This is a genomic window from Micromonospora echinofusca (genome assembly GCF_017614955.1).
In the GTDB taxonomy this organism is placed as follows: Bacteria; Actinomycetota; Actinomycetes; order Mycobacteriales; family Micromonosporaceae; genus Micromonospora; species Micromonospora echinofusca_A.
Genome location: NZ_WVUH01000001.1, coordinates 1 through 115,343, shown reverse-complemented (window position 1 = coordinate 115,343; position 115,343 = coordinate 1). Strand labels below are relative to the sequence as shown.

Below are 115,343 nucleotides of genomic sequence, written 5' to 3'. Positions count from 1 at the left end.
CTGCACTATCTCATCTCGACAACCATGTTCCGTCAGCTGGAGCTGATGCTGCGACCCGGCGGGCTCAGCTCGCCGGAGTTCCTCGCCCGCATGGGCCCACCGACCGAAACGGTCGGTCGGGTGACCATTCGCGTCGAGCTGCGGGACCCCCGCATGCTGCGGTTCCTCGACATCTCGCACGAGTGGGCCAGCTACGGCTTCACCGAGCAGCGGCAGGACGCGTCGGCCGGGCGAGGTCACGGCCTGGATCTGGCGTTGGCACCCGGTCTGGAGAGCGTCGGCCTCCGCGTCACCGGCTCGCTGACCCAGGAGAGCACCACGACCCAGTCCAGTAATCTGCGTTACCTGACCACCCAGGCCGGACACATGTACCAGACCCAGATGCTGCTGGTCAGGGCGGGCATGGTCGTGCACGTCGAGGCGGAGGCGGTCAACCGGCAGGGCCCGGTGTCCCGCGCCCCGGGCACGGTCCGTACGTCGTTCCGGCTGTCCGACGCGGTCGAGGTGCTGATGACCCCGGAGCTGGCCCTGCGGGAGGGCCTGGAACACCCGCACGGGTTCCGTACCCGGTCCGGGTTCTACCTGCCCTCCGCCGAGGTGCGGAGCGACCGGTCGGACGACCCGGAGGCCGTGCGGCGGCGGGCCGACGAGCTTGCCGCCGCGTACTCGCTGCGGCCAGTGGAGAAGGCCGTGGTGGTCCACGTGGCCACCACGACGGACCCGCAGGGCGGGGTGCTGTTGCACGTCAACGGTGGGCAGTTGACCGCCGAAGCCTTTCACGATCAGGTGCTGGGCAAGCACGACCTCAAGGACAAGACCTTGGTGCTGGTCGGGTCGCACCTGGCTGCCCCCGGGCCGCACGGCGAGAAGTCGCCGGCCGCACAGTTGGCCGCACTCACCGGGCGGACGGTGGTCGCCGCCCCGGCCGACGTGCACACCACCCCGGACGGGCACGTGCTCGCCGCGACCCCGGGCGCCAACCGGGACGGCCAGCCGATACTGGTCCGGCGGGACAGGTGGCAGATCGTCCAGCCGGACGGGACGACCACGCCGGCGGTGACCGACCTGGAGGCGAGCCTGCGCCAGGCCGGACTTGAGGTCTCCGACAAGCCCGACCACGCGCTGCCGCCACGCGAGCCCGTCCGGTGGGGCCAACCGGGCCCGGAGCCGACCGGGGTACGGACTCCGCCGCAGCCGCAGCCGCAGCCGCAGCCGCAGCCAGATCGTCCGGGGCCGGCACCGTCGATCAGGAGCATCCTCGAACCCTCCGGCGCCCCCGTTACGGACGCTCCGCCGGTCGCGTCATCGTCACAGGTGGACCGGTCGATCCCGGTTCTGAACAGCGGGCCGTTCGGGACCCGGCCGACCCTCGGTAGCCGGGAATACCACGAACACGCGATCCGCTTCGAGCGGAACCTCGGCGCGTACCTGTACCAACTCCCCCGGGCGCAGCAGGCGGCACGGGCCGCGGTCGAGCGGCTGCGCCAGGTGTTGGAGAGCTACGTCGGTGACGGTCGGCCCGAGGGGGTCCGTCGGTCCTTCGTCCAGAATGATCCCACCAGCGCCGGTCAGGTCGGTGACCAGCTGACCAACGCCGAGATCCGGGAACTGCTGCGCGACGGCAACCTGCGCGAGTTGATGACGGCGTTCTTCAACGCCGCCTTCTTCAACCCTCCGGCCAGTGCCACCGAGCCGACCTTGAAGACGGTCGTGCGGGACATCATCGGGCGTGCTGACTGGGCGCAGGCCGCCCGGTTGGGTCTGGACGTGCCACGGTTGCAGGATCAGGCCCGGCGGTTGCAGAGCTGGTCCCGGCTGGTGCGGCAGGCTCTGGCCTGGCGATCGGGGCAGTCCCACCTCTTCGCCGACGACCCGTTCGCGCTGGGCACCACCGCCCTGGCAGCTCCGCAGGAAACGATGGCCACGCTCGTGGAGAGTCACCGCAGCCGCCGGCCGAGAATGGACCGGGACGATCTGGCCCGGAACCTCGGCGTGCCGGGAAAGCTCACCCCGGCACACCTGAGGGCGTTGGGTGCCGAACTGAGCCAGCGGGAGCGGGACTACCTGTCCGGCCCCGGTCGCCGGACCTTCACCGCAAGCCGCGAGGCGGCCAGCAGTCATGCCGAACCGGAGGCGAGCTGGCTGGCGCCCGACGCGCCGGGCCCGGAACTGCCGCTGCCCTGGATCGGCGGACGGGCCTGGTGGGGCCTCGACGAATCGACGGGCTGGTACCAGCGCAGCCACGACGAGCTCGGCACCCCGGTGATCGCCGGGGTCTCCGGGACGACCATTCGGATGCTGACGGCGTTCCAGTGGCTGGGGGTGCCCGGGGTGACCAGGACGGATTTTCTCCTGGCGAACCTCGGTTGGCTGCTGACCTCCGAGGACCATTCCCTCTACGAGGTCCTCGCCGGCAGCGAGATCATGCAGGTGGGCCCAGCGGTCTCGGGCATCCGCTCGGCAGCGGAGATGTACCACGCCCTGACGGAGTTGGGTATCCCGCCGGAGGTGCTGCCTTCGTTCGGCGACTTCGACGGGGTACTGCCCCACGAGTCGACCCACGCCGCCTAGCCGTAGCCAGGAACGGCGTCACCGCTGGCCCGGACCACCGTTGTCCGCGTCACGCTGAAATGCCAGGGCCACGAGTTCCACCCGTGAGGAGAGTCCCAGCTTGGCGAGGACGCTCGACACGTGGTGCTGCACGGTACGCGGTGACAGGTGCAGGTCGGCGGCGATGTCCGGGTTGGATCTTCCGCCCGCCACCAGTTCGGCGATCCGCCGCTCGGTACCGGTCAGCGCGTCCCACCCGGAGCGCGGCCGGGTCCGGGGGCGACCCCGACGGCGTACCCCCAGCTCGGCCAGGTACGTCACCGCACGGTCGGCGTCCCAGACCGCCCCGAGGGCGTCGTACCCGGCGAGTGCCCGGTCCAGCGCCGGTCGGGCGTCGGCGGGTCGGTCCGCCCGGGCCAGCAGGATCGCGGCGCACTCCCATGCGTACGCCTCGCCGAGCGGACGACCGGCGGCGGCGTACCAGCCTGCGGCCGAGCGGATCCGCCCCGGATCGGCATCGACGACGCCCTCGACGAGCAGGTGCACCGCTCTGCTGCTGGCCGCCGGGGCGTCCTCGGCGAACGCCGCCGTCTCGGACGGTAGTGCCCCGATCGACGCGGGGCGGTCGACGATCAGCGCCAGACGGGCGATGTCCGGCCAGATCAGGTGCAGGTTCTGGTCGGTGACCGCCGTCAGACGTTGGTCCCAGGCGGCGAGGAGCAGCGTCAACGCCTCGTCGGGGTGTCCCTGTGCCTCCCGGGCCAGCGCGGTGACCCACTGGTGGCGCCAGCATCCCGGCCGGTCGGTGTGGTCGTCGGTGGGCAGGGTCGGTATCCGGCCCCGGTGCAGCGCCACGACCCCGTCGACACCGTGCAGCATCTGTGCGACGTCGACGTAGTCGGTGGCCTGGAGGCCCGCCCCGACCTCCGCGAGCACCTCGTCCCAGCGGCCGTCGAGGAACCGGATGTCGGCCCGGACCCAGCGGCACCAGGCCAGCGGCAGGAAGTCGGCGCCCTGCTGGCTGGTCCGCAGGGCCTCGCCGAGGGCGGTTTCGGCCTCGGCGTACCGGTCGAGTTCGACCAGGCAGACGCCCTGGATCAGGTACGGGCTGATCTGCCGGTGGTCCCACGACTCGACCGCCCCGGTGAGGGCGATGGCCTCGGTGATGGTGTCGAGTGCCGCCGCGACGCGGCGACGTGCGAGCAGCACGCAGGAACGCAGGGCGAGCCCGTGGGCCCGGACGCGCGGGTGGTGGGTGCGGTCGGCCATGGCGTCACTGACCTGGGTCACGGCGTCGAGGTCGCCCAGGAACAGGTCGCAGCCGGCGATGAGGGCCCGCACCCGGATCTCCTCGGCGGAGGTCACCTGTGGCACGGCCAGTGCCCGTTCGGCCTCCGCACGGGCCGCGACCACGTCGCCGCGATAAAAGTGGGCCAGGGCGACGAGCAGGTGCAGGGACACGACGTGGGCCGGTTCGCGGTCGGCGGCGAGCGCCGCCCGCGCCGCGTCGGCCGCGTCGGCGGCCCGGCCCGCGTAGAGCAACGCCCAGGCCAGATGGTTACGCAGCAGTGGTGCCCGGGGGTCACCGGGGCGGAGGACACCCAGGGCCCGGTGGACGAGATCGATCGCCAGGTCGGGTGCGCGTCGGGTCAGCGGGCGGCTCTGTTCGACCAGCCAGTCCAGTGCCCGGCCGTCGAGCGTGGTGGCGGCGAGCAGCCGCTCGGCCACCCGTTCCGGCAGAGCGCCGGAGGCCGCCAGGGCCTGGCCGATCTGGAGTTGCAGGGCGGCCCGGAGGGCGGCCGGCAGTTCTGCGGCGAGGGCCTGGCGGAGCAGGTCGTGCCGGAAGACCAGGCGTTCACCGTCATCGACCAGCACGCCGGCGTCGACCGCTTCGGTCAGTACCTCCCACAGCTCGATGGTCGGTTTGCCGAGGACCACCGAGAGTTCGCCGACGTCGAAGCCGGAGCCGAGCAGGGCGGCCACCCGCAGCACCTCGCGGGCGTCCCGGGAACCGACGTCGAGGCGTTGGGAGATGGTACCCATCAGGGCGCCCGTGACACCGGTCCCGGACCCGTCGTCGGAGCCGACCAGGTCGATCTGGTCGCCGGTGACGCCGAGGTGCCGGTCGCGGCGGAGCACCGTGATCCACTCGGTGACCTGCATCGGGTTGCCGCCGGCCCCCGCGATCAGTGCCATCAGCCGTGGGCCGGGTCGGGCGCCCAGGAGGTGGTGTACCAGTTCACCGACGGCGTCCTGGTCGAGGGGGCCGAGCCGGAGCGACCGGGCGCCCCGGGCCACGAGGCTGCGCAGCAGACCGTCGAGGGCCGCCGAGCGGGGTCCTGGACGGACGGTGACGACGATCAGCAGGGGGCAGCGGTCGAGCATCGGGCCGAGCCGGTGCAGTGCCAGCAGGCTGGACTCGTCGGCCCAGTGCAGGTCGTCGAGCAGGAGGGCGACCGGGTCGTCGGCACACCACCGGTCGAGCAGTTCCGAGATCGCCTCGGTGACCACGAAGTGCCGGTCGGCGGCACCGACCGAGGCGAGCCGTACCCCGGCGTCGCCGCGCAGCAGGCCGGCCAGGGCGTCGACGTCGGGTTCCCGGCGTGCGGACCAGGCACCGAGACACGCGCCGATCGCCGCGAACGGCAGCCGTTGTTGCAGTTCGTCGGCTTTGCCGTGGCAGACCCGCAGGCCGTTGCCACGACAGTGGGCGGCGAGCATGGCGAGCATGGTGGACTTACCCATGCCGGGATCGCCTTCGACGATGACCGCGAGGCCCCGCCCGTCGGATGCCTGCCGGGCAAAACCGATCAGTTGTGCGGTCTCCCCGGCGCGTCCCACCAGGGCGGGTCGGCGGGTACCCGGGTCGGCGCGGGCGCCCGCGTCCGGTCTGTCGCCGGGGCGCAGGTCGTCGCCGGGGAGCTGTCCGTCCGGCACGGTCGGTCTCCCCTCCGACGATCGCGGCGAGCACGTGATGGGCGGCCATCCATTGGCGACGCGCACCGTCGGCCCGGAAGTCCGATCATGCCCATCATGCCGTCCGCGCCGCCGGGAAGGGCCCCGACTGCGCGACGGCCCAAGCTGTGATCTTGGTCTCCTGGCTGGTCACCGTCAACCCGACAGGCCTCGGAGCTGACCGACGGATCAGGGGACATGGCCGGGCGCAGGGCGAGCCGCGCGGCGCGAATCGGGTACGCCGGCTGGAACATCACGCGACCCTGGGGCGTGGAGAGTGCTGGCGCCCACGACCGCGTCCCGTCCCTCATCGGACGCATGGCTGGCACCAGGTGGGGTGGTGCCCGGTTGGCCTCGGCGTCGACCGTGGGCGAATCCTCATCCGATCGTCACCTCGGGTAGCGCACCTTACACCGTGAGCTGCCAGCGGTGGTCGCCTGCCGGTTACGCCGGCCCGGGGCGTTCGATGCGGCTGGGGTTGCCGCGTACCAGCTCGTCGTGGATGCGCCAGCGGGCGGTGGTGACAGCCCGTTCCGCCGTCTCGTCGCCGTGGGCGAGGCGCTGCCGCAGCAGGTCCAGGGCGATGCGACGGTTGAGGCTGAACTGCCGCTCGGTGTCGACCACCACGACGGTCCCAGTGGGACGGTGGGTCGCCCGGACGGCCGTGCTCGCCTTGTTCCGGTGCTGGCCGCCGGGGCCGCCGGTCCGGCAGGCGACGACGTCGACGTCGGCTTCGGTGAACGTCGTACGGGGGGCGTCGACCTGGCAGGGTCGGGCGGTCACGTACCAGTTCTTGCGGCCGGTACCGGACCGGTAGGGGCTGGGCGCCTGCCAGCACAGCGTCCCGGTCCACGAGGCGGCGAACGCCTCGGCGCCGGCCCCGGTGATCCGGACCAGTACCGACCGGTAGGTGCCCGGCCGGTCCCCGGCGACCGTCTCGACCCGGTCGGTCGCCAGGTCCTGTCGGTGGGCGTCGGCCTCCAGCCGGCGCAGCAGCCGGGCCAGCGCCCAGGCGCACTCCTGCGGGCCCCGGCCGGCCGACAGGAGCAGGTGGACGCTCACGACCGGCCCCGCCGGAGACGACGGTCCCGGGGGTCCGGGCGGGACGCGGCGTCGGGGGTCTTGTAGGTGACCAGCGGAACCGTGGTGGCCACCGGCGTGGCCAGGTCGTGGTCGACGAGGTCGGCGATGACCTGCTCGATGCGCTTGTACGCCGTCGGCGCCTCCTCGAAGAGCAGTTGCCGGTCACCGCACACCACCAGCGACCCCACCGGCGTGCGGCGCAACTCCTCGACCGTGTGCTTGGCCCGGCCCCGGCGCAGAGCGTCGGCGCGGGACATCTTGCGACCCGCGCCGTGCGCCACCGAGTGGTTGGCGTCCGGGCCGGCGTGCGCGGCGACGAGATAGGAGTGGGTGCCCCGGGTGCCGGCGACGAGTACGTCACGGCCGTCGCCCGGGGCCGCCCCCTTGCGGTGCAGGTACCGTCCGTCGCGGACCTCGACGAGGTTGTGGCACTGGTCGACGACCGGTGCGGCCGGTTCGGCGCCCAGCGCGTACGCGACGCGGGCGGCCAGCAGCCGCCGGTTGAGCGACCCCCAGCGGACGGCGGCGTCGTGCCTCGCCAGGTAGGCGTCGGGGTCCGGGGCGGGGCCGGCGCCGTGGACGGCGGTGTGTGCGCGCAGGATCTGCTCGCCGAGCCCCCGGGATCCGCTGTGCACGACGAGGACGAGGTCGTCCGGGGTGAGACCGAGCCGGTCGGCGTGGCCCGCTTCGGTGACCGCCCCGATCCGCGCCAACTCGACGAAGTGGTTGCCCCGGCCGACCGTGCCGAGGCCCTCGACGTGGCCGGCGGGAACGTCACCGTCGACGACTGCCCAGGCCGGATCGTCGGCGTCCCGGTCGGGGCAGAGCGCGCGGTCGAGGTCGGGGAACCGGGCGGCGAGCCTCTCGGGTACGACCCGCTTGAGCCTGATGGGGAACACGGCGATGCCGCAGCCGATGTCGGAGCCCACCAGGTGCGGGTACAGCAGGGTGGACGACATCGCCGCGCCGATGGGGGCACCCTTGCCGGGATGCAGGTCCGGCATCGCGGCGACGTGGATCATGCCGTCGAGGGCGGCCACCTGGTGGCACTGGGTGACGGCGTCGGACTCGATCCAGCTCGTCGGGGAGGCGAAGACCCGGACGGTGGCCGGGCTGGTGGTCGGGGTGGGCTGCGGCAGGGTTTCCTGCCGGGAGGGCTGCGCAGACAAGGATGCTCTCTTCGCGGGAACGGGGTACGGGCGGACGGCGTCACGGCGCGGGTCGGCGCCGGGGGGTCACAGCGAGTGGAATGCGTCCGTCAGAGCCTCATGGCCATCACGGTGCCGAAGCCCGCCCCGGGCGGCAACCGGTTTTCGGCCGGCCGGCCCCGGACGTCCACCCGCACCGCTGCCGACGGACGGGTCAGCGGCTGGCCCGGGTGGCGTCCGGTAGGGCACGGGTGAGCGCCGCGGTGATCCGGGGCAGCGCGACGCCGATGGGTTCGCGTACCAGCCCGTCGGCCAGGTCGTCGTAGGGGGTGGGATCGCGGTTGACGATGACGAGGCGGGCGCCGGCGTCGACCGCGACGGCGCACAGGGACGCGGCTGGTTCCACCTGGAGGGAACTGCCGACGACGAGCATGAGCTGGCAGGCCCGGGCGATCTGTTCCGCCAGGGACACCACCTGCGGGTCGAGGTGTTCGCCGAACAGGACCACCCCCAGCTTGAGGATCCCGCCGCAGGTGGTGCACCGGGGATCTGTCTCCCCCGCCGCGACCCGGGCCAGGGTGTCCGCCGTCGGGGTCCGGACGCGGCAGGTGGTGCAGTGCACCTCGCGCATGCTGCCGTGCAGTTCCAGCACCTTACGGGGCGCGGACCCCGCCTTCTGGTGCAGACCGTCGATGTTCTGGGTCAGGATGCGGACGGCGCAACCGTCGTCCTCCAGGGCCGCCAGGGCGCGGTGGGCGGCGTTGGGTTCGGCATGCCAGGCGGCATGGCCCAGGTAGGTACGCCAGAAGCGGGCACGTACCGCCGGGTCGGACATGAAGTGGGTACGGGTGAAGACCTCGGCGGCGGCCGGATCGCGGGTCCACACCCCGTCCGGGCCACGGTAGTCGGGGATGCCCGAGTCCGTGGAGATACCCGCCCCGGTCAGGACCGCGACCCGGGTGACACCCTGCGTCCAGCCGGCGACGGCGTCGTCGTTCATGGCTGCCGATGCTAGGCAGCCCCCGCGTGGACGGCGAACCGTTTACCGGCAGGCCCCGGTCGTACCCGCTATGCCACCTCGACGAAGTCGATCTCCGCCCAGCGGCTGAGGTGGTTGAGCCGCAGGGTGTTGAAGCCGGCGGTGAGCGTGATGTCGGCGCGGACCTGTCGCCAGTTCTCCCAGCCGGTGTTCGCGTAGGTGACCACCTGGGCCGCTCCCCCGTTGACGGTCAGGGTGTGCTGGGCGTCCCCGTAGCCGGCGGCGTACGCGATGTGGGCGGTGTAGCTGCCGGTGCGGGGGGCGAAGACGGTGATGTCGACCCAACTGTCGGCGTAGTCGAGGTAGGCGACCACCTGTCCCTGCGAGGCGGTCGTGGTGCTCCGGGCCGCGCAGTGGTGGAGAACTCCCCGCTCCGCCTCGTACCGCACCCGGCTGCCCCGGACGACGGGGTACTCGCCGGCCCAGCCGAGCGCGGCCACGTACATGCCGCGTGCCGAGTAGTTGTTGATCCAGCCGTGGAAGACCAGGTGGTCGCCGCCGGCCTCGCGGACGACGTCGGCGCCGCCGGGTCCGCGTACCGCGCCGTCCAGGCTGGCCGTGGTCAGCAGGGACCGGTACGCCTTGGTGTACGGGCCGGTGAGCGAGGTGGCGGTCGCGTAGCTGGTCTGGTACTCGTCGCCGCCGTACCCGCCGAGGGAGTAGAAGAGCACGTACCGGGCGCCGACCCTGGTCAGTACCGGTGCTTCCACGATGCCGGCCTCCTCCGGCAGGCCGCTGCGGACCAGTTCCACCCGGGTGCCCTGGAGGGTGACGCCGTCGGCGGCGACCCGTTGCAGCCACAGGCTGGTCGGCTGGCCGATCGCGTTGCCGTCGTCCTTGTAGAGCAGGTACCGCGCGCCGTCGCTGTCGGTGAAGCTGGACGCGTCGATGTCGCCGCCCTCGGCGCCGTTGCAGATCAGCGGTCCGGTGCCGACGGGGGCGAACGGACCCAGCGGTGACGTGGCCACCGCCGCGCCGATGCACTGCCGCCCGACGGCCGCGCTGCGGGCGGTGTAGTAGAGCAGGTACCGGCCGTCGGCGCGCGGGGAGACGTCGGGTGCCCAGGTCAGGCCGCCGCTGGCCCAGGCGCCCAGGGTCGGTAGCGCATCCGGCCGCCGGGTCCACGGCCCGGTCAGCGAGGTGGCGGTGGCCACCGGCACGTTCCCGTGGCTGTTGTTGGTCGAGTAGGCGTAGTAGGTGCCGCCGACCTTGATGACGTCGGGGTCGGGGAAGTCGCTGGCGATGACCGCCGCAGGGGGCGTGGTCACTGCGGAGGCGCTGTCCGGCGCGACGACGAAGGGACTGATCAGGAGCGCGGCTACCACCCCGGCGAGACCTCGACGCATGAAGAAATTTAACCATGTCGATTAATTTGGTGAAAGGTGTCGCCCGGACGGAGATCGGGCGGCGCGGTGCCCCGACGGCCACGCCGATCGGAGCCGCACGGGCTCCGATCGGCGTGGCCGGGCGGTCGGGTCAGTCCCCGGCCAGCGCCTGGACCACCGGCCGTCGCACGGCCCGGCGGGCCGGCAGGACCGACGCGGCGAGTGCCGCCAGCGCGGCCACCGCCAGGATCAGGCCGATCTGTCCCCAGGGCAGCACCACGTCGAAGTCCCCGCCGATCCGGTTGAGCACGGCCATCGCGCTGGCGCTGACCGCCGTACCGAGGCCGATGCCGAGCACCGCGCCGACCACCGCGACCAGCACCGCCTCGACGGCCAGCATCGCGCGCAGTCGACCCCGGGTCAGCCCGACGGCCCGCAGCACCGCGTTCTCCCGGGTCCGTTCCAGCACCGACAGGCTCAGCGTGTTGGCCACGCCGACCAGGGCGATCACCACCGCGAGGCCGAGCAGCGCGGTGACGAAGGCCAGCAGCATGTCCACTGTGCCGGTGAGCATTTTCTTGTACGCCGACTGGTCCATCAGGTTGGCCGTCGGGTACCGGCTCACCACCGACTCGATCACCTCGCGGGCCTGTGGCGCGGAGATGCCGTCGACCTGTTGGACCTCGGCCAGCTGGCCCCGCTCGGTGGGGAACAACCGGGTGAAGTCGGCGTCGGCGACCTCGACGACGTGCCCGGATGGGACCGGGGCGCCGCCCACCGCCGGTCCCTCGTCGCCACCGGGGACCACGGCGGCGATCCGCAGTGGGGTGCCGGCGACGGTGACGGTGGCGCCGACCGTCCAGCCCCGTGCCGTGGCCAGTTCCCGGTGCACCAGCACGGTGCCCGGACCGAACCGGCCGAGGTCACCGGCGACCACCGGTGGCGCAGCACGCGCGACCAGTGCGGGGTGGGCGGCCCGGACCCGGACGCCGTCGCGGACCACCTCCCGCCACTCGTGGACCACGCCCAGTTCGGGTCGGGCGTGCAGTTCGTCGACCAGCCCGGCGGGCAGGTCCGCACCGACCGCCGTGACCAGGAAGTCCACCCCGATCTCGGCGTCCACGCTGCGCTCGATGCCGTCCTTGGTGCTGTGCGCGCCGACCACGAACGCGGAGACCAGCCCGATACCGATCACCAGCGCGGTGGCGGTGGCCGCGATCCGGCGGGGGTTGCGCACGGCGTTGGCCACGGCCAGTCGCGCGGTCGCCCCGGGCAGGCGGCGGGCCGGCCAGCCCAGGACCCGGACCAGTGCCGGGACCAGTACCGGCCCGAACAGCACGATGCCGAAGAAGGTCAGCACTCCCCCGGCCGCGACGGGTAGCAGGTGGCCGGCGGGACCGGCCACGGCGAGTGCCGCCACGCCGGTGCCGAGGACCAGGGCGCCCGCGACGAGCCGGAGCGGGCCGGCCCGTCGGGTGCTCTGCACCGCGGCGTCGGTGAGCGCGGCCACCGGCGCCACCCGGGTACCGTGCCAGGCCGGCAGGAGCGCCGAGCCGACGGTCATCGTGACGCCCAGCAGGAGGCAGAGCAGGACGGTCGGCGCGGTGAGGACGATCCCGCCGGAGAACGGCAGGTCCAGGGTCGCCGCCCCGGCGCCCAGCCCGGACGCCAGGCCGGCGCCCAGTGCCACGCCGGCCAGGGCGGCCACCGTGCCGACGACCGCCGCCTCCAGCACCGTCGCCCGGAACAGCTGACCCCGGGTCGCGCCGACCAGGCGCAGCAGCGCGGTACGGCGGGTGCGCTGGGCCAGCACGATGGCGAAGGTGTTGGCGATGACGAACCCGGCGACCACCGCCGCCACCCCCGCGAAGATCAGCAGCACCAGGTTGAACTGCTCCAGGTCACGGACCGCGTCCTCGACGGCGGCGTCGAGCAGTTGCCGCCGGGTCTGCACGCTCGCCCCGGCGCCGGTGACCGCCGACCCGACGCGGGTCACCAGTTCCGCCGGGGGGACGCCCGGAGCGGCGGCCACCAGGATCCGGGCGTAGCCCTGGGCACCGGCGGCCCGCAGCGCGTCCGGACCGACCAGCCCGATGTACGGGCCACCGACGTCGCGGCTGGTACCGGCCACGTCGACCGTGCCGACCAGGGTGTACGGCCGGGCCGGTCCACCGGCACCGCCGACCCGGACCGGCGTATCCAGCCGGAAACCCTCGTCGGCCACGGTGCGCTCGTCGAGCACCACCTCACCGGGACGGTCCGGCAGTCGCCCGGCCACCAGGTCGTACGACCGCAGGGCCGGCTCGGTCGGGATGCTGACCAGCACCGCGTACCCGAGCACGGGCCGGCCGTCGGCGCCGAGCAGTCCACCGGTGCCGATGAACTCGCCGTCGGCGGCGCGTACCCCGGGCAGGGCCCGGACCCGGTCGACGGCGCCGGCCGGGATGCTCGCCCGGTCGGCGACGACGGCGACGTCGGTGTGCCGGTCGAAGGTGCCGGCCCGGTCGTACGCGCCGGCCTTCATGCCGTCGGTGAACATCAGCGTCCCGGCGACGAACGCGACACCGAGCACGGTGGCCAGCGAGGAGAGCAGCAGTCGCAGCACGTCGGCGCGCAGCAGGCGCAGGGTCAGCCGGACCATGCCGCTCACCGGTTCCCGACCGGCGCGTCGGCGTCACCGAGACGGCCGAGGACGTCGCGCACCTGGTCCGGCCGGGGTGCGGTCAGGTCGTGGACCAGCCGTCCGTCGGCGAGGAACACCACCCGGTCGGCGTACGCGGCGGCCACCGGATCGTGGGTCACCATGATCACGGTCTGGTGGAGGGTGTCGACCGCTTCGCGGAGCAGCCGTAGCACCTCGGCGCCGGACCGGGAGTCCAGGTTCCCGGTCGGCTCGTCGGCGAAGACCACCCACGGTCGGGTGATCAGGGCCCGGGCCACGGCGACCCGTTGCTGCTGGCCGCCGGAGAGTTCGTCGGGCCGGTGCCGGAGCCGGTCGGTCAGTCCCACCGCGGTCACCACCTGAGCCCACCAGTCCGCTGCCGGGCGGCGGCCGGCGATGGCCAGCGGCAGTTGGATGTTCTCCGCTGCGGTGAGCGCCGGCAGCAGGTTGAACCGTTGGAAGACGAACCCGATCCGGTCGCGTCGCAGCAGGGTCAGCCGCCGGTCGTCGAGTCCGCCGAGGTCGGTGTCCCCGATCCGGACCGCGCCGCCGGTGGGCCGGTCCAGCCCGGCCAGGCAGTGCAGCAGGGTGGATTTCCCGGAACCGGAGGCGCCCATGATGGCGGTGAGGCGGCCGGCGCCGAAGGCGACGTCGACGCCGTCGAGTGCGACGACCGCAGCCGGACCGGTGCCGTACCGCCGGGTCAGGTTTCGGGCGGTGACCGCGACGCCACCGGTGGTGGGCGCGGGGGGTGCGACGGGCACGTGGAACTCCCCGTGGTGAGAGGCGGTATGGACACCTCCGACGCTAGGGGCGGGACCGGTCGGTTGATCTCCGTCTGGCCGCTCGACCGGGGTCCGCCTCAGGTCGTACCGGACGGCCGCCGGGTACGTCTCAGGTCGTACCCGGGGTGACCAGGCCGCTCTCGTACGCCAGCACCACCGCCTGGACCCGGTCGCGGAGCTGGAGCTTCGCCAGGATCCGACCGACGTGGGTCTTCACCGTCGCCTCGGCGACGTGCACCCGACCGGCGATCTCGGCGTTGGACAACCCCTGGGCCACCAGCAGCAGGACCTCCCGCTCCCGCTCGGTGAGCAGGGCCAGCCGGGGGTCGGCGGCAGGGCCCGGGCCGAGCCGGTCGGCGAAGCGGTCCAGCAGCCGGCGGGTGATCGACGGGGCGACCACCGAGTCCCCGGCCGCGACCACCCGGATCGCGGCGAGCAGTTCCTCCGGCGGCACGGTCTTGAGCAGGAAGCCGCTGGCACCGGCCCGGAGCGCGGCGAACGCGTCGGCCTCGGTGTCGAAGGTGGTGAGCACGAGCACCCGGGGCGGGCCGGCGGGCCGGTCGGCGCAGAGCCGGCGGGTCGCCTCCACCCCGTCCATGGTGGGCATCCGGATGTCCATGACCACGACATCCGGCCCGGTCCGGGACACCACCCGCAGCGCGTCGGCGCCGTCGATCGCCTCGCCGACCACCGTCAGGTCCGGCTGCGAGTCGAGCACCATCCGGAAACCGGCGCGTACCAGCGGTTGGTCGTCCACGATCACCACACGGATCGTCACGTCGGGTGCTCCTTCGTCGGCGGTACCGGTAGCCGGGCGGTGACGCGCCAGCCCCCGCCCGGACGGGGGCCTGCGGTCAGCTCACCGTCGTACACCGTCACCCGTTCCCGCATGCCCACCAGACCGTGTCCGCCGGAGATGGCGGGGTCGACCGGCGGGCGGCCCCGGCCGTCGTCGAGGATCTCGACGGTGACCGGACCGGCCGGGTCCTGGTCGAGGACGACCTCGACGGCGGCGCCGACCCCGGCATGTTTGAGGGTGTTGGTGAGCGCCTCCTGCACCACCCGGTAGACGGTCAGTTCGAGCCCGGGCGGCAGGCCGGCCGGGCCGCGTCCGGTGTGCCGCACCCGCAGTCCGGCCGCCTCGAACCGGCCCAGCAGCGCGGGCAGTTCGACCAGGGCGGGACGCCGGTGCTCCGGCTCGGCGGCGACCCCGGTGTCCACCCGGGCCGGCGGCTCCACGGGACCGGCCGGGGTCGGTTCGCGCAGCACACCGACCAGCCGCCGCATGTCCTCCAGCGCCTGCCGGCCGGTGTCGGCGACCACCCGCACCGCCTCGCGGGCGGTCGCCGGGTCGTGGTCGAACAGGAAGCGCGCCCCGTCGGCCTGCACGATCATCACGGCCATGCTGTGCGCGACCACGTCGTGCAGTTCCCGGGCGATCCGGGTGCGTTCCTCGGCCACCGCCGCCCGCGCCTCGGCCTCCCGCTCGCGTTCCAACGTGGCGGCCCGCTCCTCCAGGCTGAGCACGTAGAGCCGGCGGGTGCGCACGTTCAGCCCGACCAGCCAGACCGCGCCGGTGACCAGCCCGAGGTAGAGCGTCGCGGCCCAGCGGGGGGTCACCGCCATCTGGAGGGAGCCCAGCAGCACGCCGACGGCCGCGACGACCCCGGCGACGATCCCGTCGCGCAGCCGGTCGGCGTACTTGACCACGCTGTACAGCGCGATCAGCACCGCGACGTCGTAGGCCAGCGGACCCCATCCGGCGAGCACCTGGACCAGGGCGAGTACGGCCACCACCGCGGTCACCGCGGACGGACGGATCCGCCGGAACAGCAACGCCGTCGCCATCCCGAGCCCCACCAGGGTGGCCCACGCGCCACCCGGCTGGGCCACGATTCCGGCGACGGCGAACAACGCCACCGCGCCGGCCACGGCCGCGTCGAAGGCGACGCTACGCAGCGGGCGGCCCAGGATCGTCCGGTTCATGATCTCCCAGCCTACGACCGGTGCCACCGGACCGGTCGCCGCACCGACGTCCGCAGAGCGCCCGGCGGCGCTCCCCCGCCCACCGGGTGACCCACGCCACCCTCGGGGAGGGTGCCCTGACCAGGGCATGTCCGCTCGACGGCGAGCCGGGGGTGTTCCCCGGAACCACTTGACGCGATGCGCGAACAGGAGGAAGGTATGCCTGCCCTAACTTAACCGAGAGGGCCCAACCAACTACGGAGCCTCGATGTTCGCCACATACCTGATCGGTCTACGGGAGGGCCTGGAGGCGACCCTGGTGGTCAGCATCCTGGTCGCCTTCCTCGTGAAGTCGGACCGCCGCAACCGGCTGCCCCACGTGTGGCTCGGCGTCGGCGCGGCGGTGGCGCTCTCGGTGCTGTTCGGCTGGCTGATCGAGTACACCTCGACCACGCTGCTGCGGACCTCGGCGTCCCGGGAGCTGTTCGAGGCGGTCACCTCCGTGGCCGCCGTCGTCTTCGTCACCTGGATGATCTTCTGGATGCGCCGGGCCGCCCGGGGCATCGCCGGTGAACTGCGCGGCAAACTGTCCGAGGCGCTCGCGGTGGGCGCCTTCGCGGTGGCCGGGATGGCGTTCCTCGCGGTGGTCCGGGAGGGCCTGGAGACGGCACTGATCTTCTACTCCGCCGCGCAGAGCACCGCCGGCGGTGCCGGCCGCGATGCCATGATCGCCCTGGTCGGCGGCATCACCACCGCCGTGCTGATCGGCTTCCTGATCTACCGCAGCGCCCTGAAGCTCAACCTGGGCACGTTCTTCACCTGGACCGGTGCGCTGCTGATCCTCGTCGCCGCCGGCATCCTCAAGTACGGCGTGCACGACTTCCAGGAGGCCGGTGTCCTGCCCGGCCTGGCCACCCACGCCTTCGACATCTCGGCCGTGCTCGACCCGGGCACCTGGTACGCGGCCCTGCTGGCCGGCATGTTCAACATCACCGCCACGCCGAGCGTGCTGGAGATGGTCGCCTGGGCGGCGTACGCGGTCCCCGTACTCGTCCTCTTCCTGCGCAAGCCGGCCGGCCCGACCGCCCCGGACCGGGTGTCCACGCCCGCCGCACCGACCGTCGGCGGTACCGCCGCCACCGCCTGACACCCACACCCGACGTCCACCTCCGAGGAGACACCGCAGCATGCGTACCACCCGACTCGTCGTGCCCGCCGTCGCCGGGGCACTCGCCGTCGCCGGCCTGACCGGCTGTGGCGGCGGTGACGACAAGCAGGACGCGAAGACCGACGGGCCGATCGCGGTCAAGGCCAGCGACACGACCTGCGAGGTCGGCACCACCGAGATCGAAGCCGGCCAGGTGACCTTCGCGGTGACCAACTCCGGATCCAAGGTCAACGAGTTCTACGTCTACGCCGCCGGTGACCGGGTGATGGGCGAGGTGGAGAACATCGCCCCCGGCCTGACCCGCGAACTCCGCGTCGAACTGCCCGCCGGGACGTACGAGACGGCCTGCAAGCCGGGCATGAGCGGCCGGGGCATCCGCGGTGCCCTCAAGGTCAGCGGCACCGCCGCGACCGTCGCGCCCGACGCCGCGCTGAGCCAGGCCACCGCCAGCTACCAGCGGTACGTCCAGAGCCAGACCGCCGCGCTGCTGACCCGGACCGAGGAGTTCGTGGCCGCGGTCAAGGCCAACGACGTGCCGAAGGCCAAGGCGCTGTACCCGGTGGCCCGCACCTACTGGGAGCGGATCGAGCCGGTCGCGGAGAGCTTCGGCGACCTCGACCCGAAGATCGACGGCCGCGAGGAGGTCGTCGAGGAGGGCATGGAGTTCACCGGGTTCCACCGGATCGAGAAGGACCTCTGGACGACCGGCGACGTCAGCAAGGACGGCCCGATCGCCGACCAGCTGCTCACCGACGTCAAGGCCATCGTCGCCAGGGCCAACGCCGAGCGGCTCACCCCGCTCCAGCTCGCCAACGGCGCCAAGGCGCTCCTCGACGAGGTCGCCAGCGGGAAGATCACCGGCGAGGAGGAGCGGTACTCGCACACCGACCTCTGGGACTTCAACGCCAACCTGGAGGGCTCCAAGGCGGCCGTCGCGGCGCTGCGCCCGGCCCTGGAACAGCGCTCACCCGACCTGGTCGCCCAGCTCGACCGCGAGTTCGCCACCGTCGAGAACGTGCTCGGCAGGCACCGGGCCGGCGACGGCTGGAAGCTGCACACCGACCTCAGCAAGGCCGAACTGAAGGAACTCTCCGACAGCATCAACGCCCTGGCCGAGCCGATCAGCAAGGTAGCCGCAGTCGTCGCCCGATGACGACCCGAGCAGGAGGTGGGACGATGAGCGGACCGGGCACCGACGGGGCGCCGCGCGGCAGCCGGCTGTCCCGCCGGCGGGCCATCACCATGGCCGGGATCGGCGTGGCGGGCGTGGCCGGGGTGGCAGCCGGCGCCGGTGTGCTGACCGGCGGTGGCGACCACGCGGTGGCCACCGACCGGGCCGCCGGGGCGGTGCCCTTCCTCGGCGAACATCAGGCCGGCATCACCACCCCGGCGCAGGACCGGCTGCACTTCGTGGCCTTCGACGTGATCACCAAGGACCGGGCGAGGCTGGTCGCCCTGCTCCAGGAGTGGACCGCCGCCGCGGCCCGGATGACAGCCGGGCGGGACGCCGGGCTGATCGGCGCGGTCGACGGTGTCCCGGAGGCCCCGCCGGACGACACCGGCGAGGCGCTCGGGCTGCCGCCGTCGCAGCTCACCCTCACCATCGGCTTCGGCCCCACCCTGTTCCGCGACGCCGAGGGTCGGGACCGGTTCGGCATCGCCGACCGGCGGCCGGCCGCCCTGGCCGACCTGCCGCACTTCGCCGGGGACGCCCTCCGGCCCGAGCTGTCCGGCGGGGACATCTGCGTCCAGGCCTGCGCCAACGACCCGCAGGTGGCGGTGCACGCCATCCGCAACCTGGCCCGCATCGGCATGGGCGTGGTCAGCGTCCGCTGGTCCCAGCTCGGCTTCGGGCGTACCTCGTCGACCTCGCGGGACCAGGCCACCCCCCGCAACCTGTTCGGTTTCAAGGACGGCACCGCCAACCTGAAGGCCGAGGACGCCGACCTGCTCCGCGAGCAGCTCTGGGCGCAGCCGGGCGACGGCCCGGACTGGATGACCGGCGGGTCGTACCTGGTCACCCGCAAGATCCGGATGCTGATCGAGACCTGGGACCGCAGCCCGCTGGCCGAGCAGGAGCAGATCGTCGGCCGGACCAAGGGCCGCGGCGCCCCGCTGGGCGGGACCGGCGAGTTCGACCAGCCGGACTTCGCCGCCAGGGGCGACGACGGGCAGCCGGTGATCGCCGAGACCGCACACGTCCGGCTCGCCCACCCGGGGCAGAACGGCGGCGCGCACCTGCTCCGCCGTGGTTACAACTTCGTCGACGGCTCGGACGGGCTGGGCCGGCTCGACGCCGGACTCTTCTTCATCGCGTACCAGCGGGATCCGCGTAGGCAGTTCGTGCCGATCCAGACCCGGCTCGCCCGGCACGACGCGATGAACGAGTACCTGCGGCACGTGTCCAGTGCGCTCTTCGCCTGCCCGCCCGGTGTCCGCGACCCCGCCGACTGGTGGGGCCGGGCGCTGTTCAGCTGACCGGAGCCGGTGCCAGCGGCACCGTGGGAGCCACCGGTCGGCCGGAGCGGGGGTCGTGCCCTCAGTAGCGGGGGGCCAGGGCGAGCTGGTAGGTCGACATCACCTCGGGCAGCGGTTGGAAGGACGAGCGGAAGCCGGGTACGTCGCAGAAACCGGTGGAGCCGGAGAGGATGCCGAAGGCGCCGTACGCCGACCGTGAGCCGTACCCGCCGGTGGTGCTGAACAGGGGCGCTCCGGAGTCGCCGCCCTTGGCACACAGGTCGGTCTCGATGAGACCGGTGACGATGCCGTCCGGATAGTTGTAGGTGACGTCCTTGGCCAGGACCGTCCCGCACGTGGTGCCCGTGGTGCGTCCGGTCTTGCAGACGGGCGTGCCGACCGCGACGTCGGCCACCCCGCCGATCACCCGGACCCCCGTCTGGTAGACCACCTGACTGCCACGTTGGGTCATGATCCGTTACGCTTCAGTGCGCTCTGGTGAGCACGCGATTGGTAGTCCCGCCTTGCGGTGGGACGGTCCCGGTCTGACCCGCCGTGGCGGTGCCGGGTTGACGCTTCGCAGCCACCCGCCCCGCGAGCGGGGTCTTACGGTTGGCTCCACGTCCGGCCACCGGGCCACTCCCGGCGGTGTCGTACTCAGCCGCCAAGGCGGCCAGGTTGCGGGCGGCGTTGCAGTCCCGGTCGATGACCAGACCGCACGCCTGGCAGGTGTATTCACGCTCGGACAGGGCGAGTTTGGTTCTCACCGCGCCGCATCCCGAGCACGTCCTGCTCGACGGGTACCAGCGGTCGGCCACGATCAGCCGGCCGCCGTTCCACCCGGTTTTGTAGGCCAGTTGCCGGCGGATCTCCGCGAACCCGGCGTCGGCGATGTGCCGGGCCAGTCTGCGGTTACGCAGCATGCCGGCGACGTTGAGGTCTTCCACCACGACCGTGCCGTGCTCGCGGGCGAGGCAGGTGGTGAGCTTGTGCAGGCCGTCGCGGCGCAGGTTCGCCACCCGCGCGTGAGCGCGGCCGAGCCGGTTCGCTGCCCGCTGCCACCGGTTCGACGGACGCTGCCCGGTCCGCCGGTCCGGTCCGACCTTGCGGGCTACCGCCCGGCCGAGCACACGCAGGCGGCGTTGCCCGTCGTCGAGGTGACGCGGATTCGCCACCATTTCGCCGGTGGACAACACGGCAAGGTGCTTCACGCCGACGTCCACGCCGACGACCGACCCTGGCCGGCGTGGCCGGCGGTCTGCGCGCTCGACCTCAACGGTGAACGACACGTACCAGCGTCCGCCGTCGCGGCGCACCGTCGCGGACATGATCCGGGCGGTCCCGTTGTCCAGGCGGCGGGCGAGTTTGCGGGCGGACTCGTGCAGCTTCAGCCGCCCCAGCCGGGGAAGCACCACATGCTGACGGTCCGCCTCGACCCGGATCGCGCCGGTGGTGAACCGCACCGACGGTGTGGTGCGGCGGCGGGACTTGAACCGGGGGAACCCGACGGGCCGGCCGGCGCGTTTGCCCGTTCGGGAGTCGGCCCAGTTCTTCAACGCACGGGCGAGGGCGTCGAGGCCGGTGTTGAACGCCTCCTTCGAGCAGTCCCGCCACCACGGCGCGACGTCGGGCTTGGCGGTGTTCCACGCCTTGCGCAGCGCGGGTAGTGACCATGACACGGTCGGGGTCAGATGCTCGTCAGCAACACCGTAGGTGCGCTCGGCGGCCCGCTGACCCATGACCGCCTTAACCCGGGCGAGGGCCCAGTTGTGGGCGACCCGGGCTGCTCCGGCGTGCGCGAGGATGTCACGTTCCTGACCGGGGGTGAGGTCGAGCGCGAACCGATACGCCTGGATCGTCCTCACGTCAGGTCCTCGGTGGCGGCCGCGACCGCGCGGCGGGCACGGTCCGCCGCGGCGCGGCGGCCGTACAGGCGGGCACACAGGGACGTCAGGATCTCCGTGACGTCACCCACGAAGTCATCGTCCACCTCGGCCGGGTCAACCACCAGCAACCGGCGACCCTGCGCGGCAAGGGCCGCCTCGACGTACTCGGTGCCGAAGCGGGCGAACCGGTCTCGGTGCTCGACCACGATCGTCGTCACGGTCGGATCACGCAACAGTGCGAGGAACTTCTTGCGATGCCCGTCGAGCACCGAACCGACCTCGGTCACCACCCGATCCACCGGCAGGCGTCGCCTGGTGGCCCACACGGTGACCCGGGCGACCTGCCGGTCAAGGTCCGGCTTCTGATCGGCCGAGGGAACGCGGGCGTACACCACGGTCCGCCCAGCGTCGGGGGCCGCACCGACCATGATCAGCCGACCGAGTCGGTAGGCAGGAACGGGTAGCGTCCCGGACTCGTACCGCCGTCGCGCGGTCGCGTACGAGACGCCGGTCGCCGCTGCCCACTCCTTAAGTTCACACCACAGCTATAGCAAACCTATGAGCACTAGTGATGACCGACCAGTCAGCAGTAGCAACCCCGTGCTGCACAGCCTTCCGTCGATGCTGTCCATCGGCTGGCCGCCCAGCAGCAGGGCGGCGGGCCTGACCGGTGGCGCGCCGACCACCGTGACGTGCCGGTGCGTGGCCGCGCTGCGGAGGAACCGCGCCGACGCCGGGCCAGCGACCCGTACGACGACCTGCCCGGTCTCGGGGTCGACCAGCGCGGCACTGCCCACCGGCGCCGCTGCCGCCAACTCGTCGCGCAGCGCGGCCAGCGCCGCCGGGGCCAGCGGTGCGGCGGTGCTGGGAGCGACAGGAGCGAGCAGGCCGAAGGCCAGGACTGCCAGGACCGACGTGACAAGAAGACGACGCATGGGACTCCTTCGCCGCACGGGCCGGGATGAATCATTATCGATGCGGTAGCGCACACGCACCAGGGGCGTCAGGTCAGCCTCAGCGCGGCGACACCAGGCCCGATTCGTACGCGAACACCACGAGTTGGGCACGGTCGCGGGCACGGAGCTTGGTCATGGCCCGGTTGACGTGGGTCTTCGCGGTCAGTGGACTGATCACCAGTCGGGTGGCGATCTCCTCGTTGGACAGCCCCTGCGCCACCAACGCGACCGCCTCGCGTTCGCGGTTGGTCAGCTCCTTCAGGGCTGCGGCAGCCGGCACGGGAAGCGGCCCGGTGGTGACGTACCGGTCGATCAGTTTACGGGTGATCGACGGTGCGAGCAGGACGTCGCCGCGCGCGGCGACCCGCACGGCGTGCAGCAGGTCCTCCGGCTCGATGTCCTTGACCAGGAACCCGGCGGCGCCGGCGCGCAACGCGTGGAAGACGTACTCGTCCAGGCCGTAGTTGGTCAACACGACGACGCGCACCCCGGCCAGCGTCGGGTCTGCGGCGATCTGCCGGGTCGTCTCGATGCCGTCCATGACCGGCATCTGGATGTCGACGAGCGCGATGTCCGGCAGGTGTTCCCTGGCGAGCACCAGCGCCTGCCTGCCGTCGGCGGCCTCCGCCACCACCTCGATGCCGTCCTCGGCGTCGAGGAGCGCACGGAATCCGCTCCGTAGCAGCGGTTGGTCGTCGACCAGCAGGACACGGATCATGAGGTGCGCTCCACGGGGAGGTCGGCGCGGACGGTGAACCCGCCTTCGGGGCGGGGGCCCGCCGTCAGCCGGCCGCCGAGGGCGGTGACCCGTTCGCGCATCCCGAGCAACCCGACGCCGGGCATCGCGCCGGTGGCCGGCCCGGACCTGCCGTCGTCGTCGACCTGGACGGCGAGGGCGTCCGGACGGTACCCGATGAGAACCGAGGCCGTGGCGGCGGAGGCGTGCCGGGCGACGTTGGTGAGCGACTCCTGCACGATCCGGTACGCGGTGCGCTGCACGGCGGCCGGCACGTCGTACCGCTGTCCCTCGGTGGTCAGGGTCGCGTCCAGGCCGGCCAACCGGGCCCGTTCCACCAGTTCCGGCACGTCGGCGAGACCGTTCGGCGGGGTCCCGCCGTCGTCGCGTAACGCCTCCAGGGTCGCCCGCAGCTCCCGGGTCGCCTCACGGCCGGCCTCCTGGATCGCCAGCAGGGCTTCCGGCACCGGCTCCCCCCGCCTGCGGGCCAGGTGGACGGCGACTCCGGCCTGCACGGTGATGACCGAGATCTGGTGGGTGAGCGAGTCGTGCAGCTCCCGGGCGATGTGGAGCCGCTCCTCGTTGGCGCGGCGCAGCGCGGTCTCCTCCCGGGTGCGTTCGGCTTCGTCCGCGCGCTGCTCGGCCTGGCGCAGCGCTTCACCGGCGGCGCCGGCAGCGATCAACCACGCCAACTCCAGGGCGCCCCGGGCCCGGGCGAGCGCATCACCCACCGAGATGTCCGATGGCAACGTGAGGGCCGCGAGCGGAAGAGCGGCCAGCATCAGCACCGCCGCGACGACCGTGACGACGCGGTGGCCGGCCCGCACGGCGGCGTAGACGGCGAGCAGAAACGCGACGACCGGCACGTCCAGACCGGCTGCCTGGTGACCCACCGCGCACAGCCCGGTGACGGCCAGAACGGCGACCGGTGCCCGGCGACCGGCGGCGAGCGCCAGACCGCCGGACACCAGCAGCGCGTACCCGAGCAGGTCGAAACCCGTGTCGGCGCGTGGTGCGGACAGGCCGGCGACCAGTTGCGTCGCCGCCACCCCGACGGCGATCGCCCAGTCTCTGCCACCGGCCGGCAGGCCGGACCGTCCTACGTGCATCCGCGCACCCTAACCGGATCCCGTCGCGACCGGCTCCTCCGCGTAGACGAACAGCCGCCTACCGCAGACGCGGTACGTCCGCAGTTTCTGCGGCAGCTGCGGTATCCGCGAGCACCGTCCGCAGCAGCGGGGATTGTCTACGTCCGGGGGACGACCGGCGGTGCGCCCGACGACATGATCAACGGCAACGACCTCGGGTACGACGCCCACACGGGAGGACAGGGACTTGCCATCTCCCCAGGCTGTAGCAGGGGGATTCGACCCTCGCGGGTTGAGTTTTCTGCTTCAGCGACCGCAGCCGACCCGGAACACCGGCGAGGGACGGTGTGCCGCCCATCGGTCCTACCCAGTCTCCACAGACGTCACTTTCCGCCAGTCCGGCGGTAGGCCCGACCGGCTTGGTTGTCACCGGCCAGGCGCACGGAGATTGGCACATCTGTTCGGCCATGCTCCGCAGGTACCTGACGCCTGTTCGCCCTGGTGGCGAGCCGGCTTTCCCTGTCCTGCTCCGCAGGCGATCCGTTTCCTCTCCGGCCTGAAGGCCGGAGTATCCACGGAAGGAATGCGATGACCTCATCGGTACGACTGGTGCTTGCCACCGCCGCAGATGCCTACACCATGAGCGCCGGGCGCGTCGGGGCAGCCGTGGCCGCCCTGCTGGGGCTGGCCGGGGTGATCGTCGGCGGGCTGGCTCTGGCCCGTCCCACCAGCCGGGCCGGTACCGGCAGGGGACGTCCCAACGGTGTCCTCGCGCTGGCGGCGGGGCTGGTCGGCATGGCCCTCGGCGGGGTGGTGGTGGCCACCTCCGACAGCGGCATCGGCACCGGCAACGGACGCGGTGGCGCATACCTGGCCCTGGTGGTGGGGCTGGTGGCCACGGTCCTCGGCGGGCTCGCGCTGGCCCGCTCCCGCCGTACCGGCTGAGCTGACGAGGGGCGCCAGTGCTGCGGCCGCTGGCCGGTCGCAGCACCGGCCGGAGGGATCGCCTGCTCGCCTGCCCAGGGCGGTCGTCCAGCCAACCAGCCGGCAGACTAATACTGCATGACACAGTAGACGACGGTCGGGTGCGTGAACCGATACCAGCGATTCCACCGGTAGTCCCGCGTGCACCTGTTGCCATTCGAGGCCCCAGGGACGATGTCGATGATGTGCACCGTGCCCTTCGCCTTGCACTTCGACGCAGCGACGATCCAACCGTCGTTCTTCGGGAATTTGTAGCAGTAGTTGCGCACCAGGTGAAGTTCCAGGCACAGGCGGTAACCGTCCTCCGTGATGTACCCGGACTCGGGATCGGCGCACTCACCCTGGCCGTAGTCCAACGACACCACCCGGTAGGTGCCGCTGGTGCCGTTGCAGTTGCCGATCCCCAGGAAGTCCCCGTCCTCGTTCACGGCAATGCACTGCCCGATCTTCGCGGGCGGCGGCGGTGGAGCCTCCTCCGTCGTCGGATCCTCTTCTGGAGGGGAATAGGTCTCCTCGGTGGACGGCGATGGCGGCGTCGTGGGTACCAAGACGGGAGGGGGACCGTCCGCAGCGCTCGGCTGCCGGCCGTCGTCCATCCTGGTGGCGACCAGTGCGCCGACCGCGACCACGCAGGTCCCGAGCAGGCAGAGAGCCAGTACCCCGGCGATGGCGCCGACGATGAGAGCCTTGCTGCGCTTCGCCGGTGCCAACGGCGGCGCAACCGTGCCGGGTTTCGATGGAGTCATACCCTGGTCGCCCGGTACGTCGGGCGGTGGAGGCATCGTCACCCGTGGAGTGTGACATATGTTCACTATCGGTGATCCGACGCCCGGTGCAGGCAGGATCAAGGTCTTCGGCGGGCGGTGGGCCGGTCGGTACGGAGCTGGCTCACGTCGCCCGCCGGTCACCGCTGGCCGGAGATGGCACCGGGGTCAGAGGCATTCCGCCTTCAGTTCGTGAATCCGCTGTCGCAGCGATTCCTGGGCGCCCGGTGGATACGGTTCACCCCGGTCGCGGCCCCATCGGGCGAACGCCAGGTCCAGTTGCGCGGAGTGCAGACGCTTCATCCGGGTGTAGGCCGGGCGGTCACGACGTAGGAGCGCCTGTAGCCGCATCCGGAAACGTAACGGCGGACTCACCAGTACGGGCACCTCGGCCGGGCTGATCGCGCCTCCAGGGTCACGCGCCTCCTCCTGGAGTTGCCGGTACAACGCCCTGGTCTCCCGGCGCAAGGCGACAATGACGAGGAACACCAGTACGGCGAACGCGGGACCCTTCAGGACGATGAGGTTCAGCGGCTGCACCACGAAGAGCTGAAGCAGCGAGTCGTCGGACTCCCAGTACAGGCGGCCCATCGCGAAGACGTCCCAAATCAGGTGGGCCGCGATGGCGACGGCGAAGCCGCTGCCGACGCAGACCGCCTGTCGTCGCCAGCCGTCGACCTGCATGGCGAGCCCGATGCCGGCGCCGATAATCCCCGTGTAGGTGGCATGGCTGATCAGCAGCCCGGTGACCTGCCGGTACCAGTGCTGGTAGAGCACCGCACCGAGGTCCCCGGTCATGTAGGACATCGACTCGGCGAACTGGAAGCCGATGCCGACGCAGGCGCCGACGACGATGCCACCAAGCATGCCGTCGACGTGCCGCCAGGCGAGCAGCACGATCACCAGGACCCCGGCACCCTTGCCGACCTCCTCCGGTACTGCGGCGGCGGCCGCGTGACTGAGGATCGTCGCGGTGCCGGGGAGAAGCTCCGCCGTGATGACGACGTGCAGAATGCCCTCGACCATTTGGGCGAAGTACGCGGCGATGAACAGGCCCCAGGCGAAGGCGACCACGACCAGTCGCCACGAAGGCTTACGGTTGCGTTGCATCCGGCGAAACGTCCACAACGCGAAGAGGGTCGTCGGAATGCTCAGCAGCGCGCCCCGCCAGGCGATCCCCACCTGCAGGAGGGTGAGGAACACACCCAGGAGCGTGGGCGCGGCGAACACCAGCCCACCACAGACGACCCAGGTCAGGTAGCGGCGACGCGGCGAGCCACCTGTGGCTGAGGAAATGGCGACGACGACAGCGGCGATACAGGCGGCGAACAGCGATATGCCGACAGCCCCGAGGTTGAACATGCCGAGGACGCGTACCTCGGTGTTGTCCCGCCGAATGACGCCGACGAGCGACGCCACGGCGATCATCACCAGCAACGCCTCACCAGTGGTGAGAGCGACGGCAAGCCGGTCGAGCCGGTACACCGCCGGCACCGTCGGATCCGGTGCCACTGGCCGGTGAACCGGGCGGGAGGACGGTGCGGGGCCGTACCCGGTCTCCTCCCCCGGCGCCCGGCCCGGCTGCGGTGTTTCCCCCGTCATCGCTCGATGTCCACGTGCACCCAGGCAAGCACCTCCTCCGTCCGGTTTCCCCGGACGGAGGCCAACACGAACTGGTATCTCCCCGCAGGTACCGCCGAGGTGGCACTCAACGGCAGTGGCCGGGCCCGTAGGTCGTCGAGTCCCGCCAGGTCCACGCTGTTGGTCCGGTGGCCGAACGCGTCGTACCAACTCGCCCACGCGGGTTCCGCAGCCAGTGCACCGGCCACCCCCTCGTCGATCGTGGCGACCGGGATCTGCCCCTGTCGGAACCTGTCCTGCGGCAGATCGGCGAGGTGCGCGGTCACCGGGTCGTATGCGTAGAGGCGGATCGGCAGGGCCGGTAAACGTTGTGGGGTTGTCGGCCAGGACACGACCAGAACGACAGCGGAGGCGAGGACGACGACCGCCGCGATCATGCCGAGGACCGTCATCGTGCGCACCGGAAGGCGGGCATTCATGGCCTCGGTTCCGTCCGGCACGGCAGCCTCCATCCACAGTGGTGGGTTACCCTAGCCTATCCCGACGTGGTGGTCGCGCGGATCCGCGTGCGTACAGCCCAGTCCCGGCGCTCGGATTGGGAGGCTATGGCCGCAGTGATGTCAACCAATGTGCTGGCCGACGGCGTGCCCATCGACTGTGGCGGCATGGCCGATGCCCTGGCCAGCTGTTACGGACCGGTCCCCGCCGTCGGCATTGCCGTATTTGGAGTGCTGAGCGGTATCGGCCTCGCCGCTTACGCGGCGTTCGCCATGTTTTTTCCACAGGTGCTCGACGCCGCGATGGGAATACCGGCGACGACGAAGCCGGATCCCACTGACGAAGCGGTTGCACATGGGTCGACAGCATCGGACCCGCAGGTACCGCCGACGATCGACCCGGTACGGCAGCAGCGGCTCGACGAACTCAGGGCGGAGTTCGTCGAGTTGGTCAGCGGCCTCGGGTGTGACGGCGGCAAGGCCGCCGCCATTGCGACGTACCAGCAGTGTCGCGACTCGATCGACGACTTCATCCGGGGAATGGAGGAACGTGCCATCGGCGTGGTCCGGAAGGCCCGCAGCGCCCCGGAGATAGTCAAGGCGGACCTGCAGAAGCTCGGCATCGAATTCGCATTTCGCCGGCAAGGACTTGCCGGGGCGCCCGGCGAGTTCGGAAACGTTTTCGAATACTACATGAGCCTGTGGGTCGACAAGCGGCATGCCGCGCTAGAACAGATAGCGGCGGACGCAGCAGCCGGGATCCGGCCGCAGCCGACGAGGAAAGGGACGAAGGCGGAGTCGGCCCGCACCGCCCTGGCCGAGCTGCAAAGGTCGACCAGGGGTGCCGAGAGCGCCCTCTACCGTGATCGCGCCAACGTGGAGGCCCTCAACAGGGCTGGCGTCACGGCCGACCCGGCCCTCACCGACGACCAGCTGGTCGCGCACATCAGGGCCCAAGCCGACCAGCTCACCTTCAGCTCGACGACTGCCGCTGCCTACCACGCCCGAGTGCACCGCAACGAGATTCCGGAAAACCGGCGAGAAATGCGGGCATTCATCGCAAACTATCACGCCGCAGCGGAGAGGGTGGTCAGGGAGGGCCGGGCCCAGTTCGATCCGGGCTCTGGCGGCGGCTCGAGGAAGGTGTGTTTCATCGTGGAGACGACGGACGACCAGAGCGATCCCATTACGCTCACGGTCATCATCCGCGCACGTGCCGACGGTCGCGTCGTCATGTCGACCTTCGGATCCTTCCTGAAGAACTGAACGGGAGCTACAGACCATGGTGGTGCGACACGGCTTCCCCCGCCTCGACGTCGACGGGTACTTCGTCGGCTTCGACCGAGCCATCGGTGTTCTCGCCGGGACGCGCGGCGGCAACCGGGCGCGGGCCGCGACGCTGGGCGACGCGCTGGCCGCCGTGCTGGCGCTGTGGCTGCTACGCCGGGAGGACCCGTCGGCGCAGTGGACCGGGCAGCGGCTCGCGGCGTTCCACGACCACGTTCGTGAGGTGCTCGGCGAGCATGGCCGCGACTTCGCCGGGTACCTCGCCGAGTTCGACCTCGACCTGGAGAGCGAGACGGCCACCGGCTGGTACAACGCGTGCTTCACCCGCAGCGTGGTCGACATCCTGCGCAAGGATGCCGGCCTGCCGCAGAGGGCACTGGGCGCCTCCGACTGGGAGGAGGCGTCCGACGAGGAGATGCGCGACGTCGCTACCAGGGTGCCGCCACTACCGGCCGACGTGATCCCGCAGGGCATGCCGGAGGAGCACTGGTGGTGGTTCGTCGCGTCCGGCCCGCCCGAGAAGACCGCGTACGACCACTGAGGCAGGTCGAGCCCGGGCGACCGGGACAGTCGTGTCGGGACTCGCCATGCCGCTGATGTGGATCCAGCTGGACGACGACCGGACCACGGCCTGCCGGGTCATGGAACTCCACAAGACGGCCAGAACCCGTCGGGAATCCCGCGACGTCGCCCGGGACGAGGTCCCGGGGCGGGGCCGCACCCCGGCGGTGAGCCCGTCCTCGTCCGCTTCGCCAACGGCGGCCCGGTCGGGCTGACCCAACGACACCTGTACGTGACCCGTGAGCAGGTACAGCGACTGTGGCGGATCGGACACTCCCCCTGAGCATCCTAGGACGTATTGGTGTCACCTGCCTTGCTGGCACGCAGGTCTACACCGGCCCCGCCGGTCAGCCGTGCCGGTGTCGTCACCGTGATGGTCGTTCACCAGGTGCTCCAGGACGATCCGCACCGCCGGGTCGTTCGGATCGGCGACACGGTGCGCCGCCCTCTGCACCCGTGGTCCCCGACCATCCACGAACTGTTACGACATCTGGAGAACGTCGAGTTCCCGTACGCCCCGTTACCTCGACGGCGAGTCCGGCGGTGCCGCGTGGGCCAGGGTCGCCGAGAACACCGGCCTGGTCGCCATGGCCCGTCTGCTGCCCGACTACCACGAAGCCGTACGCAGCTTCCGCCCCACCGCCGAGGCCGGGTGGGCCGCCCACACCGGCATCCCCAGCTCCGGGGAGCTGATCTGTCACGGTGACTTCGGTCCGTGGAACCTGGTGTGGCGGGGCACCCAGCCGGTGGGCATCAACGTGCCCGGCACCTCGCGGCAGCGGGACGACAGCCACAGGTCACCTGGCAGGAGACCGGCGTACTCGACCGATAGCGGAGCGAATCCGCTGGAGCCGCGCCCACCGGCACCTGTTCGAGTAAGCTGCCCGGCGGGCCCGGCCCAGGGTCGTCGCCCCGACCGTCTCCTCCGCCCGCCGGGCCGGCGCCCGCCCGCAGGTAGGGCGGGCGCCGGGGCGTGGTGGATCCGCCGCTGGGCACCTTCGGTCTCGCCGCCGGGGACGCGCGTCCCGTCCTGCGGTCGTCTGCTCTGTCACCCGAACCCGCAGCGCCCGTGATGCGGCGGGTCAGCCGGACGGCGGCGCGGTCCACGAGGAACGGATCAACTCCCGCTCGGTGGCGGCGAGATGGGCGGCGGCGGCGAGCCACGCCCACGCGTACCGGTCCGGGTCGGGATCGGTGAGCCGGCCGAACACGTCCCGGCCACGTCGGTCGGACTCGCTGGCCAGCGCCGAGGCCACCGCAGCAGCGGTGGTCAAGCCGGCGCGACGCAGCGGCCCGGCCAGCCAGGCGGCCTCGTCCCGGGCCGCCTCGCCGACAGCACGGCGACCGCCGGAGACGGCCAGTTCCACCAGGCGACGGACCCGCCACAGCGGGGACTCGGCAACCGCGTCGACGCCGGCGGTCAGCACCGGTTCGGCCATCGTGGCCGGTTCGCGTGGCGGTAGGTGACCGCCCTGGACCTGGTCGTAGCCGAGGTCGGCCCGGCCGTGCCAGTCCGCCGGCAGCCGCAGTGTCGCGGTGACCCCGGGCACCGGGCCGACGGCCAGCGGGCGCAGGGTGCTGGCCCGGTCCGGGTCCAGCCGGCCGACCACCCGGATCCGCAGCCCCGGCCAGGAGGCGAGCCGCCGCAGGTTCGTCACGTGGGCCAGGACCGGATGGGAGCTGACCGGTACCAGCCGGATGACCGGCCCGTCCGGCACCGGTGCCCGGTCCGGGTCGGTGCCGGGGGCCAGTTCACGGGCCAGCACCTGGTCGCCGACGGCGCCGACCACCACCAGGTCACCACCGACCAGCGCGGTCCCGGGCCGGGCCGGGTCCTCCGGGTCGTCGGCGGCGGCGAGTTGGGCGGTCACCACCTCGGCGAGTGGGCGGGCGAACAGGTCCGCCAGCGGTCCGGCGGACCAGTCGGTGCCGGCGAGCGGGGTGGCCCGGACCCCCTTGCCGGCACCGAGCCGCCCGTCGGCGGAGACGGTGGTGCCGGTGATCCGCAGGCCACCCCGGGACAGCACCGCGTGGTTCACGCTGACCGCGCCCATCTCGGTGACCGCCCGGGCACAGTCCCGGGCCCGGTCCGGTCCGCCCGGTTTCACGTCGGCGAAGGAGAGCTGGCGACCGTCGGCGGCGACGAGGTGGGTGACCACCCCGCCGTACCCGGTCGCGCTGATCACCGGTTCCCGGCAGACGCCGTACACCTCCAGCGTGCCGTCGGGCTGATAGGCCCGCCGGAGGGTGCCCACCAGCGCGGGGTCGGGATCACCGGCGGCCAGCCGGCCGGCCACGTAGAGCAGGTCGTGCAGGACCGCGACCAGGTCGGCCAGCCGGTGACCGGCCTGCCGGTCCCGGTGTGCGCGTAGACCCCGTACCGTGCGCAGCGCCGCGCTCTCGGCCCGGGGCAGACCGGCCAGCCGGGCGGTGTGCGCGGCCCGCAGCAGCTCGGCCTGGGGTACGGCGCCGGCGGCCGGGACGCCGACCGCGAGTACCGTCGCGGCGGCCCGCCACAGCGCGTCGGCGGCGGCCCGTTGCGCCTTCGTCGGTGCGGTGCCGTGGTCGGTACGACCGGCGGTCGGGCCGTCCGCCGGGCCGGTGGTACGTCCGGACTTCCGGGAGCGCCCGGCGACGGTGCCACGTCCGTCCGGGGTGGACCCGGTGGTGGACGCCGGGTCGGGGTGACTGGCCGCGTCGGCGACCGGGCAGGCCACCAGGACCGCGGTCCGGTGCAGGCAGCGCGGCGCCAGCAGGCAGCTGCACCGGACCTGCTGCGGGTCGGTGACCGCGCCGGTCGGTCCCGGCGTCAGGGTGACCAGGGCCTCGGGGCCGCAGTCGACCGACAGGCCGCCGTCGACCCGGTCGACCGGCACGTCGGCCAGCCGTTCGACGCCTGCGTCCAGCCGGCGGTGCAGCCGGGGTGGCAGGGCCGCCACCGCGGCGGCGGTGACCGCCGGCAGCACCGGCGGCAACCGGTCGGTGGCGAGGGCGGTGGCAGTGCGGTCGGTCAACGTGATCCTCCGCGTACGCGGTCGCCCACCCAGCGGGCGAGTTCGAGGGGGCTGAGAGCGGCGACCGGCATCCCGGCCGCGACGAGCTGCTCGGCGACGGGTACCGAGTAGCAGGGCGCTCCCCGGTCGTTCAGCGCGGCGCAGCCGAGCAGGTGCACGCCGGAACCGGCCAGGGTGCGGACCTCACCGAGCAGCCCGGCGAGCGGGTAGCCCTCCTCGAAGTCGCTGACCACGGCGACGATGGTGCGGCTCGGCACGGTCACCAGGGAACGGGCGTGAGCCAGCCCGGCGGCGATGTGCGTACCGCCGCCGACGCGTACCTCCAGCAGCAGAGACAGCGGGTCGTCGACCCGGTCGGTGAGGTCAACGACCTCGGTGGAGAAGGCGAGGAAGTGGGTGGACAGGGCGGGTACCCCGGCCAGCACGGCGGCGGTCAACGCCGACCACACCACCGACGCCTCCATCGAGCCGGAGACGTCGACCACCAGTACCAGCCGCCAGTCGGCCTCCCGGCGGGTCCGGGTGTGGAAGACCGGGCGTTCCGGTACCACCACCGTCCGGCCGTCGCCGAGGCGCCGGGTGTGCGCCAGGTTCGCCCGCAGGGTACGGGCGAGGTTGATCCGGCCGCCGGGGCGGTGGGACGGGCGCGGGTTGGTCAGCCCGGTCAACGCCGGACGTACCCGGGTGGCCAACTGCTCGGTCAGCTCCCGGACCAGCCGCCGGACCAGGGGTCGCAGCCGGGCCAGGTGCGCCTCGGGCAGACCACCGGCCAGGGACAGCACGGAGGTCAGCAGTTCCATCGAGGGGCGTACCGCAGCGGGGTCGAGCTCGGCGAGGACGTCGGTGCGACCGCTCTCGACGGCCCTGGCGACGACCTCTTCGCGTACCGAGGTGCCGAACAGTGCCTCCAGTTCGTCGGCCCACTCCCGGGCCGTCGGGAAGGAGGCCTCCTGGCCGCCGCCGGTCGCCTGGCCGAGGTCGGTGGCGCCTTCGCCGCGACCTGCGCCGTACAGCTCGTCCAGGGCGCGGGCGTAGCGGCGGGCGTCGGCGGGCAGCCGGTCGGGTTGGCGGCCGAGCAGCAACCGCCACCGGTCGGCGGGGGTGAGCTGGCCGGCCGGCGTCTCCGGCGCGGCTCCGGCGTCGCCGGGCACGTCGGCGGGGACGGTCGGTGCGCCCGGCACCGGGATGTTGCGGGCGATCAGGGTGGCCCGGCCGGCGGCGTCGGCGGCGGTCCAGCGGGCGAGCAGCTCCGGCGGGGCGGACAGGGCCAGGTCGAGGCGGTCGCCGAGCCGGTCGGCGACGGTGTGGAGGAGCCGGTCCCGGGCCGCCGGGGTGAGCACGTCGAACCCGCCCCGCAGGGCTGGCAGCCGGTCCAGGAACCCGGTGTCGGTGAGCCGCTCGACGCGGTCCAGCAGCGGGTCCAGGGCGGCCGGGGCCGACTGCAACAGCGGGTGCGCGGCGGTGAGCAGACCACCGAGCAGCCGGTGCAGGTGGCGGCGGGTGTCCGGGCCGGTGGCCGCGTCCACCCAGCCGGCCACCCGGGTGCCGAGGGTGGCCAGGTCGGTCAGGTCGAGCAGGACCCGGGCGGCCAGCGCGGCACCCTGGATCAGCGGCGAACCGGCGCGGGCCAGGTGGTCGAGGGCCTCGTCGAGGCGCAGGCCGATCCGGTCGGCTCCGGCGCGGACCGCGAGGTCGACCAGCGCGGCGGCGTCGGCGGTGGCGTCGCTGCCGGCCAGGCCGGGCAGCCCGCGTACGGCGGCGTCGAGCAGGTTGGCGGTCAGCTCCGCCGTCCGGGCCCGGCTGTCGGCGGTGGTGCCGGGCAGGTGTCCCCGGCGCAGGGCCTCCACCAGGTCCAGGGCGGCCAGCAGCTCGGGCAGCGTGCCGGTGGCCGGCAGCACGGTGGCGGCCAGGTCGAGCCGGTCGGTGACCAGGTCGGGCAGGTCGCAGCGGGCGGCTTCGGCGAGGCCGGCGAGCAGTTGCGCGGCGGTGGGGCCACCGTCGGCGACCTCCCGCCGGAACCGTTCCCGCAGGGTACCGGCCGCCGCCAGCGCTGCGGTCACCCCGCGTACACCGACCAGGTCGAGCCGGGCCGCCACGGACGGTGTCCAGGCCAGTTGCCAGCGGGTGGTCAGGGCGGCACCGTCGCCGGTGCCGGAGACCTCGATCGGCTCGCCGTAGCCGACACCGCAGGTCTGGAGGCGTTGCAGCAGGATCTCGCGCCGCCCGTCCAGATCGGTGCGCAACGGGTCCAGCCGGACCTCGCGGGCCTTGGGGCTGTCCGGGTGGGGCAGTCGCAGCGCGACGAGTTCCGCCTCGACGGCGGGGCCGAGCCCGGAGCGGGGCGTCCCGGGGGCGACCCGACCGCGTTCGGCGCCGACCAGTACGGTCTCCAGCGCCCTGGCCAGTGCCCGGCCACGGCCGAGTAGTTCACCCTGGCCGAGCACGGTGGTCACCGCCTCCAGGACCTCGCCCCGTCCGGGGGCGGGCAGGTCCCGCAGGCGGGCCAGGTCGTCGGCGAGGCGTACCGTCTCGGCGGCCTCGCCGGTGCCGGCGGTGTGCCCGGCTGCGCGGAGTTCCCGGCACAGGTCGGTGACCGTCCGGGCGGCGGCGGCCCGGATCCGTTCCGGGTCACCGGCGGCGGTGAAGACGGACTGCTGCCAGCGTGGGTCACGGATCCCGGCCGGGTAGCCGGACCGGGAGTCGAGCAGGTCGAACGCGTAGGGCACCAGCGAGGTGACCGTGGTGCCGCTGCCGGCCGGGCCGGGTGCGGGACGGTTGCGGCTGTCCGCGGTGGCCGCCGGGGCGGCCCGGCCGGTCGAACCGGCCGGCCGGGCCGGGTCGTCGTGGGCGTCGGCGTCGATCGACATGGTGGCGTCGGTCGACGGCGTGGCGAGCAGGGCCGGGGCGTGGAAGGCGCCGACGACTGCGGCGACCCGCCGGCCGTCCGCGCCGGCCTCGGCCAGCACCCGGCGCATGTGCCGCTCCCGGGCCAGGTCACGGGCGGGTACGCCGTCGCTGCCGGCGCTGTCGGTACGCATCGCCCAGCCGACCCCGAGGGCGGCCCGGCGGACCGCCTCGGGCGGGCAGCCCGGGGCACGCACCTCGACCACCCGGTCCCACAGGTCGTCGCCGTCCCGGCCGGTGCCGCTGGCGCGCAGCGCGGCGGCGTAACCGGAGCGAACCGGGCCGGGTACCGGTTCACCGGCGTCCGGGGCGGAATCGGGGCCGGTAGCCGGATCGGAGCCGGCGGTCGGGGCGGTGGCATCGGCGGTCCAGCCGGGGTCGGCCAGCGGCAGGTCGCAGCAGAGCACCTCGACGCCGCGTTGCCGGGCCCAGCGGATCGCGGCCAGCTCCGGGGAGAAGTCGGCGAACGGGTAGAAGCCCATCGGCCCGTCCGTACCGTGGCTGCCGACCACGGCCAGCGGCGCCCGGGCGGCCGGGTCGGACAGGTACGGCAGCCAGTGCTGGAAGTCGGCCGGCAGCTCGATGCAGACCACCTCGGCCCCGGCGGCGTCCAGCAGCGCCGGGACCACCGCCGCCAGGGCCGGGCTGTGATGCCGGACCCCGATCAGGTACGGCCGGACCGAACCGGCGAGCGCGTCGACCACCGCGCGGGGGTCGACCGTCGACTCGACCGCGTCGACGGGTTCGCGGGAGAGGGTCGTCAACGGAGGCTCTCCCGCAGGTCCCAGAGCCGGCGCCACATCGGCGAGCCGTCCTCGGCGCGGCGGCGGACCGGGCCGTCCCAGTAGCCGAGCAGCCGGGCGTGGTCGTTCTGGTCGTCCTTGCGGACCACCCCGAGCAGGTGCCCGGGTACCAGGTCGAGGGCGTCCCCGCCGGGCAGGTACGCGGCGGCCAGCCCGAGCGACGCGGCCACCTGCACCGCCTCGGCGGTGGACATCACCGTGCCGGGTCGTTCCACGTCCCAGCCCTCACCGGACCGGCCGGTACGCAGGTCACGGAAGACGGTGACCAGGGCGTCCAGCACCGCGTCGTCGACCGTGTACGCCGCACCGGCGCGCTGCACGGCGGCGGTGGCCTGCCGGCGGACCAGGTCGGTCTCGGTGTCGGCGTCGGAGATCGGGTGGATGGTCTCGAAGTTGAACCGGCGCTTGAGGGCCGAGGACATCTCCGACACGCCCCGGTCCCGCAGGTTGGCGGTGGCGATCACGGTGAACCCGGGCATCGCCCGGATCAGGCCGTTGTCGGTACCGGCCAGCTCCGGCACGTTCATCCGCCGGTCGGACAGGATCGACACCAGCGCGTCCTGCACCTCGGGCAGGCAGCGGGTCACCTCCTCGATCCGGACCACCCGGCCGGTGCGCATCGCGGTCAGTACCGGCGAGTCGACCAGCGCCTGCGGGGTGGGCCCCTGGGCGAGCAGCAGGGCGTAGTTCCAGCCGTACCGGAAGGCGTCCTCCGTGGTGCCGGCGGTGCCCTGCACGGTCAGCGCACTGGTGCCGCAGACCGCGGCGGCCAGCAGCTCCGACAGCATCGACTTGGCGGTACCCGGCTCACCGACCAGCAGCAGGCCCCGTTCCCCGGCGAGGGTGACCACGCACCGTTCGACCAGGCTCCGCTCGCCGACGAACTTCGCCGGGATGGTCATGCTGGCCGGCCGGTCGACACCGTCCGGGCCGGTGCGCCGCTCGGCGGGCAACGTCAACGCCTCGCCGTCGCTGCCCCGGATGAAGGTGACCACGGCGCGCGGGGTCAGCGCCCAGCCCGGCGGCCGGGCCCCGTCGTCGTAGGCGGCCAGGAACGCCAGCTCGTCGGCGTACCGCTGCTCGGCGGAGAGGACCTGGGCCGTCTCCGGTGCTGCGGTGGGGCGGACGTGTTCCGTCACGGTCACGGATGTTCCTCGTTCTCTCACTGGTCGATCGGATGGTCGGGTCAGGGGTCAGCGGCGGGTGCCGCGGGTGGGCAGGCTGTCCAGCCGGGGTCGGTCGCCGTCGCGCAGGCGTCGCCAGGCCCGCCGGTAGAGGTCGGTGACCGGCTCGAACGGCACGGTCACGCCGAGCCCGGCCGTACCGTCGGGTGCCAGGTCGAACAGGGCGACCTTCCAGCCCTCGACCGGCACCTGCCCGCTGCCGCGCTCCAGCCACGGGCCGGGCAGGAACAGCGACCGGCCGGCCCGGGGCCGGCTGGCCTCGACGACCAGGTCGGTGCCGGCCAGTTCGGCGCGGGCGGCCTTCAGCCGGGCCGGCTTCCAGCCGGTCCACTTCGCCGTGTTGCGGTCGGTCGGGTCCGGCATGGCCAGCAGCATCAGGTAGACCGCCGCCGCGTCGGCGCCCAGGTGGTGTTCTCCGGCGACCTCGGCCACCAGGTCGGGCACCGAGCGGGTGGGGTCCTGTGGCCACCAGGTGCCGTCGGTGTCCCCGGCGCCGTCGGGGGCGGTCGGTTCGCCGAGCAACGCCGCGAACCGGGGGTCGCGGACCAGGCGCAGCGTCACCTCCATCGGGTACGGCTTGGCGGCGTCGGCGCGCAGTGCCGGCAGGTACGGGTCCGTTCCGTCGGCGTCGAGCAGGTCCGGTCGCAGTGCGGGTGACGGTTGGTTGTCGTGGGTGGCCAGGACGATGGCGCCGTACCGTTCCCAACCCGGGCCGGTTTCCGACGGGGTGCCGGCCACCTGACGGAAGTCGGGCAGGGAGACGTACCGGTCGAGGTCGAGCAGCAGGTCGGGGTTGGTCAACCGGTCCCGGATCGCGGCCAGCGCGGCCGGCAGCGCGGCCCGGCACGGGTCACCGGCCGGCGTGTGGTGGGCCACCCAGGCGGCCAGCGCGACCGTGGAGTGCAACACCTCGCCGGTGAAGCCCACCGCCCGGCCGTCGACCTGCCGGGCGCGGTCGCCGCTGATGTGGAAGGCAAGGTCGGTGGTCAGTTCGGTGGAGCGGGTGGGGTCGAGCAGCGCCGGCAGGGCCTTGGCGGGACTCCAGCCGGTGCGCACGCCGCGTACCGCCTCGGCGAGCAGGTGTTCCGGAACCACCACCCGGCGGCCCAGGGCGGCGGTCCAGACCGCTGCGGCGGCGGCCACGTCCGGACCGTCGGTCCACAGCCGGGCCGGCTCGGCGGGCAGCAGCGCCGAGACCACGGCCCGCCGGAGCTCGGGGTTGGCCTCGTTCAGCATCTCGAAGGCCAGTTTGACCTCGCCGGCCTGCCTGATCCCGAGTGCCTTGCGCAGCTCGGTGGGTACGGTGTTCGCCGAGTCGGCGTGGGGCAGGCCGGCCAGGACCAGCTTCGCGGCGGTGGGGGTGACCCCGGTCAGGTCGGCGAACTGTTCGGCTGCCTCCGGCCGCCAGGGCAGGGCGCCCCGGCTGGCCCACTCGGCGAGGAACCCGGCCAGCCAGCCGGCCGGTCGGTCGTCGCCGACGGGCGTCGAGGACTGCACGGTGTACGGCTCGGGCACGGTGAAGACGCCGGTCGGGTCGTGGTACAGCGCGTCGAAGGAGTAGCCGGTGGCCGTGCCGCTGTAGTGGAGCACGGCGAGGAACGCCCCGTCGGGCAGGGGCAGGATGCCCGGCCTGAGGTGCCGGCGGGTGCCGTCGGGGTTCGCCACGTCGCCGTCGAGCAGGTGCAGCCCGAACCGGCGCCACCGGGCCGATCCGGCCGGCGCGCCGAGGTCGAGCCGGTCCAGCGCGGTGAGCAGGGCCCGCAGCGTGTCCCGGTGGTCGTCCGGGGTGACCGCCGTGACGGCCCGGTAGGCGACGGCAGCGACACCGTCGAGTACGGACCACCAGTTCACGGCGTTCGGCATCGCCGGTCCGTCCAGGTGCAGCCGTCCGACGGGTTCGCTTCCGGGGTGGGCGGCACGCTGGGTGGCGAGCGTCTGGAGCTGGGTGAAGGCGTGGGTGGCGTCGTTGCCCCAGCTGGCGGAGCCACGCAGGCCGTCGAGTGCCTCGTTGAGCTGCGTGTCGGTGGGGCCGGTCGCGGTGGGCACCGGTGCCGTCGGCGGGGCGGACAGCGACCTGGTCAGTTTCTCGGTCACCGCGTCCAGGTCGGTACGCACCCGGGCCGCCAGCCGCAGCACCCGGGCCACGCCGGCCCGCAGCGCGTCGTGGCCGACTGCCGGTACGGCCGAGCGGAGGGCCTCGACCAGCGCGTCCGGCTCGTCTGCGTCGGCGGTGGCCGGGCCGGGCCGGAGCCCGGTGGTGGTTTGGGCTGCGGCCCGCGCGGCCAGGGCGGCGCGGCGTTCGTCGAGGGCGAGCGTGAACAGCGCGGCGGCGGTGTCCGCGTCCATCCGGCGTAGGGCGGTGGAGCCGTCCGGGTCCCGGGGCAGCAGGTTGCCGAGGAACTCCGGATTGGGCAGCGGCACCGCGTCGGAGGCGGGTTCGCCGGCGGACGACACCACCCCGTCCGGGTCGACCAGGACGAAGCCGCTGAGCACGGCCCGTGGCCGGTCGTCGCCGGGCAGCAGCAGCGCGGCGATCGGCTGCGTTCCCCCGGCCACGGTGACGGTACGGCCGGCGAGGTCCTCGCCGCGGACCGCGCCGTCGGGGAGGGTGACCACCCGCCAGCCGAGCAGACCGTCCACGGGTACGGCGGCGGGGGTGGCCCGTTCGGACAGGGCCGGCCGCAGCCAACTGGCCGACTGGTGCAGGCGGCTCCCCTCGACCGGAAGGTCGGCCAGGAACCGGGGCAGGCTGCGTCGGCCGTAGGTGTTGCTGGCCGGGTCGTACTCGTGCCAGCCGAGGCCGTTGTCGTCCTCGCCGCGCCGGTGGACCCAGTGGCAGGTGCCGTCGGTGATGACCGGTAGCTGCGCCGGGACCGCGGTGTCGCCGACGTGCAGCACGCCACCGCCGGTGGTCCGCCCGCCACCGGGCAGCGGCAGGGTGATCCCGTTGCCGCGCGGCCGGCCGCCGCGGGAGCGGCCGAGGATCGGCTGGAGGTCGCCCGGCGAGGAGTGCCAGTAGCCGCGCAGGTCGTAGCCGAGCGCCTGGGACTGCCAGTAGACCAGTAGGTGGCCGTCGACGTAGTGGTAGCCCGGCTGGCCCCACATGTCACCGGCGGGGATGCGCAGGTCGTGGCGGAGCACGATGCCCTCGGCGCCGAGCACCCGCACGGTGGCCGGCCCGCCCAGGATCAGGTACGGCCAGGCTTCCTGCCGGGTCGTTTCGACCCGGGGGTCGCCACCGGTCACCTCCTGCCAGGCCAGTTCCCAGTCCGGCCAGCCCAACTCGTCGATGATGCCGCCGCGCAGGGTACGGGTGACGTGCCCGGTGAGGTCGACGTCGAGCATCTGCCCGAGGGCACCACCCGGACGGCCGGACCGGTCGAGGTCGTCGGCGACCAGGTGCAGGGCCTCGACCGGTAGCCGGCCCAGCCAGTTCACCGAGTCCGGCAGGTACGGCAGTGCGGTGGTGAACCGGTCCCGGATCCGCGCCCCCAGCCAGTCGGTCAGCAACGGTCGGATGCCCGGCGTCTCCGCCAGCCGGCGCAGGGCCTGCTCCTGGTCGTCGAGCTGGTCGAGACCCCGACGCAGGGCGTCGGCGAACCGGTCGTCGCCGGCCAGGGCGCGCAGGTCCCGTTCTCCCCCCGTCCTGACCCACTGCGCCAGGTCCAGGGTGTCGCGCTCGGTCGGCGGGGTCACCGGCACGTCCCGGGCGAGCAGCAGGTCGAACAGGTCCAGGTCGCCGTGGCCGCTGAGGGTCTCGCCGCTCCCGGTCAGTTCGGCGCGCAGCCGGTCGGTCATCCGCTCGACGAGTGGATACAGCTTCGACATCCGGCGGGGCCGGTAACCGGAGGTGGCCCGGGTCAGGAACCGGCGCAGCCAGCCGGCGGAGCCGTCCCGTGGACGGGTCGCGTCCGGGACGTCCGGGTCGGCGAGTCCGGCGAGCGCGCCGGTGTCGGTCAGCAGGGTCAGCCACGGGTCCAGGTTGTCCCGGTCGGTGGGCATCAGGTCGAGCAGGCTGCCACGGATCGCCGGGTCACGGTCGGCCAGCGCCGTCACCGCCGCAAGGTGTGCCTTCCACCAGCCGGCGGGCGCCTCGGCGACCACCGGCAGTCGGATCAGTTCGGTCAGGTAGGCCGCCTCCCGGTCGGCGGCGGCGGCCTTGCCGACGGCTTTGGCGGCGGTCCGGACCAGCCGGTTCACCGCCGTGGCCGACTGGGTGGACGGCACCACCCCGGCGGCGGCGGCCCGCAGCGCCAGCCGGCAGAACCGGTCCAGTGCCTCGTCGGCGGGCAGCTGGGCGGACAGTTCCTTCGCGTAGCCGGCCAGCGCGGTCGCGGAGACCACCTTGGCCGACGCGAACTCCAGGTAGACCTCGTCCAGCCGGTCCAGGTCGACCGGGAGGCCGTGCTGCGCCTCCGCCCTGCGGGCCTTGTTGAACAGTTGCGTCGCGTAGGTGTCCTGCCCGGCGGCCAGGAAGACCCGCGCGGCCTGCTCGAAGAACGTCGGCAGGAAGTGCGGCAGCGTACGCGCGAACCGGTCGGCGAGCCCCTGGTGGGCGTCCAGGGCGGTTTTCGGGCGCGACCGTACCTGCCGGGCCAGTTTCTGCAGCTCCGGTACCACGGCGAGGGCGTGCCGGCCGTCGGTCGGGTGGTGGACCAGCACCCATTCGGGGAAGGCCAGCGGGCGACGTGGGCCCAGCCCGACGACGGCCGGCTCGGCGGCCGGCGTCAGACCGAGGAACCCGACGGCCATGTCCTCGCCCTCGCCGAGGGCGGCGTCGACCAGGCGGACCACCGGTCGGTCGTCGAGGGCGGGGTGCCGGTAGGTGCGGGCGGTCAGGGGTACGGCGCGGTCACCGGCGTCGGCGGTGCCGGTCGGCAGTACCGCGCCGGCGCTCAGCAGGCTCTCGGCCGAGGCCCCGCCCGACGTGGTCGTCATCCCGGTCACGCCTTCTCCCCCGTTGCCGTCGCGGCGCCGGACAGGGCCGTCGCCATCCGCATTCCTTCCGACCAGGCCACCGGCCCGACCTCGGTCAGTCGCAGCGTCGGTCCGTCCACGACCGACCAGGACAGGGCACCCAGGGTCGCCTCGGAGTCCCAGTACTCCTCGTCGAAGTACAGGGTGGCCTCGACCGTGCGACCGGCCTCCCAGACCCGGCAGGTGACCTGCCCGCCGGTGGCCCGGAAGCCGGACGTGGCGGCCCGGGCGGCCAGCCGGGCGGGGACGGTGGTGCCGTGGAAGTCGGTGACCGTGGTGTCCCGGTCCTTCAGGTTGGCGGGTCTGTCCCAGGTGCCCCGGTGCAGCTGCGCGATCCGTTGGGCGATGTCCAGTTCGTCGGCGAACCCGCGCAGGTCGGCCAGGTCGGGCAGGTGCACCGGGTGGGGCAGGGTGGCGCTGACCGGCGAGAGCCGGACGGTCTCCCCGTCGAGGTTGACCACCCGCAGGTCACCGGTGTCGGTGACGTCCCGCAGGAAGCCCGGCTCGGCTCGGTCGTCCCCGACCACCACGAGGTCGTAGAGCGCGTCGCGCCAGGCCGGGTCCGGCCAGACCCGGGCGAGCAGTCCGGTCGGTACCGGCAGCGAGGACACCACCCAGGCGTCGACGCGGGCCAGGCACTCGGCGGCGTGCCGGCCCAGCCACTGGGCGAGCTGGCGCAACCGGTCCACCTCGGCGTCGTCCCGCAACCCCTTCGGCAGGGTCTTCAGTGGACGACCGGCGCCACGCGGGCCGACGGACCGGGCCACCACCTTTCCGTCCACGAGGGAGATCTCGTACGAGTCTCCCACCGGTAGCCAGCCCATCAGGAACACCCTCCGCAATGGCCAAAAGCCAGATTTCACAATGAATCGGCCATGATCGACGACGCAGCGGAGGCTAACAGTAGGGGCTGACAGAACACGAGCGTCGGTGGGGCGGTACCGGTCGGGGCGGCGGCCTTCGTTCCTCCCGCCGCAGCCCCGCCGGTCCGGTTACCGGTCGCCGCCCACGAGGTTCTCCCCCAGGCACTTCAGCTCGACCAGCCGGCTGCGGTACCGGGTGGTGCCGTGGTTGGTAAGCATGTGCACCTCCCCCGGCTCGCGGTAGACCACGCCGCCGACGGCCTCGTGCACCAGTCGCGGGTCGCCACCGGCCAGCGCGTCGATCCGGTTGTCGGCGGCTTCCAGCGCGATCACCAGGTACGGGTTGAGGTGGTGGTGCCAGGGCTGCTGTTCACCGGGCTCCAGGGTGATCTCCCAGACCCGCACCTGGTCGTTCTCGAAGACCACCTGCTGGCCGACGGCGCCCAACTCGACCCGGCTCCCGTCCGGCGCGGTCGCGTGCCCGTAGTTGCTCACGGTGTTTCCTTTCGTGGACGGTACGACCTGGCAGGGGTGTCCTGCATGATCATTTTTATCAAATGCCAGACGTCCGGCCCGGTCAAGACCTGTTCCGGTCACGCCATCCGGCCCGTACCGGCGGCACGTCGAAGGGGGGAGCGCGATAGCGTCCACCGCGATGGCCACGCCTGTCGTACCTCCCACCCTGACCACAGCCGAGCGGTCGATCGAGGCCCGGGTCCGGGTGATCCTGGCCCGGCTGCCCCGGCGCGGACCGGGTGCGTGGTTGACCGAGTTCCTGGTGTTCGGGCTCAAGCAGGCCTGGGCGTGCGTGTTCGGCGGGGCGATGCTGGCGGTCATCGTCGCGGCGCGCCTGTGGTACCCGACGGAGGCCGCCCTCGCCCGCAACGACGCCCTGACCATCGCCGCCGTCGCGATCCAGGTCGCCATGGTGGCCGGTCGCCTGGAGACGCTGCGGGAACTGCGGGTCGTGGTCCTGTTCCACCTCGTCGGCACGGTGATGGAGCTGTTCAAGACCGAGGTGGGTTCGTGGTCCTACCCGCCCGACGGTCTCCTGCGGGTCGGCGCGGTGCCGTTGTTCAGCGGTTTCATGTACGCCGCGGTCGGCTCCTACCTGGTCCGCGTCCACCGGCTGTTCGACCTGCGTTTCGCGCGGTACCCGAGGCGCTGGGTGACTGCGCTCCTGGCGGTCGCCATCTATGCCAACTTCTTCACCAACCACTACGTGACCGACGTCCGGTGGCTGCTCGTCGGCGCGGTCGCGGTGGTGTTCGGCCGCTGTGTGATGCACTTCCGGGTCTTCCGGCTGCGGTGGCGGATGCCCCTGCTGCTGGCCTTCCTCCTCGTCGCCTTCTTCATCTGGCTCGCGGAGAACATCGCCACCTGGTCACATGCCTGGCTCTACCCGAGCCAACTGGACGGCTGGCACACCGTGTCGCCGTCGAAGCTCGCGTCGTGGTTCCTCCTCATGATCATTTCGGTGGTACTGGTCACCTGGATCTCACCGCCCCAGCCGCCCGACGACCGACCGTCGACCACGCCGACGGCGACCTGACCGCGACGCGCGGCCCGACCGCCGGCCATCCTGGGCGATCAGTTCGTCGTGGTTTCCCCACCCGGAGCGTCCGACGGAGGTCCGGGCGGGAGGGACAGGCGCACGACGCAGGCGGTCGGCGCGCCGAACGGCTCCAGCACGGCGTCGCTCGGCGGAGCGCCGGCGTGCTCCAGTGCGCCGCGTAGGACGCCGACATGCAGGCCGCAGATGGCATCGGGGTTGCGGGCGACCAGTTCGAGGAACGGACAGGTGGACAGGTGGATCTCGGTGCCTCCGTCGGCCGTGGGGTGCAGGGCGGGGTTGAAGCCCAGCCCGCGCAGCACCGCCAGCAGGGTGTCGACGGGTTTCCCGCCCGGCGGCGTGGCCGCAGCAAGGTGGCGTCCCCAGTCGTGGCCGACCCGGGCGGCCTCGGCCCGGACGTCACCTCGGCCGCGCCGGGAGAGGTGGTCGAGCAGGGCGGCGGCGAGCGCGCGGTACGGCGCCGGCGCGGGGGTCTCCTCGGTGATCACCCGGTAGCGCCACGCCGGGCGTTCCGGCTGTCCGCCGCTGGCCCGCGCCCTGACGAGCAGTCGCGCGTCGACGAGGCGGTCGAGGTGGTCACGCGCGGTGGAGGGATGCAGACCGGTCCGCTCGCCGACCTCGGCGATGGTCAGGCCACTGTCGGCGGCGCGCACCAGCTCCAGGATCCGGGCCCGGCTCGCGGTACCGAGCGCCCGGTGCCGGGCGGCGTCGACGACCTCCCCGGTCGGCCCGGTTCTGGGGGTTTCCACGGTGAATGACGTTACAACGACAGACGGCGGGAGAACCGGTCGAGGGTGCGGTGTCACACCCGCCTCGACCGCCGGCGCCACGGTCCAGGCCGTCGTGCCCACCGACGGCGCAAGGCGGGCCTGCCGTCCCGACGCGCCGGGCCTTCCGGCTCTACCCGCCGAGGTTCTCCGGACAAGGATGGAACCAGAGTCGTCGTCCTGGACCGAGGAGGAATCCGATGTGCTCCTACTGCGGCTGCCGGGACTTCCCGTTGGTCGGTCGGCTGTCGGCCGAGCACGAGGCGATCGCGAACGCCGCCGGGCAGCTGGCCCGGGCGGTACGGACCGGCGACGGGGCCGTCGCGGCGCTCGACGACCTGCTCGCGCTCCTCCTGCCGCACACCGCCACCGAGGAGAACGGGCTCTTCAGCGAGCTGAGGGCCGAAGGGAGCCTGGCCGAGGCGGTCGACCTGCTCTGCGCGGAGCACGACGACATCCACGGGGTGCTGGGACGCGTCGACCGGGCCGACCCCGACTGGGAGCCGGTCCTCGCCGCTCTCGACCGGTTGCGCCGCCACATCGACCACGAGGAGAACGGCCTGTTCCCCGCTGCGGTGATCGCCCTGCCGATCGACGCCTGGGACCGGGTCACCCCGGCGACCGTCGACCGCTGAACACCAGGCCGGAGTCGGCGCGCGGGGTCGGTCAGCCGACGGCCAGCGACACCCCGAGGGCGGCCATCACGGCGGCGATCGCCCCGTCCACGACCCGCCACGCCGCCGGCCGGGCCAGCAGGGGCGCCAGCCGGCGGGCGCCGAACCCCAGCCCGGTGAACCACACGAGGCTCGCCGTCGCCGCCCCGCCGCCGAACGCCCATCGGTTGGGATCGTGGTGGGCGACCGTGCCGAGCAGGACCACGGTGTCCAGGTAGACGTGCGGGTTGAGGAAGGTGAACGCCAGGCAGGCCAGCAGCGTCGCGCGGAGGGTGGCCGGCGGACGGTCGAGTGGGGTCAGGGCGGCGGGTCGCAGGGCCCGGCGGGCCGCCAGCAGGGCGTACCCGAGCAGGAAGGCCGCGCCGCCCCACCGCACCGCCGTCAGGACGGCGGGCGCGTCGGCCAGTACCGCGCCGAGGCCGGCGATACCGGCGGTCATCAGCGCGGCGTCGGCGGTCACGCAGACCGCCACGACCGGCAGTACGTGTTCCCGGCGTAGTCCCTGGCGGAGCACGAAGGCGTTCTGCGCCCCGATGGCGACGATCAACGCGAGGGAGAAGCCGAATCCGGCCAGCAGTGAACCCACGTCCGCCACGCTAGGCCGACCCCTTCGTGCACTCCAGCTAAAGATTCTTCAGTACCGTTAGCATCTCTTATGGCACTCGACCCGGTTCAGCTCGCCACGTTCCAGGCGGTCATCGAGCACGGCAGCTTCGACGCGGCGGCGCGGGCCCTGCACGTCACCCCGTCGGCGGTCAGTCAGCGCATCAAGGCGTTGGAACAGGTCGTCGGACAGGTGCTCGTCCGCCGGGCGCGACCGTGCACGCCGACGGCCGCCGGAGAGCCCCTGGTACGCCTCGGCGGGCAGGTGGCGCTGCTGGAGCACGAGGCCCTCAACGCCGCGCGGGGCACCCTGGGCGGTCGCCAGGCCCGCACCCGGGTCGCTGTCGTGGTCAACGCGGACTCCCTCGCCGGCTGGTTCCTGCCCGTCCTCACCGCCCTGCCCGACGTCGACTTCGACCTGCACACCGACGACGAGGGGCACACGGCGGAGCTGCTGCGGGCCGGCACCGTGATGGCTGCGGTGACCACCGAACAGGTCGCCGTGCAGGGGTGCCGGGTGCTACCGCTCGGCGCGATGCGCTATCTCGCGGTCGCCACTCCGGCGCGCCACGCGACGTGGTTCGCCGGACGTGACCCGGCGGCCGCGTTCGCGACCGCACCCATGATCCGCTTCAACCGCAAGGACACCCTTCAGCATCGCTTCGTCCGCATGGTCACGCACCGTGACGTCGACCCGCCGACGCACTTCGTGCCGGCGTCCGCGAGCTTCACCGAGGCGATCCGGCTCGGCCTCGGCTGGGGTCTCGTACCTGAGGGCGTCGCCCGCGCCGACCTCGCCGCCGGCAGGCTCGTCGACCTGACCGTGGGACACCACCTGGACGTGCCGCTCCACTGGCAGTACTGGCGGCTGGAGTCGACGGCACTGTCGGGGCTGACGGCGGCGGTCCGGGCGGCAGCCGCGACCGCGCTGCGGTAGCAGCCGCCCGGAAGGTCGGATCGGGCCTGCGAGGCGCGGTCCGGACAAGTCCTGGGCGTCGCACCGACGGTCAGATCGACCTTTGACTCGGCCGTCCGGATATGCAAACGTACTCGCGATGGGACTGTGGGTAGTTCCGGGCTGTCGTCACACCAGCCAACCCTGACCGTTCGCCATACCGGCATGGTCGCCGATCCGGCAGCAAGGGGGACGTTGGCTGCTGGTGTGTCGGGCGTCTATGGCGCTCTTCAAGTGGCTGGGATGCTCGCGTGAACCTTAAGGAGTGGGCGGCGTTGACCGGCATCGCGTACATCACCGCTCGGCGGCAGTACGCCGCTGGGACGCTGCCTGTTCCCACCTACCGGATCGGTCGGCTGATCATGGTCGGTGAACCGGTCACCGGCACGTCGGCCGGGACCGGGCAGACCGTGGTGTACGCCCGGGTGTCATCGGCCGACCAGATACCTGACCTGGATCGGCAGGTTGCCCGGGTGACGGTGTGGGCCACCGGGCGGAGACTCGGCGTTGACCGGGTGGTGACCGAGGTCGGATCCGTGTTGGACGGGCAGCGCGAGAAGTTCCTCGCGTTGCTGCGTGACCCACAGGTGTCAACGATCGTGGTGGAGCACCGGGACCGGTTCGCCCGGTTCGGGGGCGAGTACGTCGAAGCCGCTCTGTCCGCGCAGGGCCGGCGTCTGCTGGTGGTCGACCCGGCTGGGGTCGATGACGACCTGGTTGCAGACGTGACCGAGATCCTGACCTCGCTGTGCGCCCGCCTGTACGGCCGTCGCGCTGCGGCGAACCGTGCCCGCCGGGCGGTCGAAGCCGTCACTGGGAGCGGCCCGGCGTGAAGACGATCCAGGCGTACCGGTTCGCCCTCGACCTCACCTCGCGCCAGGAACGCGACCTCCTCGCGCACGCGGGGGCGGCCCGGGTCGCCCACAACTGGGCGCTCGCGAAGGTCAAGGCCGTGATGGACCAGCGCAGCGCCGAACGCTCGTACGGTGTGCCAGACGAGTTGCTGACGCCTTCACTGCACTGGTCGCTGGCCGGTCTTCGGAAGGCGTGGAACGCTGCGAAACCCGTAGTCGCGCCGTGGTGGGGCGAGGTGTCCAAGGAGGCGTTCAACACCGGTCTCGACGCGCTCGCTCGCGGGCTGAGGAACTGGGTCGACTCCCGCGAAGGCGCGCGGGCTGGGCGTCCGGTCGGTTTTCCCCGGTTCAAGTCCCGCCGCCGCACCACACCATCGGTGCGGTTCACGACCGGTGCGATCCGGGTCGAGCCGGACCGTCAGCATGTGGTGCTGCCCCGGCTGGGCCGGTTGAAGTTGCACGAGTCCGCACGCAGACTGGCCCGCCGGTTGGACAACGGGACCGCACGGATCATGTCCGCGACCGTGCGCCGTGACGGCGGCCGGTGGCACGTCGCGTTCTGCGTTGAGGTCGAGCGGGCCGACCGCCGTCCCATCCGGCCACAGTCGGTCGTCGGTGTCGACGTCGGGATCACACACCTCGCGGTGCTGTCCACCGGCGAACTCGTACCGAACCCGCGCCACCTGGCGGACGCACAGCAGCGGATGCGCTCGCTGGGCCGATCCCTGTCGCGCAGGATCGGCCCGGACCGGCGTACCGGCCGACGCCCGTCGAAGCGGTGGGAACGAGTGGCGGCCCGGCTCGGCCGCGCGCACGCCCGGGTGGCGAACCTACGCCGCGACGGCCTGCACAAGCTCACCACCCGACTCGCCCGTGAGCACGGCACGATCGTGGTGGAAGACCTCAACGTCGCCGGCATGCTGCGTAACCGCAGGCTGGCCCGGCACATTGCCGACGCCGGATTCGCGGAGATCCGCCAGCAGTTGACGTACAAGACCTCGTGGAACGGTGGCCGGCTCGTGGTGGTCGACCGCTGGTACCCGTCCTCGAAGACCTGCTCGGGCTGCGGCGCGGTGAAAGCCAAGCTCGCCCTGTCCGAACGCGAGTACGAATGCCAGGCGTGCGGTCTGCTCCTCGACCGGGACCGCAACGCCGCCCGCAACCTGGCCGCCTTGGCGGCTGAGTACGACACCGCCGGGAGTGGCCCGGTGGCAGCACGTGGAGCCGACCAGAAGACCCGCGTACGCGGGCGGGTGGCGTTGAAGCGTGAACCCGGCACGGCATCCACCGGTCAGACCGGGACTGTCCTACCGCGAGGCAGGACTACCAACCGTGTGCTCACTAAAGCACACTGAGAGGTAACGGACCGGGTGATGGTCGTGGGGGGCCTCGTGTTGGCCGCCGGGGCGGGCCGCAGAATGGGCGCCCCGAAGGCTCTGCTGCGGCTACGCGGCACGACCCTGGCCGATCGTACGCTGCGGATCGCGCGCGACGGCGGCTGTGACCCGGCGGTCGTCGTCCTCGGTGCGCAGGCTGACCGGGTACGTGCCGCTGCGGACCTGACGGGCGCGACCGTCCTCGTCAACGCGGACTGGGAGAGCGGACTCGGATCCTCGCTACGCGCCGGGCTGGCCGCACTCGCCGGGACCCGGGCGGTGGCAGCCCTGGTCCTACTCGTCGACACGCCGGGCGTCAGCGCGGCGGCGGTCCGGCGCGTCCTGGCCCGTGGTGACCGGCGGGCACTGGTGTGCGCGACGTACGACGGTCAGCGCCGTCACCCGATACTCCTCGGCCGGGACCACTGGACCGCCGTCGCCGCGCTCGCCGAGGGTGACGTGGGCGCCCGACCGTATCTGAGCTCGGCTGGCGTGGCCGTGGCAGAGGTTCCCTGCGACGACGTCGCCGACCCGACTGATCTGGACACCGTCGAGGACGCCTGGCGTTGTGGGGTGGACCTGGGTGGGGCAACACCGTGAAGGTCACCACGACGGTGGCACCCGCCACGATCGTCAGGCGGCGATGAGCGTGCACGACGTGCTCGGCGAACTCGTACGGTGGTGGCTCGCGGACCAGCCGGTCGCGATGGCCACGGTCGTCGCCACCTGGCGCAGTGCCCCGAGACAGCCCGGCGCCACGATGCTCGTCGGCCCGGACGGCACAGCGGTGGGCAGCGTGTCCGGCGGATGCGTCGAAGCCGCTGTCTACGACCTCGGGCTGGCGGTGACCGATTCGGGTGAGCCGCGGCTGGCCCGGTACGGGGTGAGTGACGACGACGCATTCGAGGTCGGGCTGACCTGCGGCGGCACCGTCGAGATCTTCGTCGAGCGGATCGACCGGGCCTCGTACCCGGAGTTCGGGCAGGTCGCAGAAGCGATCTCGGCAGGTCGACCCGTCGCGGTGGCGACGGTGGTGCACGGCGACGCCGACCGGCTGGGCCGGCGGCTCGTCGTCTGGCCCGACCGGCGCGCCGGCGGGCTCGGCTCGACCTCGCTGGACGATGCGGTGGCCGCAGACGTCCAGGGCATGCTGGTCGGCGGACGGAACGGTTCGTTGCGGTACGGTTCCGCCGGCGAGCGACTGGGTGGGGAGCTGACCGTCTTCGTCTCCTCGTTCGCCCCGCCGCCACGGATGATCATCTTCGGTGCGATCGATTTCGGTGCGGCGCTCGCCCGCCTGGGTGGATTCCTCGGCTACCGGGTCACCGTCTGTGATGCCCGACCGGTGTTCGCGACCTCCCGCCGGTTCCCCGGCGTCGAGGTCGTGGTCGACTGGCCGCACCGCTACCTGACCGGGGAGATCGACGCGGGTCACGTCGATTCGCGCACCGTCGTGTGCGTTCTCACCCACGATCCCAAGTTCGACGTACCGGCGCTGCGGGTCGCGCTGGCGCAGCCCTTCGCGTACGTCGGGGCGATGGGGTCACGGCGCACACACACGGACCGCGTCGCCCGGCTGCGGCAGGAGGGCGTACCACCGGAGCAGCTCAACCGGCTCGCCTCGCCGATCGGCCTCGACCTCGGCGGGCGTACGCCCGAGGAGACGGCCGTGAGCATCGTGGCGGAGATCGTCGCCCGTCGGTCGGGCGGCAGTGGTCGACGACTGTCGGAGCTGGACGGCCCCGTCCACGGGCAGCCGGGCAGTCCGGACGGAACCTGACCCGCGGGCACCGCCGACCGTCCGTAGCGACGCCTGCACTTGGCAGATCATCCAGGGGACAGCCGGACGACGCCCTCTCGGCTCTGACGATTGCACCGTTCCGGCCGCCCCGATCCGCCGGTTGACTGACGGTCATGCAGATGGAGGAGCTTCTGGCCTGTTGCGCAGCACCCCGCTGGGCGCGCATGGTGGCCGACGGCTCGCCGTACCGGGATCAGGAGGCGCTGCTCGCCGCCGTCGACGCCGCTTTCGCCGACCTGAGCTGGGTCGAGGTCGAGCAGGCGTTGAGCACCCATCCGCGTATCGGCGACCGGCTCGACGGCACGTCCCGGGAGGCCGCCTGGTCCCGGCGGGAGCAGGCGGGTGTGTCCCGCTCCGACCTGACCGTCGCCGAGCGGCTCGCCGCTGCGAACCGGGCGTACGAGGGCCGGTTCGGGCACGTCTTCCTGGTCTGCGCGGACGGTATGACGGCGGACCAGATCATCGCGGCCGCCCATCGGCGCCTCGGCAACGACGTCGACACCGAGCGGGCGGTGGTCCGCACCGAACTGGCGGCGATCACCCGTTTGCGGCTGTCCCGGCTGGGCGCGTCATGAACCTGTCCACGCATGTCCTGGACACCTCCGTGGGTGAGCCGGTCGCCGGGCTTCCGGTGAGCCTGCATCGTCTGGACGGGCGCGGTTGGACGGCTCTCGCCGCGGGCGTCACCGACTCCGACGGTCGTTGGGAGCACCTCGTCGACTGGTACGCCGGCCGGCACCGGTTGACGTTCGACATCAGCGCCCACCGGGGCGCCGGCACGTTCTTCCCCTGCGTCGCCGTGGAGTTCGACGTCACCGGCGCCGACCGGCGGACGCACATCCCGCTGCTGATCAGCGAGTTCGGCTACACGACCTACCGGGGGTGCTGATGAGAATCGGAGCCAACAGTTACGGCAAGTCCGAGTGCCGCCTCGTTCGGATCGACCGACGGGCACGGGCGCATCGGATCCAGGACCTGACGGTCAGCACCAGTCTGGCCGGCAGTCTGGACAAGGTGCACCTCGACGGTGACAACACCGGTGTACTGCCCACGGACTCGCAGAAGAACACGGTCTACGGTTTCGCCCGCAGGGGCATCGACTCCATCGAGGCGTTCGGGTTGGAACTCGCCCGCCATTTCGTGGACACCCAGCATTCGATTCATCGCGCAACCGTCGCCATCGAGCAGACGATGTGGCACCCCGTGGACGACATATCCTTTCGCCGTGGCGGGGAGCTGACCCGGATCGCGACCGTCCGGGTCGACGGACCGCAGGCCGAGGTGACCGGTGGGCTGACGGGGTTGACGCTGTTGAAGTCGACCGATTCGGAGTTCCAGGGCTTCGCCCGCGACCGTTTCACCACCCTCCCGCCGGCCGCCGATCGGGTGTTGGCCACCTCCGTCGACGCGCGCTGGCGCTTCGGCCGGATCGAGGGCGTCGACTGGGACAAGGTCTTCGACCTCGCCCACCAGGCCCTGGTGCAGGCGTTCGCCGGCACGTACTCCCGCTCGCTCCAGCAGACCCTGTACGCCATGGGCGAGGCGGCACTGGATGCCTGCCCGGAGCTGACGGAGATCCACCTCAGCCTGCCGAACAAGCACCACTTCCTGGTGGATCTGACCCCGTTCGGAATGGACAACCCCGACGTGGTCTACTACGCGGCCGACCGCCCGTACGGTCTCATCGAGGGCACGGTGAGCCGGTGACCTTCCACTCCCCCACCCGGTGGGCCGATGCGCTGGCCGTCCGGGCCGAACATCCACAGGCCGTTCCGATCGCAGGTGGCACCGACGCCATGGTGGAGTTGAACTCCGGTCGCCGTCGACCTGACCGCCTGCTCGACCTGTCCCGTATCGCCGAGGTGTCCGGCTGGGACACGGACGGCGGCACCGTACGGGCCGGCGCCGGGATCACCCACACGGCAATCGTGGCGCAGCTCGCCGAGTCAGCCCCGGCCCTGGCGCAGGCCGCATCGACGGTCGGTTCGCCACAGATCCGCAACCGGGCGACACTGGGTGGCAACATCGCCACCGCCAGCCCGGCCGGCGACACGCTGCCAACGTTGCTGGCCTGTGGTGCCGCCGTCGAGCTGCACTCGGTGGGCGGGGCACGCACGGTCGCCCTCGCCGACTTCGTCACCGGGCCGAAACGTACGCAGCTGGCCCCGGACGAGCTGATCGCCGCCGTTCTGTTCCCGGCAGCGACCGGACCACAGCACTTCAGTAAGGTCGGTGTCCGCGCCGCGATGATCATCGCGGTCTGCTCCTTCGCCGTTGCCCTGTTTCCCGACCGACGTTCGGTCGGCACCGGCATCGGCGCGGCCGCGCCAACGCCCCGCGCGGCGGTCGAGGCCCAGGACTTCGCCGCCGAGGTGTTGCCCTGGGACAGCTTGGGCCACCTCGACCCGGCAGTCGCCGGGTACTTCGGCGACCTGGTGGCGAAGGCCGCCGACCCCATCGACGACGTGCGTGGCACCGCGCAGTACCGCCGGCACGCGCTGGCCGTGATCGCCCGCAGGGCGTTGATCTGGGCGTGGGACGATCTACGCGGAGCGGTGCCATGCGGGTGACCGCCACCGTCAACGGCCGCGTCCACTCCGCTGAGGGGGTTCGCCCGACGGAGAGCCTGCTCGACCTGCTGCGCGAGCATCTGCACCTGCCGGGCGCGAAGAACGCCTGCGAGCAGGGCGAGTGTGGTTCGTGCACGGTGTACCTGGACGGCGAGACAGTGTGTGCGTGTCTGGTGGCCGCCGGCCAGGCCGAGGGCCGGGAGGTCGTCACGGTCGAGGGCATCGGCGGGGGGCGGTCGTCCTCCCTCCAGGAGGCGTTCCTGACGTGCGGCGCCGTGCAGTGCGGCTTCTGCACCCCCGGGCTGCTGGTCAGCGCGCACGCCCTGCTGGCCCGGTGTCCGCAGCCGGACGACCGGCAGATCCGCGAGGCGCTGTCGGGCAACCTGTGCCGCTGCACCGGCTACGAGAAGATCATCGAGGCGGTTCGGATGGTGGCCGAGGGCGGTTCCCGATGAGGACGACCTACCAGGATTGCGCGGTCGCCACGGTCGACCCGAACCACAGCCGGTACGCGGACGGCCACGTCGTCGTCGACGAGGGGCGCGTCGTCGCGGTCGGTCCGGGGCGTTACCCGGGCAACGCTGACCGCGTCGTCAGCCTCCCGGGCTGCCTGGCCACGCCCGGCCTGGTGAACACCCATCACCACCTGTACCAGTGGGCGACGCGCGGACTGGCACAGGACGACAACCTGTTCGGCTGGCTGACCGCGCTCTATCCGCGCTGGGCGCGGTTGGACGCGGCCGTGGTGCGGGCGACAACCCGCGCCGGCCTCGCCTGGCTGGCCCTGTCCGGCTGCACCACCAGCACCGACCATCTGTACGTGCACCCGGCCGGCGCGGGTGACCTGTTCGCCGAGCAGGTACGGGCGGCCGGCGAGATCGGGCTACGGTTCCACCCGTGCCGTGGCTCGATGGACCTCGGCGCGTCGAGGGGCGGCCTCCCACCGGACGCGGTCGTCGAATCCACCGACCGCGCGCTCGCGGCCACCGCCGAGGCAATCGACACCTTCCACGACGGCACGCCGGATTCGATGCTCCGCGTCGCCGTCGCGCCCTGCTCGCCGTTCTCGGTCTCCGAGGAGCTGATGCGCGAGAGCGCGGCGCTCGCCCGGGACCGGGGCGTTCGCCTGCACACCCACCTCGCCGAGACGCTTGAGGAGGAACGGTACTGCTTCGAACGCTTCGGCTGTGACCCCGTGGCGTACGCCGAGAAGCTGGGCTGGCTCGGCGATGACGTCTGGCTGGCACACGCCACCCATCTGCCGCCCACCGCCATCGCACGGGTGGCGCTGACCGGCACCGCCGTCGCGCACTGTCCCAGTTCGAACGCGCGCCTCGGCGCGGGCGTCGCCCCGGTGGCAGAGTTGCTGCGGGCCGGCGTCCCGGTGGGGCTGGGCGTGGACGGACCGGCGTCACAGGAGGCCGGACGACTTGGCGCAGAGCTGCGCCAGGCGCTGCTCATGGCGCGGGCCGTCGGCGGCCCTCAGGCGTTGAACGTCGACGACGTGCTGGCGCTGGCGACCATCGGCGGTGCGCGGTGCCTCGGCCGTGCGGCGGAGATCGGCTCACTGGAGCCGGACAAGCTCGCCGACGTGACCTTCTGGGACCTGACCGGTCTCGGGCACGCCGGGATCACCGACCCGGTGGCGGCCCTGGTGCTGGGGCCGTCGGCCCCGGTGCGCCTGCTGCTCGTCGCGGGTCGGCCGGTGGTCGAGCACGGCCTGCTCGCCACCGCGGACGTCGACGAACTGGTCGCCGGTCTGCTCCGGACGAGCCGGAGGCTGGCGTGACGAGCGGCAGCATGGGCAGCAGCCCACGCCGGCCAGACGGCTGGGCCAAGGTGACCGGGACCTTCGCGTTCTCATCCGACCTGAGCATGCCCGGGATGCTCTGGGGCGCCACGGTGCGCAGCCCGCATCCCCGGGCCCGCATCGTCGGCATCGACGTCAGCGGCGCATTGGCGCTGGAGGGTGTCCGGGCCGCGCTGACCCACCTGGACGTGCCGGGCGCGCCCTGCTATGGGCTGGAGCTGCGCGACCAACCGGTGCTGGCGGCGACGGAGGTGCGCTACGAGGGCGAACCGGTCGCCGTCGTGGCGGCCGACGACCCGGACCTGGCTCGCCGCGCCGCCGAGGCCGTGCTCGTGACGTACGCCCCCCTCACCCCGATCGTGGACGCTGAAGCGGCTGCCCGGGGCGAGGGCGAGGCGGTCCACGCGGGCCGGCCGAACCTGCTGCGCCATGTGCCCGTCCGGCGCGGCGACCCGAACGTGGAGGCGCCGGTCGTGGTCACCGGCGAGTACGAGGTCGGCATGCAGGACCAAGCCTTCCTCGGGCCCGAGTCCGGTGTCGCCTACCCGGCCGACGATGGCGGCGTCGACCTGCATGTGGCGACGCAGTGGCTGCACGTGGACCGGGATCAGATTGCCAGTTGCCTCGGTCTTGAGCCGGAGCGGGTACGGCTCACCCTGGCCGGGGTCGGCGGCGCGTTCGGCGGGCGTGAGGACATCTCGATGCAGATCCACGCCTGCCTGCTGGCGCTGCGCACCGGTAGACCGGTGAAGATGGTCTACCGCCGGGAGGAGTCGTTCCGGGGGCATGTGCACCGACACCCCGCCCGGTTGTGGTACGAGCACGGCGCCACCCGTGACGGTCGCCTCGTCTACGTCAGGGCACGCATCGTACTCGACGGCGGGGCCTATGCGTCCAGCTCGATGGCCGTCGCGGCGAACGCGGCCACGTTGGGTGTGGGGCCTTACCGGGTGCCGAACGTACGGATGGACTCCTACGTCGTCTACACCAACAACCCACCGTGCGGGGCGATGCGGGGTTTCGGTGCCGTGCAGGCGTGCTTCGGGTACGAGTCACAGATGGACAGGCTGGCGCACGCGTGTGGGCTGGACCCCGTCGAGCTGCGGCGGCGCAACGCGATGACGACCGGCGATCTCATGCCGACTGGACAGGTCGTGGAGGGGCCCGCCCCCGTCGCCGAGCTGCTGCGGATGGTCGCCGAGCGGCCCGCCGCACCCCGTACCACCGCGTTCGGCGCCTCCGGCGGGCACACCACGCGCGGCGAGGGAGTCGTCCGCGGCGTCGGGTACGGGGTCGGCATCAAGAACGTCTGCTTCTCCGAGGGGTTCGACGACTTCTCCACCGCGCGGGTTCGCCTGGAGCTGCGCGACGGCCGTCCGGTGGTGACCGTACACACCGCCGCTGCCGAGGTCGGTCAGGGACTGGTCACCGTGCAGGGGCAGATCGCCCGTAGCGAACTGGGCGTGCCGGATGTGGTGGTGGCGCCGGCCGACACGGCGGTCGGTAGCGCCGGTTCGTCGTCGGCCTCGCGGCAGACCTATGTGACCGGTGGCGCGGTGCAGGCCGCCTGCCAGGCGGTTCGCCGTCAGGTGGAGGCGACCACCGGTGAGCCCTACGACCCGACCGCACTGCCCCGGCTGCTGGCGCGTACCGGTGCGGTCGAAGAGACCGTGCGGTGGCACCACCGCCCCACCAAGGGGCTCGACCCGCAGACCGGTCAGGGCGACGCGCATGTCCAGTTCGCGTTCGCCGCGCATCGCGCCACCGTCGAGGTGGACGTGGAACTGGGTACGGTCCGGGTGGTGGAAATCGTCACCGCCCAGGACGTCGGTCGGGCGGTACATCCGCAGGCGATCCTCGGGCAGATCCACGGCGGCACCGTTCAGGGCCTGGGTCTGGCGCTGATGGAGGAGATCCAGGTGACCGACGGCGGGATCCGCAACCCGTCGTTCACCGACTACCTCATCCCGACCATCATGGACGTCCCGCAGATGCGGGTGGAGCTGCTGGAGCTTGCCGATCCGCACTCGCCCTACGGGTTACGCGGCGTCGGCGAGCCGCCGGCCATCTCGTCGGCGCCGGCCGTGGTGGCTGCGGTCCGCGCGGCGACCGGAGTCGAGCTGAGCCGGGTGCCGATCCGCCCCCACGACGTCGTGTGGGGGGCCGGGCGATGACCCTGGACCTGGTCATCCGGTCGCGTCGGGCGGTCCTGCCCAACGGTGAGGCCGCTGCGGCGGTGGGGGTACAGGACGGACGGATCGCGGTCGTGGTTCCCTACGGCACCCGGCTGGACACGCTGACCGACCTGGACCTCGGCGATACCGCGTTGCTGCCCGGCATGGTCGACACGCATGTCCATGTCAACGAGCCCGGTCGTACGCACTGGGAGGGTTTCGCCAGTGCCACCCGGGCCGCGGCGGCGGGCGGTGTGACGACCGTCGTGGACATGCCCCTCAACAGTGTTCCCCCGACGACCGACGCTGCCGCGCTCGCCGCCAAGCAGGCCGCTGCACGGGATGTCTGTCACATCGATGTCGGCTTCTGGGGCGGCGTGGTCCCGGGCAATGCTGCCGATCTGCCCGAGCTGCGGGCGGCGGGGGTCTTCGGCTTCAAGGCATTCCTCACCGAGTCGGGTGTGCCGGAGTTCCCGCCGGTGACCGTCGACGAACTCACGGTCGCCGCGATGGCCGTGCCGGGTGCCCTGTTCCTCGTACATGCCGAGGACCCGGACATGCTCCGTGACCCGGTCTCGGGCAGGTACGGGGACTTTCTGGCGTCGCGGCCTCCGGTTGCGGAGGCGTCGGCCATCGCGGCGGTGACCGAGGTGTCCCGACGGACCGGTGCCCGGATGCACATCCTGCACGTGTCGGCTGGGGCCGGCGTCGAGGCGATCGCCGCCGCGCAGCACGAAGGGCTCGCGGTCACGGGTGAGACCTGCCCGCACTACCTGACCCTGACGGCCGACGACGTCTCCGACGGAGCCACCGAGTTCAAGTGCTGCCCACCGATCCGTTCGTGGGCGGATCAGGACGCGCTCTGGGGTGGGCTTCGCGCCGGGGTGATCTCGTGCATCGTCTCCGATCATTCGCCCTCTCCTCCGGAGCTCAAGGCCGGTGGCTTCGACCAGGCGTGGGGCGGGATCGCCTCGGTGCAGCTCAGCCTGCCCGCGGTGTGGACCGAGGCAGCCCGACGTGGTGCTCAGCTCCCTGACGTGGTCCGCTGGCAGAGCGCCAACACCTCGGCCCTCGTCGGCCTGCACGATCGTGGCGCCATCCGGGTCTCCGCCCGCGCCGATCTGGTCGCCTTCGACGCCGACGCCTGGTTCACGGTGGATTCCGGGGATCTGCTGCACCGGCACCCCGTCACCCCGTACGCCGGGCGGCGTCTGCGGGGCGTGGTCCGGCAGACCTGGTTGGCCGGCCGGCCGGTGGGCGGGGACCGGCCGGCCGGACAGTTGGTGACCGCCCGGGCTGCGTCGGCTGCTTTGTCCGCACCGCGGCCCGACGGGTACGGATCATCGGTGGACGGCGTGGCCGGGCAGCAACCGTAGGGCCAGGTAGAGGTCGACCCGGTCGGCGAAGCGGTCCAGATCCCGCCCGGTCAGCGCGGCGATTCGCCCGATGCGGTAGCGCAGCGTGTTGACGTGTAGGTGCAGCAGCTTGGCGGTGCGGTTCCAGGAGCCGTCGCAGGCGAGGAAGGTGTTCAGGGTGTGCAGCAGGTCGGTGCCGTGCTGCTCGTCGTAGCCGTGGACCGGGTCGAGCAGTCGGGCGGCGTAGCTCTGCCGGGCGCGCGCCGGTACTGCCGCCAGCAGCAGGTCGTGGCTACTCACCTCGGTGCTGGCGAGTACGGTGATCCGGTCGCTGCGCGCCTGGGCGTGCGTGTAGGTGTACCGCGCGGCGAGATGGGCGGCGGTCAGGTTGGCGGTGACGGCCGGCTCGCTGACCGCCACCACTACCCGCGTCCCCGGCAGTCCTTCCGCGACGAGCTGCGCCCGGCGGCGCAACCCGGTCCACACACCTGCTGCGGCGATCGCCAGGGATCCGCTGTCCGCCTGCGCGACGGCCGCCCCCGGGGCCAGCTCGGCGAGCACTCCGGCGTCGACCGACGACACCAGGACGACGTGTTCCGCCTCGGGGTCGAGTCCGCAGACCACCATCGCCGGGCCGACGTCGGCCGTACCGGTGACGATGGAGTCCACCAGGCTCCTGGCAGTTCGACGCTCCAGGGATGCGACGCTGTCCAACCGGGCTCGATCGAGGGTCACCAGGTCCACAAGCACGGGATCGGTGTCGTCCCGGCTCGCCACGAAGGGGGCGACGGTGCGGGGCGTACCGGTGCCGGCCAGATGGAACGTGCTGCCGCCCAGGCGAACCCGGCATGGCAGCGCCGGCGCGCGCAGGTACTTCCGGGCCAGTGCGACCGCGTCCCCGTCCGGTAGCGGTCCCCCGGCCAGGACCCGTCCCGTCGGGGACAGTGCCCACGCGTCCGCAGCTGGCCACAGGTCGGCGAGCTCCGACCCGGCGGCCAGCGCAGCGATCAGGCTGCGTCGGCGGTGCAGGTCGGCGACGAACCATCCGGGTGCCGGAGGGCCCGGCGCGGACAGCAGATCAGTCATGACGACCTCCGGGTCGGAGCGGGTCCGGTGGACCCGGCCCAGCTGTCGAGGTGGGACACGACGACGTCGAGCAACTGCGGCAGCGCCTCGGTGTGGTAGAAATGGTCGCCGCCGAAGATCCTGACGCTGACGGGTGCGATGCTGTGGCGCCGCCAACCGGCAAGGTCCGCGGCGGTGACCCCCGGATCCTCGCTGCCGCCGAAGACCGCGATCGGCACAGTCAGCGGCGGACGCTCGGCGAAGACATAGGTCTCACAGACTTCGAGGTCGGCCCGCAGCGGCGGCAACGCCAGTTCCAGCAGATCGGGGAATTCGAAGAGCTCCGGTGGTGTGGCTCCCTGCACACGCAGCATCCCGATCAGTTCCGCGTCGCTGCCGGTGTGGAACCTCCGGCCCGGCCGGTCCCAGCGATCCGGGCTGCGGGCGCTGCTCACCATCAGGCCCATCGGCGCGGGCGCCCCCTGACCGGCCAGCAGCTGTGCTGCTTCGAAGGCCAGCAGGCCGCCCATGCTGTGGCCGAAGAAGGCGTACGGCAGGTCGGCCTCGGCGGCGACGCCCTCGGCTATCTCGGCGGCCAGCTCTGCGGCGCGGCCCCTGGCGGGTTCGCCACTGCGCCCGCCCCGACCGGGCAACTGCACGGCGCACAGCTCGACCGTGCTGGGTAGCAGATCCGCCCACGGCAGATAGGCCGAAGCCGCCCCACCGGCGTGCGGCAGGCAGAACAACCGCATGAGCGGTATGCCGATGCACCGGCGGATCGGTAGCAGTGCGGTGACCGTCATGACACGACCTCCACCGGGCAGGGGTCCGTCATCCGCGGGTGCGGGCAGCGGAGGGTGGGCAGGACGTCCCGGTCGACTCGTCCCGCAACGCCGCCAGGGGTGACGAGCCCGTCGGGCAGCCGACGCGACGCCTGCAGCGTCAGGTGGCGACACCGGGGATCACGCATGCGCCACCTCCGGCAGGGCCGGCACGGCCGAGTCGTCGTCGGCCATGCCGGTCAGGACTTCGGTGAACCGCCGCGCCAGACCGGCCACGGAAGCGCTGTCGCATCGATTCCGCTCGTAGAGAAGCTCCACCCGGATGCACTCTCCGTCGACGACGTTGAGCACGAGCGGATACCCCGCGCTCTCCACCCCGTCGACGAGGGTCAGCGACACCGGCCCGGCCGTGATCGTGGCGGGCAGCGTCTCGACCACCACGATGCTGGCGAACATCGGTGTTCCGCGGGGGATTCCGCTGTGCGCCTGAATGTTCACCAGCGGGGTCGACTCGTACTCACGCATCTGCAACAACTGCTCCTGCACCCGGGCACACAGGCCGGACAGAAGTTCGCCGGGCCTCACCCGGACGCGTAGCGGCAGGGTGTTCAACGTGGGTCCGACGATCGCCTCCACCCCGGGCAGGTGCGGGGAGCGGCCCGAGACCGTACAGCCGAAGACCAGGTCGTGTCCGCCGGTGGCCTCGGCCAGTACCACGGACCACGCGGCGTTGGCCATGCTCGCCAGGGTGAGCTGACGTGTCATGGCGCTGTCGTGCACCGCGTGCGAATGCTCGGCCGAGAGTTCCACCGTGGCGTAGTCGCTGCCGGTGCCGCCGTCCGCCGGCGCGCAGGGCAGCGGGGTCGGCGTGACCACATCGTGCAGCTGTGCGGCCCAGTACTCGCCGGCCGCTGCCGTGTCCAGGCTCGCCAACCAGCCGACGTAGCGGCTGAAGGCCACCGCCGGCGCCAGTTGCGGCACGCGCCCGGCGAGCATCGCCTCGTACACGGTCAGCACGTCGCGCAGCAGCAGCGACACGCTCCACCCGTCCAGCAGCAGATGGTGGTAGGTGAACACCGCCACGGCCGAGGAGCCGGACGGTGCCAGCACGACCCGCCACGGCAACTCACCGTCGGCGAAGCCGTGCACCTCCACGGGCGCCGTGTCGGACACGGAGACCGGCAGGGCCGGGCGGCGCCACACGATCTGCACCGGCTCTGCGGTGGTCTGCCAACTCACGGTGGTACGCAGGATCGCGTGCCGTCCGGCCGCCTCGATCCAGGCCCGTTCGAACAGCGCCAGGTCCACTGTCCCGTCCAGCCGCAGCGTCTGCTGGTCGATGTAGACACCTTCACCCGGTCGGAGCAGGTTGTGGAACAGCATCCCCGCCTGCGTCGGGGTCAGGGGGTAGATGTCCTCCACCGCCGGGGCGTCAGCGGTGAGCTCACGCAATTCGTCGTCGGTGAGGTTCGCCAGCGGAAAGTCCGAGGGCGTGTAGCCGCCCGGATTGGCCACGCAGTACTCGCTCAATGCCACGACCCGGTCCACGAACCGCTGGGCGACGTCGCGCACGCTGGCCTCCGCCAGCCGGGAGGTCGGGTATGTCCACTCGACCAGGAGCCGCCCGTCGCGTACCTCGGCCTCGATCTCGACCGGGTGGGTACGCCGCTGGTCGCGGGCACGGTCGGCACCGAACGCGGACGCCACGGCCCGCCATCGCCCGGCCTGTGGCGGCGAGGAACGGCCGTGGTAGTTGAACACCACCTCGGCGTCACCCTGCCGGCGCAGTGGCGCCAGGCGCGCGTCCGTGCCGAGGTGCCGCAGCAGCCCGTGGTCGAAGCCGTCGGTCGGCATGGCGCGCAGGTGGTTCTTGGCCGCGAGCAACGCGCCGCCCAGGTCACCGTGCGGTAGTTGCGGCGCGAACGGGACCACGGTGGTGTGCCAGCCCACGGAGCGCGAAAGGTCCACCCCGTCGATCGGATGGTCGCGACCGTGGCGTTCCACGTCGACCGGCACCAATCCGCCCGCCCACTGCCGCAGAGTCAACGCCAGTGCCGTGAGCATGATGTCCTCCACCTGCACCCGAAAGGCCGCCGGTGCCCTGGTCAACAACATGCCGGTGCGGCGCTCGTCCAGTTCGACCCGCACCGCTGCCGCGCTCCCGACCACGTCGGGACCGAGCTCGTGGTCGGCTGGCAGCGGCGTTCCGGCCGGACGACACCAGAGGCTCCACTGCTCGACCACGGTCGGATCTGTCGCGCGGCTGTGCAGGGCGCGTGCCCACGTGACCGGGTTGGCCGAAGGAGCCGGCAACGGCGCGCCGGCGCAGGCGGCAGCCAGGTCCTCGATGATGAATCGCCACGACACCGTGTCCACCGCCAGGTGGTGCACGACGATGAGCAGCCGGGACGGCCGGTCAGCGCCGGTGAACAGGACGGCGCGCAGCAGTGGACCGTCGGCGAGATCGAGGCTGCCCTGGATCCGATCGGCCTTTTGTGCCATCCCCGCCTCGTCGAGGTCGGCAGCGGTCTCCAGCAGCACGGCGTCCTCGTGGCCGGCGATGTGCTGCCGCCAGCCGTTCGCCGTCCGGATGAACCTGGCCCGCAGCGCGGGATGCCGCTGGACCACCGCCCGCAATCCGCCCGCCAGCGTCCCGACGTCGTCCACCGGCGTTTCGAGCAGGATCGACTGGTTGTAGTGGTGGGCGTGCGCCAGATCATGGTCGAGAAACCAGGTCTGGATCGGAGTGAGCGGAATCTCCCCGCCCGTGTCGTGCACCTCGGCTCCCCTGCCGCCGGGCTTCGCGGTCAACGGCCGGGCGACGGTCGCCAGGTGGGCGACGGTAGGGTGCTGGAAGATGTCCCTGGGGGTCACGACCAGCCCGGTGACGCGGGCCGCCGCGATGATCTGGATCGTCATGATCGAGTCGCCGCCCAACTCGAAGTAGTTGTCGTGGATGCCGACCCGGTCGACCCTCAGCGTGCGCTGCCACACCTCGGCCAGCGTGCGCTCCACCGCGTCCCGGGGCGCGGCGTACGGTCGCTCCTGCCGGCGATCGGCGTACTCCGGATCCGGCAGCGCCCGTCGGTCCACCTTGCCGTTGGCGTCCAGCGGTACTGCGGGGATCGACTGGTAGATCGCCGGTACGAGGTACTCCGGCAACGACCGGGCCAGGAAGGCACGCAGCTCCGCGGCCCCACTGACCGGGCCGACGACGTACGCCACCAGGTGTTTACGGCCCTGCTGGTCCGGACGGGCCACGACCACCGCCGCGTCGACGCCGGGATGACGCACCAGGTGCTGCTCGATCTCGCCGGTCTCCACCCGGTAGCCGCGGATCTTCACCTGGTCGTCGACACGCTGCTGGAACTGGAGGTTGCCGTCCGGCAGCCAGTAGCCGCGATCACCGGTGCGGTACATCCGCGCCCCTGGCACGGGCGAGAACTCGTCGGGCAGGAAACGCTCCGCGGTCCGCTCCGGCAAATTCAGATAGCCCCGGGCCGGGCACACCCCACCGATGTATATCTCCCCCGACACCCCGACCGGTACCGGGTTGAGCTGCTCGTCCAACACGTACATGCTGGTGCCCGGGATCGGCTTGCCGATCGGCAGCAGGTCGGTCGACACCGGGGCGACGGCATCGTAGACGGAGTTGGCCACCGATGCTTCGGTCGGCCCGTACTCGTTGATGACATCCGTACCCGGTGCCAGCGCGTGCCACCGCTCCAGCGCATGTGCGGGGAAGGCGTCCGCACCGACCGCCAGCACCCCGGCCAACCGGACGGCTTCGGCCGGGGCCAGCTGCTGGGTCAGCAGCTCCAGGTGGCCGGGGGTCAGCTTGATGAAGCTGAACGGGGACAGCCGGACCAGCTCGGCCGCCAGCTCGGCCGGATCCAGTCCTTCGGGCAGCAGGTGTACTGGCTGACCCAGCAGCAGCGGCGTGTACAGGTTCGGCACGATCATGTCGAAGCCGAAGGAGGAGAAGACCGGAGCCCCACCGCCCTGGCGGAAGGCGTACCGGCGGGCGCAGAAACGTAGGTAGTTGACCAGGCCCTGATGGTGGCAGGCCACCCCCTTCGGCCGACCCGACGAACCCGATGTGTAGATGACGTACGCCAGTTGGTGAGGGCAGGACGGCAGGTCGAGGTCACCGCCGTCCTGCGCGTCGATGGTGTCCCGGTCACGCTCCAGGTCCGCCCGGGTCACGACAAGCCGCAGGCCGGCATCCTCGGTGATCACCCGGAGCCGCTCCGGCGGGTTGTCGGCTGCCAGTGGCACATACGCCCCACCCGCCTTCAACACCGCCAGCAGCGTGACGAGCAGGTCCAACGAGCGGTCGAGCGCCACTCCGACGAGCGTCTCCCGGCGGACGCCGCGCCCGCGCAGGTGCCGGGCCAACCGGTTGGCCCGCTCGTTGAGGTCCCGGAAGGTCAGCCGCTCGTCACGGAAGGTGGCGGCGAGGGCGTCCGGAGTCCGGGCGACCTGCTGCTCGATCAGGGCGTGGATGGTTGCCCCGTCCGTCGGGTCGTGGTCGGCTTCGGCGTTGAAGCCGTGCACGATCGCGTCGAACTCGATGGCGTCCAACACCCGCAGGTCACCCAGGCGTCGGTCCGGATCCTGCGCGAACACGGTCACCAGTGTCCGCAGGTGGCCGGCGATCCGTCGTACGGTGGGCCCGCTCAGGCGCCTGTGCTGGTAACGGAGACTGAGGCGGATCCGCTCGCTGCTCTCCTCGACCATGAGGATCAGCGGGTAGCCGGTGCGCTCGTGCACCTCGCGCAGCCGCACTCCGTGCGACCCGACGGGTGCCGGGGTCTGCGGGATGACGATGGTGTCGAAGAGTTGCGTCCCGGCGGGTAGGGCACTCGCGGCGACGATGTCGGTCAGGGCGGCGTAGCCGTACTCCCTGACCTCGGCAAGGCGGTCCTGCAGGGTACGCAGCCATGGCCGGAACGCCTGCTCCGGTGGCACAGCGACGCGTACCGGCAGCGAGTTGATGAACAGGCCCAGGGTGTCCTCGACCCCGGGCAGCTCCGCCGGCCGGCCGGCCACGGTGGAACCGAACACCACCTCGCGGCTCCCGGTGTAGACGGACAGCAGCAGCGACCAGGCACCGTGCGCGAGGGTACTCACCGTCAGTCCGGCCGTCCGCGCCGTACCCCGCACGTCGGTGAGCAGATCGCCCTCGATGTCCAGATGCAGCTCCCCCACCGCACCGTCGTCCCCCTCGACCGGCCGGGTCGGCCTCTCGTGCAGGTCCAACCGGGTGGGCATGGTGAGGCCGGCCAGATGGTGACGCCAGAACCCGTCGGCCGCCCGGCGGTCCCGGGTCGCCAGCCACCGCTGGAACCCCCGGTAGGGCCGGTCGGGCAGTTCGACACGTTCCCCCACCAGCCGAGCGGCGTACGCCCTACCGAGCTGGTCGGTCAGCGTCTCCAGGCTCCATCCGTCGAGGAGCAGGTGGTGGTGACTCAGGACGAGCTCGATCCGGTCGTCGTACGCGATGACCGTGGCGCGCAGTGGTGGTTGCGCAGTGAGGTCGAACCGCTCCGCCCGGTCGGCCACGAGCACCTGACTCAGGTCGGCGTCCCGGCCGTCGAGGCGGCGTACCGGGATACGGAAGTCGTCGAGGACGACCTGGGCGGGGGCGGTCACGTCGTCGAGGTGCACGCGGGTACGCAGCACCGGGTGGGCGTCGACGAGGTCCTGCAACGCCGTCGCAAGCGCGTCCACATCCGCACCGGGCACCTCGAAGACCGCCTGCTGGTGGTAGTCGCTGGATTCCGGAGAGAACTGGTGGTGGAACACCATGCCCGCCTGCATCGGGGTCAGCGGATACGCGTCGGCGATCCCCGGAAGCTCCCGCAGGCGGGCCACGCCCGGGTCCTCGGCGATGTCGGCGACCGCCGTGTTTCGGGCCACCGGCGTCGCGGTCGGGGCGAGCCGGCGGATGGTACGGCTGCCGAGGATATGGCTGGAGGTCACCTGCAGCCCGGCCTCACGTGCCCGCACGATGATCTTCAAGGCGGCGATCGAGTCGCCGCCCAGGATGAAGAAGTCGTCGTCGACGCCGATCTCGTCAACGCCGAGTACGGTCGACCAGGCCCGGGCGAGCGTCCGCTCCGTGTGGTTCCGCGGAGCGGTGTAGTCGGTATCCACGGCGGCGCGGGTGAACCGCGGCGCGGGCAGGGCATCCAGGTCGGTCTTGCCGTTGCGGGTCAGCGGCATCTCCGTCAGCGGCACGTACAGGGCAGGCAGCATGTACGTCGGCAACGTCCGTCCGAGCAGGTCGTGCAACTCCTCGCGCTGCGGAACGGGGCCGGCCGACGTGAAGTAGGCGATCAGAGAGGTGCGGTCCCCGTCGGTGTACAACTTCACCGCCGCGTCGGTGACGGACGGATGGGCCCGCAGCGCCACCGCTATCTCGCCCAGCTCGATGCGGTACCCGTTGACCTTCACCTGGAGGTCCGACCGGCCGACGAAGTCGTACTCCCCGTTCGGTAGCTCACGGGCCAGGTCACCGGTGCGGTACATCCGTGTCCCGTCGCCCGCGAAGGGGTCGGGCAGATAGCGGTCGGCGGTGAGATCCGGCCGGCCGTGGTACCCGCGGGTGACCGCCAGACCCCCGACGAACACCTCGCCCTGCGCTCCCTGCGGCACCGGGCAGAAGTCGGCGTCGAGCAGGTACATCGTGACGTTGTCGATCGCGCTGCCGATCGGCACCGTGGTCGCCTCCGGGTCCGGCCGCCAGAGGTGCTCCGACATCTCGATGGTGACCTCGGTGGGGCCGTAGAGGTTGTGCACCTGCGCGCCCAGCAACTCGACCACCCGGTTGGCCGCCTCGACCGGAAGTCTTTCGCCGCTGCACATCAAATGGCGGACGCAGGTCAGTGTCGAAACCGACGGCTCGGCGAGAAACTGGGTCAACATCGACGGCACGAAGTGCACGATGTCGATCTTCTCGGCCCGGATGAGTTCCGTCAGGTATGCCGGGTCGCGGTGGCCGCCGGGCTTGGCCAGTACCAGGCGGGCGCCGGTCACCAGCGGCCAGAACAGCTCCCACACCGACACGTCGAAGCTGAACGGGGTCTTCTGCAGCACGCTGGTCCCGGGCCCGATGGGCAGCGTACGTTGGCCCCACGTCAGCCGGTTGACCACACATCGGTGCGGCACGAGCACCCCCTTGGGGCGGCCCGTCGACCCGGACGTGTAGATCACGTAGGCCAGGTTGTCGGGCGTCGCCTCCGCCCCGGTCAGCGGTATGGCCGGTGGGAGGCGGTCGAGGTCGTGGACCGGAACGGCACCGGTCCACGCCCCGGCCAGACCGTCGTGGGTCAGCACGAGCGGTGCTGCGGTGTCGGTCAGCATGTAGGCCAGCCGGTCGTCGGGGTAGTCCGGGTCCAGCGGCACGTAGGCACCGCCGGCCCGCAGGATGCCCAGCAGGCCCACCATCATCGCCTCGCCCCGTGCGGCGCACAGCCCGACGGGGACCTCCGGACCGACTCCTTCCGCGCGCAACACGGCCGCCAGGTGGTCGACCTTGAGGTCGAGCTCGCGGTAGGACATGGTACGGCCGCGGAAGGTGATGGCGGGTGCCAATGGTGTGGCCGCGACCTGAGTCCGGAACAAGCCGTCCAACGTTTCATCACTCGGCGCCGCTCGCATGGGTTCACAGTGCGGGCGGGTGGCTTTCTGGCCGCTATCGTCGGTCTATCTCCGCCGACCGCCCCACGTGCCCGCACGCCTGTGCACCCGGCGGAGGTCCAAAAGGGTGTCGATAGGTGAGCCGGCGATCGTCACCGGCATGGATCAGCAGTCCCTGCCCACGCTGCACGACGCCGTCGCGGCGCAGGCCGCCCGGACCCCCGACGCCGTGGCCGTCGTTGACGGGTCCTCGGCGCTGACCTACCGCGACCTGATGGCCCGTGCCGAGGCGCTCGCCGGCGCGCTCGCCGACCGGGGGGTGGGCGTCGACGACACCGTCGCCGTGCTGCTGGACCGTTCGGTGACGCTGGCCGCTGCACTGCTCGGCATCATGCGTGCCGGCGCCGCGTACCTGCCGCTGGAGACCAGCACCCCGCCGGTGCGTGCCCGTCAGATCATCGAGGACGCCCGCGCCGCCGTCGTCCTGGCCGCTGACGACACCTGCATCGCCGAGCTGCGGGCCGCCGGACTGGACGTGGTCCACCCGGACAGCTCCGCCGCCGCTGGATCCCCGCCCCGGGTGAACGGCGCGAATCTGTGCGCGGTCTACTACACGTCAGGCTCGACCGGCCGCCCGAAGGGCGTCGCGTGCACCCATGAGGGCTGGCTGAACCGATTGACGTGGATGCAACACCGCCATGGTCTCCGTCCTGGCGAGACGGTGCTGCACAAGACGACTCTCACCTTCGACGACTCTGCGGTCGAGCTGTTCTGGCCGCTGATCGTCGGTGGCCGGGTCGCGATGCTGCCGCCGCGCCTGCACCGCGATCCTCGCGCGATCATCGAGGCCGCCGTGGAGTACCAGGCGGTTCACCTGAGTTTCGTGCCCGCCATGCTGGAGCTGTTCCTGGAGACGCTCACCCCTGCGGACCTCGCGCGGTTGTCGGCGTTGCGCAGCGTGCTGTCGAGCGGCGAGGCCCTACGCCCGGCGCTGGCGGCGCGGTTCTTCGCGTGCTTCGGCGCCCGGGTCAGTCTGGACAACACGTGGGGCGCCACCGAGGTGTCGATCGACTCGACCTGCCACGTCTGCGGACCTGCCGACGGCGAGGCGACAACGGCCGCCGTGAGCCTCGGTCGCCCGATCGACCGCAACGAGGTGCTGGTACTGGACGGCAACCTCGACCCGGTGGCTGACGGCGAGCCCGGCGACCTCTACATCGGTGGAGTCGGTCTCGCCCGGGGCTACCTGCACGACCCACGGCGGACCGCGGACGCGTTCCGGCCACATCCCTTCCGGCAGGGCGAACGGTTGTACCGCACAGGCGACCGCGGTTGGCGCGGTCGCGACGGTCTGCTGCACTTCCTGGACAGGCAGGACCGCCAGGTGAAGATCCGCGGCGTCCGCATCGAGCTCGGCGAGGTGGAGACGGTTCTGCGCGGCTGCCCTGGGGTGGCGGACATCGCGGCTACGGTCTGGCAGGCAACCCCGACCGACAAGCGCATCGCCTGCTTCGTGGTCACGGCGGATGCCACGGTGACCGCAGCGACGCTGCGGGAGTACGCCGCACAGCGCCTACCCGCCTATGCGATTCCCTCCAGTATCGCCGTGATCGAGCATCTGCCGCGGCTGCCCAGCGGCAAACTCGACCGGCAGGCGCTGCCGACGCCGGCAGCGCCGGAGCCGGTCGAGTACGTCGTGCCCAGAACGCCCACCGAGGACGCGATCGCCCGGATCTGGGCCGATGTGCTCGGTGCACGCCGGGTGGGCGCGACCGACGACTTCTTCGTACTGGGCGGTCATTCGCTTCTTGCAGTGCGCGCCACCGCCCGCATGATCCGCGCGTTCGGCACCGAGATCCCCGTGAGCCTGATCTTCGAAAGTCCCACGGTGGACCAGGCGGCGCTGCGCGTGGAGGAACTGGTGCTCGCCAGCGTGCGCGCGCTGACTGACGAGGACGCCATTCGCATGGCGAGCAGCTAGGGAGGAGACCCGTCATGACGCAGCAGGAGTCTGAGCTCTTCAAGGTCGTGGTCAACGATGAGGAGCAGTACTCCCTGTGGCCTGTGCACCGGACACCGCCGAACGGGTGGCGCGAGGATGGCGCATCCGGCACGAGAGACGAGTGCCTGGATCACATCAGGAACGTGTGGCAGGACATGCGGCCGTTGAGCCTGCGCCGACACATGGGCGACTGACCTTTCCACCGCGCGGCCTCGAAGGAGGCGTGCTGGTGTGGGTGCGTACCGGCCACACCGACGGGTCTCCCCTGGAGGGTCCCACAAGTCGGTGCCGCGCCCGCTGTCGATCAGGGCCGTCTCCCGGAGGAGATTCGGATGGATTTCGCGCTGAGCCCCACCCAGCGGAGATTACGAAGCAGGATCGTCGAGTTCGCCCGGTCGAGTCTCGGCGCGGACGCGGCGGGCCACGACCGTGACGCAAGCTTCGACCGGGCGGGCTGGGACGCCTGTGCCCGCTTCGGCGTGTTGGGCTGGGCGCTGCCCGCCGAGTACGGCGGCTCCGGTTTCGACCCCCTCACCTCCATCATCGCCTTCGAGGCCCTGGCCTACGGCTGCCCGGACAACGGGCTGGTCTTCGCGGTGAACAACCACGTCTGGGCATGCGCGATCTACATCGCGACGCAGGGCACGGACGAGCAGAAGCGGCAGTTCCTGCCCGGGCTCATCGACGGCTCGGTCGTGGGCGCGCACGCGCTCACCGAGCCTGCGGTGGGTTCGGACGCGTTGTCGATCACCACCACGGCGGTCCGCAGGGGCGACAGCTACGTCCTCGACGGCACCAAGTGCTTCATCAGCAACGGCCCGGTTGCCGACCTGTTCGTGGTATTCGCGCGCACCGATCCGGATGCTGCACCACACGGGCGGCTGTCAGCCTTCATCGTCCCCGCCTCCACCCCCGGGGTCACCGTCGTCCGCGACATCCCCAAGGCGGGTCTGCGAGCGACGCCGATGGGTGAGATCCGCTTCGACCGGTGTGAGGTCCCGGTGCGCCAGCGGCTCGGAGCGGAGGGGGCCGGCTACCAGATCTTCACGTCCGCGATGGAGTTCGAGCGGGGGTTCATGTTCGCCGCCCAGGTCGGCTCGATGGAGCGGATCCTCGACGGCGCCGTGGCGTACGCCGCGCGACGGCACCAGTTCGGTCGTCCGATCGCCGACTTCCAGGCTGTCTCGCACCCCATCGCCGACATGCGGGTACGCCTGGAACTGGCCCGGTTGCTGTTGTACAAGGTCGGCTGGCTCAAACGCGAGGGCCGGATGGCGCTGCTGGAGACGGCCATGCTCAAGCTCTACGCCAGCGAGAGTCTCGTCGACACGGCGCTCGCGGCCATGCAACTGCACGGTGCCCGCGGCTACGTCGCCGATCTTCCTGTCGAACGGGACGTACGCGATGCGCTCGCCTCGACCATCTACGGCGGCACGTCGGAGGTCCAGCGCAACATCATCGCCGGCCTGGTCGGCCTGCCTTCCGCGCGGGAGAGGTGACGCCATGACGCCGAAGGTCACGATCACCCTGGAAGAGCCGTTGGCCGGCGCGGCCGCCGAGGAGTTCGGCCGGCGAATCTACTTCGCCACCGGTGACATCCTGGACTTCAGGTTCGTCACCCGGGACGACCTGGTGACGGCGGTGGACCTGACGTTGGCGCCGACGGGGCATCCGGAGACGGTGACCCGCAAAGTCAAGGCCATCCTCGACAACGACGTTCTGGCCCAGCTCATCCGGCCGCCAAAAGTCATCTGGTCGTCGCCGACCGCGGTGGAGATATCGGATGGGACCTTCGCACGCCTCAGGGAACGGGGCGAGGTCTTCCCTGCCGGCGAGGGCCAGGTGTCGTTGGGGCCGGCCATGCTCCACCTGATGGACGCACTCGACGACGTCGTCCGTGGCATCGTCATCGACGAGTTGGGGGGCATCGAGTACCGCTACCCAACCCTGATCTCGGCGCGGACCATGCACCGCTGCGGCTATCTCACATCGTTCCCCCAGTATCTGATGTTCGCTGCCCGGTTGCACAGTGACCTGGACGTCTACCAGCGCTTCGTGGACGACACCCGGGCAGCGGGGCAGCTCGTGCCGAATGTGCTCGACCGCTGCAGCGACGTGGACTACTGCCTGCCGCCGACGATGTGCTACCACACCTTCGCCCAGTACGCCGACCGGGAACTGCCTCCCGGGCTGCGGACTGTCACCGCGAAGGGCAAGTCGTTCCGGCACGAACAGAAGTACCACCGGGGCCTTGAACGCCTGTGGGACTTCACGATCCGCGAAACGGTCTTCTTCGGCAGCCGCGAGCAGGTTCTGACCCGGCGTCGGTGGTTCCTCGACCGGATCCTCAGGTTGCTGGAGCAGTTGCAGTTGTCGGGGCGGTGCGAGGTCGCCAACGACCCGTTCTTCGGCAACACCGACGTGGCGGTGAGCTCGTCGTCGCAGCGGCTGCTGGAACTGAAGTACGAGATACGTCTGGAGGTGGGCGGCGGCCGCGACATCGCAGTAGGTTCGTTCAACTTCCATGAACGCGCCTTCGGCACCGCCTTTGCGATCACTCTGCCCGATGGCGAGACCCCGTTCACGGCCTGCACCGGATTCGGGCTGGAGCGACTGGCGTACGCGGTGGCCTGTCAGTACGGCGTCGAACCGGACGCGTGGCCGGATCACGTCCGCGCCGTCCTCGGCCCGAATGGTTGAGCCCTACTAGGAAGGAGCACGCGGTGCAGGAGAAAATTGCAGTCATCGGGGCCGGCACGATGGGTGTCGGCGTCTCGCACGCCTTCGCCGCAGCCGGCCACCCGGTGGTCATGCTGGACGTCAGCAAGCAGGCACTGGACCGCGCCGAGGAGCTGATCTCGCGGAACATCCGGTACTACACCATGCTGGGCGCCCCGCCGGAACCGCATCCGGGCGCCATCATGGACGTCATTACCCTGACCACCGACCTGGAGGACGTCGCCGACGCGGACTTCGTGGTGGAGAACGTTACCGAGAACTGGGACGTCAAGAAGCCGCTGTACCAGCAGCTGGAAGCGGTCTGCAAGACGGAGACGGTGTTCGGTGTCAACACGTCCGCGATCCCGATCACCCGGATCGCCGGGCTTACCGGACGCCCCGAGCAGGTCATCGGGGTCCATTTCATGAACCCGGTCCCGCTCAAGCCACTCGTTGAGGTGATCCACGGATTTCACACGTCCGACGAGACGGTCGCATTCACCCGTGAGTTGATCCGCGGCTTGGGCAAGGACAGTCTGGTGGTCGAGGACTCGCCCGGCTTCGTCACCAACCGGGTGATGATGCTGATGGTCAACGAGGCCATCTGCCTGCTGCAGGAGAACGTGGCCGGGGCCCCCGAGATCGACCGCCTGTTCACCGAGTGCTTCGGGCACAGGATGGGTCCGCTGGCCACTGCCGACCTCATCGGCCTGGACACCGTCCTGTACTCCCTGGACGTCCTGCTGGAGAACTTCAACGACCCGAAGTACCGCCCCTCCACTCTGCTCCGCAAGCTCGTCGACGCGGGTCACCTGGGCTGCAAGAGTGGTCAGGGCTTTTTCTCCTACGCATAAGAGAAAGGTGCGTGCATCACCATGCTGGACATCATCCGCGACTTCGTGCGGCGACACGTGGGCGGACACCCGGTGGGCGACGACGAGGACCTTTTCGCCACCGGCTACGTCAACTCACTGTTCGCCATTCAGATAGTCATGTTCGTGGAACGGGACCTTGATATCGCCGTCAAGGGTGACGATCTCGACATCGGAAACTTCCGGAGTATCTCCGCCATTCACCAGTTCGTTCAGATGCGTGCCCCCGCGTCGGCTTGATTGCCACCTGGCACGGTACGGTGTCGATGCCCCGCTCGGGACATCGACACTGTCGCGTATCGGCGTCATCGTGGGCGGTTCCTGCCGCGCCCGCCCACGACTCCACCCGTCGCGCCCGGCGTTCTCGCGGACTCCACCGTCGGAGCTGTCTTCAGTGGCGCGGGTGACGACCGGCCAACGGTTGCTCGGGTAGCGCCGCCTCGGTCAGCTCCCTGGCCAGTCGCAGCGGCGAGCACCATTCGAGGCTCAGGTTGTGCACCGCCACCACCAGGTACGCGCAGCTGCTCTGGCACAGCAGCAGGGTGCCCCGGGCAAGCGGGCCGGACACCGGATCCAGCGACCGCTGACGCTCGACGACCAGGCGCTGCTGAGCGGCTTCGCCGTCGCCGTCGGCCAGATGACGCTCGACGTACACCTCGGGCGGATAGGGCGTCGGCTCGAGGTACCAGCCATGATCGTCACGGCGTACCCGGCGTGCCAGCCGCAGTTCCCCGATCAGGTCAGCGAACCGGCGTTGAAGCGGTTCCACACATACGTCCACCGGGAGACGCCAGGTCACCATCCGGCTGAACTCACTGGATGGCCCATCGCGCAGGTCGTGCAGCAGCAGCTCGACCTGGGGCAGACTGAGGTACCTCACGGCTCACACCTCGTGTGGCAGGCGGTCAGGGTCTGTGGGCCCATCAGCACGCACAGGCCGTGTTTCTCATCGGTGTCGGCCACGAAGAACGTCAGGACCGCATCCCGGTAGAACGTCACCGTGCCCTGTAACCCGAAATAGCCGGCGCAGTCGAGGGTGAGCCGGTAGACGCCGGTATGCGGGCGGTTCAGCCCGACGTACGCCTGGAACGGATCACCGATGTAGCCGGTGTCGTCGGTACGGCCGACGTAGACGAGCTGCCAGCCCTCGGCGAACTGGCGTTCGAGGCGGACTGCCACGTCGCGCGCCGGGCGGCCGTAGGCGACGTCCACAATCCGCAGATCGATACTCACGCTCACGGTCTAACCGGTGGGGCTGTCGCTTCGCTTCTCGCGGGATATCGCAGACCGGGAGACCGGCTCCGCCCCGCGTCACGTCCACGACAGTACAGCGACAGCGTCGCGAAAGGGCCCGCGCCGAGAGTGACGGAAACAAACGACAGACAGAGGAAACGTCCGTGACCGAGCTAGCGGCCCGCTCGCAGATGTCCGCCCGTGCCCTCGTCGCGGCCGACGGTTGCGGCACTGCCTGCGGAACCTTCGGAGAATTGCTGCAGGGTGCCCTGATCGACGCCGACAGCGACTTCCTGGTGACCCTGCCAATCGCGCGGTCGTCCACCGCCCACTTCGAGCTTGCGCCCGACCGGAACACGGTGAGCGTCCACCCAGCGGGTAAGTGCAAGTCCCGCCAGCTCGCTGAGCTGATGTTGCGTCGCCACGGTTTGGGCTGCGGCGGCACCCTGACTCTCACCACCGAACTCCCGGAGGGCAAGGGTCATGCCAGTTCCTCGGCGGACCTCGTGGCCACCGCACGCGCGGTGGGCGGGGCGATCGGCGTGAACCCCGACCCGGCCGAGATCGAGACGCTGATGGCGACCATCGAGCCGTCCGATGGTGTCATGTACGCCGGTGTCGTGGCCTTCCACCATCGGCGGGTACGCCTCCTGGCGCACCTGGGACACCTGCCACCGATCACGATCGTCGGGATCGACGAGGGCGGTCAGCTCGACACGGTGGCCTTCAACCGCCAGCCCAAGCGGTTCTCGATGGCCGAACGGCGCGAGTACGACCACCTGCTCGCCGTGGTGTCCGCCGCGGTGCGCTCGGGCGACCTCGGCGCCATCGGTCGGGTCGCCACCCGGAGTGCCGTGCTCAACCAGCGTCTGCGACCGAAGGCGAAGCTCACCGACATGATCACGCTCGCCGAGACCACCGGTGCGCTGGGTGTCGTGACGGCGCACAGCGGCACGATCCTCGGCCTGATGTTCGCCGACAACGACCACGAGTACGACGAAAAGGTGGCTGCCGCCCGCCACGCCTGCCGCGTCCTGGCCGGTGACTCCTGGATCGACCGCACCCAGGTCGCCTCCTGACCGCACACGTCCCAGAAAGGCCGGCACATGAAGAATCGAGTCCCCCACCGGCGGCCCCTGTCAGTATGCGTCTTCGCCGGTGCCCGCACCGGGTCGAGCCGGCACGCCTCCGCCGCGGCCGAGGAGCTGGGCTCACTGCTTGGCTCACGCGGCCACCGGCTGATCTACGGCGGCGGCGGAAGCGGCCTGATGGGCACGCTCGCGTGGTCGGCGCATCACGCGGGCGCCGAGGTCGTCGCGGTGATGCCGACGTTCCTGTACGAGATCGAGCGTGGCATCGCCGCCCCGCCGCAGACCCTGCGCCTGACCACCACGATGACCGAACGCAAGGCCAGGATGATCGAGGCTGCCGACGCGTTCGTGGCGCTGCCCGGCGGCTTCGGCACGCTCGACGAGGTCTTCGAGGTGCTCTGCCTGACCTACCTGGAACAACACACCAAGCCGCTGGTGCTGCTCGACGTCGAGGATGCCTGGCGTGGACTGCACACACTGGTCGACGAGATCTGCCGCCACGGCTACGCCGACCGGGACCGGTGCGGGCTGCACATGGTCGCCCGGCCAGCCGAGGCCATAGCGACGATCGAGGCGGAGGCCGTCGGGCACGACGTCTCCGAGGAGGCGATGTGCTGACCCGGGTCGGGCACCGCGTCGACCGTGGGCGGCTTCTCGGACACCTCAACGAGCTCGCCCGGTTCGGCGGCGCCGACGGTGGGGGTGTCTCGCGGGAGGGATTCGGCGAGGCCGACAATGCCGCTCGCGCGTACCTGACCGGACAGGCGGAGTCCCTGGGACTGACCGCGTCCGTGGATCCTGCCGGCAACCTCCTCATCCGCCGCCGGCGCAGCCATGAACCCGAGCGTCCCGTGCTGCTCTTCGGCTCACACCTCGACTCGGTCACCAACGGTGGTCGTTACGACGGCGCGTACGGCGTGGTGGCCGCGCTGGAGGTGCTGGCGCACTTCGCCGAGCACCCCGGGCCGATGGCGTACGAGCCGGTGGCGGTTGCCTTCGCCAACGAGGAGGGCGCGCTGTTCCCATGCCCCTTCTTCGGCTCCAAGGCGCTGGTCGGCATGGTGAACTCCGCCGACGGAATCGTCGACCACGACGGCCGGCCGTTACGGGCGGCGCTGAGCGCCGCCGGCGGTGACCCTGACGCGTTGGCCACCGCCGCGTGGCCGGCCGGCAGCATCGGGGCGTTCCTGGAGCTGCACGTCGAGCAGGGACCGATCCTGGAACGCTGCGGCACTCCGATCGGGATCGTGGACGTCGTCACCGGCCGCTCGATCCTCGACATCACTCTCAACGGCCGGCAGAACCACGCTGGCACCACTCCGATGGATGCACGCTGCGACGCCCTCGTGGCTGCCGCCAAGCTGATCGTCGCAATCGAGAATCTGGCCCGTGAACAGGGGGTCTGTTCGGTCGCCACGGTCGGCACCATCGACTCCGCGCCCAATGTGACCAACGTGATTCCGGGTAGTGTGACGCTGACCGCGGAGATTCGCGACGGTTCGCCCCAGAGGCTTGCCGCCGCAGAGCGCGCGATCCTGCAACTCGTGGCCGAATCCGACACGCACCACAACAGCGCCCGGGTCACGATGCGATCGGCACCCACGGAGACCGATCCCCGGATCCGCGCGTGCGTCGCCGAGGCCGCCGCTGAGCTGGGTTTCGCCACCATGGGCCTTTCCAGTGGCGCCGGCCACGACGCACAGATCATCGCAGCCGCCGCGCCCGTCGCGGTCATCTTCGTGCCCAGTCGGGACGGCATCAGCCACGCGCCGGCTGAGCACACCGATCCGGAGGATCTGGTCGCCGGTGCCGACGTTCTGCTGGGCACGGTACGCCGCATGCTGTTCACGGTCCCCGCACCCGGGGCCCGGCCATGAAGCTGACCGGACGCATCACGGCGCTCCCGGACGATGTGCTGCGCGAGGAGATCCTCGATCCCCAGTTCACCGCCGAGGCCCGCACCCTGCTGCCGGGGTACGTGGCAATCGAGAAGGTGCTGATCCTGGAGTACCTACGGATGGGTCTGATCGACCCGGCCAGCGCCGCGGCTCTCGGCGCTCGACTGGGTGAGGTCGACCAGGACCGCATCGTCGCCGACTCAGCGGGCAACCTGTCCGACATCGCGTTCGCCATCGAACGCTACGTCCAGGACGGGCCGGTCACCCCGCCCGGCACCTGGCACGTCGACCGCAGCCGCAACGACCTGCAGGCCTGCGCGCAGCTGATGTACGCCCGCAGCCGCGTGGTCGATCTGGTCGGCGCGCTGACGATGCTGGCCCGCAGGGCGGCCGGCGTCGCCGCGGGCTGGACCCGTACGCCGATGCCCGGTTACACGCACCTGCAGGCCGCGCAGATCGTCACACCCGGCTTCTATCTGGCCGCCTTCGTCGAAGAGACCCTGGGTGCGGCACGACAGTTGCGCGCCACCCATGACGCCGTCAACCAGTGCCCGCTCGGGGCGGGTGCCATGGCCGGTCAGGAACTGGACTGGGACCTGGACCGGATGAGCACCCTGTTGGCCTTCGATCGTCCCGCACCGCACGCGCTGGTCGCGGTCGCCTCCCGCGGCTGGGCGTTGCGGATAGCCGGCGACCTGTCGGCGTACGGGGTCGTACTGGGCCGGTTCGCCACCGACCTGATGGCCTGGGCCAGCGGCGCCTACGGCTTCGTCGACCTGCCGGACGAGCTCGCCGGGATCTCCTCCGCGATGCCACAGAAACGCAACTTCCCGGTCCTGGAACGCATTCGTGGGCGCAGCGCCCACCTGAGCGCTCTGCACCTCGACCTGGTACTCGGCCAGCGTGGCACCCCGTACGCAAACATGGTGGAGGTGTCCAAGGAGGCCGGCACGCACCTGCCGACGCTGCTGACGACCGCCGCGTCGGTCCTGCGCCTCGCCACCACGGTCGTGGGCAACCTGCGGTTCCTGCCCGACCGGATGCGGATGCTGTGCGAACGTGACCACCTCGGCGGTTTCCGCTTGGCGAACCTGCTCGCCCTGCGGGCGGGTGTTCCCTGGCGAAGCGCCCAGGTCATCGCGGGTGGCTATATCGCCGAGGCGGTCAGCGCCGGCCGCTCACCTGCCGAACGGGACGTCGCGCTACTGCGCCGGCTTGCCGAGGGTCACGACCTGGTCGACCCGGGCGACATGCTGAGCGAGGCGTTCGATGTCGACTCCGGGTTGGCTGCGAAGGTCTCGCCCGGCTCGACCCACCCGGTGCAGGTCGAGCGGCTGCTCGCCGAGCAACGGTCCGCGCTCGACGAGCTTCTCGCGTGGTCCCACGCACGGCAGTCGAACGTCCGTACCGCCATGTCCGAGCTCGACCGACTACTGCGAGGAGCGTGCGATGCGGTTTGAGTCCGTCCTGGATGCGATCGGTCACACCCCCCTGGTACGCCTCAACGTCCCGGCCGCCCCGGAGGTGGCGGTGTACGCGAAGCTCGAGCTGCAGAACCTGTTCGCGATGAAGGACCGGGTAGCCCGGCAGGTCGTCCTGAGCGCGCGGGCGGAGGGTGTACTGGCCGAGGGCGCGCCGATCGTGGAGAGTTCCTCCGGCACCATGGCGTTGGGGCTCGCGTTGGTCGGTACTCATCTGGGGCATCCGGTACACATCGTCACCGACCCCCGCATCGATCCGATCACCATGGCGAAGCTCCAGACGTTGGGCTGCGTGGTCCACATCGTGGACGCGATGAGCGAGGCAGGCTGGCAGAGCGCGCGGCTCGAACGGCTGGCCCGTCTGATGGACGACCTCGATGGCGCGTTCTGGCCGCGGCAGTACCACAATCCGGAGAATCCGTTGGCGTACCGGGCGCTCGCCGACGAACTCCGCACCGAGCTCCCCGCCCTGCACGGGCTCGTCGGAGCGGTCGGCAGCGGCGGGTCACTGTGCGGGACCGCCGCCGCGTTGCTGCCGGCCCTGCCCTCCCTTGCCGTCATCGGCGTGGACGCCGTGGGCAGCATGCTGTTCGGCCAGCCTGACCGGCCGCAGCGGTTGCAGGGCGGGCTGGGCAACAGCCTGCAGCCGGGCAACATCGACTACTCGCTTCTGGACGAGGTCCACTGGCTCTCCGACGACGAGGCATTCGCCGCCACCGGTGCACTCGCCCGTGAGCAGCAGATCTTCGGTGGCAATACGTCCGGCTCGGTCTACCGGGTGCTGACCCACACGGCCACCCGGATGCCACCGGGCTCGTGCCTGGTGGGCATCTTTCCCGACCGCGGTGACCGCTACGTCGACTCGGTCTACCGACACGTGCCGGCAACCACCCCCAGGCGGGCCCCGGTGCAGGTCGACTACGGCACTGCGGTCACCGCCTGGTCGTATGCCCGGCTGGGTCGGGTGGCCCGGCCGCAGCTCGGCTTCGTCGAGTCGAACACGACCGGCACCGGCATGCGGGCACTGCGCGTGGCCGCCCGCCTCGGGGTGCAGCCCGTGCTGTTCACCGGCGCACCGCAGCGTTACCAGCAGCTGGACGAGAGCCGCGCGCGGGTCGTCGTCTGCGACACCGACAACGAGCAGGACCTGAGCCGCTCGGTCAAGGCCGAGCTGCAGTTTCCTGCGGGGATCACGACCACCAGTGACTTCTACCTGCCGCATGTGGCGGCGCTGGCCGAGTCGGCCGGCCTGCCGGGCAATCCGCGCAGGGCCATCGAGGTCTGTCGCAACAAGGTGTTGTGCCGGCAGGCTCTGGGTGCCGCCGGCATCCGGCAGCCGCGTTACGCGGTGATACGGCAAAGGTCGGATATCGCGGACGGGCTGCGCGGGCTCAGGTTTCCCTGTGTCGTCAAGCCCGCCGACGACTCCGGCTCCAACAACGTACTGCTGTGCCGGGACGAGGAGGAGGCCACCCGGCACATCGAGCACGTCCTTCTGGCTACCGAGAATGTCCGGGGCCAACGGATGCTCGGCTGGGCGGTGGCCGAGGAGTACGTTGCCGGGCCCGAGGTGTCGGTGGAGATGTTCAGCCACGACGGTCGGACAACCTGCCTGGGGATCACGGCGAAGACGACCCTCGCCGAGCCCCACTTCGTCGAGGGCCGACACGTCTTCCCGGCCGACCTGCCGGACGAGCTCTCGGCGGAGATCGTCGGCACGGTACAGGCCGCCCTGGTAGCCGTCGGCATCACCCACGGTGCGACGCACACCGAGATCCGTCTCGGCGCCGACGGTCCAGCGATCGTCGAGATCAACGCCCGTCCCGCAGGTGGGATGATCCCTGATCTGATCTTCCTGGCCACCGGGATCGACATCGTCGAGCAGCATCTGCGGGCCGCATGCGGTCTGCCCCTCGACCTCGCACCGACCCGGGCCAGGTACGCCGGGATCACCTTTCTGACCGCGCAGCGGGCCGGGACGTTGGTCGGGCTCGACGGTCTGGCTGCTGCCGCACGGGTACCGGGAGTGGACCGCGCAGTGGCCATCGCCCGTCCCGGGGCCCGCGTACGCCCACCACGCAACGCCTACGACCGCCTCGGCTACATCATCGCCGCCGGTGAGACCGCCGACGTGGTCGGGTCGGCCCTGGAAGCCGCATCCGCGAGCGTCAGGATCGAGGTGCACCCGTGATCGAGCTTCGTAGTGACACGTTCACCCGCCCCACCACGGCCATGCTGGACGCGATGGTCAGGGCACCGCTGGGCGACGATGTCTACGGCGAGGATCCGACTGTCAACCGACTAGAGCAGTTGGCGGCCGAGCGGTTGGGCAAGGAGGCTGCCTGTCTGATGCCCAGCGGAACCATGGCGAACCTGGCCGCTCTCATGGCCCACGCGCCACGGGGCGCGAAGGTGATCGTCGGCGTGGAGTCCGACATCTACCTCTACGAGGCGGCCGGTGCGTCGGTGTGCGGCGGCATCGCGTACGAACCCGTTCCCAACGAACCCGACGGCACCCTGTCCGTGGCCGCGATCGAGGCGGCGTTCCCGGAGGACATGGACGATCCACAGTTCGCCCTACCCGCTGTCATCTGTCTCGAGAACACCCAGAACCGGTGCGGGGGCGTGGTACTGGAACAGGCGTACCAGCAGCAGGTGCGGGACCTGGCACGGCACCGTGGGGTGACCGTGCACCTGGACGGCGCGCGCATCTTCAATGCCGCCGTCGCCAGTGGTCGGTCCGTGGCAGACGTTGCCCGGTACGCCGACTCGGTGCAGTTCTGTCTGTCCAAGGGTCTGTCGGCACCGATCGGCTCCGTGCTGGTGGGCGGTGGGGAGTTCGTCGCGGCCGCACGGCGGATCCGCAAGATGATCGGTGGCGGGATGCGGCAGGCAGGCGTCGTCGCGGCGGCCGGCATCGTCGCCCTGGAGGATTCGGTCGACCGGCTCTCCGAGGACCACGCCCACGCCCGGCTGCTGGCTGAGGGGCTGGCGACGCTGCCGGGAGTCACGGTTGACCTGCCACAGACCAACATCGTGCTGTTCCGGGTGGCCGGCCGCGACCCGGGGGAACTGGTGTCGGCTGCCGCCTCAGCCGGGGTCGCGGTGGCGGGGTTCGGGCATGGTCGCATTCGCGCTGTCACGTACCGCGGAATCGACGAGTCCCTGATTTTCCAGGCCGTGGACCGACTCCGGGAGGCCCTGGTCAGGCCGTGCGCCAGTACGGCATAGGGCCTGGCCACGCTGATCAACCGGATGCGGGACGACCACACGTCGGATCATAAACGAGGCGACCGTCACGTTGGTGACCGTGGAGAACGGCGCAGGGCCCGGCCTCCGGCCGGGCCCTGCCGGGTCGGCACGACGGATGCGCACTCCCGCCAGTCTGCGTACGGCACCGTCCGTTGTCGCTGTGGGGCCGCCCCGCGCTGAGGCACCAAACCGACCGTCGGCGCCACCACCAACGCCACGCACCGGGAAGGGGCGCGTGCCGGGCAGCGCCGGTTTCGTCCTGCGCCGGTGGTGGCCCCGTTGGCTGGTTGGTCCGCCGCGATGTCACCGCGCGTGGTGACGATCTCTGGTCGCGCCGCTGTTCGCCGCCCACGCCGCTGGCTCCGGCGCCGCCTCCACCCACCGTCCGCGCCGTCTCCGAGTTCCCGCAGGTCGTAGCCGAACTTTGGCAGTTTCATCGACGAACGTCGCAGTGGAGGGACGATTATGCCTATAGTGGTACCGCCCACTCCCCTTGGCTTTCCTGCACATAGGGGGTGCCGTAGTCGAATGGAATGACGGGGGTCGACGACGGTGAACTTCATATATTTCCGTCTTCTCGGGCCGCTGCAAGTGGCTGGACCCAAGGGGCATGCGGACATCGCGGCACACCGCCAACGCATCATCCTGGCGATGCTGCTACTGGCTGCGGGACGAGTCGTCTCCGTTGACCGGCTCGCCGAGGCGGTTTGGGACGAGTCACCGCCACAGACCGCCAAGGGGCAGATTCAGATCTGTGTCTCGGCGCTGCGCCGGAGCCTTGCAGAGGTCGGCCTGTCCGACGTGCTACAGACCCGCCCACCTGGATACCTCCTTGAGGTCGACCCCGAACAGGTGGACCTCCTGGTCTTCCAGCGACTGATCAGCGAGGGCAGTCGAATGGGCGAGCAGGGCAACCTTGATGAGGCGGTGGAACTGTTCGGCCGCGCGTTGTCCCTGTGGCGTGGCAACCCTCTCGCCGGACTCGAAAGTCGGGTCCTTCGGGCCGTAGGCGCCCGCATCGAGGAGATGCGCAGCCGAGCTCACGAGGAACATATGAACCTGCGGCTCCGACAGGGCGCGCATACGGAGATTGTCGCTCAGCTTTTTGACCTGGTAGAGGAGTACCCGCTACGCGAACACATGCGCGCCCAGCTGATCCTGGCACTCTACCGCAGTGGACGGCAGGCCGAAGCCCTGCAGAGCTACCGCGAGGCACGGGAAACGTTGGTCAGTGAGCTCGGCATCGAGCCTGGGGCGGAGTTACGCGAGCTCGAACGGGCAATCCTGCTCGGTGACACCGAGTACGAGTTGAAACCGCACCTGCCGAGCGTCGCCCAGTCGCTGGTACAGACGGCATACACCCCAGCCCGGATCCTGCCACCGGACATCGCCGACTTCACCGGCAGCCTGCTCGCCGAACGGCTGCAGAACCTGATCGTCGCCCGCTCAGCGGCCGAGGACGTCGCGCCCACCGTGGTGTCCGTGTTCGGTAAGGGCGGCATCGGGAAGACGACGCTGGCGATCCACGCGGCCCGCGCCGTGGCCGCAGAGTTCCCCGACGCTCAGCTGTACGCCAAGCTCAACGGCAGCACCGCCGAGCCGTTGCCGCCGTCCTGGGTACTCGAACGGTTCCTGCGCGCGTTGGGCGTGAGCGGATCGAAGATTCCCGAAGGGCTGGACGAGCGGGCAGACACGTTCCGCGGCCTCGTGGCCGGCCGCCGGGTACTGATCGTGCTGGACGACGTCGCCGACGAGGACCAGGTGCGTCCGCTGCTACCGGGCGGCGGGCCGAGCGCGGTGGTGTTGACCAGCCGGCATCGGCTGACCGTCCTGCCCGGCATCCATCAGCTCGAATGCCAGGAACTCAGCACCAACGACGCGGTGGAGTTGCTCGCACGCATCGCCGGACCGGCTCGGGTCTACGCCGAGCCCACGCAGGCGCTGGAACTGGTGGAGCTGTGCGGACGGCTTCCACTGGCACTGCGCATCGCGGCCGGCCGGTTGCTGTCCCGCCCGCACTGGACAGTGGGAAAGATGGTCGAGCGGCTCACCGTCGAGGACAGCCGGCTGGACGAGCTGACACACGCCGGGCAGTGCGTGCGCTCCAACATCGGGCTCAGCTACGAGAGCCTGAACGACGCCGAGCGGCGGCTGTTCCGGTTGCTGGGCATGCTGGAGGCACCGGACTTCGGCGAGTGGATCTGCGGGCCGCTGCTCGGTGGAAGCGACCCCGAAGGGGAGGACGTACTCGCGGGTCTGGTGGCCGCGCAGCTCATCGACGTGGAGACGCCGGCCGAGGGACACACCCGGTTCAGGTTGCATGACCTTGTGCGCGCCTTCGCCCGGGAGCGGCTGATCGAGGAGGATGCGGAGGAGGAGCGGCGGGCCGCGTTGCACCGGGTCCTGCGCGCGTGGCTGTCCGTCGCGGACGAGGCGCACCGGCGGGTCTACGGCGGCGATCACACCCTGCTGCACAGCCCGGTGCAGCGCTGGCCACTGGCGCAGGGCGCCTGTGACCGGCTGTTGTCCGACCCGCTGGGCTGGTATGCCACCGAACGCTCCGCCCTGGTCGCCATGATTCGTCAGGCAGCCGACATCGGGGCCGACGACCTCTGCTGGGATCTGGCGTTCTCCAGCGTGACGCTGTTCGAGGCCCGGTCGTACTTCGACGACTGGCGGACCACGCACGACTTCGCGTTGATCGCGGTACGCCGCGCGGGCAACCGGCTGGGCGAGGCGTCGATCCTCTACTCCATGGGCGCACTGGCGATCGCGGAGTACCGGCTGCGGGACTCGGTCGACCTGCTGTTGGCCGCCGACGGGCTCTTCGCTGAACAGGGGGTGTTGCACGGGCGGGCTCTCGCGCTACGCAACCTCGCTTTCGTCGACCGCGTCGAGGGCCGCCCGGCCGAGGCGTTGGCCCGCTATGAACAGGCCCGGAACTGGCTGCATGAGCTCGGCGACGTGATCGGCGAGGCGCATGTCCTGTCCGGGTTGGCGCAGTTGTCGCTGGCCGAGCAGGACCACGCCGCCGCGACCAGGCAACTGCATGAGGCGCTGGAACTGATCAAATCCAGCAACAACCGACGCGTGCACGCCCAGCTGACCTACCGGCTGGGTGAGGTGTCGCTGATGTCCGGTGAGGTGGATGTGGCGAGCGCGTCCTTCGCCGAGGTGCTCAGCACCGTACACGAAGCCGCAGACCGCATCGGCGAGGCATACGCCCTCTATGGTCTGGGTGTGGCGCGAATGGCGGCGGGGGCTCCCCAGAACGCTGCGGCCACCCTCCGCCGGGCTGCGGTCGTGGCAGCCGAGGCCGGTGATCCGATGATCCACGCGCGGATCTGGCTCGCCCGAGCCGAGGCTCACCATGCCATGGGTTCGCACGACGTCGCCGCCCGCCTCGCCGGGGATGTGCTACCGCTGTTCCAACGGTTGGGTGCGCAGTTGTGGCAGGCGCGGACACTGCGGCTACTCGGCGACGTTCACCACGCGTCCGGCCCGATGCAGAGCGCTGTCGCCGCGTGGCGCGAAGGGCTCGCGATGGCGGCCATCATCGAGTCGCAGGACGCCCGCGAGGTGGTGAGGTCGCTCACCGGCCGGCTCTCCGGCGTGGACAGCCGCGCTGACCAGAATCACTGACGGCTCCCTCTTTCGTCCGGCTTTCGTAGCAGCACCGCACCGGCGAATCCGACGGGCCACAGCAATGGCGAACCGACAGTCATCAGTTAGCAGCGTTCGATTGAGTGACAACGGCTACCACGGGGGTACGCCACGAAGCTCAGAGAGGCACACCATGTTGGTTTGCGACCCCATCGTGAAGGCTCAGGCCGCTCCGGCTACTCCGGCGGTGGAGGCTTCATTCCTGATCGCGGTCGGCACCTCGTTCTCCGTTTCCTCCGCCGCGCGGGAACGATCTGCGGTCGTCTCGTGGTCGCCTTTGCTCGCCACCCGGGACACCAACTGGGGATGAGCCGACTGTCCCGGTAGCCTGCGTGTCACGGGAATCACGATCTGGATCCGCACGCGGTTGATCGGGGATGGCTGGTCCGAGATTGCTGCTGCGAGTCGGTCGGCGGAGATCAACCGGCCGGCTCAGCGCAGCGTCATGGCAGGCGCATTCTCCATCGCAGGAATCCAGCATCCACTGGCCTCTCGGCCCGTTGAACGAATCCGGCCGCACCATTCGCTTGCCTGGCGACCTCGAAAACCGGGCGTGCTGGTCCCGGATCGGTCCTGATAGCGCGCCGATAGGGCCATGGCTGTAGATGAGGTACCGGTATCACCACAGGTCAACCCTTCAGCTGTCCCAGGCCGTTGGTGCCGTCCGCCCGAACGATGAGATGAGGAAATGGACTCGATCTATGACCTGTTCGTCGAGGCGTCGGAGCGCTGGCCCGCCCGAACCGCGCTGGCCGACGCGGCCGGAACGCTGACCTACGGACAGTTGCGGTCGGCAGCGACAGCCGTCGGCACGGCGCTCAAGGCACTGTCCGACCCGGGCGACCGTCTGGTCAGCGTCCGGATAGGCCACGACCGGTACGCAATCATCGGCCTGCTCGGTGTACTCGCCGCAGGACTGGCCTACGTACCGGTGGATCCGGAGTATCCGCCGCACCGCCGACGACTCCTCGAAGACGACTCGGGTGCACGCATCGTGCTCACCGATCGGCCGCTGTCGGCAGACGAGAGACCGGCCGGCATGGTCGGGCCGATACAGATCGCCACCCGCCCGACGAGCGTGCCCCGGGAGATCCCGTCCGATGTCGCCTACATCATCTACACCTCGGGCTCCACCGGTCGGCCCAAGGGCTGCCTCACCGCCCACGAACATCTGGCAGCCTTCATCGACTCATGGAACGCCACCTATCCGACAGGTCCTGGCGATGTGTGGACGATGTTCCACTCACTGTCCTTCGACTTCAGCGTGCTGGAGTTGTGGGCCCCGCTGACCAGTGGCGCGACCTGCGTGCTCGTCCCCGCCGAGACCGCAAGGGATCCGGTCAGGTTCATCGACCTGCTCGACCGGGAGCGGGTCAGCATCGTCGCCCAGACTCCCACCATGTTCGGCAACCTGCGCACCGGCCTCATGATGCTCGGGCGCTCGCTGCCACGGCTACGCATGGTCGTCGTCGGCGGCGAGGCGTTCCGCCCGCACGACGTAATCGGCTGGATCGAGCAGGGGCTGGCACCGAACTCCCGGATCGTGAACGCCTATGGGCCCACCGAGACCACGGTGATCGTCACCACCAGCCCGCTTTCCGAGGAGCACTGCCGGCGGATGTCGCCGGCCGAGACACCGATCGGCAGGCCGTTGCCGCACGTCCACGTTTCGGTCCGCGACTCCGAGGGACGTCAGGTCGACCACGGAACCCCCGGCGAGCTGTGGATAGCCGGTTCGAGCGTGGCGCGCGGCTACCTCGACCGCCCGAAGCTGACAGAGGAGCGTTTCGTCGTGTCCGACGGCGTGCGTTACTACCGCAGCGGCGATCGGGTGGTCAGCCACGACGGCGCGGAGTACCACTTCCTGGGCCGAACGGACGACCAGGTGAAGGTGCGCGGCTTCCGCATCGAGCTCGGTGAGGTCGAGGCGGTCATCGCCGACCTGAAGGGGGTCCAAGCGGTCGCGGCCGGCCTCGAAACGACGTCACACGGGCACCAGCGGCTGATCGCGTACGTCGTGACCGACTCCGGCGACGTGGACGCGGAGAGCATCCGGCAGCACCTACGCCGGCGACTGCCGGCGCAGTACCACCCAAGCCGGATCAAACGGCTGGCCCAGCTACCCGTCAGCGGTAGCGGAAAGCTCGACCGTGCCGCCCTGGCCGGTGCAGCGGATCTCGGATGGAACCGGCAGTAGGGCAAGGAGGATCAGCAATGGCAACCACTTCAGCCGACCCGGACACCGACCCGGCCGCAACCGCTCGCCGCGCGCTCGTCGCCAGGCGTCTACGCGGTGAGGCGAGCGATGCCCACTCGATACCGCCTCGCCCGGCCGGGGAGCCGACTCCGCTCAGCCCGGCCCAGCACGGCCTGTGGGTGGTGGACCGGATGCTGACCGACAACGCGCTCTACGGCGTGTACGACGCCGTACGCCTGCGGGGCCCGCTCGACCTGGCGGCCCTGCGGGCCGCGTTCACCGAGGTCGTGGAGCGCCACGAGGTTCTGCGCACGGTGTTCGTGGAGCGTGACGGCGAACCGGAGCAGCGGGTGGTGCCCCATGAGAGCACCGCTTTCGTGGTGCGCGACGCCGCCCCGGAGCAGGTGGTGCAGGCCGTCGGTGAGGAGCTGGCGAAGGGCTTCGACCTGTCCCGTGGTCCGCTGGTTCGGGCCACGCTGCTGCGACTGGCCGAGCAGGACCACGCCCTGCTCCTGCACCTGCACCACATCATTGCCGACGAGTGGTCCTGCGGGCTGCTCGCCCGAGAGCTGTGCGAACTCTACCGGGCACGGACCGAAGGAGACGCCCCCCGGTTGGCTCCCGTGGAGGTACAGTTCGCCGACTACGCCAGTTGGCTGCGCGGCCAGCTCACCCCTGAGCGGATCGGGGCCCACCTCGACCATTGGCGCGCGGCCCTGTCCGGGGTCGACACACGTCTGCACCTGCCCACTGACCGCCCCCGACCGGTCAACCCGTCGTACCGCGGTGCGGCGGTGCGGCGTCTCCTCGACCCGGAGCTGAGCGGACAACTGCGCGACCTCGCCCGGCAGCACGGCACCACGCCGTTCACCCTCATGCTGGCTGTCTTCGGGTCCTTCCTCAGCGAGTACGCCGGGCAGGGTAGCTTCGCGGTCGGTTCGTTGGCGGCCGGACGCGGTGTCCCGCAGACCGAGTCGTCCCTCGGCCTCTTCTCCACCACCGTCGCCGTCCCGTTCGATCTGCGGGAGCGCCCCTCGTTCACGGAAACCGTCGAGCGGACCCGGCGGCAGGTGCTGGACGCGCTCACCCACCAGGACGTCGCCTTCGAGCAGGTGATCTCGGCACTCAGGGTTGAACGTGACCCGTCACGCAACCCGCTCTTCCAGGTGATGTTCAAGTATCTGGAGTCCGGTGACGGGCGCTGGAACCTGCCCGGCGTTCGGATCGAGCGTATGGACCTGGCGACCGGCTCTTCCAAGATGGACCTGACTCTCTCCGCGACGGATCGCGGTGAGTCCATCGAGCTGGACCTGAACTATGCCACCGACCTCTTCCGCGAGGAGACGGCGGCGGCGATGCTGGGGGCGCTGGAGGCGTTCACCCGGCGGGTCGCCGCCAACCCGCGTCAACCGGTCGGTGCGGGCGACGTGCGCCCGGCATCCATTCGGCAGCGACCGCGGGCGACGTCCCGGCGGTCCGAGGCGGAGTCCAGGATTGCCGCGGTGTGGACGGAGGTGCTGGGCCGCGACGACGTCGACGTGTACGACAACTTCTTCGACATCGGTGGCGACTCGTTACTGGCCATCAAGATCGCCAGTGTCGGGCAGCAGCGCGGACTGCCGTTGTCTCCGCCGATGCTGCTCAGACACCAGACGATCGCGGAGCTGGCCACCGCACTCGACGGCGGCGACCCGGTCGAGTTCCCACTGGCAGGGCTGGATGAGCGGGCGCTCGATCGGGTACTGAGGCACTTCGGCCCGGACGAGGTGGAGGATGTCTACCCGCTGTCGCCGTTGCAGGAGGGGATGCTCTTCACCGTCCTCGCCGACCCCACAGGCCGGCCGTACGTCCAGGAACACGTCTATGACCTGCAGGGCGATGTCAGTGCCGACGCGCTCGGCCGGGCGTGGCAGATCGTCGTGGACCGCCATCCGGCACTGCGTAGCCGCTTCCTGTGGGAGGGGCTGCCGCATCCGGTCCAGGTGGTGTGCCGTAACCTGCCGGTCCGGATCGAGACCGCCGCGCCCGCGGCCGACGACGGCGTTGACCTCGCCGCCCCACCGCACCGTTTCACCCTGACGCCGAACGGCTCCGGTACGTACCGGTTCACCTGGCGGACACATCACCTGCTGCTCGACGGCTGGAGCCGGGGCCGGGTGCTGGACGAGGTGCTCGCGGTCTACGAGGCGCTACGGTCCGGGCAGCCGGTACCCGAACTGCCGCCGGTGGTGGCGCTGCGCGACTGGGTGGCGTGGCGGGAGGAACGCCGCCGCCGGGGTGACACCTCCTTCTGGCGACAGCACCTGCAGGGAATCACCGAGCCCACTCCCCTGCCCTTCGACGGGCCCACCGGCGGTACGGGTGGATCGGCCGTGGAGCTCCTGGTAGTCGACGATTCCCTGGCCAGGGAACTACGGGACCTCGCTCGGCGCTGCCGTGTGACGGTCGGTGCCGTGGTACATGCCGCGTGGGCGGTCACCCTCTACCGCAACGGGTGCGGCCCGGACATCGTGTTCGGCACGATCGTCAACGGCCGCTACGGCGATCTGCCCGGTCTCGACCACGTTGTGGGCATGGTGATGAACACGCTGCCGCTACGGGTCACCATCGATCCGGCGAGGCCGATGTCGGAGCTGATGAGCCGTACCGGCGTGGCCGTGGCCGAGTTGCAGAGCCACGCCAACAGCTCGCTGGTGGACGTCAAACGGTGTAGCGAACTGGCGGCCGGTAGCACCCTGTTCGACAGCATCTTCCAGTTCGAGGCCGGTCCCTCGCCGGACGGTTGGACCCCGGCCGGTACGGAGGCCAACGCGGTACCCACCCCGATCGAGGTGGGCTATCCACTGGCGGTGGGCGCCTTTCTGGACGATCGCCTGACCTTGCAGGCGCAGTACCAGCGCGGCCGGATGCGCCCGCAGACCGCGGCCAATCTGCTGGCCGGTTTCGTCGAGGTACTCCGTGCGGCGGTGGCGGATCCCGGCCGCGTCGTAGGCGAGGCTACGGTGCCGCGTCCTGCACCGCCGGTGCGGAAGCATCTTCCCGTGGACGGTGGTTCAGGAGACCATGTCGTTCCCCGCACGCCAGCGGAGCGGGCCTTGGCCGACATCTGGTCGCAGGTACTGCGTCACCAGAACGTGGGCATCCACGACAACTTTCTGGCGCTCGGCGGCGATTCGCTGCTGTCCGTCCGCGTCGTGGCACTCGCCCGCCCGGTGGGACTGACGTTCACCTCCAGGGATGTGCTGGAGCAGCAGACCATTGCGCGACTGATCGCCGTGACGCAGGACAATGCCGTCCGTTCGACGACGCCACCGCTGCCTGCACCGCCGCCGGCGAAGGCCCGCTACCCGCTGGCGGGTCTTGGCGACAAGGAGACCGCCATGCTGCTGGCTTCCTTCAACGAGGAGGACGGTGGGGTAGAGGACGTATACCGACTGTCACCGCTACAGCTGGGCATGCTCTTCGACCGGCTCGCCTCCCCGGCCAAGGACGAGTACTTCCGCCAGTACGTCTGGGAGATCACCGGGGCGTTGGACGTCGACGCGTTCGTCGCGGCATGGCAGCAGGTCGCCGGCCGTCATCCCATGCTGCGGGCCTGTTTCCGGTGGGAGGGCCTGCGCCACCCGGTGCAGGTGGTGCTCAAGGCCCCGCCACTGGAGGTACGCCATCTCGATGGCCGCGCGGTGCCTCAGCCTGATCGGGCGGCCTGGCTGGACGGGGTCTTGGCCGAAGACGAAGCGCGCGGCCTCGGCCTGACCACCCCGCCGCTCCGGCTGACCCTCGTCAGGACGGCTGATACCGAACACCGTCTGGTGTGGACCACACACCACTTGGTGATCGACGGATGGAGCCAGCAGGTCGTGCTGAACGAGGTCCTGGACCTCTACTCGGACGGTCAGGTTCCGCCAGCAGTGCCGTTCCGGGGCTACATCGACTGGATCCAGCGCAACAGGCAGTCCGGCGCTGACTATTGGCGCGAATTGCTCTCTGGTTACCGGCCGGCCGTCGGTGAGCCCAAGGACGACACCGGCTGGGGCAGCCGTCGGGTCGTGCTGCCGCAGGACCTGGTGGAGGCGTTGCGGGACACGGCACGGCTCCACCGGGTGACGTCGCATGCCGTACTGCTCGGGGTGTGGGGTCTGGCGCTCACTCGACCCGACCACGACGACGTCGTCTTCGGTACCGTCCTGTCCGGGCGTGGCATGGACATACCGGGCGTGGAGCGGATGGTCGGTCTGCTGCTGCACACGGTGCCGACTCGCGTACGGGTGACCCCGGACAGTACGCTCCAGGACTGGCTGCACGGGCTCCAGAGCACTCTGCTGGAGCAGCAGAACCGGCCACCGCAGTCGGTGGCGGATATCCAACGTGCGATTGGACTGCCGGCCGGGCAGCGGCTGTTCGACGCCGTCTTCACGTTCGAAACGCCCGGCGAAGACCTGCGGCCGCGCGACGGCCTGCGGATCACCCCGGTCGAGGGTGAGCCGGGCCGCCCCTTCCACCCCCTGGTGTGCAAGGTGAAACTCGACGCCGACCTGTCGCTCGACCTTGAGTACTGGCTCAGCCATCACGACGATGCGCAAGCCGCGCGGCTACTCGACGAGTTCGCCCGGCTGCTCTCGGTCGTGGCGGCGGCGCAGTCAGATACGACCCTCGCCGAGATCATCGCTGGTACGCAGACAGCATCAGCGCGTACGAGCGCAGACACGCTGGACATTCTCGCGGACATCTGGGCCCGGTTACTGGAGACCGGCCCGGTACTGCCGGAGGACGACTACTACGACCTGGGGGGCGACTCCATTCTCGCCTTCCATGTGGTGGCCGAGGGGCGTCGGGCCGGACTGCCCATCAGCATCCGGCACATCAACGAGTTCCCGGTGCTCGCCGACCTCGCCGCAGCGGTCGACGGTGAGACACCGACGGTGGACACGCCGTCCGACGCCGGTGCGGCCGGCGGCGACATCCCGCTGACCCCGATACAGCACTGGTTCTTCAGCCATGTCGGCAATCCGCACCACTTCAACCAGTCGCGGCAGCTCGACCTGTCGGTCAGGGTGGACGAGTCGGTACTGGCGCGTGCCTTCCAGGCGGTGGTCGCCCAGCATGAGGCGCTGAGGTTGCGGTGCAGCCAGGACGGTCCGGCATGGCGACAGCACGCCGCCGAGCGGGAGGAGAACGCCCTCGTCCGGCTGATCGACCTGGCGGACGCACCCCGGTCGCTGTGGACCTGGCGGATCAGGGAGATCACCGACGAGCTGCACCAGAGCGTCCATCTGGGCCGGGGACCGTTGCTGCGCGCGGCCCTGATCCGCGCACCGCGCGGACTCGCCGACCGGCTGGCAATCGTGATCCATCACTTTGCAGTGGACACGGTGTCGTGGGGGATCATCCTCGACGACCTCTGGTCCGCCTACGACCAGCTGGCCAGTGGCGGCGACGCCGTCCTGCCCGCTGCCACGACATCCCTGCGGCAATGGGCGCACCACCTGGTGGCGCATGCCGGAAGCCGAGCCATGGCCGAGGAGCTTCCGCGCTGGGAGCCGGCCGGGCCCGCGCCGCACCGCCTGCCGCAGGACCTCGCCGGCGTCAACACAGAAAGCTCGCTCAGCTCGGTGGAGACCGTGGTACCCGCGAGCGACACCGCTGCCCTGGTCCACGGGGCGCAGGAGACCTACGGCGCACCGCCGCATGTCCTGCTGCTCACCGCGCTGGCACGCACACTGGCCGGCTGGTCCGGGGGCGGAAGCGCGCTGATCGACATCGAAGGGCACGGGCGCGTGCCACTACGCCCCGACATCGACCTGTCCCGTACCGTCGGCTGGTTCACCAGCATCCATCCGCTGACCGTGAACCTGCCGGACCCTTCCGATGTCCACGCCTGCGTGACCGCGGTCGCCGAGGCAGTCCGCTGCACCCCGCATCACGGGGTCGGCTACGGCATCGCCCGCTATCTGCGGGGTGCCGTGAGCGAGCAGCGACCACACGCCCAGGTCGCGTTCAACTACCACGGCCGGCAGGGTGAACTGCCCACTTCCAATGGCTGGTACCGGTTCGCCGACGACCAGTCGGTGGCCCGCGATCCCTCCACATTGCGGCCCTACCTGCTTGATGTCGACGCCTCGATCGACGGCCGGTACCTACAGATCACCTGGAACTATTCGACGAACGTGCACCGCCACGGGACGATTCAGGCACTGGCCGACCGCTTTCTGGCAGAGCTACGTGAGATCGTCGCCGCGGGTAACCACCCCGCCGCTGCCGAGACCAGGGCGGAACGGCACTGGCGGCTCTTCCCGGCAGCACCGGCGATCACCGAGGCCCGGACCCGGCACCGGGTCGCGGGGGTGAGCGTCGCGCTGCTCTCCGGTGGCAGGCTCGCCGAGGCCTGGAGCGAGGGCTCCACGCGCGCCGAGGCCGGGGTACCGGTGGGACCGGAGACCGCCTACCGCGCTTGTTCGGTCAGCAAACATGTGACCGCGCTGGGCGTGCTGGGACTGGTACGGCGCGGGGTGTTGGATCTGGAATCGGACCTGCGCGGACATCTGCCGGACCTGCCTGGCCTGGCGGACCGACCAGTGACGCTGGAGCAGTTGCTCCGCCACACCTCCGGGCTCGACGAGATCCCGATCATCGACACGAGCAAGCAGCCGACCCTCAACCTGGTACGTAGAGCGGACGACGACTTCCACTACTCGTCGGGCAACTATGCGGTGCTGCAACGTCTGGTGACCGTAGTGACGGGCCGACCGTTCACGGACGTGATGCAGGAACTGGTCCTCGACCCACTCGGGATGACGCACAGCAGCTACGGCGATCCCGTCGACCGGACCAACGTGGCGGTCGGCCACACCCCCGACGGCAGCCCGGCCGACACCCGCTGGAGAACCTTCCACGAGCTGGCCGCCGGCGGCCTCTGGACCACGCCGACCGATCTCGCCCGGGTCGCACAGGACATCTACCGCAGCGTGCACGGTCAGGGCGGCGTCATACTCGACCGCGACCTCGCGCTGCGAATGCTCAGCCCCCGCAACGGTGTGGGCTTCGGACTCGGCACCATCCTCAAACCCGGCAGGGGATCCCTGTGGTTCGGCCACCCCGGTGACCTCGACACCTTCCAGTGTTTCACCGCCATGGATGTGGAGAGCGGCGACGGCCTCGTGGTGATGGCCAACATCGGTCTGGCCGCGACGTTCCTGCCCGATTTCCTCGCGGCGATCGGCTTCCCGATCCCGCCCGCACTCTGAGAGCTCACGACGATGACCGATATCGAACCGACCTGGCGGGCCTACCCGTTCGCCGCCGACTCGCTGACCGCGTTGGACCACCTCTGCCAACAGGCTGCTCTTCGCCTACCAGAAGCACCGCACTCGGTGGCGGAGGGCCGGTTCCGGCGGGTCGTGGTCGCGCGTGGACCGGTCCACGCCGGCGTCCTGCTGACCGAGCCCGACCCGGGTCTCGTCGTCGACGGCGAGGCCGTCGCGGATGAGGCGGAACGCACCACCATGTTCCTGTTCCCCGGCGTCGGGGACCATCACCCCGGCCTGGCCCGTGACGCCTACGAGAGGCTGCGCGTCTTCCGCGACACCCTGGACGAGGCAGCGGACGTGCTGCGGCCCGCGCTCGGCCTGGACATCCGGGAACTGCTGTATCCCCCTGGCTGCAGCGAGGAACCGGAGCGAAACGTCAGCCTGCTCGCCGCTCTGAAAGCGCGTGGTGACAGCTCGAGCCAGCTGCATCAGACCCGCTTCTCCCAGCCCGTCGTATTCGCCGTCGAGTACTGCCTGGCCCGGCTCCTCATGTCCTGGGGCCTCACACCCGGTGGCATGGTGGGCTACAGCGTCGGCGAGTACATCGCGGCCTGTCTGGCGGGGGTGTTCTCGTTCCACGATGCGCTCCGGTTGGTCGCGGCACGGGCGGAGCTCATGGAAGAAGCTCCACCCGGCGCCATGCTGGTGGTCAACGCAAGCCGGCACGACCTCACCACCCCCCTTCAGGAGTACGGCGGCAGTCTGTCCCTCGCTGCGGTCAACGGGGCTGCACAGTGTGTCGTCTCCGGCGCAACCGACGCCGTCGCCGACTTCACGGGGCGCTGCACGGCCCTGGGTGTGGCAACGCTCCCGGTGCCGACCCGGCACGCCTTCCACTCGTCACTGATGGCGTCGGTCGAGCCTCCGCTGCAGCAGCTGCTGTCCGAGGTCGACCTGCAGCCACCGGCCCTGCCTGTGCTCTCCAACGTCTCCGGCACCTGGATCGGGTCGGCCGAGGCCACGGACGCCCGGTACTGGGCCGGGCATGCGTGCAACACGATCCGGTTCTTCGACAACCTCACCGAGATGTGGCGCCTGCCGCGCGTTCTCGCGGTCGAGCTGGGCCCCGGGCAGATGCTGCGCTCGCTGGCCAATCAGCATCCGGATCGAGCAAGGGCCCGTGACGCCGTGGTGCTCTCCGCAGTTCGCACCCGCACCGGCCAGCACGGCTCGGTCGCCGCGCTGCTGGTCGCCGCCGCCCACGCGTGGGTCCGCGGCGACGCTGTCGACTGGGCCGCCGTCAACCGGTCCGGTCTGGACCGCACGCAGGCAACGGGGTAGCTGGATCGGATCCTCGGTCGCCAGGACGAGCGCCTCGACCAGGAGACCGCTCGCGGAGTGGCTGGCGCGGCTGTCCGGGGCGACCCGGCGGTCGGCGTACCGATCCGGCCATCAGGTACAGCCACAGGAGTTGGCGCGACAGGCGGAGTGCGGTGATGCGGGCCGACCGCGCCTGCGGATGATGCGCGACGGGTTGACGACGCGCGATCCCCCGATCAGCAGCGGTGGCGGACCCGCTCGTGATCCTGGAGCAGCCGCGAACCACCGACGGTCCCGGGCCGGCGATCGCATCATGTCAGCAGGGTCCGACATCCCGGCAACCCGTGGGGCCCCGACCATATGGCCGCGACCTATCGTGCTTCTTCCATGAACGTCGTCACCTTCAGGGCCATGATCCGGGCGGACGGAGATAGCACCGGGATAGGGGCGGGATACCCGAAGCGCGGCATCGTGCAGCCATGGCAGAGCAAGTCACTGCGGTCCCCACCCCGATCCCCGCTGACGCCACGCTGTCGAGCCTCTTCACGGCCCAGACGACGCGGACGCCGGACCGGCCCGCCGTCACCTGTGACGGCCGGACGCTGACCTACGTCGAGCTGGACACGCGGGCCCGCCGGCTCGCGCGGACACTGCACGCCCGCGGCGTCGGCCCGGGAACCGCGGTCGGCCTGTGCGCCGAACCCAGCCTGTCACTGACGGTCGGACTACTCGGCATCCTCAAGGCGGGCGGTGTCTACGTACCGCTGGATGCGAAGCAACCGGCTGGTTTCCTGTCAGGTGTGCTCGCCGATTCCGCCGCCGAGATGGTATTGACGCACGGTGCGCTGTCTGGTGTCTGGACCGACCCGATACCGGTCGGCGACATCGACGAGCTGTCGCTGGCCGACGGATCCGTGGGCGCACCACAGCCGGACCGCGTACCCATCCCGGACGATCCCGTCTACGTCAGGTACAGGTCCGGCACCACCGGCAGCCCGACGGGCGTGTGCGTGTCGCATCGAAGCGTCGTCGACTGCCTGGCGTCGTGGCAGCGTACCTGGCCGCTCTCGTGCGGTGACGTGGTGGCCCAGATCCAGCCGTGCACGTACGAGGCGTGGGTGCGGGAGCTGCTCTGGCCGCTCGTCACCGGCGCGCGGCTGGTCATTCCGGGGCGGGAGGAGAACCGCAGTCCCGCCGACGTGGTCTCACTCGTGGCGGCGGAGCAGGTGAGCAGGGTCCACCTCACACCGACCGCGCTGGCGGAGATTCTCCACGAGCCGACCGTGTCGCGACTGAAGGGCGTCGTACGGAAGGTGATGTGTAGCGGCGCCGCACTTCCCGCTGACCTTGCCAACCAGGCGCTCGAACTGATCGGCGCTCAGGTGCACACGCTCCACGGACCTGCGGGGGCCCCGCTGGCGCTGTCGTCGGTGCCCGAGGCGGAGGGCGTGTCCCCCCCGACCGGAGGCCGGCTCGGGACCGCCATCCGGAACTTCTGGCGCGACTACCTCGCCGGCGTCACCGAGCCGGCGCGGCTGGAACTGTTCGAGCCCGGCGGGGAGCCGGGCAACGACACCGTGAGCGATGTCCCGCTCGACATCACCGGCGACCTCCTCCACACCCTGAGGCGGTCGGCGCGGTCGGCCGGCCTCACCCTCGACACGCTCGTACACGGCTTCTGGGCACTGTTGCTCGCCAGGTACGGAGGCAGACGCGACGTTCTTTTCGGATCGGCCATGTCCGGGCGCCCAACAGAGCTGTCCGGCGTGGAGCACGGCCGTTTCGCCAACCCGCTGCCGGTTCGGGTGTCGGTCGCGTCGCGGGTCACCTTTGCCGACTGGCTGCAGAGCCTGCAACAGGACCTGTCACGGGTACGGCAGCACGGGTATGCGCCACCGGCCGAGATCCAGGGGTACACCGGACTCGCCGAGGGCACGCAACTGTTCGACACCATGGTCGTCGCCCGGTACTCGCCCGCCCAGGCGGGCACCGGGGTCCGGGAGCGCGAGACACCTGACGGCACCGGCTACCCGCTACTGCTCCTGGTCGAGGAGGCCGAGGAGCGGCTGCGCTTCTCCCTGCGTCACCAGCGCTCGCGGCTCGGCAGCAGGACGGTCGAGCGTATCGCCGGTCATCTGCGCACCCTGTGCCAGGTGTTCGCGCACGATCCCGGGCGGCGGCTCGCCGACGTACGGATCCTCGGCGACGCCGAGCACACCGAAGTCGTCCACGGGTTCAACACCAATCGTCTCGGCGGCATCGATGCCTGCTTCACCGGCGAAGGGACGATCCACGGTCTCATCGAGCGGCAGGCGGCGTCGACCCCGTTCGCCGTCGCCGCCACCTACCGGGACGAAACCCTTACGTACCAGGCGCTCAATGCCCGCGCCAACCGGCTCGCCCGCCACCTGGTCGACCGCGGTGTACGGCGCGAGGACCTGGTCGCGGTGGCCGTGAGCCGCTCGCTGGACCTGGTGGTCACACTGTTGGCGGTGATGAAGACCGGTGCCGCCTATGTTCCGCTAGCCGCGGACAATCCGTCCGAGCGGCTGAAGGTCATGATCGAGGACGCCCGGCCGGTGTGCTTCGTCGTGCAGGAAAGCCTGCACCATCTCGTGGAGGGCCAGGACAACGTTTGCGTGCTGGAGCGTGAAGCGGCCTCGATCACGACCCGTGACGGCGACAATCTAAACGCGGCGAGCCATCCCGACCAGCTCGCGTACGTCATATACACCTCCGGCTCCTCCGGGCGCCCCAAGGGTGTTGCCTGCCACCACCGTGGATTGGTGAACTATCTGGGTTTCTGTGCCAGGCGCTACGCGTACAACGGTGACGGCGGGGCGCCGCTGTTCTCCTCGGTAGGCTTCGACATGATCGTGCCGAACCTCTACACCCCCCTGGTCCTCGGCCAGGCGGTGCACCTGCTTCCGGACGACCTGTTGTTGGAGGATCTGGCCGGGCACCTGCTCGAACTGGCGCCCTTCAGCTTCATCAAGATGACCCCGGGGCACCTGGAGTTGCTCTCCCAGCAGTTGCTGCCGGCTGACGCCGCCCGCCTGGCCGGCGTACTCGCCGTGGGTGCGGACTCGTTCCCCACGCACATTCTCGATGGCTGGCGGCGCCTAGCGCCGGACTCGGACATCCTCAACGAGTACGGCCCCACCGAGGCCTCAGTCGCGAACTCGATCTACACCCCGACCGGGCCGGTGGGGACCAATACGGTACCGATCGGCCGGGCAATCCCGAACACCACCATGTATGTCCTCGATGAACACCTCAATCCGGTCCCGCCGGGCGTGGCCGGTGAGATCTTCATCGGCGGGGTTTGCCCGGCCCGCGGCTACCTGAACATGCCGGAGCGCACCGCGCAGTCCTTTCTGCCCGACGAGTTCTCCGCAGTCCCTGGCGCGCGGATGTACCGCACCGGCGACCGCGGTTACTGGCGCAGTGACGGAAACCTGCAGTTCCTGCGGCGGCTTGACGACCAGGTGAAGATCCATGGTTACCGGGTGGAGACCGGCGAGGTGGAGCACAAGCTGACCGAGCACCCCGGGATCGAGCACGCTGTCGTGGTGGCCCGCCCGAACGCGCACGGGCACAATCAGCTCGTGGCCTACCTGGTGCCGTCGGGTCCGGCTGCGCCACGGACCGCGGAACTGCGTGCATGGCTGGAGCGGCTGCTACCGAGCTATCTCGTCCCGGCCATTTTCGTCCAGATCGATGCCGTTCCCCTCGATGCCAATGGCAAGGTGGACCGCAAGGCTCTGCCCGAATCAACGACAGGCGTCTAGGCAACGGGCGTATGCCGGGCTCCACAGGGACGTCGAGCAGTAACGCGGCACGGTTCGGTCACACATCTGGGAGGTGGTGCGGCTTGCTTCTCAAGCCGATTACTGCAAGTTCCGGATCGACGCCGGTTTCACCCTGTCGACTCATTCCGACGGCCGTCGCCACCTTACTGCCCACGACACCCTCTGGCGGCTGACATGCGACAGCTCTATCGGGCACTTGAGAACAACCGGGACCTCAAGCTACTGCTCACGGCCAACATGATCTCTCTGACCGGTGAATGGATCCTGCGCACCGGGCTCGCCTATCAGATCTATCTCCTGACCGGGTCCACCCTGGCCTCCGCAGCCTCGGTGATGGCGTCACTGCTGCCTCAGCTGCTTCTCGGATCAATCGCCGGTGTCTTCGCCGACCGGTGGGATCGCCGCCGCACGATGGCCATCTCCCACCTCGTGATGATTGTAGCCCTGACCCCCCTGCTCGTCGTGAACGACGCAGGCAGAGTATGGCTGGTCTATCTCGTGATCGTGGTGCAGAGCAGCCTGGCACCCTTCTTCATCTCGTCGGAGGCAGCGCTACTACCGTCCCTGGTGAAGAAAGAAGATCAGCTCGTCACCATCAATTCGTTGAACGCTCAGGTACGTGACATCGCGCGCCTCGTCGGGGCAGCACTGGGTGGAACCATCGGAGGTCTCGGCGGTACAGCCGGACTGAGCATCACCAACATGTCAATCTTGGCACTCGCGGCCGGGCTCCTGTGGCGCATGCAGAAACGGCAGGCACCAGCCGTCTCGACTCGTCTGGACGTGGTGCGGGAATGGATCGAGGGCCTACGCAGCGTACGCGCCAGCAGGGCCCTCAGGGTCTTCTTCCTCTTCACTTTGGTCACCGGTGTCGGCGAAGCGATCATGGGTACGCTGATCGCACCGTTCGTCCGGGACGTGCTCGGCGGGGACTCCCAGGCCTTCGGCGTCATCATGGCAGCCCAGTCGGTCGGCGGCATCGTCGGTGGCCTCGTCGCGACGGCCATCGGTCACCGCTTCTCACCACGAGCGATGTTCGGCTGGGGTGCGCTCGTCTTCGGCGTCTTGGACCTCGTTCTCTTTCTCTATCCGCTGGCCGCAAAGGTGCTCTGGCCCTCGCCACTGCTCATAGCTCTCGTCGGGCTACCCGCCGCATTCCTCACCGCTGGCGCGATCACCGTATTCCAGAACGCCACGACGAACGACAACCGTGGTCGCATCTTCGGCGCCATGGCGGCTTTGAAGGGTGCGGCGATGCTGATCGGGACGATCATTTCGGGCGCTCTCGGCGAACGTGTCGGCATCGTGCCGGTCATCGCCACCCAGGGCGCAGCCTACTTCCTGGCGGGGATAGTGGTACTGCTCGGGCTTCGCGAGAATCACTCCCGGTTGGCCGTCCACTCGCCCCGCGTTCCGGCGGAGTTGTGACCGCACCTGACCTGCAACCGCACTGCCGTGTCAGGCCGCTACCGATCGGGCGGGCGGCGAAGACCGCCGGCCGGGCCCGGCGGTCGGTCAGCCTGATCGGGGGGTCGGTGCCGGGAATGCCCTCTTCTGTCGGTGGCTGCGTCTAACGTCCGACGGTGACACGCTCACACAGCCCAGGGAGCCTGACGGATGACAACCCGACTCAACCCGTACCTCACGTTCGACGGCAACGCCCGCGAGGCCATGGAGTTCTACCACTCGGTGTTCGGCGGGCAGTTGCAGATCAACACCTTCGGTGACTTCGGCTCGTCCGATCCCGTCATGATGGACAAGGTGATGCACGCGATGCTCACCACCGACCGGGGCTACGTCCTGATGGCCTCCGACACGGCGCCCGGCATGTCGTACCGCCCCGGTGACACGATCACGTGCAGCCTCAGCGGCGATCCGGGCGAGGGCCTGGAGGAGGCGTGGGAGAGGCTGTCCGACGGTGGCAACGTCATGATGCCGCTGGAGAAGCAGATGTGGGGCGACCTGTACGGCATGTGCGTCGACCGGTTCGGCATCCCGTGGATGGTCGACATCGCCCAGCCGCAGTGATCCGGCCGGCAGGGTGACCGGGGCGAGCCGGCCACCCTGCCCCACCGACGGGTCGTGGGTTGCTAGGGCGCGATGACCTGGCACCGGGTCCTGCCGAACCAGACGACGTCCTCGCGTTTGACTCCGTAGAGATGGTTGCCGATGAACGGCTCGACGGCCCACGCGCCCCGCAGTTCGGTCGTGTTCCACGCGTCGAGGTACCCCTCGTCGTACGAGGTGCCGGCGCCGAGGGAGTGGCCGATGTTGGACAGCCGGTCCAGCAGCAGGTAGGGCGTCCTGGCCAGTTCCTGTTGGAACACCGCGAAGAGGTCGCAGGCGCGCATGCCGGGCGTGGCGGCGGCGAGTACGGCGGCGTGGATCCGCTCCACCGCCTGCCGAGCCGCCTGCTGGGCGGGGTTCGCACCCTGCTGGAGGGTGCGGGTGCAGTCCCCCCACCCGCCACGGGCGGTGACCGGGTGGACGTCGACGATACCGAGGTCGAGGTTCCACAGGCTGCGGTCGCCGGGGAGGTCGGTGGGAAAGCAGCTCAGCGTCCCGGCGCCGAAGCCGACGGTGGTGGGGCTCCACACACCGGTGGCGCCCAGGTCACGGAGGATCTCGCCGGCCCGCCGGTGCACGACAACCTCGGACTCGCCCGGTCGCGCGGACGCGGCGATGGTCTCGGCCGCCCGGATGGCGAGCAGTTGGGCCTCCACCAGTTCGTCCGGCGGTTCGTCGGGAAGGGCGCGTCCGCCCGGGGTCGCCGGACCGGGGTGGTCAGGCACCGTTCGCCGCCCGGGTCAGGGCACGGCGGGACGGCACCTCGCGGATCGCCCGGACGAACTCCCGGACGTGGCCGCGGTCGACGGTACCGGTGTCGGTGTACGTGTCCTTGAGGTAGCTGCCGACGATGACCGCGTCCGCGTGGGCCAGTTGGTCTACGCAGTTCGCCGGGGTGACCCCGGCGCCGACGACAAGGGGGAAGTCGTCACCGAGAAGACGCCGGAACTGCTCGATCTTCTCCGGCGGGGTCTCCATCCCGGTGCCGTCGCCGGTCACGACGACCGCCCCGCACCGTGCCCGGGCGAGGCTGAGGTCCTCCTCCAGCGAGCGGCCGGACAGGTACGGCTGGTACTTGAAGCGGACGCCGCCGAGCACGTGGCTGGTCGTCTGCTCCCGTTCGGCGGCGAGGCGGGCCGCGAAGGTCCCGTCGTCGTCCGGGGGCAGGTGTCCGGCCACCGAGTCCAGTTGGATGAACAGGGCGTGGAACTGCCGGGCCAGCTCGAACGCGGTCCAGTCCTGGCGCAGGATGTTGATCCCGAACCGGACCTCCGGTGCCGATTCGGTGAGGTACCGCAGGACGTTCTCCACGTCGTCGACGTCACCGAAGTAGTTCTCGACGATCACGGCGTCCACACCCTCGGACCACAGGACGTCGATCTCCCGCTTGGCGAGGTCCAGCTTCTCCGCCGCCGTGTCGCCGCTGAGGTGCAGCATGGCGAAGACGGGGAGCTGGCTGTCGAACTCGTCGAGGAAGGGGCGCTGGGGCATGCGGAAGGTCTCCTTCTGAAGCGGTGTACCGGGTGGCGGGCGGTCAGGGGATCAGGTGCAGCACGTCGTCGATGCGGATCGCCCGGTCGGTGAGGTGGAGGTTGCGGGCGAGCTGGGCCACTTCGAGTCGCTGGAGCTGCGAGCGGGCCAGCACGTCGTCGTCGGCGAACACGTCGGCGGCGGTTCCGTCGGCGATGACGGTCCCGTCGGCCATGGCCACGACGCGTGGGAAGGCGTCGGCGACGAACCGCATGTCGTGCGTGATGGTGACGACGGCGATTCCCTCGTCGCGCAGCCGGTCCATCAGGGCGAGCAGTTGCCGGGTGCCCGGCCGGTCGAGTCCCGCCGTCGGTTCGTCGAGGATCACGTAGTCGCACGTCCCGACCAGGATGGCTGCGATGGCGACGAACTTCCGGACCGGGAAGGGCAGGTCGTTGGGATTGCTGTCGAGGTGGGGGGCGATCCCGGTCAGGTCGACCGCCCGGGTCACCCGTTCGGCGGTGTACGCGGCGTCCCAGCGCAGGTACCTCGGCACCAGCGTGAGTTCGGTCCGGACGTCACCGGCGAAGATCTGGTCGTCGGGGTTCTGGAAGACGTACCCGACCTGCCGGGCGATCCGGGCGGTCGTCCGGCCCGCCGTGGGTTGCCCGTCGATGGTGACGGTGCCCCGGGTCGGCCGGAGCAGGCCGTTCATGAGTTTGACCGTGGTGGTCTTGCCGGCGCCGTTCTGGCCGACGATGGCCAGCCGCTCGCCCCGGTCGACGGTGAGGTCCACGCCCCGCACGGCCAGCGTGCCGTCGGGGTACGCGTGGTGGACGTCATGCAACGTGATGGGCATGGACCTGCGCTCCTCTCATCCGCGCGGCGATCGCCGCCTCGGCCTGCGGACGGGTGACCGGGATGGTGCCGAGGCCCTTGCCGACGGACTCCAGGGCGAAGGCGAGGTCGGTCACCTCGGGTCGCGGTACGTCTGCGGCGTCGACGGCGGGTGCGGCGAGGATCTCCCGGGTGGGGCCTTCGGCGACGACCTTCCCGGCGTGCATCACGACGAGCCGGTCGGCGTACCGGGCCATCAGGTCGATCTTGTGCTCGACGAGCACGATGGACTTACCCCGGTCCTTCAGGTCGGCGATGATCTCGAAGACCGCCTGCGAGGACTGCGGGTCGAGCTGGGAGGTGGGCTCGTCGATGACGAGCACCTCGGCGTCCATGGCGATGATCGACGCGAAGGCGACCTTCTGCCGCTGTCCGCCGGACAGCCCGTTGGGGTTCTTGGGCAGGAGCGCGGTGATGCCCAGCCGGTCGCTGATGGAGGTGACCCGGTCGACGATGTCGCTCCGGCTGACGCCGAGGTTCTCCAGGCCGAAGGCGATCTCCTCGAAGACGGTGTCCTTGATGCCGCTGATCTGGGTGAAGGGGTTGTCGAAGACGCAGCCGATGGTCCGAGCGAGTTCGGCGGGGTTCCAGTCGGCCAGGTTACGGCCGAGAATCTCGACCGTCCCCTCGACCGTGCCCTTGTGGAAGTGCGGGATCAGCCCGCGCAGCAGGCTGCACAGGGTGCTCTTGCCGCTGCCGTTGGTCCCGACGACCCCGTAGAGCTGACCGCGCTCAAGGTGCAGGGTGACACCCTCCAGGGCCGCGCTGTCGGCGTAGGCGTAGGTGAACGTGACGTCGCGGAGGTTCGCTAGGTCCACAGCAGTCGCACTCCGATCGTTGCCAGACACCCGGCGGCCACGAGCGTCGTCGCGGCCCGCTCCCAGGTGGGCGTCGGCCGCAACTGGAGGAGATGGGTGTGCGGGATACCCGAGTTGAAGGCGCGGGCGTCGAGGGCGACGGCGCGTTCCTCCGTCTGGTTGAGGGCGGTGATGAACACCGGGGCCAGGACGGGGAGGAACGCCTTGGCGCGTACCCAGAGGTTGCCCTCCGTCTCGATGCCCCGGGACCGCTGCGCGTCCATCACGACGCGGGCGCTGCGGCTCAGGTCGCTGATCGCCTGGAAGGACGCGAGCAGGATGTACGTCGCCTGCGGCGGCATCCCCCTCAGTTCCAGCGCCAGCATGAGGGTCTTCATCGGCACGAGGGCGAAGTACAGGGTCAGCGCGCCGCAGAGCACCATGACCGTCAGGGCGAAGTCCGTGCCGTCGCGGACGCCCTCCCGGGTCGGGGCCAGCGGTCCCCACTCGAAGAGCACCTGGTTGCCGTCGGCGAACGCGGCCCGGAGCACGAAGAGCACCAGGCCCACCCCCAGCAGGAGCTTCGCGTAGAGCCGGGCGAAGGGGACGCCCACGCCGGCGGCCACGGCCAGCCCGAGGAAGGCCACGCATCCGGCCACCAGGCCGACGGGACGGGGTGTCACCAGCGCCAGCAGGCTGATGCAGGCGAGCACCACGGCCACGTTCAACGGGTGCATGTCACGTACCCGGTTGCCGTACGACACCACACCGCCGAAGGTCCCGTCCGAGGTGGCGCCGGCGCCGCCGGGCAGCAGCGGGTTCACATCTGCCCGCCGGGGGCCGGCCGCGACGCGGTGAAGGCCGGTGCCGGGGTGACGCCCCGGGCGCGCAGGTACACCTCGCCGAGGGGCAGCTTGGCGTAGATGCGCCGGGGGATGCCCCGCAGGACCACGAAGACCGCCAGCACGGTGGGCACCTTGTCGAGGAAGTCCATGGGTACCTGGGCCACGAAGTTCGCGGTCGTGACGTCCATGCCGGTGGCCATGAGCGCGCCGACCACGAGGGCTCCCCCGCCGACGGCGAGTCCGCCGAAGACCCAGAGGGTGATGAGCGCCCCGAGTACGCCGCCGATGAGCGCGAAGGGGATCGCGCTCGCCAGGGTCTTCCAGAAGACCGTGAACACGCCCCGTTTGCCGAGCCAGCCGGCCAGCAGGCCGAAGATGACGCTGAGGACGCCGAAGGCCAGGGTGGGTGGGGAGGTGATGGAGTTGATGCCGTTGGAGATGAGCCCGACGAGGGCGCCGGGGATGCCGCCGCAGAGGGCTCCCACCAGGATCGTGCCGATGCTGTCGAGGTACACCGGCAGTTTCAGCAGCAGGGCGAGCTGTCCGCCGACGAAGTTGATCGCGATGCCGATGGGGATCATGAAGATGGTCAGCCGCCCGTAGCGGGAGATCAGGGACTGGGTCGACACGAGGACTCCTCTGTGACGCGTTGAGGCTGTGGGAGGGGGGAGAGCCGGCCGGTGCGGGCCATGAAGTCGAGGACCGTCGCTTCGGCGAGCATTCCGCCGCGGGCTCCGACCTTGCCCACCGAGAGCGCCGCTGCGGCGTTGGCGAATTCCGCCGCGTACCGCAGGTCCTCGGAGACCAGGTAGGAGTAGAGGAAGGAACTGGTGAAGGTGTCCCCGGCGCCGGTGACGTCGACGACGTCGACCTGGTGGCCGGCGACGTCGAACGCGTCGCCCTGGGCGTGCACCCGGCAGCCGGCGCTGTCGCCGGTGACGACGACCGCGAGGGTGCCCCGGTCGAGCAGGCCCTGGATGCTCTGGCCGCAGCTGCGGAACCGTTGGTACCCGATCGCGTTCATGAAGACGATGTCGCAGTGGTCGATCAGGGGTGAGGGGTGGTTTTCGAGGTTGTAGACGTCGAGGTCCATGACGATCTTCGTGCCGGCGGCCCGGATGTCGGCCAGGACCTCACCGGCGCCCCGTTCCCCCATCCGGAACGGGGTCGCGTCGGTCACGGTCGTGACCAGGTACGCGGCGGCGGCCATGTGGTCGAACGCCGCCGGGGTGATCTCGGTGTGGGTGATACCGAGGGTGGGGATCAGGACGATGTGCTGGTCGTCGGCGAGCAGGATGATGCAGCGTGAGTCGGGCACGTCCTCGTCGAGGATGACGAAGCGGGTGTCCAGTCCCACCGCTTCCAGTTGGGCGAGCAGCCGCCGGGTCAGGTCACCCGGGTTGAGCTGCGACATGAAGGAGGTGGGTACGCCGTAGTTGGCGAAGATCGCCGCCGAGTTGGCGACCATGCCACCGAACTGTGGTTCGAGGGGCCGGACGATGACCTTGTCACCGGCGACCGGGAAGTGCGGCGTCCGGTAGTACTCGTCCATGGCGACGTCGCCGAAGAACACCGCGTGGCGGGGGTTCTTTCCGCCGGGTCCGGGCTGTCCGTTCATCGCCGACCCGCTTGCACCGGGCCGGTCGAGTCCCGCACCACGAGCGCGACCGGGAGCCGGAGCTGGTCACCGTCGAGTTCGGCCGCGCCTTCGAGGGCGTCGATCAGGGTGTCGGTGGAGACCTGACCGAGGGCGGGGACGTCCTGGCGGATGGTCGTCAACGACGGGAAGCAGTACTTCGCCGCCATGACGTCGTCGAAGCCGACGACGGAGACGTCCTCCGGTACCCGGACGCCGGCCTGTCGCAGTTCGTGCAGCACGCCGATGGCCATCAGGTCGTTGACGGCGAACACCGCGGTGGCCGTACCGGTCTGGAACGTGGCGAGGTGGGGGGCCACGGCGAGCGCGCCGCTGGACTCCGTGAACTGTCCTCCTGCGGTGGCGACGACCGTTCCCCCGCCGTCCTCCCAGCGCCGTCGGAACGCGGCGATCCGGCGCGAGCTGGAGAAGGGCTCCCCTTCGGCGCCGACGATCAGGACTTTGCGGTGCCCGAGTCCGAGGAGGTGCTCGGCGGCCAGGCGGCCGCCCGCCTCGTTGTCCGAGATGACGGACTTGAGGCGGGTCCCCTCGATCTCCTCGTCGACGAAGACCAGCGGCATCGCGCCGAGCAGGTCGGACAGTTCCTGGTCGGTCGGCGGGGCGCCCGCCGCGTACACGATGCCGTCGACCGCCCGTGAGTGGACCATCTGGAGGTAGGTCAGCTCGCGGGCCGGGTCGAATCCGGTGGTGCAGAGGATGACGTTGTAGCCCCGTCGCATCGCCGCCGCCTCGACGCCGTGGGCCAGCTCGGCGAAGTATCCGATCGAGATGTCCGGGACCACCAGGGCGATCACCCGGGTGACGCCCATGGCCAGGCTCTGCGCCGAGCGGCTCGGCACGTACCCGAGCTCGGCCATGGCCGCGGCGACGCGTTCCTTGACGGCGGCGCTGACTTTCCGCTTGCCGCTCAGGGCGTGCGACACCGTGGTGGGGCTCACCCCTGCCCGCGCCGCGACCTCTGCGATCGAAGCCAAGGTTCTGGTCCTTTCGTTTGCAAAGCGCTTTGGCAAAGCGCTTTGGCAGACTGTAGCCGCCGCATAGGTGCAGGACAAGAGCCCTTCGGGACGCAAAGAAAGGCAAACTCGTGGCCGCCGCGCGGATCACGAGGGACCGGATCCGGACGGGGAGGTGGCAACGCCTGGAAACCGCGCACCGTGTCCCGGCACCGGGCCGGACGCGGCGGCGACCAGCGCCCCGACCCGCCCGGCGCGGCCCGCGCGACCCCGACCGGATCCGGCAGCGACACGGCGACGGCCGGGGCAGGACGTCGTCGTCCCACCCCGGCCGTGGTTCCCGGGCCCACTCACCGGCCCGGTGGCATCCTCACCGCAGCGTGTACGCCGTGGGGAGGGTCTGCGTGACGGTGTTGCCGGCACTGTCGGTCGCACTGACCCGCAGACCGACGCCGTCGACGGCCCGGTCCCGGTGCGGGTGGGTGAGCGTCGCGGTGAAGGTGTTCCTCCCGGCGGCCCGGGTCGTCACCGGCTGCCAGGTCCCTCCGCCGTCGAAGCTGACCTCCACCCGCATCGTGGTCACCTCCGGTGGTGCGCTGAGGCGTTCCTGGTAGTAGCCGGTGACGGTGATCCGGTGGGTACCCCCGGCCCTGGCCGTGTCGTCCAGGCCGAGGCCGAGGTCGTAGCGCAGGAAGATCAACGGTTCGGGCCGGCAGTCGCCGTCGGCCCCGAGGGCCTCACCCATGCAGGGCTGCAACTCCGGGACGTCCGTCCCGCTCGGTCGCGCCGAGGTGTACTCCCAGACCGTCCGGCCGCCGTTCGTCTCCGCCTCGAAGGTGTACCGCGCCGGTTCCGCCGGCAGGTCGTACGCGACGACGTCGCCGCCGACCGCACATCCCAGCGTGAGGACGCCGGCGGCCACCAGGCCGGCGAGCGTCGTCCTGCGCCGAAGCCACGACGGGGTCGTGTTCATCGCGTCCGTCTCCCTACTCCATCCACGCCTCATCGCTGCTGCCCACCAGACGTCACGGTGCCCGGGGTACCGGCGGCGATCCGGAAGGAGATCGGGGCCAGCCGGCGGTCGAGGGGGTCACCGGACGCGTCGGAGAGCTTCAGGTCGCAGGCGGTCGGCTCACAGTTGCTGATCCCGAAGACGTACTCCGCGACGCCGGTGTTGTTGACCAGGCCGATCATCGCCTGCCGGGCGCCGCTGCTGCTGGTCAGGTACATGTTCGGGTAGAAGGTGTCGGCCTGTCGGCAACCCGAGCACAGCATTCCGGTCTGGACGGTGAAGCCCGACCTGGTACGGACCTGCGGTACCGCACCGGGCACCGTCGGGCCGGTGTTCCAGCGGACCGTCCGGTACCCGCCGGCCAGCACCTCCTGGATCTCCTGTCGGGCCGGGGCGAGCACGGACGGCCCGGCGTGGTCGGACCAGGCCAGCCCGAACTGGTTGATGGCGTCGCGCTGCCGGCTGACGAAGGTGGTGAGGGTGTGCTGCGTCCTGGTGTGCGGCAGGTTCGCCGCCAGCGGAGCCGGCTGGCCGTCGGCCCACTGCAACCAGGTGAGCGCGGTGACCTCACCGGGGCGGGCCGCATGGAAGCGGTGGTCGACCCGGTCGAGGTCGCGGGGCCGTACCCGGTACGGCAGGTCGGCCGGCACCTGGCCGGTGTCGTCGAAGGCGAGGACGTACGACGCCGGTGCGCTGCTGCCGCCGAGGGTGATCCGGACCGACCGGCCCGACCGCGACGTGGCGTCGAGGCGTTCGACGAGTCGCCGGGCCTCCGCTGCGGGTACGGTCACGACCGGCAGCGCCGTGTACGGTGCCGGGGCCGGGCAGCTCTGCGGCCCGTCCGGGCAGGGGATCGTCGGGTGCGACGGGCCGCCCAGTCGACGCAGCCCCGGTGCCCCGGCGACCAGTACGCCGGTGGCACCGGCGGCGGCAGCCGCCGCCACCCGCTCGCGCAGCGCCTCGAAGTCGCAGACGTCCGCGCAGATGTCGGTGGGGGTGAGCAGCAGCAGCCTGCCCCGGGTGTCGATCCTCGCCAGCTCGGCGGCCGTGCCGCTGCCACCGTGGACGACGGTGCTCGTCCCGCTGGTCGGCAGGCGGGGCACCGCCAGCCGCACGTACCGGCTGATCTGCTTCTCCCCCTCGGTCCATGCCTGGATGCCCCCGGGCACCGAGACGTCCGGAGTGGGGTAGCGGACGGGCAGGGCGAAGGATGCTCCGCCACCGGTGACCCGCATGGTGACCGTGGGTACCGTCCGCACCCAGCTCGTGCGGTGCGACAGCGTGCCGGTACGGACCTTCGTGGTGGGCAGGACCCACCAGTTCGGGTCGTGGGCACCGTAGTCGGCTTCCTGTTCCACCGTCATCGACCATTCACCCGTGGCCGAGGTGCGTTCGAGCCGGTGCAGCGCGTGGTAGGTCTCGGTCGTCGTCGGGGTGTCCACCGCGACCGGTCTGGCCCGGCGCAGGTCGAGGGTCACCGTGGTGGCTCTGGTGAGGGTCACCTCGGCGGCCATCGGGGTGGCGGTGTGCTCCTCGCCCCGCGCGTCCCGCCAGGACACGGCCACGACGGCGGCGAAGGTACCGGCGAACAGCGGGGTACTGAACCGCTCGCCGCCCGGCATGCTGACCGGGTCGTCGTGCAGGTTCACCCTGTCGTCCACCGGGATGACCACCGCGTTGCCGTACGTGACGGCGGTGGCGTCGGCCGGTGGTACGACCCTGACGGTCAGCGGTATCCGCTCCGGTTCCAGGAAGGCACTGATCCGGTTGGAGGCCCGCAGCACGCCGTCGGCGTCCCGGGCGGTCAGTACCCCGCTGTAGGCGCCGTAGGATCCGCCGTGCTCCAGCACCGTGCCGTCCAGGCCGACCGTCACCTGTGCCGTGCCGTGCGCCGGGACGGTCACCTGGTCGGCGTCGACGGTGAACAGCCCGGTGGGGGGCTGCTGCCCGCCGGAGGAGACGGCGCGGGACAGCGTCAGCGTGATCGGCTGGTCGGTGTGGTTGGTGTAGGTGAGCGTCCGGCTCACCGGTGTGTGCGGGTAGGTGTACCGGCCGAAGTTCAGGTGCCCGCTGGCGGTGATGGTCGGATCGACGGCCCGGACCAGGTCGACCCGGCCGACGCCCTGGGCGTAGAGGTCGTGCCCGAGATCCGTGGCGGTGGACATCAGGAACGCCTTGATCTCGTTCCCGGCCAGGTCGGGGTGTTTCTGGGCGATGATGGCCGCCGCACCGGCGACGTGCGGGGTGGCCATCGAGGTGCCGTTGGCGGCCGTGTAGTGCTCGTCGACCACGGTACCCATCGCGGTGCCGGCGGCCCGGGCGGCGACGATACCGACTCCCGGGGCCGAGATGTCCGGTTTGGCCGCGTCGTCGCCGAGTCGTGGCCCACGGCTGGAGAAGCCGGCCATCTTGTCGTCCTTGTCGACGGCGGCCACCGTCAACGCCTCGTCGGCGGCTCCGGGCGCGCCCACCGTGCCGCTGTTCGGTCCGGCGTTGCCGGCGGCGACCACGAACAACCGTCCGGTGCTGAGGCTGAGGCTGTTGAGCGCCTGGCTCATCGGATCGGTGCCGTCGGTGGGCGCGCTGCCGAGGCTCATGTTGATGATCCTGGCTTCCGACCGGGCGGCCCACTCCATCCCGGCGATGATGGCGTCGGTGGGACAGGACCCGCCGTCGCTACAGACCTTGCCGACCACGACCCTGGCGCCCGGTGCCACGCCCTTGCGTGCTCCGCCCGAGGCGGTACCGGTGCCGGCGATGGTGGCCGCCACGTGCGTCCCGTGTCCGTGCCCGTCCTTCGCACCGGCCGGGTTCCCGGTGAAGTCGACCTGGTCGACGATCTTGCCGGCCACGTCCGGGTGGTTGGCGTCGATGCCGGTGTCGAGCACGGCGACCGTCACGCCGGAGCCGTCGTAGCCGCGCTGCCAGGCGGTCGGGGCACCGATCTGTGCGATGGAGGTGTCGAGGCTGATCCGGGCGAGTTCGTTGAGCCAGACCTTGCGTACCCCGGTCAGTGATCCCGTGGCCCGTGCTGCGGCGCCGGCGGTGCCGGTCGTACCGCGCGCGTTCCACCACCGGCCGTCCCCGTCGATCGTCAGGGACTGGCCGTTGATACTGGTCAGGGTGGATACCGTCGCCGCGCCCGGCGTGGCCCGCGCGGTGCGGGCGGTGACGTTCCCGGTGTAGGTGACGATGACCGGCACCCGGCCGGTCGTGCCCGCCGCGACGTGCGCGGCCAGCTTGGCGAGGTCGAACAGGCCCCAGTCCAGCAGCCCCTGCCCGAGCAGCGCCAGCGCGTCGTTCGGTACGACGTGGACGCTGCCCCGTCTGGTGACGGTGTGGAAGGTGACGGTCTTCCCGTCGGATCGGGGTGCGGGTTCGATCCTCCGGACGACGGGGCTGCCGTCGGCGCGCAGACCGACGTGCACCCGGTCACCGGTGATCAGCGTCAGCGGCGCGGCTGCCTGGGCGTTGGCCGCGATGCGCAGCAGTTCGGGGCTGGCGGTCACCGGCAGGGTCGGGCCGGCGGTGACCGGCGGGTTCTGCCGGGTCGGGGTGGCCGCGTTCGCCGTCGAGGTCGACAGGACCATGCCGACGATGGCCGCGCCGACGGTGACGGTGCGCAGGCGTCGGC

82 protein-coding genes (1 of these 82 running past the window's edge) are annotated in these 115,343 nt (G+C 71.1%); 41 read left to right on the top strand and 41 right to left on the bottom strand.

Annotated elements, in window-relative coordinates; genetic code table 11:
- Positions 1 to 2,571, top strand: the end of a protein-coding gene (locus GSF22_RS00410; protein ID WP_208810560.1) for a hypothetical protein. 6,519 nt of this gene lie to the left of the window's left edge; 2,571 of the gene's 9,090 nt are visible here — the last part of the coding sequence; its start codon lies beyond the left edge, outside the window; the stop codon is at positions 2,569 to 2,571.
- Positions 2,572 to 2,589: 18 nt separating this feature from the next.
- Here the strand turns inward: GSF22_RS00410 and GSF22_RS35295 are convergent, their stop codons facing one another.
- The 9 genes from GSF22_RS35295 to GSF22_RS00365 all read right to left on the bottom strand — a co-directional run bounded on the left by GSF22_RS35295 (position 2,590) and on the right by GSF22_RS00365 (position 15,533).
- Positions 2,590 to 5,487, bottom strand: coding sequence for an ATP-binding protein (locus tag GSF22_RS35295; protein ID WP_208810559.1), 2,898 nt, complete (start codon positions 5,485 to 5,487; stop codon positions 2,590 to 2,592).
- A 462-nt stretch (positions 5,488 to 5,949) separates the two neighbouring features.
- The gene (prfH, locus tag GSF22_RS00400) at positions 5,950 to 6,567 is read right to left on the bottom strand and encodes a peptide chain release factor H (protein ID WP_208810558.1); all 618 of its coding nucleotides are present in this window, start codon (positions 6,565 to 6,567) and stop codon (positions 5,950 to 5,952) included.
- The gene (locus GSF22_RS00395) at positions 6,564 to 7,757 is read right to left on the bottom strand and encodes an RNA ligase RtcB family protein (RefSeq protein WP_208810557.1); all 1,194 of its coding nucleotides are present in this window, start codon (positions 7,755 to 7,757) and stop codon (positions 6,564 to 6,566) included. The genes prfH and GSF22_RS00395 overlap by 4 nt, the downstream gene beginning before the upstream one ends.
- Positions 7,758 to 7,950: 193 nt before the next feature.
- Positions 7,951 to 8,736 carry an SIR2 family NAD-dependent protein deacylase gene (locus tag GSF22_RS00390; RefSeq protein WP_208810556.1) on the bottom strand — a complete coding sequence of 262 codons (786 nt, stop codon included), beginning with the start codon at positions 8,734 to 8,736 and terminating at the stop codon, positions 7,951 to 7,953.
- Between the two features lie 68 nt (positions 8,737 to 8,804).
- Entirely contained in the window at positions 8,805 to 10,121 is a 1,317-nt protein-coding gene (locus GSF22_RS00385; protein WP_208810555.1) for a family 43 glycosylhydrolase, read from the bottom strand.
- Between the two features lie 130 nt (positions 10,122 to 10,251).
- Positions 10,252 to 12,741 (bottom strand): ABC transporter permease, encoded by a 2,490-nt coding sequence (locus GSF22_RS00380; protein WP_208810554.1) that lies wholly within the window; start codon positions 12,739 to 12,741, stop codon positions 10,252 to 10,254.
- Between the two features lie 5 nt (positions 12,742 to 12,746).
- Positions 12,747 to 13,526 carry an ABC transporter ATP-binding protein gene (locus tag GSF22_RS00375; protein WP_208810553.1) on the bottom strand — a complete coding sequence of 260 codons (780 nt, stop codon included), beginning with the start codon at positions 13,524 to 13,526 and terminating at the stop codon, positions 12,747 to 12,749.
- 130 nt (positions 13,527 to 13,656) lie between these two features.
- Positions 13,657 to 14,325, bottom strand: a complete 669-nt coding sequence (locus GSF22_RS00370; RefSeq protein WP_208810552.1) for a response regulator — start codon at positions 14,323 to 14,325, stop codon at positions 13,657 to 13,659.
- Complete coding sequence (locus GSF22_RS00365) at positions 14,322 to 15,533, bottom strand: sensor histidine kinase (RefSeq protein ID WP_208810551.1); 1,212 nt, start codon at positions 15,531 to 15,533, stop codon at positions 14,322 to 14,324. The genes GSF22_RS00370 and GSF22_RS00365 overlap by 4 nt, the downstream gene beginning before the upstream one ends.
- Positions 15,534 to 15,780: 247 nt before the next feature.
- Here GSF22_RS00365 and efeU point away from each other — a divergent pair, with 247 nt between their 5' ends.
- The 3 genes from efeU to efeB are packed head-to-tail and all read left to right on the top strand — an operon-like array spanning position 15,781 to position 19,158.
- Positions 15,781 to 16,659 carry an iron uptake transporter permease EfeU gene (gene efeU, locus GSF22_RS00360; protein ID WP_208810550.1) on the top strand — a complete coding sequence of 293 codons (879 nt, stop codon included), beginning with the start codon at positions 15,781 to 15,783 and terminating at the stop codon, positions 16,657 to 16,659.
- A 40-nt stretch (positions 16,660 to 16,699) separates the two neighbouring features.
- Positions 16,700 to 17,833 (top strand): iron uptake system protein EfeO, encoded by a 1,134-nt coding sequence (gene efeO / locus GSF22_RS00355; protein ID WP_208810549.1) that lies wholly within the window; start codon positions 16,700 to 16,702, stop codon positions 17,831 to 17,833.
- A gap of 23 nt (positions 17,834 to 17,856) precedes the next feature.
- On the top strand, positions 17,857 to 19,158 hold the full coding sequence (gene efeB, locus GSF22_RS00350; RefSeq protein WP_244365612.1) for an iron uptake transporter deferrochelatase/peroxidase subunit: 1,302 nt from the start codon (positions 17,857 to 17,859) through the stop codon (positions 19,156 to 19,158).
- 61 nt (positions 19,159 to 19,219) lie between these two features.
- On the opposite strand, the gene GSF22_RS00345 is transcribed toward efeB, so the two are convergent.
- From GSF22_RS00345 to GSF22_RS00320, 6 genes are all read right to left on the bottom strand, one after another.
- A complete protein-coding gene (locus GSF22_RS00345) occupies positions 19,220 to 19,609 on the bottom strand; it encodes a trypsin-like serine protease (protein WP_208810547.1) in 390 nt (129 codons plus the stop codon).
- Positions 19,610 to 19,622: 13 nt separating this feature from the next.
- Complete coding sequence (gene tnpB / locus GSF22_RS00340; protein WP_208810546.1) at positions 19,623 to 21,002, bottom strand: IS607 family element RNA-guided endonuclease TnpB; 1,380 nt, start codon at positions 21,000 to 21,002, stop codon at positions 19,623 to 19,625.
- On the bottom strand, positions 20,999 to 21,568 hold the full coding sequence (locus GSF22_RS00335) for an IS607 family transposase (RefSeq protein ID WP_208810567.1): 570 nt from the start codon (positions 21,566 to 21,568) through the stop codon (positions 20,999 to 21,001). Before GSF22_RS00335 ends, tnpB (GSF22_RS00340) begins: the two co-directional genes overlap by 4 nt.
- Positions 21,569 to 21,958: a hypothetical protein gene (locus GSF22_RS00330; RefSeq protein ID WP_208810545.1), complete on the bottom strand. Its 390-nt coding sequence runs from the start codon at positions 21,956 to 21,958 to the stop codon at positions 21,569 to 21,571. It abuts the gene before it with no gap.
- 79 nt (positions 21,959 to 22,037) lie between these two features.
- Positions 22,038 to 22,697 (bottom strand): response regulator, encoded by a 660-nt coding sequence (locus tag GSF22_RS00325; protein WP_208810544.1) that lies wholly within the window; start codon positions 22,695 to 22,697, stop codon positions 22,038 to 22,040.
- On the bottom strand, positions 22,694 to 23,824 hold the full coding sequence (locus tag GSF22_RS00320; RefSeq protein WP_208810543.1) for a sensor histidine kinase: 1,131 nt from the start codon (positions 23,822 to 23,824) through the stop codon (positions 22,694 to 22,696). The genes GSF22_RS00325 and GSF22_RS00320 overlap by 4 nt, the downstream gene beginning before the upstream one ends.
- Positions 23,825 to 24,391: 567 nt before the next feature.
- Between GSF22_RS00320 and GSF22_RS00315 the strand changes: the two genes are divergently transcribed.
- Positions 24,392 to 24,748 carry a DUF6223 family protein gene (locus GSF22_RS00315; protein WP_208810542.1) on the top strand — a complete coding sequence of 119 codons (357 nt, stop codon included), beginning with the start codon at positions 24,392 to 24,394 and terminating at the stop codon, positions 24,746 to 24,748.
- A 107-nt stretch (positions 24,749 to 24,855) separates the two neighbouring features.
- Here the strand turns inward: GSF22_RS00315 and GSF22_RS00310 are convergent, their stop codons facing one another.
- The 3 genes from GSF22_RS00310 to GSF22_RS00300 form a co-directional block, all read right to left on the bottom strand.
- Positions 24,856 to 25,575 (bottom strand): hypothetical protein, encoded by a 720-nt coding sequence (locus GSF22_RS00310; protein ID WP_208810541.1) that lies wholly within the window; start codon positions 25,573 to 25,575, stop codon positions 24,856 to 24,858.
- A 144-nt stretch (positions 25,576 to 25,719) separates the two neighbouring features.
- The gene (locus GSF22_RS00305) at positions 25,720 to 27,036 is read right to left on the bottom strand and encodes a PrsW family intramembrane metalloprotease (RefSeq protein WP_208810540.1); all 1,317 of its coding nucleotides are present in this window, start codon (positions 27,034 to 27,036) and stop codon (positions 25,720 to 25,722) included.
- Positions 27,037 to 27,149: 113 nt separating this feature from the next.
- A complete protein-coding gene (locus GSF22_RS00300; protein ID WP_208810539.1) occupies positions 27,150 to 27,584 on the bottom strand; it encodes a hypothetical protein in 435 nt (144 codons plus the stop codon).
- A 165-nt stretch (positions 27,585 to 27,749) separates the two neighbouring features.
- Between GSF22_RS00300 and GSF22_RS00295 the strand changes: the two genes are divergently transcribed.
- Both GSF22_RS00295 and GSF22_RS00290 read left to right on the top strand, forming a co-directional pair.
- On the top strand, positions 27,750 to 28,895 hold the full coding sequence (locus GSF22_RS00295; RefSeq protein WP_208810538.1) for a hypothetical protein: 1,146 nt from the start codon (positions 27,750 to 27,752) through the stop codon (positions 28,893 to 28,895).
- Positions 28,896 to 28,911: 16 nt separating this feature from the next.
- The gene (locus GSF22_RS00290; RefSeq protein WP_208810537.1) at positions 28,912 to 29,457 is read left to right on the top strand and encodes a hypothetical protein; all 546 of its coding nucleotides are present in this window, start codon (positions 28,912 to 28,914) and stop codon (positions 29,455 to 29,457) included.
- A 1,102-nt stretch (positions 29,458 to 30,559) separates the two neighbouring features.
- Here GSF22_RS00290 and GSF22_RS00285 read toward each other — a convergent pair.
- The 6 genes from GSF22_RS00285 to GSF22_RS00260 form a co-directional block, all read right to left on the bottom strand.
- Positions 30,560 to 32,491 carry a hypothetical protein gene (locus GSF22_RS00285; RefSeq protein WP_208810536.1) on the bottom strand — a complete coding sequence of 644 codons (1,932 nt, stop codon included), beginning with the start codon at positions 32,489 to 32,491 and terminating at the stop codon, positions 30,560 to 30,562.
- Positions 32,488 to 36,159, bottom strand: a complete 3,672-nt coding sequence (locus tag GSF22_RS34345) for a vWA domain-containing protein (protein WP_244365610.1) — start codon at positions 36,157 to 36,159, stop codon at positions 32,488 to 32,490. Before GSF22_RS34345 ends, GSF22_RS00285 begins: the two co-directional genes overlap by 4 nt.
- Entirely contained in the window at positions 36,156 to 37,343 is a 1,188-nt protein-coding gene (locus GSF22_RS00275) for an ATP-binding protein (protein ID WP_208810535.1), read from the bottom strand. Before GSF22_RS00275 ends, GSF22_RS34345 begins: the two co-directional genes overlap by 4 nt.
- A gap of 48 nt (positions 37,344 to 37,391) precedes the next feature.
- A complete protein-coding gene (locus tag GSF22_RS00270; RefSeq protein ID WP_208810534.1) occupies positions 37,392 to 42,329 on the bottom strand; it encodes a hypothetical protein in 4,938 nt (1,645 codons plus the stop codon).
- Complete coding sequence (locus GSF22_RS00265; protein ID WP_208810533.1) at positions 42,326 to 43,183, bottom strand: DUF4132 domain-containing protein; 858 nt, start codon at positions 43,181 to 43,183, stop codon at positions 42,326 to 42,328. Before GSF22_RS00265 ends, GSF22_RS00270 begins: the two co-directional genes overlap by 4 nt.
- 168 nt (positions 43,184 to 43,351) lie before the next feature.
- On the bottom strand, positions 43,352 to 43,717 hold the full coding sequence (locus tag GSF22_RS00260) for a cupin (RefSeq protein WP_208810532.1): 366 nt from the start codon (positions 43,715 to 43,717) through the stop codon (positions 43,352 to 43,354).
- 160 nt (positions 43,718 to 43,877) lie between these two features.
- On the opposite strand from GSF22_RS00260, the gene GSF22_RS00255 reads away from it, so the two are divergent.
- A complete protein-coding gene (locus tag GSF22_RS00255) occupies positions 43,878 to 44,774 on the top strand; it encodes a DUF817 domain-containing protein (protein WP_208810531.1) in 897 nt (298 codons plus the stop codon).
- Between the two features lie 38 nt (positions 44,775 to 44,812).
- Here GSF22_RS00255 and GSF22_RS00250 read toward each other — a convergent pair whose 3' ends face one another.
- Positions 44,813 to 45,544, bottom strand: a complete 732-nt coding sequence (locus GSF22_RS00250) for a helix-turn-helix transcriptional regulator (protein ID WP_208810530.1) — start codon at positions 45,542 to 45,544, stop codon at positions 44,813 to 44,815.
- A 218-nt stretch (positions 45,545 to 45,762) separates the two neighbouring features.
- Between GSF22_RS00250 and GSF22_RS00245 the strand changes: the two genes are divergently transcribed.
- A complete protein-coding gene (locus GSF22_RS00245; RefSeq protein ID WP_208810529.1) occupies positions 45,763 to 46,197 on the top strand; it encodes a hemerythrin domain-containing protein in 435 nt (144 codons plus the stop codon).
- Positions 46,198 to 46,228: 31 nt separating this feature from the next.
- Here GSF22_RS00245 and GSF22_RS00240 read toward each other — a convergent pair whose 3' ends face one another.
- Positions 46,229 to 46,822, bottom strand: coding sequence for a LysE/ArgO family amino acid transporter (locus tag GSF22_RS00240; protein ID WP_208810528.1), 594 nt, complete (start codon positions 46,820 to 46,822; stop codon positions 46,229 to 46,231).
- Between the two features lie 69 nt (positions 46,823 to 46,891).
- On the opposite strand from GSF22_RS00240, the gene GSF22_RS00235 reads away from it, so the two are divergent.
- From GSF22_RS00235 to allB, 13 genes are all read left to right on the top strand, one after another.
- A complete protein-coding gene (locus GSF22_RS00235) occupies positions 46,892 to 47,776 on the top strand; it encodes a LysR family transcriptional regulator ArgP (RefSeq protein ID WP_208810527.1) in 885 nt (294 codons plus the stop codon).
- Between the two features lie 269 nt (positions 47,777 to 48,045).
- Positions 48,046 to 48,627, top strand: a complete 582-nt coding sequence (locus GSF22_RS00230; protein WP_208810526.1) for an IS607 family transposase — start codon at positions 48,046 to 48,048, stop codon at positions 48,625 to 48,627.
- Positions 48,624 to 50,003, top strand: coding sequence for an IS607 family element RNA-guided endonuclease TnpB (tnpB, locus tag GSF22_RS00225; protein ID WP_208810525.1), 1,380 nt, complete (start codon positions 48,624 to 48,626; stop codon positions 50,001 to 50,003). Before GSF22_RS00230 ends, tnpB (GSF22_RS00225) begins: the two co-directional genes overlap by 4 nt.
- A gap of 18 nt (positions 50,004 to 50,021) precedes the next feature.
- Positions 50,022 to 50,624 (top strand): nucleotidyltransferase family protein, encoded by a 603-nt coding sequence (locus GSF22_RS00220; RefSeq protein ID WP_208810524.1) that lies wholly within the window; start codon positions 50,022 to 50,024, stop codon positions 50,622 to 50,624.
- A 43-nt stretch (positions 50,625 to 50,667) separates the two neighbouring features.
- Positions 50,668 to 51,804 (top strand): XdhC family protein, encoded by a 1,137-nt coding sequence (locus tag GSF22_RS00215; protein ID WP_208810523.1) that lies wholly within the window; start codon positions 50,668 to 50,670, stop codon positions 51,802 to 51,804.
- 140 nt (positions 51,805 to 51,944) lie between these two features.
- Positions 51,945 to 52,400, top strand: a complete 456-nt coding sequence (uraD, locus tag GSF22_RS00210) for a 2-oxo-4-hydroxy-4-carboxy-5-ureidoimidazoline decarboxylase (protein WP_244365608.1) — start codon at positions 51,945 to 51,947, stop codon at positions 52,398 to 52,400.
- The gene (gene uraH / locus GSF22_RS00205; protein ID WP_208810521.1) at positions 52,397 to 52,714 is read left to right on the top strand and encodes a hydroxyisourate hydrolase; all 318 of its coding nucleotides are present in this window, start codon (positions 52,397 to 52,399) and stop codon (positions 52,712 to 52,714) included. Before uraD ends, uraH begins: the two co-directional genes overlap by 4 nt.
- Positions 52,714 to 53,532, top strand: a complete 819-nt coding sequence (pucL, locus tag GSF22_RS00200) for a factor-independent urate hydroxylase (RefSeq protein ID WP_208810520.1) — start codon at positions 52,714 to 52,716, stop codon at positions 53,530 to 53,532. The genes uraH and pucL overlap by 1 nt, the downstream gene beginning before the upstream one ends.
- Entirely contained in the window at positions 53,529 to 54,395 is an 867-nt protein-coding gene (locus GSF22_RS00195; RefSeq protein WP_208810519.1) for an FAD binding domain-containing protein, read from the top strand. The genes pucL and GSF22_RS00195 overlap by 4 nt, the downstream gene beginning before the upstream one ends.
- The gene (locus GSF22_RS00190; RefSeq protein ID WP_208810518.1) at positions 54,386 to 54,850 is read left to right on the top strand and encodes a (2Fe-2S)-binding protein; all 465 of its coding nucleotides are present in this window, start codon (positions 54,386 to 54,388) and stop codon (positions 54,848 to 54,850) included. The genes GSF22_RS00195 and GSF22_RS00190 overlap by 10 nt, the downstream gene beginning before the upstream one ends.
- Positions 54,847 to 56,184, top strand: a complete 1,338-nt coding sequence (locus GSF22_RS00185; RefSeq protein ID WP_208810517.1) for an 8-oxoguanine deaminase — start codon at positions 54,847 to 54,849, stop codon at positions 56,182 to 56,184. Before GSF22_RS00190 ends, GSF22_RS00185 begins: the two co-directional genes overlap by 4 nt.
- Positions 56,181 to 58,379 carry a molybdopterin cofactor-binding domain-containing protein gene (locus tag GSF22_RS00180; protein WP_307803654.1) on the top strand — a complete coding sequence of 733 codons (2,199 nt, stop codon included), beginning with the start codon at positions 56,181 to 56,183 and terminating at the stop codon, positions 58,377 to 58,379. The genes GSF22_RS00185 and GSF22_RS00180 overlap by 4 nt, the downstream gene beginning before the upstream one ends.
- Complete coding sequence (gene allB, locus GSF22_RS00175) at positions 58,376 to 59,755, top strand: allantoinase AllB (protein ID WP_208810516.1); 1,380 nt, start codon at positions 58,376 to 58,378, stop codon at positions 59,753 to 59,755. The genes GSF22_RS00180 and allB overlap by 4 nt, the downstream gene beginning before the upstream one ends.
- Here allB and GSF22_RS00170 read toward each other — a convergent pair.
- The 3 genes from GSF22_RS00170 to GSF22_RS00160 form a co-directional block, all read right to left on the bottom strand.
- Complete coding sequence (locus GSF22_RS00170) at positions 59,720 to 60,820, bottom strand: PucR family transcriptional regulator (protein WP_208810515.1); 1,101 nt, start codon at positions 60,818 to 60,820, stop codon at positions 59,720 to 59,722. The two genes, allB and GSF22_RS00170, sit on opposite strands and share 36 nt — an antisense overlap.
- Complete coding sequence (locus GSF22_RS00165) at positions 60,817 to 61,602, bottom strand: thioesterase II family protein (protein WP_208810514.1); 786 nt, start codon at positions 61,600 to 61,602, stop codon at positions 60,817 to 60,819. Before GSF22_RS00165 ends, GSF22_RS00170 begins: the two co-directional genes overlap by 4 nt.
- 159 nt (positions 61,603 to 61,761) lie before the next feature.
- Positions 61,762 to 69,246, bottom strand: coding sequence for a non-ribosomal peptide synthetase (locus tag GSF22_RS00160; protein ID WP_280116724.1), 7,485 nt, complete (start codon positions 69,244 to 69,246; stop codon positions 61,762 to 61,764).
- Positions 69,247 to 69,352: 106 nt separating this feature from the next.
- Between GSF22_RS00160 and GSF22_RS00155 the strand changes: the two genes are divergently transcribed.
- From GSF22_RS00155 to GSF22_RS00130, 6 genes are all read left to right on the top strand, one after another.
- Positions 69,353 to 71,206, top strand: a complete 1,854-nt coding sequence (locus GSF22_RS00155; RefSeq protein WP_307803653.1) for a non-ribosomal peptide synthetase — start codon at positions 69,353 to 69,355, stop codon at positions 71,204 to 71,206.
- Between the two features lie 14 nt (positions 71,207 to 71,220).
- Entirely contained in the window at positions 71,221 to 71,421 is a 201-nt protein-coding gene (locus tag GSF22_RS00150) for an MbtH family protein (protein WP_208810512.1), read from the top strand.
- A gap of 138 nt (positions 71,422 to 71,559) precedes the next feature.
- Complete coding sequence (locus GSF22_RS00145; protein ID WP_208810511.1) at positions 71,560 to 72,726, top strand: acyl-CoA dehydrogenase family protein; 1,167 nt, start codon at positions 71,560 to 71,562, stop codon at positions 72,724 to 72,726.
- A gap of 4 nt (positions 72,727 to 72,730) precedes the next feature.
- The gene (locus GSF22_RS00140) at positions 72,731 to 73,927 is read left to right on the top strand and encodes a hypothetical protein (RefSeq protein WP_208810510.1); all 1,197 of its coding nucleotides are present in this window, start codon (positions 72,731 to 72,733) and stop codon (positions 73,925 to 73,927) included.
- Positions 73,885 to 74,799, top strand: coding sequence for a 3-hydroxyacyl-CoA dehydrogenase family protein (locus tag GSF22_RS00135; RefSeq protein ID WP_307803652.1), 915 nt, complete (start codon positions 73,885 to 73,887; stop codon positions 74,797 to 74,799). The genes GSF22_RS00140 and GSF22_RS00135 overlap by 43 nt, the downstream gene beginning before the upstream one ends.
- A gap of 21 nt (positions 74,800 to 74,820) precedes the next feature.
- Entirely contained in the window at positions 74,821 to 75,057 is a 237-nt protein-coding gene (locus GSF22_RS00130; protein ID WP_208810509.1) for a hypothetical protein, read from the top strand.
- A 151-nt stretch (positions 75,058 to 75,208) separates the two neighbouring features.
- Here GSF22_RS00130 and GSF22_RS00125 read toward each other — a convergent pair whose 3' ends face one another.
- Complete coding sequence (locus GSF22_RS00125; RefSeq protein ID WP_208810508.1) at positions 75,209 to 75,697, bottom strand: hypothetical protein; 489 nt, start codon at positions 75,695 to 75,697, stop codon at positions 75,209 to 75,211.
- A complete protein-coding gene (locus GSF22_RS00120) occupies positions 75,694 to 76,050 on the bottom strand; it encodes a hydroxyisourate hydrolase (RefSeq protein ID WP_208810507.1) in 357 nt (118 codons plus the stop codon). The genes GSF22_RS00125 and GSF22_RS00120 overlap by 4 nt, the downstream gene beginning before the upstream one ends.
- Before the next feature lie 164 nt (positions 76,051 to 76,214).
- On the opposite strand from GSF22_RS00120, the gene GSF22_RS00115 reads away from it, so the two are divergent.
- The 13 genes from GSF22_RS00115 (at position 76,215) to GSF22_RS00055 (ending at position 104,039) form a co-directional block, all read left to right on the top strand.
- Positions 76,215 to 77,129 (top strand): GHMP family kinase ATP-binding protein, encoded by a 915-nt coding sequence (locus tag GSF22_RS00115; protein ID WP_307803651.1) that lies wholly within the window; start codon positions 76,215 to 76,217, stop codon positions 77,127 to 77,129.
- 27 nt (positions 77,130 to 77,156) lie between these two features.
- Positions 77,157 to 77,759, top strand: a complete 603-nt coding sequence (locus GSF22_RS00110; RefSeq protein ID WP_208810506.1) for a TIGR00730 family Rossman fold protein — start codon at positions 77,157 to 77,159, stop codon at positions 77,757 to 77,759.
- Positions 77,753 to 79,018, top strand: coding sequence for a M20 family metallo-hydrolase (locus GSF22_RS00105; protein ID WP_208810505.1), 1,266 nt, complete (start codon positions 77,753 to 77,755; stop codon positions 79,016 to 79,018). Before GSF22_RS00110 ends, GSF22_RS00105 begins: the two co-directional genes overlap by 7 nt.
- Positions 79,015 to 80,499, top strand: a complete 1,485-nt coding sequence (locus GSF22_RS00100; protein WP_208810504.1) for an argininosuccinate lyase — start codon at positions 79,015 to 79,017, stop codon at positions 80,497 to 80,499. Before GSF22_RS00105 ends, GSF22_RS00100 begins: the two co-directional genes overlap by 4 nt.
- The gene (locus GSF22_RS00095; RefSeq protein ID WP_208810503.1) at positions 80,489 to 82,711 is read left to right on the top strand and encodes a pyridoxal-phosphate dependent enzyme; all 2,223 of its coding nucleotides are present in this window, start codon (positions 80,489 to 80,491) and stop codon (positions 82,709 to 82,711) included. The genes GSF22_RS00100 and GSF22_RS00095 overlap by 11 nt, the downstream gene beginning before the upstream one ends.
- Positions 82,708 to 83,751, top strand: coding sequence for a low-specificity L-threonine aldolase (gene ltaE / locus GSF22_RS00090; protein ID WP_208810502.1), 1,044 nt, complete (start codon positions 82,708 to 82,710; stop codon positions 83,749 to 83,751). Before GSF22_RS00095 ends, ltaE begins: the two co-directional genes overlap by 4 nt.
- A 573-nt stretch (positions 83,752 to 84,324) precedes the next feature.
- Positions 84,325 to 87,414: an AfsR/SARP family transcriptional regulator gene (locus GSF22_RS00085; protein WP_208810501.1), complete on the top strand. Its 3,090-nt coding sequence runs from the start codon at positions 84,325 to 84,327 to the stop codon at positions 87,412 to 87,414.
- A 709-nt stretch (positions 87,415 to 88,123) separates the two neighbouring features.
- A complete protein-coding gene (locus GSF22_RS00080) occupies positions 88,124 to 89,632 on the top strand; it encodes an amino acid adenylation domain-containing protein (protein ID WP_208810500.1) in 1,509 nt (502 codons plus the stop codon).
- Positions 89,633 to 89,649: 17 nt separating this feature from the next.
- The gene (locus GSF22_RS00075) at positions 89,650 to 96,876 is read left to right on the top strand and encodes a condensation domain-containing protein (RefSeq protein WP_208810499.1); all 7,227 of its coding nucleotides are present in this window, start codon (positions 89,650 to 89,652) and stop codon (positions 96,874 to 96,876) included.
- A 12-nt stretch (positions 96,877 to 96,888) separates the two neighbouring features.
- A complete protein-coding gene (locus GSF22_RS00070; protein WP_208810498.1) occupies positions 96,889 to 98,220 on the top strand; it encodes an acyltransferase domain-containing protein in 1,332 nt (443 codons plus the stop codon).
- Positions 98,221 to 98,678: 458 nt separating this feature from the next.
- Positions 98,679 to 101,990 carry an amino acid adenylation domain-containing protein gene (locus tag GSF22_RS00065; RefSeq protein ID WP_208810497.1) on the top strand — a complete coding sequence of 1,104 codons (3,312 nt, stop codon included), beginning with the start codon at positions 98,679 to 98,681 and terminating at the stop codon, positions 101,988 to 101,990.
- 195 nt (positions 101,991 to 102,185) lie between these two features.
- On the top strand, positions 102,186 to 103,439 hold the full coding sequence (locus GSF22_RS00060; RefSeq protein WP_208810496.1) for an MFS transporter: 1,254 nt from the start codon (positions 102,186 to 102,188) through the stop codon (positions 103,437 to 103,439).
- A 189-nt stretch (positions 103,440 to 103,628) separates the two neighbouring features.
- Positions 103,629 to 104,039, top strand: a complete 411-nt coding sequence (locus GSF22_RS00055; RefSeq protein WP_208810495.1) for a VOC family protein — start codon at positions 103,629 to 103,631, stop codon at positions 104,037 to 104,039.
- A gap of 62 nt (positions 104,040 to 104,101) precedes the next feature.
- On the opposite strand, the gene GSF22_RS00050 is transcribed toward GSF22_RS00055, so the two are convergent.
- The 10 genes from GSF22_RS00050 to GSF22_RS00005 form a co-directional block, all read right to left on the bottom strand.
- Entirely contained in the window at positions 104,102 to 104,803 is a 702-nt protein-coding gene (locus GSF22_RS00050) for a M24 family metallopeptidase (protein WP_208810494.1), read from the bottom strand.
- Positions 104,796 to 105,569, bottom strand: coding sequence for a BtpA/SgcQ family protein (locus GSF22_RS00045; protein ID WP_208810493.1), 774 nt, complete (start codon positions 105,567 to 105,569; stop codon positions 104,796 to 104,798). The genes GSF22_RS00050 and GSF22_RS00045 overlap by 8 nt, the downstream gene beginning before the upstream one ends.
- A gap of 43 nt (positions 105,570 to 105,612) precedes the next feature.
- Positions 105,613 to 106,407, bottom strand: a complete 795-nt coding sequence (locus GSF22_RS00040; RefSeq protein ID WP_208810492.1) for an energy-coupling factor ABC transporter ATP-binding protein — start codon at positions 106,405 to 106,407, stop codon at positions 105,613 to 105,615.
- A complete protein-coding gene (locus GSF22_RS00035) occupies positions 106,388 to 107,263 on the bottom strand; it encodes an energy-coupling factor ABC transporter ATP-binding protein (RefSeq protein WP_208810491.1) in 876 nt (291 codons plus the stop codon). Before GSF22_RS00035 ends, GSF22_RS00040 begins: the two co-directional genes overlap by 20 nt.
- Complete coding sequence (locus GSF22_RS00030; protein ID WP_208810490.1) at positions 107,254 to 108,066, bottom strand: energy-coupling factor transporter transmembrane component T; 813 nt, start codon at positions 108,064 to 108,066, stop codon at positions 107,254 to 107,256. Before GSF22_RS00030 ends, GSF22_RS00035 begins: the two co-directional genes overlap by 10 nt.
- Positions 108,063 to 108,716 carry a hypothetical protein gene (locus GSF22_RS00025; protein WP_208810489.1) on the bottom strand — a complete coding sequence of 218 codons (654 nt, stop codon included), beginning with the start codon at positions 108,714 to 108,716 and terminating at the stop codon, positions 108,063 to 108,065. The genes GSF22_RS00030 and GSF22_RS00025 overlap by 4 nt, the downstream gene beginning before the upstream one ends.
- Positions 108,698 to 109,705, bottom strand: coding sequence for a carbohydrate kinase family protein (locus GSF22_RS00020; protein WP_208810488.1), 1,008 nt, complete (start codon positions 109,703 to 109,705; stop codon positions 108,698 to 108,700). The genes GSF22_RS00025 and GSF22_RS00020 overlap by 19 nt, the downstream gene beginning before the upstream one ends.
- Positions 109,702 to 110,718, bottom strand: a complete 1,017-nt coding sequence (locus GSF22_RS00015; protein ID WP_208810487.1) for a LacI family DNA-binding transcriptional regulator — start codon at positions 110,716 to 110,718, stop codon at positions 109,702 to 109,704. Before GSF22_RS00015 ends, GSF22_RS00020 begins: the two co-directional genes overlap by 4 nt.
- 349 nt (positions 110,719 to 111,067) lie before the next feature.
- Positions 111,068 to 111,670, bottom strand: a complete 603-nt coding sequence (locus GSF22_RS00010) for a hypothetical protein (protein WP_208810486.1) — start codon at positions 111,668 to 111,670, stop codon at positions 111,068 to 111,070.
- Positions 111,671 to 111,699: 29 nt separating this feature from the next.
- Positions 111,700 to 115,343 (bottom strand): S8 family peptidase (locus GSF22_RS00005; protein WP_208810485.1); only part of this gene is annotated, 3,644 nt, incomplete at its 5' end.

Bases quoted from the DNA above. Each gene is read 5' to 3' on its own strand.
- GSF22_RS00140 (WP_208810510.1), top strand. From the start codon at position 72,731: ATGACGCCGAAGGTCACGATCACCCTGGAAGAGCCGTTGGCCGGCGCG.
- GSF22_RS00010 (WP_208810486.1), bottom strand. From the start codon at position 111,670: ATGAACACGACCCCGTCGTGGCTTCGGCGCAGGACGACGCTCGCCGGC.
- GSF22_RS00110 (WP_208810506.1), top strand. From the start codon at position 77,157: ATGAAGAATCGAGTCCCCCACCGGCGGCCCCTGTCAGTATGCGTCTTC.
- GSF22_RS00185 (WP_208810517.1), top strand. From the start codon at position 54,847: ATGAGGACGACCTACCAGGATTGCGCGGTCGCCACGGTCGACCCGAAC.
- GSF22_RS00315 (WP_208810542.1), top strand. From the start codon at position 24,392: ATGACCTCATCGGTACGACTGGTGCTTGCCACCGCCGCAGATGCCTAC.
- GSF22_RS00220 (WP_208810524.1), top strand. From the start codon at position 50,022: ATGGTCGTGGGGGGCCTCGTGTTGGCCGCCGGGGCGGGCCGCAGAATG.
- allB (WP_208810516.1), top strand. From the start codon at position 58,376: ATGACCCTGGACCTGGTCATCCGGTCGCGTCGGGCGGTCCTGCCCAAC.
- GSF22_RS00020 (WP_208810488.1), bottom strand. From the start codon at position 109,705: ATGAACGGACAGCCCGGACCCGGCGGAAAGAACCCCCGCCACGCGGTG.
- GSF22_RS00365 (WP_208810551.1), bottom strand. From the start codon at position 15,533: ATGAACCGGACGATCCTGGGCCGCCCGCTGCGTAGCGTCGCCTTCGAC.
- GSF22_RS00190 (WP_208810518.1), top strand. From the start codon at position 54,386: ATGCGGGTGACCGCCACCGTCAACGGCCGCGTCCACTCCGCTGAGGGG.
- GSF22_RS00170 (WP_208810515.1), bottom strand. From the start codon at position 60,820: ATGACTGATCTGCTGTCCGCGCCGGGCCCTCCGGCACCCGGATGGTTC.
- GSF22_RS00300 (WP_208810539.1), bottom strand. From the start codon at position 27,584: ATGACGGTCCTCGGCATGATCGCGGCGGTCGTCGTCCTCGCCTCCGCT.
- GSF22_RS00385 (WP_208810555.1), bottom strand. From the start codon at position 10,121: ATGCGTCGAGGTCTCGCCGGGGTGGTAGCCGCGCTCCTGATCAGTCCC.
- GSF22_RS00075 (WP_208810499.1), top strand. From the start codon at position 89,650: ATGGCAACCACTTCAGCCGACCCGGACACCGACCCGGCCGCAACCGCT.
- GSF22_RS00095 (WP_208810503.1), top strand. From the start codon at position 80,489: ATGCGGTTTGAGTCCGTCCTGGATGCGATCGGTCACACCCCCCTGGTA.
- GSF22_RS00070 (WP_208810498.1), top strand. From the start codon at position 96,889: ATGACCGATATCGAACCGACCTGGCGGGCCTACCCGTTCGCCGCCGAC.
- uraH (WP_208810521.1), top strand. From the start codon at position 52,397: ATGAACCTGTCCACGCATGTCCTGGACACCTCCGTGGGTGAGCCGGTC.
- GSF22_RS00245 (WP_208810529.1), top strand. From the start codon at position 45,763: ATGTGCTCCTACTGCGGCTGCCGGGACTTCCCGTTGGTCGGTCGGCTG.
- GSF22_RS00055 (WP_208810495.1), top strand. From the start codon at position 103,629: ATGACAACCCGACTCAACCCGTACCTCACGTTCGACGGCAACGCCCGC.
- GSF22_RS00345 (WP_208810547.1), bottom strand. From the start codon at position 19,609: ATGACCCAACGTGGCAGTCAGGTGGTCTACCAGACGGGGGTCCGGGTG.
- GSF22_RS00390 (WP_208810556.1), bottom strand. From the start codon at position 8,736: ATGAACGACGACGCCGTCGCCGGCTGGACGCAGGGTGTCACCCGGGTC.
- GSF22_RS00265 (WP_208810533.1), bottom strand. From the start codon at position 43,183: ATGGGCTGGCTACCGGTGGGAGACTCGTACGAGATCTCCCTCGTGGAC.
- GSF22_RS00215 (WP_208810523.1), top strand. From the start codon at position 50,668: ATGAGCGTGCACGACGTGCTCGGCGAACTCGTACGGTGGTGGCTCGCG.
- GSF22_RS00325 (WP_208810544.1), bottom strand. From the start codon at position 22,697: ATGATCCGTGTCCTGCTGGTCGACGACCAACCGCTGCTACGGAGCGGA.
- GSF22_RS00290 (WP_208810537.1), top strand. From the start codon at position 28,912: ATGGTGGTGCGACACGGCTTCCCCCGCCTCGACGTCGACGGGTACTTC.
- efeU (WP_208810550.1), top strand. From the start codon at position 15,781: ATGTTCGCCACATACCTGATCGGTCTACGGGAGGGCCTGGAGGCGACC.
- GSF22_RS00150 (WP_208810512.1), top strand. From the start codon at position 71,221: ATGACGCAGCAGGAGTCTGAGCTCTTCAAGGTCGTGGTCAACGATGAG.
- GSF22_RS00130 (WP_208810509.1), top strand. From the start codon at position 74,821: ATGCTGGACATCATCCGCGACTTCGTGCGGCGACACGTGGGCGGACAC.
- GSF22_RS00100 (WP_208810504.1), top strand. From the start codon at position 79,015: ATGAAGCTGACCGGACGCATCACGGCGCTCCCGGACGATGTGCTGCGC.
- GSF22_RS00320 (WP_208810543.1), bottom strand. From the start codon at position 23,824: ATGCACGTAGGACGGTCCGGCCTGCCGGCCGGTGGCAGAGACTGGGCG.
- GSF22_RS00330 (WP_208810545.1), bottom strand. From the start codon at position 21,958: ATGCGTCGTCTTCTTGTCACGTCGGTCCTGGCAGTCCTGGCCTTCGGC.
- GSF22_RS00145 (WP_208810511.1), top strand. From the start codon at position 71,560: ATGGATTTCGCGCTGAGCCCCACCCAGCGGAGATTACGAAGCAGGATC.
- GSF22_RS00255 (WP_208810531.1), top strand. From the start codon at position 43,878: ATGGCCACGCCTGTCGTACCTCCCACCCTGACCACAGCCGAGCGGTCG.
- GSF22_RS00060 (WP_208810496.1), top strand. From the start codon at position 102,186: ATGCGACAGCTCTATCGGGCACTTGAGAACAACCGGGACCTCAAGCTA.
- GSF22_RS00165 (WP_208810514.1), bottom strand. From the start codon at position 61,602: ATGACGGTCACCGCACTGCTACCGATCCGCCGGTGCATCGGCATACCG.
- uraD (WP_244365608.1), top strand. From the start codon at position 51,945: ATGGAGGAGCTTCTGGCCTGTTGCGCAGCACCCCGCTGGGCGCGCATG.
- efeB (WP_244365612.1), top strand. From the start codon at position 17,857: ATGAGCGGACCGGGCACCGACGGGGCGCCGCGCGGCAGCCGGCTGTCC.
- GSF22_RS00235 (WP_208810527.1), top strand. From the start codon at position 46,892: ATGGCACTCGACCCGGTTCAGCTCGCCACGTTCCAGGCGGTCATCGAG.
- GSF22_RS00160 (WP_280116724.1), bottom strand. From the start codon at position 69,246: ATGCGAGCGGCGCCGAGTGATGAAACGTTGGACGGCTTGTTCCGGACT.
- GSF22_RS00080 (WP_208810500.1), top strand. From the start codon at position 88,124: ATGGACTCGATCTATGACCTGTTCGTCGAGGCGTCGGAGCGCTGGCCC.
- efeO (WP_208810549.1), top strand. From the start codon at position 16,700: ATGCGTACCACCCGACTCGTCGTGCCCGCCGTCGCCGGGGCACTCGCC.
- GSF22_RS00295 (WP_208810538.1), top strand. From the start codon at position 27,750: ATGTCAACCAATGTGCTGGCCGACGGCGTGCCCATCGACTGTGGCGGC.
- pucL (WP_208810520.1), top strand. From the start codon at position 52,714: ATGAGAATCGGAGCCAACAGTTACGGCAAGTCCGAGTGCCGCCTCGTT.
- GSF22_RS00045 (WP_208810493.1), bottom strand. From the start codon at position 105,569: ATGCCCCAGCGCCCCTTCCTCGACGAGTTCGACAGCCAGCTCCCCGTC.
- GSF22_RS00380 (WP_208810554.1), bottom strand. From the start codon at position 12,741: ATGGTCCGGCTGACCCTGCGCCTGCTGCGCGCCGACGTGCTGCGACTG.
- GSF22_RS00065 (WP_208810497.1), top strand. From the start codon at position 98,679: ATGGCAGAGCAAGTCACTGCGGTCCCCACCCCGATCCCCGCTGACGCC.
- GSF22_RS00040 (WP_208810492.1), bottom strand. From the start codon at position 106,407: ATGCCCATCACGTTGCATGACGTCCACCACGCGTACCCCGACGGCACG.